Source organism: Pseudomonas sp. D1-36 (genome assembly GCF_051132205.1).
Taxonomy (GTDB): Bacteria; Pseudomonadota; Gammaproteobacteria; order Pseudomonadales; family Pseudomonadaceae; genus Aquipseudomonas.
Window position 1 is genome coordinate 344,949 of the sequence record NZ_CP071674.1, and the last position, 113,894, is coordinate 458,842.

The 113,894-nt window shown below is 61.1% G+C and carries 102 protein-coding genes, 1 tRNA gene and 1 pseudogene (2 of these 104 cut by a window edge); 52 read left to right on the top strand and 52 right to left on the bottom strand.

What is annotated here, in order from left to right:
- From J3P76_RS01575 to J3P76_RS01595, 5 genes are all read right to left on the bottom strand, one after another.
- A protein-coding gene (locus tag J3P76_RS01575) for a methyltransferase (protein WP_434608304.1) crosses the window boundary here: on the bottom strand, window positions 1–416 show its 5' portion. It extends 814 nt beyond the left edge of the window; 416 of the gene's 1,230 nt are visible here — the first part of the coding sequence; its start codon is at window positions 414–416; the stop codon falls past the left edge of the window.
- Window positions 397–1,086 (bottom strand): ABC transporter permease, encoded by a 690-nt coding sequence (locus J3P76_RS01580; protein WP_434608301.1) that lies wholly within the window; start codon window positions 1,084–1,086, stop codon window positions 397–399. The genes J3P76_RS01575 and J3P76_RS01580 overlap by 20 nt, the downstream gene beginning before the upstream one ends.
- A complete protein-coding gene (locus J3P76_RS01585; protein WP_420766353.1) occupies window positions 1,083–1,778 on the bottom strand; it encodes an ABC transporter permease in 696 nt (231 codons plus the stop codon). Before J3P76_RS01585 ends, J3P76_RS01580 begins: the two co-directional genes overlap by 4 nt.
- 78 nt (window positions 1,779–1,856) lie before the next feature.
- Window positions 1,857–2,609, bottom strand: coding sequence for an ABC transporter substrate-binding protein (locus J3P76_RS01590; protein WP_434561154.1), 753 nt, complete (start codon window positions 2,607–2,609; stop codon window positions 1,857–1,859).
- Window positions 2,610–2,622: 13 nt separating this feature from the next.
- Entirely contained in the window at window positions 2,623–3,396 is a 774-nt protein-coding gene (locus J3P76_RS01595) for an ABC transporter ATP-binding protein (protein WP_434608297.1), read from the bottom strand.
- A gap of 378 nt (window positions 3,397–3,774) precedes the next feature.
- On the opposite strand from J3P76_RS01595, the gene J3P76_RS01600 reads away from it, so the two are divergent.
- Entirely contained in the window at window positions 3,775–4,212 is a 438-nt protein-coding gene (locus J3P76_RS01600; protein WP_434608295.1) for a carboxypeptidase regulatory-like domain-containing protein, read from the top strand.
- 8 nt (window positions 4,213–4,220) lie between these two features.
- Here J3P76_RS01600 and J3P76_RS01605 read toward each other — a convergent pair whose 3' ends face one another.
- The 10 genes from J3P76_RS01605 to panM form a co-directional block, all read right to left on the bottom strand.
- Window positions 4,221–4,667 (bottom strand): hypothetical protein, encoded by a 447-nt coding sequence (locus J3P76_RS01605; RefSeq protein ID WP_420766349.1) that lies wholly within the window; start codon window positions 4,665–4,667, stop codon window positions 4,221–4,223.
- A 40-nt stretch (window positions 4,668–4,707) separates the two neighbouring features.
- The gene (locus tag J3P76_RS01610) at window positions 4,708–6,942 is read right to left on the bottom strand and encodes an ATP-binding protein (protein ID WP_434608291.1); all 2,235 of its coding nucleotides are present in this window, start codon (window positions 6,940–6,942) and stop codon (window positions 4,708–4,710) included.
- A complete protein-coding gene (locus J3P76_RS01615) occupies window positions 6,939–7,547 on the bottom strand; it encodes a biliverdin-producing heme oxygenase (protein ID WP_434608288.1) in 609 nt (202 codons plus the stop codon). The genes J3P76_RS01610 and J3P76_RS01615 overlap by 4 nt, the downstream gene beginning before the upstream one ends.
- 212 nt (window positions 7,548–7,759) lie before the next feature.
- Window positions 7,760–8,167 carry a hypothetical protein gene (locus tag J3P76_RS01620; RefSeq protein WP_420766346.1) on the bottom strand — a complete coding sequence of 136 codons (408 nt, stop codon included), beginning with the start codon at window positions 8,165–8,167 and terminating at the stop codon, window positions 7,760–7,762.
- A gap of 61 nt (window positions 8,168–8,228) precedes the next feature.
- On the bottom strand, window positions 8,229–8,558 hold the full coding sequence (locus J3P76_RS01625) for a DHCW motif cupin fold protein (protein WP_420766345.1): 330 nt from the start codon (window positions 8,556–8,558) through the stop codon (window positions 8,229–8,231).
- Window positions 8,559–8,675: 117 nt separating this feature from the next.
- Window positions 8,676–8,751: transfer RNA gene (locus tag J3P76_RS01630), tRNA-Phe, on the bottom strand.
- Window positions 8,752–8,853: 102 nt separating this feature from the next.
- Window positions 8,854–9,126 (bottom strand): oxidative damage protection protein, encoded by a 273-nt coding sequence (locus tag J3P76_RS01635; protein ID WP_039592693.1) that lies wholly within the window; start codon window positions 9,124–9,126, stop codon window positions 8,854–8,856.
- Window positions 9,123–10,190 carry an A/G-specific adenine glycosylase gene (mutY, locus tag J3P76_RS01640; protein ID WP_434608285.1) on the bottom strand — a complete coding sequence of 356 codons (1,068 nt, stop codon included), beginning with the start codon at window positions 10,188–10,190 and terminating at the stop codon, window positions 9,123–9,125. Before mutY ends, J3P76_RS01635 begins: the two co-directional genes overlap by 4 nt.
- Window positions 10,187–12,412 (bottom strand): AsmA family protein, encoded by a 2,226-nt coding sequence (locus tag J3P76_RS01645; protein WP_434608282.1) that lies wholly within the window; start codon window positions 12,410–12,412, stop codon window positions 10,187–10,189. Before J3P76_RS01645 ends, mutY begins: the two co-directional genes overlap by 4 nt.
- 250 nt (window positions 12,413–12,662) lie before the next feature.
- Entirely contained in the window at window positions 12,663–13,061 is a 399-nt protein-coding gene (gene panM, locus J3P76_RS01650) for an aspartate 1-decarboxylase autocleavage activator PanM (RefSeq protein ID WP_434608280.1), read from the bottom strand.
- Between the two features lie 260 nt (window positions 13,062–13,321).
- Between panM and J3P76_RS01655 the strand changes: the two genes are divergently transcribed.
- The 6 genes from J3P76_RS01655 (at window position 13,322) to hisF (ending at window position 18,309) form a co-directional block, all read left to right on the top strand.
- A complete protein-coding gene (locus J3P76_RS01655; RefSeq protein WP_434561140.1) occupies window positions 13,322–14,983 on the top strand; it encodes an OFA family MFS transporter in 1,662 nt (553 codons plus the stop codon).
- Window positions 14,984–15,263: 280 nt separating this feature from the next.
- On the top strand, window positions 15,264–15,857 hold the full coding sequence (gene hisB, locus J3P76_RS01660) for an imidazoleglycerol-phosphate dehydratase HisB (protein ID WP_024778052.1): 594 nt from the start codon (window positions 15,264–15,266) through the stop codon (window positions 15,855–15,857).
- Window positions 15,857–16,495: an imidazole glycerol phosphate synthase subunit HisH gene (hisH, locus tag J3P76_RS01665; RefSeq protein WP_434608276.1), complete on the top strand. Its 639-nt coding sequence runs from the start codon at window positions 15,857–15,859 to the stop codon at window positions 16,493–16,495. Before hisB ends, hisH begins: the two co-directional genes overlap by 1 nt.
- Entirely contained in the window at window positions 16,495–16,749 is a 255-nt protein-coding gene (locus J3P76_RS01670; RefSeq protein WP_030141479.1) for a DUF2164 domain-containing protein, read from the top strand. Before hisH ends, J3P76_RS01670 begins: the two co-directional genes overlap by 1 nt.
- A 42-nt stretch (window positions 16,750–16,791) precedes the next feature.
- Window positions 16,792–17,529: a 1-(5-phosphoribosyl)-5-[(5-phosphoribosylamino)methylideneamino]imidazole-4-carboxamide isomerase gene (gene hisA / locus J3P76_RS01675; protein ID WP_434561136.1), complete on the top strand. Its 738-nt coding sequence runs from the start codon at window positions 16,792–16,794 to the stop codon at window positions 17,527–17,529.
- Window positions 17,530–17,538: 9 nt separating this feature from the next.
- Window positions 17,539–18,309 carry an imidazole glycerol phosphate synthase subunit HisF gene (gene hisF, locus J3P76_RS01680; RefSeq protein ID WP_420766339.1) on the top strand — a complete coding sequence of 257 codons (771 nt, stop codon included), beginning with the start codon at window positions 17,539–17,541 and terminating at the stop codon, window positions 18,307–18,309.
- Window positions 18,310–18,339: 30 nt separating this feature from the next.
- On the opposite strand, the gene J3P76_RS01685 is transcribed toward hisF, so the two are convergent.
- The gene (locus tag J3P76_RS01685; RefSeq protein WP_434608272.1) at window positions 18,340–19,839 is read right to left on the bottom strand and encodes a trypsin-like serine peptidase; all 1,500 of its coding nucleotides are present in this window, start codon (window positions 19,837–19,839) and stop codon (window positions 18,340–18,342) included.
- Window positions 19,840–20,051: 212 nt separating this feature from the next.
- On the opposite strand from J3P76_RS01685, the gene J3P76_RS01690 reads away from it, so the two are divergent.
- On the top strand, window positions 20,052–20,807 hold the full coding sequence (locus J3P76_RS01690) for a substrate-binding periplasmic protein (RefSeq protein WP_420766337.1): 756 nt from the start codon (window positions 20,052–20,054) through the stop codon (window positions 20,805–20,807).
- 140 nt (window positions 20,808–20,947) lie between these two features.
- On the opposite strand, the gene J3P76_RS01695 is transcribed toward J3P76_RS01690, so the two are convergent.
- The 4 genes from J3P76_RS01695 to gpmI form a co-directional block, all read right to left on the bottom strand.
- Window positions 20,948–21,727, bottom strand: a complete 780-nt coding sequence (locus J3P76_RS01695) for a divergent polysaccharide deacetylase family protein (protein ID WP_434608269.1) — start codon at window positions 21,725–21,727, stop codon at window positions 20,948–20,950.
- A gap of 1 nt (window position 21,728) precedes the next feature.
- Window positions 21,729–23,045 (bottom strand): S41 family peptidase, encoded by a 1,317-nt coding sequence (locus tag J3P76_RS01700; protein WP_420766335.1) that lies wholly within the window; start codon window positions 23,043–23,045, stop codon window positions 21,729–21,731.
- Between the two features lie 32 nt (window positions 23,046–23,077).
- On the bottom strand, window positions 23,078–24,370 hold the full coding sequence (locus tag J3P76_RS01705; protein WP_434701443.1) for a murein hydrolase activator EnvC family protein: 1,293 nt from the start codon (window positions 24,368–24,370) through the stop codon (window positions 23,078–23,080).
- Between the two features lie 272 nt (window positions 24,371–24,642).
- On the bottom strand, window positions 24,643–26,172 hold the full coding sequence (gene gpmI, locus J3P76_RS01710; protein WP_434675750.1) for a 2,3-bisphosphoglycerate-independent phosphoglycerate mutase: 1,530 nt from the start codon (window positions 26,170–26,172) through the stop codon (window positions 24,643–24,645).
- A 152-nt stretch (window positions 26,173–26,324) separates the two neighbouring features.
- Here gpmI and J3P76_RS01715 point away from each other — a divergent pair, with 152 nt between their 5' ends.
- Genes J3P76_RS01715 through secB form a run of 3 tightly spaced genes read left to right on the top strand, consistent with a single transcriptional unit; the run spans window position 26,325 to window position 27,515 of the window.
- On the top strand, window positions 26,325–26,738 hold the full coding sequence (locus J3P76_RS01715; protein WP_420766332.1) for a rhodanese-like domain-containing protein: 414 nt from the start codon (window positions 26,325–26,327) through the stop codon (window positions 26,736–26,738).
- 1 nt (window position 26,739) lies between these two features.
- Window positions 26,740–26,994 (top strand): glutaredoxin 3, encoded by a 255-nt coding sequence (grxC, locus tag J3P76_RS01720; RefSeq protein WP_434608259.1) that lies wholly within the window; start codon window positions 26,740–26,742, stop codon window positions 26,992–26,994.
- 38 nt (window positions 26,995–27,032) lie between these two features.
- The gene (gene secB, locus J3P76_RS01725) at window positions 27,033–27,515 is read left to right on the top strand and encodes a protein-export chaperone SecB (protein ID WP_420766331.1); all 483 of its coding nucleotides are present in this window, start codon (window positions 27,033–27,035) and stop codon (window positions 27,513–27,515) included.
- Window positions 27,516–27,660: 145 nt separating this feature from the next.
- On the opposite strand, the gene trmL is transcribed toward secB, so the two are convergent.
- Window positions 27,661–28,116: a tRNA (uridine(34)/cytosine(34)/5-carboxymethylaminomethyluridine(34)-2'-O)-methyltransferase TrmL gene (trmL, locus tag J3P76_RS01730; protein ID WP_420766330.1), complete on the bottom strand. Its 456-nt coding sequence runs from the start codon at window positions 28,114–28,116 to the stop codon at window positions 27,661–27,663.
- Here trmL and J3P76_RS01735 point away from each other — a divergent pair.
- Window positions 28,115–28,555 carry a hypothetical protein gene (locus J3P76_RS01735; protein ID WP_434608255.1) on the top strand — a complete coding sequence of 147 codons (441 nt, stop codon included), beginning with the start codon at window positions 28,115–28,117 and terminating at the stop codon, window positions 28,553–28,555. The two genes, trmL and J3P76_RS01735, sit on opposite strands and share 2 nt — an antisense overlap.
- A 505-nt stretch (window positions 28,556–29,060) precedes the next feature.
- On the opposite strand, the gene ntrC is transcribed toward J3P76_RS01735, so the two are convergent.
- From ntrC to glnA, 6 genes are all read right to left on the bottom strand, one after another.
- Window positions 29,061–30,497: a nitrogen regulation protein NR(I) gene (gene ntrC / locus J3P76_RS01740; protein ID WP_420766328.1), complete on the bottom strand. Its 1,437-nt coding sequence runs from the start codon at window positions 30,495–30,497 to the stop codon at window positions 29,061–29,063.
- Window positions 30,494–31,579, bottom strand: coding sequence for a nitrogen regulation protein NR(II) (gene glnL / locus J3P76_RS01745; RefSeq protein ID WP_420766327.1), 1,086 nt, complete (start codon window positions 31,577–31,579; stop codon window positions 30,494–30,496). Before glnL ends, ntrC begins: the two co-directional genes overlap by 4 nt.
- Window positions 31,580–31,833: 254 nt before the next feature.
- The gene (locus tag J3P76_RS01750) at window positions 31,834–32,460 is read right to left on the bottom strand and encodes a DUF4124 domain-containing protein (protein ID WP_420766326.1); all 627 of its coding nucleotides are present in this window, start codon (window positions 32,458–32,460) and stop codon (window positions 31,834–31,836) included.
- Window positions 32,457–32,972, bottom strand: coding sequence for a DUF4124 domain-containing protein (locus J3P76_RS01755; protein WP_434608252.1), 516 nt, complete (start codon window positions 32,970–32,972; stop codon window positions 32,457–32,459). The genes J3P76_RS01750 and J3P76_RS01755 overlap by 4 nt, the downstream gene beginning before the upstream one ends.
- Before the next feature lie 232 nt (window positions 32,973–33,204).
- Window positions 33,205–33,762 (bottom strand): chorismate mutase, encoded by a 558-nt coding sequence (locus tag J3P76_RS01760; RefSeq protein ID WP_434608251.1) that lies wholly within the window; start codon window positions 33,760–33,762, stop codon window positions 33,205–33,207.
- Between the two features lie 121 nt (window positions 33,763–33,883).
- Window positions 33,884–35,290: a type I glutamate--ammonia ligase gene (gene glnA, locus J3P76_RS01765; RefSeq protein ID WP_014336114.1), complete on the bottom strand. Its 1,407-nt coding sequence runs from the start codon at window positions 35,288–35,290 to the stop codon at window positions 33,884–33,886.
- Between the two features lie 327 nt (window positions 35,291–35,617).
- Here glnA and thiI point away from each other — a divergent pair, with 327 nt between their 5' ends.
- Both thiI and typA read left to right on the top strand, forming a co-directional pair.
- Window positions 35,618–37,072 carry a tRNA uracil 4-sulfurtransferase ThiI gene (gene thiI, locus J3P76_RS01770; protein ID WP_420766324.1) on the top strand — a complete coding sequence of 485 codons (1,455 nt, stop codon included), beginning with the start codon at window positions 35,618–35,620 and terminating at the stop codon, window positions 37,070–37,072.
- 134 nt (window positions 37,073–37,206) lie between these two features.
- Window positions 37,207–39,027 (top strand): translational GTPase TypA, encoded by a 1,821-nt coding sequence (typA, locus tag J3P76_RS01775; protein WP_420766323.1) that lies wholly within the window; start codon window positions 37,207–37,209, stop codon window positions 39,025–39,027.
- A 217-nt stretch (window positions 39,028–39,244) separates the two neighbouring features.
- Here typA and J3P76_RS01780 read toward each other — a convergent pair whose 3' ends face one another.
- The gene (locus J3P76_RS01780) at window positions 39,245–39,682 is read right to left on the bottom strand and encodes a YkgJ family cysteine cluster protein (protein WP_003196865.1); all 438 of its coding nucleotides are present in this window, start codon (window positions 39,680–39,682) and stop codon (window positions 39,245–39,247) included.
- A 254-nt stretch (window positions 39,683–39,936) separates the two neighbouring features.
- Between J3P76_RS01780 and J3P76_RS01785 the strand changes: the two genes are divergently transcribed.
- From J3P76_RS01785 to J3P76_RS01805, 5 genes are all read left to right on the top strand, one after another.
- Window positions 39,937–42,387: a glycogen/starch/alpha-glucan phosphorylase gene (locus tag J3P76_RS01785; protein WP_434561124.1), complete on the top strand. Its 2,451-nt coding sequence runs from the start codon at window positions 39,937–39,939 to the stop codon at window positions 42,385–42,387.
- A 290-nt stretch (window positions 42,388–42,677) separates the two neighbouring features.
- Window positions 42,678–46,301, top strand: coding sequence for a DUF2339 domain-containing protein (locus J3P76_RS01790; RefSeq protein ID WP_434608248.1), 3,624 nt, complete (start codon window positions 42,678–42,680; stop codon window positions 46,299–46,301).
- Complete coding sequence (locus tag J3P76_RS01795) at window positions 46,298–47,668, top strand: DUF3999 domain-containing protein (protein ID WP_434608246.1); 1,371 nt, start codon at window positions 46,298–46,300, stop codon at window positions 47,666–47,668. The genes J3P76_RS01790 and J3P76_RS01795 overlap by 4 nt, the downstream gene beginning before the upstream one ends.
- Window positions 47,669–47,916: 248 nt before the next feature.
- The gene (locus J3P76_RS01800) at window positions 47,917–48,927 is read left to right on the top strand and encodes a class 1 fructose-bisphosphatase (protein WP_420767001.1); all 1,011 of its coding nucleotides are present in this window, start codon (window positions 47,917–47,919) and stop codon (window positions 48,925–48,927) included.
- A gap of 3 nt (window positions 48,928–48,930) precedes the next feature.
- Entirely contained in the window at window positions 48,931–49,527 is a 597-nt protein-coding gene (locus J3P76_RS01805; RefSeq protein WP_434608244.1) for a DUF924 family protein, read from the top strand.
- Window positions 49,528–49,660: 133 nt separating this feature from the next.
- Here the strand turns inward: J3P76_RS01805 and J3P76_RS01810 are convergent, their stop codons facing one another.
- Window positions 49,661–50,650, bottom strand: a complete 990-nt coding sequence (locus J3P76_RS01810) for a methyl-accepting chemotaxis protein (protein ID WP_434701444.1) — start codon at window positions 50,648–50,650, stop codon at window positions 49,661–49,663.
- A complete protein-coding gene (locus J3P76_RS01815; protein WP_434701445.1) occupies window positions 50,650–51,540 on the bottom strand; it encodes a cache domain-containing protein in 891 nt (296 codons plus the stop codon). The genes J3P76_RS01810 and J3P76_RS01815 overlap by 1 nt, the downstream gene beginning before the upstream one ends.
- Window positions 51,541–51,837: 297 nt before the next feature.
- On the opposite strand from J3P76_RS01815, the gene J3P76_RS01820 reads away from it, so the two are divergent.
- Complete coding sequence (locus tag J3P76_RS01820) at window positions 51,838–52,092, top strand: hypothetical protein (protein ID WP_003186715.1); 255 nt, start codon at window positions 51,838–51,840, stop codon at window positions 52,090–52,092.
- Window positions 52,093–52,135: 43 nt separating this feature from the next.
- Window positions 52,136–52,705, top strand: a complete 570-nt coding sequence (locus tag J3P76_RS01825; RefSeq protein WP_420767003.1) for a lipocalin family protein — start codon at window positions 52,136–52,138, stop codon at window positions 52,703–52,705.
- Window positions 52,706–52,820: 115 nt separating this feature from the next.
- Here the strand turns inward: J3P76_RS01825 and J3P76_RS01830 are convergent, their stop codons facing one another.
- Window positions 52,821–54,185 (bottom strand): formimidoylglutamate deiminase, encoded by a 1,365-nt coding sequence (locus J3P76_RS01830; protein ID WP_434608240.1) that lies wholly within the window; start codon window positions 54,183–54,185, stop codon window positions 52,821–52,823.
- Between the two features lie 145 nt (window positions 54,186–54,330).
- Here J3P76_RS01830 and hutC point away from each other — a divergent pair, with 145 nt between their 5' ends.
- The 17 genes from hutC (at window position 54,331) to mdoH (ending at window position 75,889) form a co-directional block, all read left to right on the top strand.
- A complete protein-coding gene (gene hutC, locus J3P76_RS01835) occupies window positions 54,331–55,041 on the top strand; it encodes a histidine utilization repressor (protein ID WP_305501386.1) in 711 nt (236 codons plus the stop codon).
- Window positions 55,038–55,607, top strand: coding sequence for a HutD/Ves family protein (locus J3P76_RS01840; RefSeq protein WP_434649247.1), 570 nt, complete (start codon window positions 55,038–55,040; stop codon window positions 55,605–55,607). Before hutC ends, J3P76_RS01840 begins: the two co-directional genes overlap by 4 nt.
- Before the next feature lie 345 nt (window positions 55,608–55,952).
- Window positions 55,953–57,641, top strand: coding sequence for a urocanate hydratase (gene hutU, locus J3P76_RS01845; RefSeq protein WP_420767006.1), 1,689 nt, complete (start codon window positions 55,953–55,955; stop codon window positions 57,639–57,641).
- A gap of 145 nt (window positions 57,642–57,786) precedes the next feature.
- Entirely contained in the window at window positions 57,787–59,253 is a 1,467-nt protein-coding gene (locus J3P76_RS01850; protein ID WP_420767007.1) for a purine-cytosine permease family protein, read from the top strand.
- Window positions 59,254–59,323: 70 nt separating this feature from the next.
- The gene (locus tag J3P76_RS01855) at window positions 59,324–60,292 is read left to right on the top strand and encodes an ABC transporter substrate-binding protein (RefSeq protein ID WP_434627985.1); all 969 of its coding nucleotides are present in this window, start codon (window positions 59,324–59,326) and stop codon (window positions 60,290–60,292) included.
- Between the two features lie 71 nt (window positions 60,293–60,363).
- Window positions 60,364–61,215 (top strand): ABC transporter permease, encoded by an 852-nt coding sequence (locus tag J3P76_RS01860; protein WP_420767009.1) that lies wholly within the window; start codon window positions 60,364–60,366, stop codon window positions 61,213–61,215.
- Window positions 61,212–62,042 (top strand): quaternary amine ABC transporter ATP-binding protein, encoded by an 831-nt coding sequence (locus J3P76_RS01865; protein WP_434608229.1) that lies wholly within the window; start codon window positions 61,212–61,214, stop codon window positions 62,040–62,042. The genes J3P76_RS01860 and J3P76_RS01865 overlap by 4 nt, the downstream gene beginning before the upstream one ends.
- A gap of 170 nt (window positions 62,043–62,212) precedes the next feature.
- Window positions 62,213–63,736 carry a histidine ammonia-lyase gene (gene hutH / locus J3P76_RS01870; RefSeq protein ID WP_434608227.1) on the top strand — a complete coding sequence of 508 codons (1,524 nt, stop codon included), beginning with the start codon at window positions 62,213–62,215 and terminating at the stop codon, window positions 63,734–63,736.
- 130 nt (window positions 63,737–63,866) lie between these two features.
- Window positions 63,867–65,399 (top strand): histidine ammonia-lyase, encoded by a 1,533-nt coding sequence (gene hutH, locus J3P76_RS01875; protein WP_420767012.1) that lies wholly within the window; start codon window positions 63,867–63,869, stop codon window positions 65,397–65,399.
- A 125-nt stretch (window positions 65,400–65,524) separates the two neighbouring features.
- Complete coding sequence (hutI, locus tag J3P76_RS01880) at window positions 65,525–66,727, top strand: imidazolonepropionase (protein WP_434608225.1); 1,203 nt, start codon at window positions 65,525–65,527, stop codon at window positions 66,725–66,727.
- Window positions 66,728–66,738: 11 nt separating this feature from the next.
- Window positions 66,739–67,542 carry an N-formylglutamate deformylase gene (hutG, locus tag J3P76_RS01885; RefSeq protein ID WP_434627979.1) on the top strand — a complete coding sequence of 268 codons (804 nt, stop codon included), beginning with the start codon at window positions 66,739–66,741 and terminating at the stop codon, window positions 67,540–67,542.
- A 294-nt stretch (window positions 67,543–67,836) separates the two neighbouring features.
- Window positions 67,837–68,784: a choline ABC transporter substrate-binding protein gene (locus tag J3P76_RS01890; RefSeq protein WP_434608221.1), complete on the top strand. Its 948-nt coding sequence runs from the start codon at window positions 67,837–67,839 to the stop codon at window positions 68,782–68,784.
- A 51-nt stretch (window positions 68,785–68,835) separates the two neighbouring features.
- Window positions 68,836–69,723 carry an alpha/beta hydrolase gene (locus J3P76_RS01895; protein ID WP_434611681.1) on the top strand — a complete coding sequence of 296 codons (888 nt, stop codon included), beginning with the start codon at window positions 68,836–68,838 and terminating at the stop codon, window positions 69,721–69,723.
- 104 nt (window positions 69,724–69,827) lie between these two features.
- Complete coding sequence (gene pip / locus J3P76_RS01900) at window positions 69,828–70,799, top strand: prolyl aminopeptidase (protein WP_434608219.1); 972 nt, start codon at window positions 69,828–69,830, stop codon at window positions 70,797–70,799.
- Window positions 70,796–71,233, top strand: a complete 438-nt coding sequence (gene dtd, locus J3P76_RS01905) for a D-aminoacyl-tRNA deacylase (RefSeq protein WP_434701446.1) — start codon at window positions 70,796–70,798, stop codon at window positions 71,231–71,233. The genes pip and dtd overlap by 4 nt, the downstream gene beginning before the upstream one ends.
- A 350-nt stretch (window positions 71,234–71,583) precedes the next feature.
- Window positions 71,584–73,326, top strand: a complete 1,743-nt coding sequence (locus tag J3P76_RS01910; protein WP_420767017.1) for a glucan biosynthesis protein — start codon at window positions 71,584–71,586, stop codon at window positions 73,324–73,326.
- Window positions 73,319–75,889 carry a glucans biosynthesis glucosyltransferase MdoH gene (mdoH, locus tag J3P76_RS01915; RefSeq protein WP_420767018.1) on the top strand — a complete coding sequence of 857 codons (2,571 nt, stop codon included), beginning with the start codon at window positions 73,319–73,321 and terminating at the stop codon, window positions 75,887–75,889. The genes J3P76_RS01910 and mdoH overlap by 8 nt, the downstream gene beginning before the upstream one ends.
- Window positions 75,890–76,894: 1,005 nt before the next feature.
- Here the strand turns inward: mdoH and J3P76_RS01920 are convergent.
- The 10 genes and pseudogenes from J3P76_RS01920 to ubiE all read right to left on the bottom strand — a co-directional run bounded on the left by J3P76_RS01920 (window position 76,895) and on the right by ubiE (window position 85,006).
- Window positions 76,895–78,811 (bottom strand): methyl-accepting chemotaxis protein, encoded by a 1,917-nt coding sequence (locus J3P76_RS01920; protein ID WP_434561092.1) that lies wholly within the window; start codon window positions 78,809–78,811, stop codon window positions 76,895–76,897.
- A gap of 119 nt (window positions 78,812–78,930) precedes the next feature.
- Window positions 78,931–79,638, bottom strand: coding sequence for a 16S rRNA (uracil(1498)-N(3))-methyltransferase (locus J3P76_RS01925; RefSeq protein WP_420767021.1), 708 nt, complete (start codon window positions 79,636–79,638; stop codon window positions 78,931–78,933).
- On the bottom strand, window positions 79,635–80,429 hold the full coding sequence (gene tatC, locus J3P76_RS01930) for a twin-arginine translocase subunit TatC (protein ID WP_420767022.1): 795 nt from the start codon (window positions 80,427–80,429) through the stop codon (window positions 79,635–79,637). The genes J3P76_RS01925 and tatC overlap by 4 nt, the downstream gene beginning before the upstream one ends.
- Window positions 80,426–80,839, bottom strand: coding sequence for a Sec-independent protein translocase protein TatB (gene tatB / locus J3P76_RS01935; RefSeq protein ID WP_420767023.1), 414 nt, complete (start codon window positions 80,837–80,839; stop codon window positions 80,426–80,428). The genes tatC and tatB overlap by 4 nt, the downstream gene beginning before the upstream one ends.
- 10 nt (window positions 80,840–80,849) lie before the next feature.
- A complete protein-coding gene (locus tag J3P76_RS01940; RefSeq protein ID WP_420767024.1) occupies window positions 80,850–81,137 on the bottom strand; it encodes a twin-arginine translocase TatA/TatE family subunit in 288 nt (95 codons plus the stop codon).
- A 24-nt stretch (window positions 81,138–81,161) separates the two neighbouring features.
- Window positions 81,162–81,494 (bottom strand): phosphoribosyl-ATP diphosphatase, encoded by a 333-nt coding sequence (locus J3P76_RS01945; protein ID WP_047699744.1) that lies wholly within the window; start codon window positions 81,492–81,494, stop codon window positions 81,162–81,164.
- Window positions 81,487–81,885, bottom strand: coding sequence for a phosphoribosyl-AMP cyclohydrolase (hisI, locus tag J3P76_RS01950; protein WP_420767025.1), 399 nt, complete (start codon window positions 81,883–81,885; stop codon window positions 81,487–81,489). The genes J3P76_RS01945 and hisI overlap by 8 nt, the downstream gene beginning before the upstream one ends.
- A 125-nt stretch (window positions 81,886–82,010) precedes the next feature.
- Window positions 82,011–83,615, bottom strand: a complete 1,605-nt coding sequence (gene ubiB, locus J3P76_RS01955; RefSeq protein ID WP_420767026.1) for a ubiquinone biosynthesis regulatory protein kinase UbiB — start codon at window positions 83,613–83,615, stop codon at window positions 82,011–82,013.
- Window positions 83,612–84,236, bottom strand: a pseudogene (locus J3P76_RS01960) (ubiquinone biosynthesis accessory factor UbiJ). The gene ubiB and the pseudogene J3P76_RS01960 overlap by 4 nt, the downstream one beginning before the upstream one ends.
- Window positions 84,236–85,006: a bifunctional demethylmenaquinone methyltransferase/2-methoxy-6-polyprenyl-1,4-benzoquinol methylase UbiE gene (gene ubiE / locus J3P76_RS01965; RefSeq protein ID WP_420767027.1), complete on the bottom strand. Its 771-nt coding sequence runs from the start codon at window positions 85,004–85,006 to the stop codon at window positions 84,236–84,238. Before ubiE ends, J3P76_RS01960 begins: the two are co-directional and overlap by 1 nt.
- 154 nt (window positions 85,007–85,160) lie before the next feature.
- Here ubiE and J3P76_RS01970 point away from each other — a divergent pair, with 154 nt between their 5' ends.
- The 3 genes from J3P76_RS01970 (at window position 85,161) to J3P76_RS01980 (ending at window position 87,045) form a co-directional block, all read left to right on the top strand.
- Window positions 85,161–85,436, top strand: coding sequence for a polyhydroxyalkanoic acid system family protein (locus tag J3P76_RS01970; RefSeq protein ID WP_420767028.1), 276 nt, complete (start codon window positions 85,161–85,163; stop codon window positions 85,434–85,436).
- A 258-nt stretch (window positions 85,437–85,694) separates the two neighbouring features.
- Entirely contained in the window at window positions 85,695–86,117 is a 423-nt protein-coding gene (locus J3P76_RS01975; protein WP_420767029.1) for a phasin family protein, read from the top strand.
- Between the two features lie 10 nt (window positions 86,118–86,127).
- Complete coding sequence (locus J3P76_RS01980) at window positions 86,128–87,045, top strand: phasin family protein (RefSeq protein ID WP_434701447.1); 918 nt, start codon at window positions 86,128–86,130, stop codon at window positions 87,043–87,045.
- A gap of 202 nt (window positions 87,046–87,247) precedes the next feature.
- Here J3P76_RS01980 and J3P76_RS01985 read toward each other — a convergent pair whose 3' ends face one another.
- The 10 genes from J3P76_RS01985 to J3P76_RS02030 form a co-directional block, all read right to left on the bottom strand.
- Complete coding sequence (locus J3P76_RS01985; RefSeq protein ID WP_434701448.1) at window positions 87,248–87,868, bottom strand: TetR/AcrR family transcriptional regulator; 621 nt, start codon at window positions 87,866–87,868, stop codon at window positions 87,248–87,250.
- A gap of 57 nt (window positions 87,869–87,925) precedes the next feature.
- Window positions 87,926–89,608: a class II poly(R)-hydroxyalkanoic acid synthase gene (gene phaC, locus J3P76_RS01990; RefSeq protein ID WP_434608211.1), complete on the bottom strand. Its 1,683-nt coding sequence runs from the start codon at window positions 89,606–89,608 to the stop codon at window positions 87,926–87,928.
- A 111-nt stretch (window positions 89,609–89,719) separates the two neighbouring features.
- Window positions 89,720–90,577, bottom strand: a complete 858-nt coding sequence (gene phaZ / locus J3P76_RS01995) for a poly(3-hydroxyalkanoate) depolymerase (RefSeq protein ID WP_039592414.1) — start codon at window positions 90,575–90,577, stop codon at window positions 89,720–89,722.
- A gap of 100 nt (window positions 90,578–90,677) precedes the next feature.
- Window positions 90,678–92,357, bottom strand: a complete 1,680-nt coding sequence (gene phaC, locus J3P76_RS02000) for a class II poly(R)-hydroxyalkanoic acid synthase (protein ID WP_434701450.1) — start codon at window positions 92,355–92,357, stop codon at window positions 90,678–90,680.
- 278 nt (window positions 92,358–92,635) lie between these two features.
- The gene (locus J3P76_RS02005; protein WP_420767033.1) at window positions 92,636–93,013 is read right to left on the bottom strand and encodes a gamma-butyrobetaine hydroxylase-like domain-containing protein; all 378 of its coding nucleotides are present in this window, start codon (window positions 93,011–93,013) and stop codon (window positions 92,636–92,638) included.
- A gap of 167 nt (window positions 93,014–93,180) precedes the next feature.
- Window positions 93,181–94,518: an ATP-dependent protease ATPase subunit HslU gene (gene hslU, locus J3P76_RS02010; RefSeq protein ID WP_039592417.1), complete on the bottom strand. Its 1,338-nt coding sequence runs from the start codon at window positions 94,516–94,518 to the stop codon at window positions 93,181–93,183.
- Window positions 94,519–94,561: 43 nt separating this feature from the next.
- Window positions 94,562–95,092 carry an ATP-dependent protease subunit HslV gene (gene hslV, locus J3P76_RS02015; RefSeq protein ID WP_007968352.1) on the bottom strand — a complete coding sequence of 177 codons (531 nt, stop codon included), beginning with the start codon at window positions 95,090–95,092 and terminating at the stop codon, window positions 94,562–94,564.
- Window positions 95,093–95,283: 191 nt separating this feature from the next.
- The gene (locus J3P76_RS02020) at window positions 95,284–95,988 is read right to left on the bottom strand and encodes an SPOR domain-containing protein (RefSeq protein ID WP_420767034.1); all 705 of its coding nucleotides are present in this window, start codon (window positions 95,986–95,988) and stop codon (window positions 95,284–95,286) included.
- 1 nt (window position 95,989) lies between these two features.
- On the bottom strand, window positions 95,990–97,726 hold the full coding sequence (argS, locus tag J3P76_RS02025; RefSeq protein WP_420767035.1) for an arginine--tRNA ligase: 1,737 nt from the start codon (window positions 97,724–97,726) through the stop codon (window positions 95,990–95,992).
- A 209-nt stretch (window positions 97,727–97,935) separates the two neighbouring features.
- The gene (locus J3P76_RS02030) at window positions 97,936–100,155 is read right to left on the bottom strand and encodes a primosomal protein N' (RefSeq protein ID WP_434608207.1); all 2,220 of its coding nucleotides are present in this window, start codon (window positions 100,153–100,155) and stop codon (window positions 97,936–97,938) included.
- A gap of 272 nt (window positions 100,156–100,427) precedes the next feature.
- Here J3P76_RS02030 and rpmE point away from each other — a divergent pair, with 272 nt between their 5' ends.
- The 3 genes from rpmE to J3P76_RS02045 all read left to right on the top strand — a co-directional run bounded on the left by rpmE (window position 100,428) and on the right by J3P76_RS02045 (window position 102,930).
- Complete coding sequence (gene rpmE, locus J3P76_RS02035; protein ID WP_305497356.1) at window positions 100,428–100,652, top strand: 50S ribosomal protein L31; 225 nt, start codon at window positions 100,428–100,430, stop codon at window positions 100,650–100,652.
- A 41-nt stretch (window positions 100,653–100,693) separates the two neighbouring features.
- Window positions 100,694–101,476 (top strand): thermonuclease family protein, encoded by a 783-nt coding sequence (locus tag J3P76_RS02040; protein ID WP_420767037.1) that lies wholly within the window; start codon window positions 100,694–100,696, stop codon window positions 101,474–101,476.
- A gap of 185 nt (window positions 101,477–101,661) precedes the next feature.
- A complete protein-coding gene (locus tag J3P76_RS02045; protein WP_420767038.1) occupies window positions 101,662–102,930 on the top strand; it encodes a malic enzyme-like NAD(P)-binding protein in 1,269 nt (422 codons plus the stop codon).
- A gap of 662 nt (window positions 102,931–103,592) precedes the next feature.
- On the opposite strand, the gene J3P76_RS02050 is transcribed toward J3P76_RS02045, so the two are convergent.
- Window positions 103,593–106,037, bottom strand: coding sequence for a penicillin-binding protein 1A (locus J3P76_RS02050; protein ID WP_434564161.1), 2,445 nt, complete (start codon window positions 106,035–106,037; stop codon window positions 103,593–103,595).
- 207 nt (window positions 106,038–106,244) lie between these two features.
- Here J3P76_RS02050 and J3P76_RS02055 point away from each other — a divergent pair, with 207 nt between their 5' ends.
- The 8 genes from J3P76_RS02055 to J3P76_RS02090 all read left to right on the top strand — a co-directional run.
- Window positions 106,245–107,309, top strand: a complete 1,065-nt coding sequence (locus J3P76_RS02055; protein WP_434608205.1) for a pilus assembly protein PilM — start codon at window positions 106,245–106,247, stop codon at window positions 107,307–107,309.
- Entirely contained in the window at window positions 107,309–107,875 is a 567-nt protein-coding gene (locus tag J3P76_RS02060; RefSeq protein WP_434608203.1) for a PilN domain-containing protein, read from the top strand. Before J3P76_RS02055 ends, J3P76_RS02060 begins: the two co-directional genes overlap by 1 nt.
- Window positions 107,872–108,495: a type 4a pilus biogenesis protein PilO gene (pilO, locus tag J3P76_RS02065; protein ID WP_434608201.1), complete on the top strand. Its 624-nt coding sequence runs from the start codon at window positions 107,872–107,874 to the stop codon at window positions 108,493–108,495. Before J3P76_RS02060 ends, pilO begins: the two co-directional genes overlap by 4 nt.
- Window positions 108,495–109,019, top strand: coding sequence for a pilus assembly protein PilP (locus tag J3P76_RS02070; protein ID WP_420767099.1), 525 nt, complete (start codon window positions 108,495–108,497; stop codon window positions 109,017–109,019). The genes pilO and J3P76_RS02070 overlap by 1 nt, the downstream gene beginning before the upstream one ends.
- A gap of 13 nt (window positions 109,020–109,032) precedes the next feature.
- Window positions 109,033–111,105: a type IV pilus secretin PilQ gene (gene pilQ, locus J3P76_RS02075; protein ID WP_434608199.1), complete on the top strand. Its 2,073-nt coding sequence runs from the start codon at window positions 109,033–109,035 to the stop codon at window positions 111,103–111,105.
- Between the two features lie 4 nt (window positions 111,106–111,109).
- Window positions 111,110–111,628 (top strand): shikimate kinase AroK, encoded by a 519-nt coding sequence (aroK, locus tag J3P76_RS02080; protein WP_420767043.1) that lies wholly within the window; start codon window positions 111,110–111,112, stop codon window positions 111,626–111,628.
- 147 nt (window positions 111,629–111,775) lie between these two features.
- Entirely contained in the window at window positions 111,776–112,876 is a 1,101-nt protein-coding gene (aroB, locus tag J3P76_RS02085; RefSeq protein ID WP_420767044.1) for a 3-dehydroquinate synthase, read from the top strand.
- A gap of 10 nt (window positions 112,877–112,886) precedes the next feature.
- Window positions 112,887–113,894, top strand: partial view of an AAA family ATPase gene (locus tag J3P76_RS02090; protein ID WP_420767045.1) — the 5' portion only. 576 nt of this gene lie beyond the right edge of the window; only the first 1,008 of its 1,584 coding nucleotides appear in the window; it begins with the start codon at window positions 112,887–112,889; its stop codon lies beyond the right edge, outside the window.

Here is a 113,894-nt window from a genome sequence, read left to right on the forward strand (position 1 = left end):
AGCCAATGGATCGGTGGGGTGGTGAAGCGCAGGCGGCTGGCGAAGGCTTCTATCTGCTGCCATTTGCGCCCGGGTACGTCGACGTTGAGGCGATGGCTGGGAGCTTCGAGCGAGTTGGCCGGCAATTCAGCCACGGCGCTCAATGCCCGGGAGAGAGCAGCCAGTTCCGGGAATGGCGCTGGCGCGCTCTCAATCAACCATGGTTGATGATGGTCGTTTTCCGCTGCGTCCAGCGAACGCTCGCGTAGCCATCGGGCCAATTCCGGGTGGGACGTTTCCCAAGGCAATTGCAGATGCGTGAAGGGCCGAGGCTTCCATAGTGACTGGTGCGTTGTAAGAAACGCATCCAGCGCGGTGAAACGGGTGAGCAATGCTTCACCCGTCAGCACTTGGCTGTCAGCGCCCTTGGCAGGCATCGACGCGCAGCCAGCGTTCAAGCTGCTTGAAGCCTTGCACCAGTACGAAGGACATCAGCAGGTAGAACATGCCGGCCGCGAAGAAAATCTCCACTGGCATGTAGGTCCTGGCAATGATGGTGCGCGCCATGCCGGTGAGTTCCAGCAGGGTCACCGTGCTTGCCAAGGCGCTGGCCTTGAGCATCAGGATCACTTCGTTGCTGTAGGCGGGCAAGCCGATGCGCGCGGCCCGGGGCAGCATGATGTAGAACAGCGCCTTGGGCCGCGACATGCCCAAGGCTCGTGCGGCTTCGATTTCGCCGCGGGGAATGGCCTGGATGGCGCCGCGCAGGATCTCGGCGATGTAGGCGGCGGTGTGCAGGGTCATGGTGGCCGTGGCGCACCAGAACGGGTCCCGCAGATACGGCCACAGCGCGCTGCTGCGCACGGCATCGAACTGTGCCAGGCCGTAATAGACCAGGAACAACTGGACCAACAGTGGCGTACCACGGAAAAAGAAGATGTAGGCGTAGGGAAACGCCCGCACGTACCACAGCCGCGATGAACGGGCGATACCCAATGGGATCGCCAGCAGCAAGCCGGCGATCACCGCGATGGCCACCAGCTCCAGTGTAAGCGTGGCGCCCTGGGCCAGTTTCGGCAGCCATTTGATGATGACATCCCAGTTCATTGGGTGCTCCTGGCAAAGCCGCGGGCGGCGCGTTTTTCCAGCAGGTGCATGCCGATCATGGCGAGCACCGTCAGGCCCAGATACATAAGCGCTGCGACCATATAAAAAGTGAACGGTTGCTTGGAAATGGTCACGCCGATTTGCGCGTGGCGCATGATTTCTTCCAGGCCGATCACCGAAACCAGTGCGGTATCCTTCATGAGGATCATGAACAGATTGCCCAGGCCGGGCAGGGCGATGCGCCACATCTGCGGCAGGATCAATCGGGTGAAGATCCGCCATTTCGACAGGCCAAGCGCCACGCCGGCTTCACGGTGCCCCTTGGGTATCGCCAGGATCGCACCGCGAAATACTTCGGTGGCGTAGGCGCCAAAGCATAGGCCGAGGGCGATGACGCCGGCGGCGAAGGCATTGAGGGCTAGGTCGGGATTGCCGAAATATTCACCCAAGGCACGCATCAGGTTGACGGTACCGAAGTAGATCAACAGCACCCAGAGCAATTCCGGAATGCCGCGGACCAGTGTCGAATAGGTGCCGCCAAGCCATTGCAACGGCTTGTACGGGGAGGTCTTGGCCAAGGCGCCGAGCAGGCCGAGCACCAGCCCCAGGCAGAGAGCCGAAAGGGCCAGCTTGACGGTCATCAGCGCGCCGGCGGCTAGCGCCGGGCCGAATCCGTAGAGGTCGATCATCATGGGCGTGTGTTCATATCGCGGCAGGCTTTGCTAAGGGCCGGCGCTATTGGGTAGCAACGCCGGCCAGGCACGTCAGTATCAATAGATGCTAAACGGGAAGTACTTGTCGTTGATCTTTTTATAGGTGCCGTCGGCAACGATTTCCTTAAGCGCGGCATTCAGTTTGTTGCGCAGTTCGTCATTACCCTTGCGCACTGCAATGGCGATCTTGTCGCCTTCCACCACTGGGTCGCCCTTGAACTCATAGGCACGGCCGGCGTCGGTTTTCAGCCAGTCGTAGTTCACGTATTTGTCCGCCAGGATCCCGTCAACGCGGCCGGAGGTCAGGTCCAGATAGGCGTTTTCCTGGGTATCGTAGAGTTTCAGTTCGACGCCTTCCATGTTGTCCTCCATCCAGGTACCAGCCAGGGTGGAACGCTGGGCTCCGATGACCTTGCCCTTGAGGGAATCTTTATCGACTTTGAACTCGACGTTTTTCGGCGCAATGAACTGCAGCTTGTTGGAGTAGTACGGGTCGGTGAAATCAACGGCCTGCTTGCGCTCTTCGTTGATCGACAACGAAGAAATCAGGAAATCGAACTTTTGGGCCATCAAGGCCGGAATGATGCCGTCCCAGTCGGAAGTGACCACTTCACATTCAACTTTCATCTTGGCGCACAGCGCGTCGCCGATGTCTTTATCGAAGCCTACGACCTGGCCGCTGGCATCCTTGTTATTGAACGGCGGATAGGCCGCCTCGATGCCCATTTTCAGTTTGTCGGCCGCCATGACGTTGGCCGAGAAGACCAGGCTGGCGGCAGCAGCCAAAAAGAATTTCCTGTAGGTCTGCATAGGTACTGCTCCGTTAGCGGTTGCTGGACATGAATTGTTTGCAGCGCGCCGAAAGCGGGTTTTCGAAGACCTGCTGTGGCGACCCTTGCTCCTCGACCAGCCCTTGGTGAAGGAACACGACTTCGCTCGATACCTGGCGGGCGAAGCCCATCTCGTGGGTTACGAGCAGCATGGTACGACCTTCTTCGGCGAGGGCGCGGATCACGCTTAGTACTTCCTGGACCATTTCCGGGTCAAGGGCAGAAGTCGGCTCGTCGAACAGAATGACTTTAGGTTGCATCGCCAATGTGCGGGCGATGGCGGCACGTTGTTGCTGGCCGCCGGACAGTTCGGCAGGGTAGGCGTGGCGCTTGTCAGCAATGCCGACCTTGGCCAGCAAGGCTTCGGCCACTTCCACGGCTTCGGCCTTGCTCTGGCCCAGCACGCGGCGCGGGGCTTCGATGATGTTGTCGAGCACGCTCATGTGCGGCCAGAGATTAAAGTTTTGAAATACAAAACCAATCTTGCTGCGCATGCGATTGATCTGTTTGCCATCGGCGGCAATCAGCTCACCGTTTTTGGCAGCCTTGAGCTTGAGCTCCTCGCCTGCGACCAGAATCTGACCCTGGTTGGGATTTTCCAGCAGATTGATGCAACGCAAAAACGTGGACTTGCCGGAGCCGGAGGAACCCAGGATCGAGATCACGTCACCGTCGCGAGCGGTCAGCGAGACGCCTTTGAGCACCTCCAGCTTTGCGTAGCGTTTGTGCAAGTTGCGGATTTCAAGCGCGGGCGTGGCCTGGGCCATGTGCGGTCCTCATGATTTGTGCTCCCTTGCTATTGGCAGCCTTCCTGGCGAGGCGGCCAAGCTAGCATGCGTCCGAATGACAGCCAACAGCGCTTCGGATGGTAGACCGATGATGAGTGACAGGTTGTCGCATCGGCGCAGCAGACTGTCGCGCCATCAACAACCGAACGGCTGTTTGAACCCTGTCCATCGGCGATTTGCCCGGGGAGTCGCGTAAAAAAAGGCGCGATGGTGCCAGCTTTGGGCGGGGGTGGGAAGGGTTAACCGGATGAGCGTTGTCTATTCCGTTTGGCATTCGGCTCAACTTCCAATCGATCTGAACATGGGTGTTTATAAAACGATCGAACGAGGTGGTGTTCCCTACCAGGAGTTGTGGTCATGAAGTTGCTATATTGCCCCATCGTTCTGGGTGCGCTGCTTTTTCCCATCATGCTCAACGCCACCAACCTCGCGCCCATCGACAACGCAGGCGTCCAGGTCCAGCCCATGCAACAGAACGGTATCAGCTACCTGTCCGGCGGTATCGGCGAAGACGAAGCCCGGGCCATCGAACAGGCCCAGGGCTACAACCTGCACATGACTTTTGCGATCGGCCCGGAGGGCAAATACGTCCCGGATGTGGAGGTGACCGTGCAGAGCTCAACGGGACAGACATTGCTGACGCTCAGCGACGCAGGCCCATTGGTGTATGTACAACTGCCGCCGGGCAGTTACAGCGTGATAGCGACGCGTAACGGCGAGGAGCGTCGCGACACCGCCAAAGTGGGCAGCGGAGCCGCGCGCAAGCTAGTGTTCCATTGGAACAGCAGCGAGTAGCCGAGGGCTTACTCGCTGGCGGGCTCTTCCATGGATTGGCGATAACGGTCCAGCGCCTCGCTGAAATCCTTGATGAATTCCGGCGTGCTGAGCCAGCGCTGGGCGGCCTCGCGGTCCATGTCGTCGGCCCACATGCGGTAGTCCACCAGCATATCGGCGGCCAGGTTGGTGGCGGCCATGCCCTCGTTTTCCGCGTTCTTGAGGTCCAGCAGGCCCGGACGCTCGATGATCATTTCGCTGACGTCGGCAAGCAGCGTGTCGAGCATCTGGCTGCGGCTGACGGCCTCGGCTTCACGCAACTTGGCGAATAGCTCCAGCACATAGACCGGCGGCTGGGCAGTGGCGTGAGCCGGATCGCCGTACATCGGGATGGATTTGCGCCCGGTCATACGGATTTGCTTGGCTTTGTCTTTGGCGCGCTTGGCGCGTTTCTGCTGTTTGTTCAGTGAGGCCATTGGGCTTCGGTTTCCAGTTCGTTAGGGGGCGGTGGCCGGCTCAATCGATTTTCGGCACGGTGAAGCGGAATTCGCTGCCTTTGCCTGGCTGGCTTTCGGCCTGCAGTTTACCGCCATGAGCCTGGACAATCCCCTTGGAAATATAAAGTCCGAGGCCGGTGCCGTTCGGGTTGCCGTCCTTGGTGGTCCAGTAACGGTCGAAAACATGAGGCAGTTGTTCTGGCGCGATGCCCTCACCAGTGTCGCGGACACTGAATACGATCTCATCGCCTACCGACATTGCGCTGATACCTACGCTACCTTTCTGCGGCGTGAACTTGATGGCATTGCCAATCAGATTGGACAGCACCTGGAACAATCGCTCCGGGTCCGCGTTGATCCTGAGGTTGGGTTCGGCGTGGAAAGAGATATCGATGGCCTTGGCAGAGGCCAGCGGCGTCAGTAATGAACACGCGTCTTCGAATATCTGGCTCACGTCCATCGGCTTGGGGTGGATGGTGTAGCGGCCGGCGTCGATGCGCGAGGTGTCGAGAAGGTCTTCCAGGAGCGAATTCATACGGCTGGCGGCCTGCTGCATGGTATCGATGGCCGAAGAAATTCGCTTCGAGCTGTGGGAGCCATCGGAGCTGAAAGCCTTTTGCATCATGCCGCACAGCATGGAAATGACCGTCATCGGGTTGCGCAAATCATGGGACACGACTGCAACCAACTCATCCCGGGCCTGCACCGCCTGGCGCTCCTTGCGAACTTGCCGTGCCAAGTCGTTTTCCAGGGCCGAGCGCCGCAGGTCGTTGGCGGCGAATACATCGCCATGGCTCCATTTGGTACTGATGCCCCCCATTTCGACTTTCCAGATTTCGAACGACGTCCTCGGGCGTAAGCGTAGTCCGGTCGCGCTTTGCTCCAGGTCGAGGGGTTTTTGAGGGTCACCGCTCCAATTGATGGTTTGCTTGACCTCGGGGCGGAACCACAGCACGCCATTTTCCACTGGCTTGGGCAGATGAATCGCCAGCACACCGCTCGCAACCTCCGGATAAGCCTTGGCCGGCGCGAAAATTTCGCCCAGGTTATGGTGAGCAAAAACCGGTTGGTCGGTTTCCATTATCCATTTGTGCAATTCACGAATCTGCTCCGGTTCCGGGCACTGTCCGTGCCGATGCAGCTTGTTGTCCTCGATGATCGCAACGCCATTGGCCCCGGTGAGTTCCATCAGACGCTGTGGGTCGTGGGACAGACTGTCAAAGACGTTTTCGCTGGATTCGGCCATGAGAGTGGCAAGCGCCCCGAGGTCTTCGAGCTTGGCGTCCCGTTGCCCTGCCAGTTCAAGAGCCTCCATCGCACTGATCTGCAGTGAGAGGATCTGGCCGATCGTCTGACAGGCCATGCGCATTTGGTGGGGAACATGCAGCGGCTGGCGGTTGCCGCAGCTGATCAATCCCCATAATTGCTCGCCTTTCATCAGCGAGATGCTCATGGATGACAACACGCCCATGTTCTTCATGTATTGACGGTGAATCGGCGAGACGCTGCGCAGCGTGGAAAAGCTCAAGTCCAGTGGCGCCTGCGTATCGGGGCGCAGCTCGGGCATCAGCGGTACCGGCGTGTAGTCGGCGTTGGGGATGATGCGCAACCAGTTGGTGCGATACAGCTCGCGAGCCTGTTCCGGAATGTCCGATGCTGGGAAAAACAAGCCCTTGTAGAGCTCCATCGAAGGCGCGCTGGCCTCGGCAATGACTTGCCCGTGGCCTCCTTCCTCGAAACGATAAATCAGGACGCGGTCGTATCCGGTCATGGCCTGGATCTCCCGCACGCTGATTTCGTACAAAGCCTGGAGCGTTTTCGCGCTTTGCAGACGCTGCAGCATGCGGCCCAGGTTGGCCTCGCCATTGACGCCCTCGGGGCGGTAGTCGGTCAGGTGCTGTTCCAGTTCGACAACCAAGGCGCCCTGATGGCGGTGGATCAGGGCGTCGAAGCGCTGCTGGTTCACTACGATGTCGAGCGGAACGTTGTCTCTTTCAGTTTCGGTGCGGAAAGCTTCCAGAAGGGTTGCGGCCTGTTCCTGCCCAAACAGTGCATCCAGGGGCAGACCGAGAAGCTCTTGAGGATCATACCCTGTCAGTTGTTGCGCGTTTGCGCTGACCTGGCGGATCACGAAATCAGGCTCGGACAGCATCAGCAATACGCCGTGAGGCTGGATGGCCCCGGGGAAGCGGATCGGTTCGTCTGCGCAATTGGCCAGCAATTCTTCGAAGGCTTCTTGGTTTTCCGGTTTCATAACAGAACCTCCTGACTGGCCAGCCAGCGTTCAAAACAGATGAATGTCGCCTTGGCAGCGCGTGTGGCTTCGAGCGTCTGGTCGTCGCCAAGGTTCCGGTCACCTAGATACTGAAGAAAATCCTTCCAGCGCCGGCCGGTAAGTTCTCCATAAACGTCGAGGAAAGCGGCACCGCTGGATGAATCAAGACCTAACTGTTCGGCCACCCTGCGTCGCAGGATCTGTCCGCCCAATGTTGCGCCTTCCAGCACATAGGAAACGCCGAGGGCGGCGGCCGGAGAATCAATCTGCGGCAGGAGTTGGCAGACGGGCAGCGAGTCAATCGCCATTTCGTCCAGACCCAGCGCCATGAGATCCGCTCGTAGCACCGGCAGCTTGATGCGTAGGGATTGGTCCAGCCCCGTCGGCGTCAGCGCGAGAATATGGAGGCGACGTTCCAGTGGCTCATAAAAACCGTGGTATGCCGCTATCAAGCGCCGGTACAGGCCTAGATCCAGTTGCTCCGAGAAAAACGGCAAGCGTTTCTCCAGGGCAATGTGCAGTTCAGCGGTTTCAGTCCGCAATGCCTGGATCAGGGAGGGCGGAGGGGCGGACGGTGCAGGCATGCAGAATGAAGCTCTTTGAGTGAAGCGTTGCAGAAAAAAACGCATCAATCTTACACAGGTTTATTGGGTGGGCGATCGTCAATAGCCCGCTTTATTGTTCGGGCAGCATGCCGGTCTGTCGCTCCTGGTATTGGCCGGCGAAGAGGTGTTCATTACCTCCACGGCGGGGGTCCAGCCGTCGGGCGTAATCCACGACAGGCTACGCCGTAAAATCAGGCTTGGCCTTGGCTCAGTGCTTGGGATGCGGCCACATAGTCGGCTTGGAATTGCTTGCTTTCCACCCAATCCAGCGCGGTCTGCTCATCGACACCCGTGGTCAGGCGACGGTACTCGATCAATGCAGTGATGATGAAGTCGGTGGCCTCTTCTTCGCCCTCCTGTTCCAACACGAGCGCCAGCAGCGGATGTGCCAGGAATGCTTCGCACATGGCTTTCTGGCTGACCTTTTCGGCGGCGCTCATGAGTCGGAACAGATCCGACAAGTCCACGGTTTCCAAGTCGATGCGCTCATCGTTCGGGTCAAGGAAATCGTTTGGCGCAGCAGCACGCTGAATGCGGTTGTTCTTGGCTTTCGCCTTCGCGCGCTGGCTGCGTTTGTGCTGTTTGTTCGCCGATGACATGGTCGGATTCCTGATGGATAAGACGATCTATCCTACAGCTTCGACGCGGACGCTTCGAATCTCAATCGACTATGAAGAGCGTGGCCCCTGATGAAGTCGAAGACCGATGGGGCTCGGCCTGGTCCGCCACCTGGTAGCTCATGCCTGGCTTGAGCAGAAATTGCCGGCCGTCTTCGAGCTCGGTATCGAGCTCGCCCTTTAGGCAAAACAGGATATGGCCCTTGGTGCACCAATGGTCGGCCAGGTAACCGGCGGTGTATTCCACCATCCGTACCCGAATGCTCCCGAACTGCCGCGTTCGCCAATAAGCGGTTCCGGTAATGCCCTTATGCTCGGTGGGCTCGATGGTGGACCAATCGGTGGTGCCGAAGGGGATGCCAGTGATGTCCATTTCGACTCGCTTGCTGGAGGGGAGCGGACGAATGTAGCTGAGTCGATAGGGCGGCGGAAGAAAAATCCAGGCAATAAAAAAACCCCGATCAATTTCTTGATCGGGGTTTTCGGTATTTGGTGCCCAGAGACGGAATCGAACCGCCGACACGGGGATTTTCAATCCCCTGCTCTACCGACTGAGCTATCTGGGCAACGGGGCGCATTAAACGGGTTTTTCAGGGGGGCGTCAAGCGAGTTATCAAAAAATATTTAATTATTACCGTCGCTTACGATTCGCCCCCGCTCTGGAAGGCTTATTCGGACGGCGGCACGTAGCCTTCGGCCTTGGCGTATTCTTCGCCGGAAAAGAACTTCTCCATCTCGCCTTGAAGGTATTTGCGATCTTCGGCGTTCATCATGTTCAGGCGTTTTTCGTTGATCAGCAGGGTCTGGTGTTTCTGCCAATCGCCCCAGGCCTTGGCCGAGACGTTGTCGTAGATGTCCTGGCCTTTGGCGCCCGGGAACGGCGCGCGTTCCAGGCCTTCCAGTTCTTCTTTGTACTTGCGGCACATGATGGTGCGGGTCATTGCAACTCTCCTGCATTCAATACGGCGGCCGCGCGTTCGAGCAAGGTTTTGACCGGGGCGGCAAGGCCCAGGCGCGGCGGGGTGGCGAGGTTATACCAGAGCCAGTCGGCCTCGGCCACGTGGTGGCCGGTTTCCCGGACCCGGACCAGCCAGGGTTCGATTGCCAACTGGAAGTGGCTGAAGGTGTGTATCAGGTCTGGCATTGCCTGTTGCGGGCCCAGCTCCAGGGAATGTTGCAAGGCCAGGTGCTGCAGATCATCCAGGCCATCGAGTTCCGGCAGACTCCACAAGCCGCCCCATAAGCCGGTGGATGGGCGACGGTAAAGCAAGATGGCGCCCTCGCGATTGGCCAGCATGGGCATCAAGGTGCGCTTCTTGGGCACTTCCTTGCGTGGCTTGGGAATCGGGTAGCGGGTTTCCAGGCCCAGCATATGCGCCTCGCAACCTTTTTTGAGCGGACACAACAGGCAACTGGGCTTGCTGCGGGTACACAGCGTGGCCCCCAGGTCCATCATCGCCTGGGTGTAAGCGTTGACGCGGTCTTGCGGCGTGAAGCGCTCGGCGGTGGCCCATAGCTGTTTAGCAACCTTGGGTTCGCCCGGGTAGCCTTCCTGGGCGGTGAAACGCGCCAGCACCCGCTTGACGTTGCCATCGAGGATCGGTGCCCGCAGGTCCATGCTGATGCTGGCGATGGCGCCAGCGGTGGACAGGCCGATCCCCGGCAGTTCGGTGAGCTTTACCACATCCCGGGGGAATTCCCCGGCGTATTGCTCCACGACGATTTTCGCTGTTTTCTGCAGATTGCGTGCACGGGTGTAGTAGCCCAATCCGGTCCACAGATGCAGCACTTCATCCTCCGGCGCGTCGGCGAGAGCCTGGACCGTTGGCAGGGCGGCCATGAACCGGTCGAAGTAATTGAGCACGGTGCTGACCTGGGTCTGCTGCAGCATGATTTCCGAGACCCACACCCGATAAGGCGTGATGCCCTGTTGCCAGGGCAGATCGTGGCGTCCATGGCGGTCGAACCAATCCAGTACCGCGGCGGAAAACTGCTCGGATGTCATCGCTTGAACAGCCCCTTGAGCGCGTCTTTGAGCTCAGGGCTGACTTTGTCGCCCAGCTTCTCGTCAATCTTGTCGCCGAGGCGGTCTCCGGCCAGTTTCGCCGCGACCTTGCCCAGCCCATCGTTGTCCAGGCGGCAGGCTTTGGCACCCAACTCCAGCGGGCCGCGGCAGCGCAACGGCCACTCGACGTCGACGTAGCGTTCGTTGACCTGGCAGGCAGGGTCGGGCATGTCGCTCTTGTCGCCTTCGACGATCACGCCGACGCGGTAGTCCATGCCCAGCACGCGCAGGTCGATGTCGCCGTTGCCGTTGACGGTCATGCCGGGAATGCGGACTTTCAGGTCTGGGTTGTGGGCAACGCCGTTGGTGAAAGTGAGGTTGCCGTTGAGCTGCTGGAACGGCGTGTCCTTGCCGCGAGGTTCGCCAGTGAGTGACTTGCGGTTCAGCGTGGCGATGCCTTTGCACAGTTGCTGTTCAAGATTGGCATTGAGCAATACGCCATCGTTGATGACGAAACCGGCCGTGCCATTAAGGCTATCGATCAGGGCTTTTTGGCTGTTGCCGTTGGCGGTGATCGCGCTGTTGAGCGTGACCAGACCCTTGACCGGCGGATTCTTGCCTTGGCTTTCGATGATTTTCTCTGCCGGCACCCGGTTGATGCGGGTTTGCAGGCTCAACTGTGGCGTAGGCTGCCGTACGTCCAGGGTGCCCTTGGTTTCAAAGTTGCCGCTGTACAAGTCGCCGCGCAGGTTCTCCAGAGTCAACAGGCCACCCAGGCCGGTCGCCTTGAGCGCGGCGTTCTGGATCGGCAGTTTGTCGAGGGTCAGTTGGCCGAAGGTCAGGTCGGCATCGATGTCCAGCTTGCTCAGGCGCTCCACCGGAAACAGCCGATCATTGCTCCAGGCGCCTTGGGTTGGAGCGCTTGGCAGGGGTGTGCTGCCGGCGCCGGCCATGGCACTGGCCTCGGTGTTGCTGACTTCGGCCTCGCGGGCTGCCTTGGAGCTGTCGGCTTCGGCGGACTTTGGCGGCAGGTAGCGGTCGACGTTGAACGTATCGGCCTTGAGCTGCACGCGCAGGGCCTGTTTGGCAAAGTCTTCCACAGCGATACGGCCGCTGAAACTGCTGTCGTCGACCTTCAAGTTGATGTCGTTGAGCTCGACACTGTTCGGCGTGCCGGCAATGCGGCTCGCCAGTTCGACCTTGCTCAGGCTGCCCTCCGCCATGGCTGGCAGTTTTTGGCCAACGCTGTCGACAAACTTTGCCAAGTCGAATTGAGCAATCGAAATGCCGCCATTCAGTTGTGGTGTCTTGTCGAGGTCGTTGACCTTCAACTCGCCCAGTGCACGCAGTTGGTTGAGGGAAAGCTTGATCCCGGTCCACTCGGCGACGTTTGCCGCTTTATCCAGGGAAAGTTGCCCTTGGGCCGCGAAACTCACGGTCTTGCCCTGCAAGGGATCGCCGGTGGCTTCGCCGGACAGCTTCAGGTCTTCGAACCGATAGCGCTGCAAAGCGCGTTCGAAGCGCAGTTCGCCAGTGACCTCGGTGCGCACGCGGACGGCCGGCTGGTTGCTGGACAGGAACGCCGTGAGGGTAACCGGGATGTTGGTAGCGTCATGGATCGGGCCGGTGCTCAACTGGATGCTTTCGGCACTGAACTGCTTGCCGGTCTGCTCGTCGGTGTATTCCACTCGGGCGTTGTTCACGGTCAGGCTGTCGATGTCCAACCGTGTTGGCTGGGCCGGCTTTTCTGCCGGTGCGCTGGCCGGCGGGGTGGATTGTTCGACGGGCGTTGGTGCTTCCTGGGTGGATGCGGAGGTGGGCGCCTTGCCGATATCTTCCCAGTTGCCGTGGCCGCTCTTGTCACGGTTCAGGCGTAGGTTCAGGCCTTCGACCCGGACATCGCTCATCTGCACTTCGCGGCGCAGCAGCGGCATCACCCGGACAGACAGCCCGAGCATCTGAAGGTCGGCGAAAGGTTGGGTTGGGTTGGCCAGGGTGGCGACACTGGCTTCGTGCAGTTCCAGACCCAGCCATGGGAACAGGCTCCAACCGATGTCCCCATTGAGTGTCAGCTCGATGTGGGCTTTATCGCGGGCTATCTGGCGGATCTCTTCTTTATAGTCGTTGGGATCGAAGAGGTGGGTCAGGGCAAAGCCCAGGGCCACAATGATCAGCAACAGCCCGAGAAGTACCAGACCCAGGATTTTGCCGAACGCTTTCATGGGCGAATCCTTATAGGTTGAGTTCAAATTTTGCCAGGGAGTATAACGTCCCGGGTCGGTGGAGCGTTGAGGGATCGATTTTTCGAGCTGCCGTTACCCGGCCAGACACGGCCCCGTGGCGAGGGAGCTTGCTCCCGCTGGGCTGCGAAGCGGCCCAAAACCAGGCGAATCGGTATGCCAGGCGCGCCGTGGATTCAGTTTTTGGGGAGCTACGCTCCCAGCGGGAGCAAGCTCCCTCGCCACAGGGGCGCTAGTCGACATCCAGCGGTAATTTCAATTTCGCCGCCAAGGCCTGGGCTTCCAGATGCCCGGCAGGCGCCTGCAGTCGCAGCTCGGCGTTGCCTTGCTCAGCCATCCTCCGGGCTTCGCTCACCAGCCGTTCCGCCACGCCCCGGCGGCGAGTGACGTTTCGCACGCATAGGTGGGACAAGCGCCAGACGTTCTGGTGCCGTTGCAGTCGTGCTGCGCCGAGCAGGCGATCGTTGAAGCGTGCCGCGATCAACGAGCCTTCCTCGAGACATCTCTCTATGAGTCGCGCGGCGTCGCTGAACGGCTCGAACAGCCAGACCGGCGCGTCCCGATAGATTTTCTGCAGATCCTGCTCGTCCTGACGAGTGGCTTCATTCAGGTGCTCGACAACGATGGGCATGGAAATTCCTGAAAAATAAACGAATTGCCCCCTACAGAAAGTCAGCAGAGGCGCGATAAGACGAGTGAGAGAAAAAAGGTGATAGCACTTTGGTTTTTCTGTCACGAGCAAATGTTAACCTTTGTCGGTTCGTCCGTCCTTCTGCGACGTGATGTCGCACTAAAATGGAGCTTCACCACAGAATACAGTCATGCCTGCGTGCAAGAAGGCTGAGGGTGAGGTGTGGCTGGCGAACCATTCCAATAACTGGGGGATACACAATGAGCACGAGCATCACGGCGGACGGCATCGCCGACCAGCCTGCGTTCCTCTCCAAGGAACGTATCATCGCCAAGCCCGGATTCAACCGGTGGCTGGTTCCACCGGCCGCGTTGGCCATCCACCTCTGCATCGGCATGGCCTATGGCTTCTCGGTGTTCTGGTTGCCACTGTCCAAGGCCTTGGGTATCACCAAGCCTGTCGCCTGTGCACCGGATATGAGCTTTATCTCGCAAGTCTTTTCGTCCCAATGTGACTGGCCGATCTCCATGCTCGGCTGGATCTACACCCTGTTCTTCATCTTCCTGGGCTGCTCGGCAGCCATCTGGGGCGGCTGGCTGGAACACGCCGGGCCACGCAAGGCCGGCGTTGTTTCGGCATTGTGCTGGTGCGGTGGCCTGCTGATTTCCGCGTTGGGTATCTATACCCACCAGATCTGGCTGATGTGGGTCGGTTCCGGTGTGATCGGCGGCATTGGCCTGGGCCTGGGCTATATCTCGCCAGTCTCGACGCTGATCAAATGGTTCCCGGACAAGCGCGGCATGGCGACCGGCATGGCGATCATGGGCTTTGGTGGCGGTGCGATGGTCGGTGCTCCACTGGCTGCGGCGCTGATGAGCCATTTCGCTACGCCGACCGAGGTGGGTGTCTGGCAGAGCTTCCTGGTGATGGCCGCGATCTACTTCGTGTTCATGATCGGTGGCGCCTTGTCGTACCGCGTTCCGCCAACCGGTTGGAAGCCTGAAGGCTGGACCCCGGCACCGAAGAAAGCCGCGAACGCGATGATCACTCATCGTCACGTTCACGTGAACGTTGCCTGGAAAACCCCGCAGTTCCGCCTGGTATGGCTGGTGCTGTGCCTGAACGTATCCGCCGGTATCGGCATCCTGGGCATGGCTTCGCCACTGCTGCAGGAAGTGTTTGGCGGCAAACTGCTGGGCAACGACCTGCCTTTCGGTCAGCTGGACGCCGTGCAACTGGGCCAGATCGCTGCCATTGCGGCCGGTTTCACCGGTCTGTTGAGCCTGTTCAACATCGGTGGCCGGTTCTTCTGGGCGTCCTTCTCGGACTACCTGGGCCGTAAAAACACCTACTTCGTGTTCTTCGCATTGGGTGTTGCCCTGTACGCGTTGATCCCGAACCTGGGTCACTTGGGCAGTATCGCGCTGTTCGTGGCGGCGTTCTGCATCATCCTGTCGATGTACGGCGGCGGTTTCGCAACCGTGCCGGCCTACCTGGCGGACCTGTTCGGTACGCAAATGGTTGGCGCGATCCACGGTCGTCTGCTGACGGCGTGGGCGGCGGCAGGCGTGCTGGGCCCGGTTCTGGTGAACTACTTGCGTGAATATCAGCTGAGCATCGGCGTCGAGCGTGCCGCGGCCTATGACATCACCTTGTACATCCTGGCCGGCCTGCTGGTGCTGGGTTTCCTGTGTAACCTGATGGTCCGTCCGGTCGCCGACAAGTATTTCATGACCGACGCCGAACTGGCCGCTGAACAGGCGCTGGGCCATGACAAGGGCGCCGACAGCACCACTTCGCTGGAATGGAAAGCCGCGCCGGGCACCAAGCCTTTGGCAATCGCCGCCTGGCTGGTGGTGGGCATTCCGTTGGCGTGGGGTGTGTGGGTGACCCTGCAGAAGACGGCGGTGTTGTTCCGTTAAGACCGTTGCCCTGATCATCAGGTCAGGGCAGCCCTTGTGGGAGCGAGCTTGCTCGCGAAGGCGGTGTATCAGTCAACGGTAATGTCGACTGGCACACCGCTTTCGCGAGCAGGCTCGCTCCCACAGTTGTTTATGGGCATGGCTTAGACTTGTATGCACATGTCTATCGCCGACAGCCCGGTTTTCAACCCGTCAGTGATGTCACCTCTTTTGTTTCTGTTTGCCGCTCGCGCCCCTATAATGGCTGCCTTTTTCGCCCAATGATTTTGCGGAGCTGGTGATGGCCGAACGTAAGGCGTCTGTCGAGCGCGACACTCTGGAAACCCAGATCAAAGCCTCGATCAACCTGGATGGCACCGGAAAGGCCCGGTTTGATATCGGCGTGCCTTTTCTTGAGCACATGCTGGACCAGATCGCCCGTCACGGGCTGATCGACCTGGACATCGTCAGCAAGGGCGACCTGCATATCGACGACCACCACACGGTGGAAGACGTCGGTATCACCTTGGGCCAGGCCTTCACCCAGGCCATCGGCGACAAAAAAGGCATCCGTCGCTACGGCCATGCCTACGTGCCGCTCGATGAAGCGCTGTCGCGCGTGGTCATCGACTTCTCCGGCCGCCCTGGCCTGCAAATGCATGTGCCGTACACCCGTGCCACCGTCGGCGGCTTCGACGTTGACCTGTTCCAGGAATTCTTCCAGGGCTTCGTCAACCACGCCAACGTGACCCTGCACATCGACAACCTGCGCGGGCACAACACCCATCACCAGATCGAAACCGTGTTCAAGGCCTTTGGCCGCGCGCTGCGCATGGCGGTGGAGCTCGATGACCGCATGGCCGGCCAGATGCCTTCCACCAAGGGCGTGCTGTAATGCAGACGGTCGCGGTTATCGATTACGGCATGGGCAACCTGCACTCGGTGGCCAAGGCCCTCGAGCACGTGGGCGCCGGCAAGGTGCTGATCACCAGCGAAGCCGATGTGATTCGCGAAGCCGACCGCGTGGTGTTCCCCGGTGTCGGCGCGATTCGTGATTGCATGGCCGAGATTCGTCGCCTGGGCTTCGACAAGCTGGTGCACGAAGTCAGCCAGGATCGGCCGTTCCTCGGCATCTGCGTGGGCATGCAGGCTTTGCTCGATCGCAGCGAAGAGAACGATGGCGTCGATTGCATTTCGCTGTTCCCCGGCCAGGTAAAGTTTTTCGGCAAGGGCCTGCATGAGGATGGCGAACATCTGAAAGTCCCGCACATGGGCTGGAACGAAGTGAAGCAGGCGGTCGATCATCCCCTGTGGCACAACATCCCGGACCTGGCGCGCTTCTACTTCGTGCACAGCTACTACATCGCCGCCGGCAACGCGCGGCAGGTGGTGGGCAGCGGTCACTATGGCGTCGATTTCGCCGCGGCCCTGGCCGATGGTTCGCGCTTCGCCGTGCAGTTCCATCCGGAGAAGAGCCATACCCATGGCCTGCAGCTATTGCAGAACTTCGCCGCATGGGACGGACGCTGGTAATGGCACGCAAGAAACCGCCGATCCTCACCCTCACGCCTGAGCAGGAAAGTGAAGCGAACCGCAAGATCCAGCGGTTCATGGAGGAACGTTTCGAGCTGGACCTGGGCTCGTTCGAAGCGGCGGAAATTCTTGACCTGTTTACCCGCGAAATTGCTCCGCACTATTACAACAGGGCGATTTTCGATGTGCAGGCGCACCTTAAAGAAAGGTTCGAAAGCATTGAAAGCGACTTGTGGGCGCTCGAGAAAAACTGATTCCCGAGCCAAGCTGAATACTCGTATTTAAGGGTTTGCCAGATGCTGATTATCCCCGCTATCGATCTCAAGGACGGCGCTTGCGTACGTCTGCGCCAGGGCCGCATGGAAGACTCCACGGTGTTTTCCGATGACCCGGTGAGCATGGCCGCCAAGTGGGTGGAGGGCGGCTGCCGTCGCCTGCATCTGGTTGACCTGAACGGTGCTTTCGAAGGCCAGCCGGTCAATGGCGAAGTGGTCACGGCCATCGCCAAGCGCTATCCGAACCTGCCGATCCAGATCGGTGGCGGCATCCGCTCGCTGGAAACTATCGAGCACTACGTCAAAGCTGGCGTGAGCTACGTGATCATCGGCACCAAGGCCGTGAAAGACCCGGCTTTCGTCGCTGAAGCCTGTCGCGCGTTCCCTGGCAAAATCATCGTTGGCCTGGATGCCAAAGACGGTTTCGTCGCCACCGATGGCTGGGCTGAAATCAGCTCCGTGCAGGTCATCGATCTGGCCAAGCAGTTTGAAGCCGACGGCGTGTCCTCGATCGTTTATACCGACATCGCCAAAGACGGCATGATGCAGGGCTGCAACGTACCGTTCACCGCTGCGCTGGCCGCTGCCACCAAGATCCCGGTGATCGCTTCCGGTGGCATCCATAATCTGGGTGACATCAAGTCGCTGCTCGACGCCAAGGCACCGGGCATCATCGGCGCAATCACCGGGCGTGCGATCTATGAGGGCACCCTCGACGTCGCTGAAGCGCAAGCTTTCTGCGATTCCTACAAAGGCTGAGGACTGACCATGGCGCTGGCCAAACGCATCATCCCTTGCCTGGACGTGGACAACGGCCGGGTGGTCAAGGGCGTCAAATTCGAGAACATCCGTGACGCCGGCGACCCGGTGGAAATTGCTCGCCGCTACGACGAGCAGGGTGCCGATGAGATTACCTTCCTCGACATCACGGCCAGTGTCGATGGCCGCGATACCACACTGCATACCGTCGAGCGCATGGCCAGCCAGGTGTTCATCCCGCTGACCGTGGGCGGCGGCGTGCGCTCCGTTCAGGACATCCGCAACCTGCTCAATGCCGGGGCGGACAAGGTGTCGATCAATACCGCCGCGGTGTTCAACCCCGAATTTGTCGGTGAAGCAGCGCAGCACTTCGGCTCGCAGTGCATCGTCGTGGCCATCGACGCGAAGAAGGTTTCCGCCCCCGGCGAAACCCCGCGCTGGGAAATCTTCACCCATGGTGGGCGCAAACCCACGGGGCTGGACGCTGTTGAATGGGCAAAGAAAATGGAAGCCCTGGGCGCCGGTGAGATCCTGCTGACCAGCATGGACCAGGACGGCATGAAAAACGGCTTCGACCTGGGCGTCACCCGCGCCATCAGCGATGCACTGGGCATTCCAGTCATCGCTTCCGGCGGTGTCGGCAACCTGCAGCACTTGGCTGACGGCATTCTCGAAGGTCACGCCAGTGCGGTATTGGCGGCGAGTATCTTCCACTTCGGCGAGTACACCGTGCCGGAGGCCAAAGCTTATATGGCGCAGCGCGGTATCTGCATTCGATAGGTTTCTTCATCGAAAACAGCCCGGTGCCTGTCAGAGTGTCGGGCTGGTCTCCTGCCGGCTTGTGGCAGGACTTAGCAAGTCTTCCCTGGGCTTGGATTCCTGATTCATTTTGTCGTAAGCGATGCTGCAGAATTTCTGCGGCAGTTCTTCGTTTTCGAACAAATAACCTCTCTGGTCATAGGGTTCGTACTCTTGCGCTTCAGTGCAGTCTGTCGTTTCCGGCGGGCCGAACTTGATGGCGTAGGTATGGTATTGATCCTCGGATTGTTCCAGTGCGACTCCGATGCCCGCGTAGATCGACAGATTTGGCTGGGCTGTCGGAGCGCCGTCCAGGATTTCTACCGGCAGCGAAAGGGTAGTGAGTGGCTCTGCCGGTCCCGAGGAGTCAACACCAATAATGCATAGGAAATAGACGCCTGGCTGAGTGCCGATATCAGTGTCTATAAACGCGTCGACCGAGCTGATTGGATCGCTATAGTTTTGGCCGTTTTCGCAGTGCTTTGCGGTACGAACTGTCTTGTGGCGATAAAAGGCAGTGCTGATCTTGAAGCGGTAGTTCCAAGTCGGGATTGCTATGGTCCCGTCAGGCTGTTTTACAAGACGCTGATACCGCGCCGGGCTGTTTTTTTCCAGGTCAACGGAAAATGACGGGTAAAGCGCGCAAGATGCCGTCACGTCCTTGACCAGATGGCCTTGCACGAAGCACCCGTTGAGAAAAGCCGTTGAAGTTCCATAGTGGTTGTCGGGGATTGGTTTATAGCCACTGTTGGTGCGCATACAAGGCACATACCATTCGCATGGGGTGAAGCCCTCGGGTGTGGCACTGGTGTTCAGCACACCGACAATCTCGTTGGTGTAACGATCAAGGATGGGGCCTCCTTCACTGCCTCCCGCCAGATCCGAGCATTGATTCATTATGTTGTTTCGCCAGACAAACTGACCTTTGATGACCTCGTCGGCAGATTGCAGTGTGCACGCGGCCATGCGCAGTGTGTTCTTTGGAAAACCCAACGAGGCTCCTACCGTCAACACATCGGTTCCATCAGTCGGCTGTCCCTGGGCCAATTTCAATGGTTTTATACCGGCCCTGATGAGTTCCTGAAGGCTGACGTTCAGCTCGATGATAGAAAGATTGGTGCCATGCATACTCCGCCATGCCACTTTTTTTACCGGGTAGATCTGGAATAACAAGGTGTCAGCGAAGTAACTGAAATAGATGTGGCCGCTTATGGGGGTGTCCGTCATGTTGCTTTCGTCGATTTGCCTCGTACAGAAACCCGTGGTGACCACATAGGCGGGCGTTGGTCCGGCCACAGTGGAATCCTGAGTATCGAGCAGTGTGGCGGTGCAATAACTGTCGGTATACAGCCGACCGATGCCTCGCCAATGGTCATATTTGCCATCCGCATTTTCCAAGACCCTGGACGCTGCGAAGTTTTGCAGGCCATCGCCATAGTCCTTGCTGTGAGCAATACCTTGCAAAGCCGACACGCACAGCACGGCCATTAAGGGAAATAAGATCGATCTCATAAAACGCTGCCTCTGATTAAATGAATAGAAACCGGTCAGGCCGGTGTTTCAATTAACCAGAGCGCGCCTGTTGGCTGGTGGTAACTAATTACCTCACCCTTGAAGGCTGGAACCTCTAGCCTGAAAGGTTGAGCCGGCGGCAAGTAACGACCGTAGACATGATTGCGGCCCTGAGGCACTCTTGGCTCGCCATGGATCTTCGGTAGTCAGACATGTTCAGACGTTTGGTTTTCTTTCTTGCCGGCACCGTGCTGTTGTTCATCAACGGGGCGCAGGCTCAAGAACATCGCGATGTCGGCGTGGTATTGCTGACGGAAAATTTCCCGCCATACAACATGGCCAAGAACGGCAAGAACTTCGCCCAGGACGAAAACATCCATGGCATCGCCGTGGACATCGTGCGCGAGATCTTCAAGCGCGCCGACATTACTTACAGCCTGACATTGCGCTTTCCTTGGGAACGAATCTACAAGCTCGCCCTGGAGAAACCCGGCTACGGGGTGTTCGTCACGGCGCGGTTGCCGGAGCGCGAGAAACTCTTCAAATGGGTCGGCCCTATCGGCCCGGACGACTGGGTCATGCTAGCCAAGGCAGACAGCAAAATTGCCCTAGACTCGCTTGAGCAGGCGCGTGAATACAAGATTGGCGCCTACAAGGGCGACGCTATTGCCGAGACATTGGCCAAGCAAGGACTCAAGCCTGTCGTCGTGTTGCGCGATCAGGACAACGCCAGGAAGCTGATCAGCGGCCAGATCGATCTGTGGGCCACCGGAGACCCGGCCGGGCGTTACCTGGCGCGGCAGGAAGGAGTTAGCGATCTCAAGACCGTGCTGCGATTCAACAGTGCCGAGCTGTACCTGGCGTTGAACAAGGACGTGCCGGACGATGTGGTTGCCCGACTCCAAGCGGCCCTGGACGAACTGCGCAAGGACGGTACGGTGGACGCGATCATGGCGCGGTATCTCTAAGCACTTCACCCGCCGCGCGGCCGCCATCGCGAGCAGGCTCGCTCCCACAATGGTTCTGCATCGGGCACAAGGTTTGTGTTCACCGCAGATCCCCTGTGGGAGCGAACTTGCTCGCGATGGCGGCGACGCGGTTACCGTCGCTACCGATAAACCCCATCTTTCCCATGCCCGGCCATTGCTCGGTTGCTGCGCAGGCTGATCATCGATTTTATGTCGATCCATTCGATGCCCTGAGCCTTGAGCTTGGGTAGTTCGCGTTCGAGTACCGCCAGGGTCTGTGGGTAGGGGTGGCCGATCATCACGGCCGAGCCCTGCCGGCGGGCCAGGTCGATGGCGGTCTGGAGCTGATGGGCGATGGCTGCTTCGGTGCGCTCGTCATCCAGGAACACATCCCGCGACACGCTGGCGAGGCCGATTTTCTGGGCCTCGGCGCCGGCGACCGTCTGGGCGCTGGTGCGGCTGTCGACGAAAAACTTGTGCCGCTGTTGCAGGTTCGCCATCAACCACGCCATGGCCCTGGGTTGGGCGGTCATGCGGCTACCCATGTGGTTGTTGACGCCGCTGGTATAGGGCACTGCGGCAAACGCGGCGTCCAGGCGCTTGCCCAGTTCTTCGACAGGCAGTTCCGGATGCCAGGCGAACGGCCCGTTGGCCGGGTCCATGGGCATGTGGAGCATGACCAGTTTGCCGGCGCGATGGGCTTCGCGGGCAAGTTCGGCGGCATGGGGTGTGTCGGGCATGATCGCAGCGGTGACGGGCCCAGGGAGGGCCAGTACCCGGAGATCCCGAGGCAGGTTTTGCCCCAGGTCGTCGATAATCAGGCTCAGGTACGCCTTATGCGGCGAAGAAGGTGTAGCGGGCGCCGCGTTAACGGCTCCCGCCAGCAGGCACAGCAGGACGAAGGTAAACCGCCGGAACATCTCAGCGGCCGGAAGTGATGTTCAACCCCTTGAGCAAGCTCAAGGCCTGGGCCAACTGATAGTCGTCGTCCTGCGGCATTGGCTTGGCCTTGGCACCGGAACCGGTCGGCTTGTCGGCGCCGCCGTTGCCATTGCCCAAGTGACCTTGCAGGTCGGCTTCCTTGAAGTATTCGCTGTCCGCTTCGCTGGTGATCTTGGCCTTGCGCACTTCGATGTCCGGAACGATGCCCTGGGCCTGGATGGAGCGGCCGTTAGGGGTGAAGTACAGCGCGGTGGTGATCTTCAACGCTCGATCGTTGTTCAGCGGCAACACGGTCTGCACCGAGCCCTTGCCAAAACTGGTGGTGCCCATGACCACGCCGCGTTTCTGGTCCTGCAGGGCGCCGGCGACGATTTCCGAGGCCGAGGCACTGCCGCCGTTGATCAGCACCACCAATGGCACGGCTTCGCTCAGGTCGTTGCCAGTGGCCGAGAAGCGCAGCTCGGAATTGGCAATGCGCCCCTTGGTGTAGACGATCAGGCCCTTGGTGATGAAGTGATCCACCACCTCGACGGCCGATTGCAGGACGCCGCCGGGGTTGTTGCGCAGGTCCAGAACCAGCCCGTTGAGCTTCTTGCCGTTGTCCTTGCGCAACTTGGCCAGGGCCTTGGCGACTTCTTCGCCGGTCTTGACTTGGAACTGCGTGATGCGGATGTAGCCGTAGCCCGACTCCAACAACTGGCTCTTCACGCTCCTGACCTGGATGACCGCTCGCGTGAGGGTCACGTCGAATGGCGTGCCGCCGTCGCGCACCAGCGTCAGGGTGATTTTCTGGCCGATCTTGCCGCGCATCTTGTCTACGGCTTCGGTCATGCTCTGGCCGCGTGTCGGCTGGCCGTTGATCTTGACGATGAAGTCACCGGCCTGGATGCCGGCCTTGGAAGCGGGCGTATCGTCGATTGGCGAGACGACTTTGACGAAGCCGTCTTCGCTGCCGACTTCGATACCCAGGCCGCCGAACTCGCCACTGGTGCTTTCCTGCAACTCGGCAAAATCCTCCGGCCCCAGGTAGGCCGAGTGCGGGTCAAGGTTGCTGAGCATGCCTTTGATGGCGTTTTCCAGCAGCTGTTTGTCATCCACGGGCTCGACGTAGGCAGCCTTGATCCGGTCCATGACCTCGGCGAAGGTGCGCAGTTCGTCCAGCGGCAGCGGAGCCTTGGTGGTCGCGGCGGTGGCGGCGGGTGCCGACGGGGCCGGTTCGGCGGCGAAGGCCAGGGGCGCGCCGATCACGAGGGCGATCGTCAGGGCCAGCGAGGTGAGGCGGGACAAATGCAGCATGTCGAACGAACTCCTTAATAGGATGGGCGCGCTTATCCTTGCGCACGACACCATTGGGCCGGGTCGCTGGGGCGACCCTGCTGACGAATAGCGAAATACAGTGCTGGCGTATCCTGCCCGCCACTGTTGCCGACCGTGGAGATGGACTCGCCGGCCTTGACCACATCGCCCGCCGCCTTGAGCAGCGTCTGGTTGTGGCCGTACAGGCTCAAGTAACCGTTGCCGTGGTCGAGAATCACCAACAGGCCGGCGCCGCGCAGCCAATCGGCAAACACCACGCGCCCGCCATGCACGGCGTGCACCTGGCTGCCGGCGGAGGCGCTGATCATCACGCCGTCCCACTTGGTGCGGGTATCGTCGCCGCGGGTTTCACCGAAGCGCGCAAGCAATCGACCATTGACCGGCCATGGAAGTTTTCCCCGGGCCGAACCAAAAGCACCGCCGAAGGTTTCTCCACCGCTGGAAACCAGCGTGCCGGGGCTCGATTTTGCAGGTTTGCGCGGCGCGTCGCCGGCGTCCGCGTCGGCCTGGGCTTCACGTAAACGCTTTTTTTCGGCTTCCTGCTGGGCGATCAGCGCTTTCTGGCGCGCTTCTTCAGCCTCTCGGGCCTGGCGGGCCAGTGTTTCCTCGATCGTCTTCAAGACGTTGGCCAGTTCGGCCTGGTCTTGCTCGCGGGCCTTGAGCTTGCTGTCGCGGGCTTTCACGTCGTCATTGAGTTTGGCCAGGGCAACCTGGCGCTCCTTGCGGACTTTCTCGAGTTCTTCGCGCTGGGTGTCGAGACTGCTTTTCTGGACCAGCAATTGGGCTTGCTGCAACTCGATGTCTTTTTCGACATTGGCCAGTTGGCGCAGGGTTTCGTTGAAATTTTTGAGCTGTTCCAGGCGTGCCTGGCTCAGGTAGTCGTAATAAGTGAGGGTGCGGGCGAATTTCTCGGGATTCTGCTGGTTGAGGAGCAGCTTGAGGTATTCCTGGCGACCGTTCTGGTAGGCCGCTCGGGCCTGGATCGCGATCAGCTTTTGCTGTTCAGTGCGCGCGCTCTGGAGTTTTTTTTTCTCTCCATCGAGCCGTTGCAGCTCGGATTCGCTTTTCTTCAGCTCTTTCTGCAGGGCCTCGACCTGCTTCTCCAGCTTGCCCATCTCGGTCTCGGTGCCGCGCAAGTCTTTCTGCACACTGGATTTTTCTTCCTGCAGCTTGCCCAGCAGTTTCTTCAGCTCGGCGATGTCCTGGCGCGTGGCTTCCAACTGCTGTTGGGTTTGCGCGCGCTCGTCGGCGAAGGCCGGTTGGAGCAGGCAGGTCAGGACAAGGGCTATCAGGACGCGGAGCATAGAGGCGGGTGGCACCAGGGAAAGGGACGGCCTAGTATGCCCGCCCCACGCTGCAAAAAAAACGCCCATTTAGGGCTGTGTGATAACTGGCCCGAAAAACACCAAACCCCAATGTGGGAGCGAGCTTGCTGTGGCGAGGGAGCTTGCTCCCGCTGGGCTGCGAAGCAGCCCCTCGACAGTAGATCAGGCCAGAAGCCTTTGCGATGGCTGCGCCATCGAGCGGGAGCAAGCTCCCTCGCCACACAAGCTGTGCTCAAACCTGCGACGTTTCGTCAGACCAGGATCGAAGTCCCGGTCATCTCCGCCGGTTTCTCCATGCCCAGCAACATCAGCATGGTCGGTGCCACGTCAGCCAGCACGCCGCCGTCGCGGACCTTGAAGTCGCGCTTGCCGACATAAATGAACGGCACCGGCTCGGTGGTGTGGGCGGTGTGGGCCTGGCCGGTGGACTCATCGGACATTTGCTCGACATTGCCATGGTCCGCCGTGATCAGGGCTTCGCCGCCTACTTTTTCCAAGGCGTCGACGATGCGACCCACGCAGGTGTCCAAGCATTCAACGGCCTTGACCGCCGCCTCGAACACGCCGCTATGGCCCACCATGTCGCCGTTGGCGTAGTTGACCACGATTACGTCGTAGCGCTGGTTCTCGATGGCATCGACGATGCGGTCGGTCACTTCCGGCGCGCTCATTTCCGGCTGCAGGTCATAGGTGGCGACTTTCGGCGAGGGGATCAGGATGCGTTCTTCGCCCGGGAAGGGTTCTTCACGGCCACCGGAGAAGAAGAACGTCACGTGGGCGTACTTTTCGGTTTCGGCGATGCGCAGCTGGGTCTTGCCGTTTTTCGCCAAGTAGTCGCCCAGCACGTTGTCCAGGCTGCCGGCGGCAAAGGCGGATGGCGCGGGAATGCTGGCGGCGTATTGAGTCAGCATCACGAAGCCGGCCAGTTTCGGCTGGCGGGCGCGGTCGAATTCCTTGAAATCATCTTCGACAAATACGCGGGTCAGTTCGCGGGCACGGTCGGCACGGAAGTTCATGAACACCACGGCGTCGCCGTCTTCGACTTTTACCGGCTCGCCGAGGGTGGTGGCCTTGACGAATTCGTCGCTTTCGCCGCGTTCATAAGCCGCTTGCAGACCCTCTTGCGCGGTGGCGGCATGGAATTCGGCATTGCCGTCGACGATCAGGTTGTAGGCCTGGGCGACGCGGTCCCAGCGATTGTCACGGTCCATGGCGAAATAACGGCCGATCAGGCTGGCGATCCGGCCCTTGCCCAACGCCTTGAAGGTGTCGTCCAGTACTTTGATCGACGACTCGGCGCTCTTGGGCGGCGTGTCGCGGCCATCGAGGAAGGCGTGCAGGTAGATGTTCTGGGCGCCGCGCTTGGCAGCGAGTTCGGCCATGGCGACCAGGTGGTCCTGGTGGCTGTGCACGCCGCCGTCCGACAGCAGGCCCATGAAGTGCACGGCCTTGCCAGCGGCCACGGCTTTGTCCACGGCGGCGCAGATGGTGGGGTTTTCGAAGAAATCGCCGTCGCGGATCGACTTGGTCACGCGGGTAAAGTCCTGGTAAACCACGCGGCCCGCGCCGAGGTTCATGTGGCCGACCTCGGAGTTGCCCATCTGCCCGTCCGGCAGGCCGACGTCCATGCCGCTGCCGGAGATCAAGCCGTTCGGCACGGTGGCCCACAGGCGATCGAGCACAGGCTTCCTGGCCGCGTATACGGCGTTGGATTCGTGGCTGTCACTGTGACCGAAGCCGTCCAGAATCATCAGGACCAAAGGTTTAGGCGTGGTAGTCATGGAATCCACTCGTGGCTGGTTAAAAGAAGACGATGGAAAAGGGACGGGCAGTTTAAAGGTAAGTTCCGGTGCCGTCACCGCCGGGCGGGGTTTGGCCGGCCTTGCGTGCTGTGTATACTGGCCGACATTTTAACGCCCTGGAACCTCCTTCGATGGTTGCTCACCTGATTGAATTTGCCACTAACCACTACATTCTCGTCGGTATCTTCGTCGTACTGCTGGCTTTGCTGGTTGCCCACACGATGCAGGGCGGCGGTCGCAGCCTGAGCACTGGCGAGCTGACCGCGCTGGTCAACAAGGACGCCGGCGTCGTGGTCGATATTCGTCCGAGCAAGGACTACGCCGCCGGTCACATTGTCGGCGCGCTGAACATCCCTCAGGACAAACTGGTCGCACGCGTAGGCGAACTGGAAAAGCACAAGGCCAAGACGGTGATCCTGGTCGACGCCCAAGGCCAGCAGGCCGGGACCCTCGCCCGCGAACTGATGAAGTCCGGCTTCACCGCCGCCAAACTGTCCGGTGGCGTTGCAAGCTGGAAAGCCGACAATCTGCCCCTGGTGAAGTGACATGCCCCACGTTGTTGTCTATTCCAGCGATTACTGCCCCTACTGCTCCCGAGCCAAGCACTTGCTCCAAAGCAAAGGCGTGGCTTTCGAAGAGATCAAGGTCGACGGCAAGCCGCAACTGCGCGCCGAAATGACCCAGAAGGCCCGGCGTACTTCCGTGCCGCAGATCTGGATCGGCGGCACTCACGTGGGCGGTTGCGATGACCTGTATGCCTTGGAGCGCGCCGGCAAGCTTGACGCGCTGCTCAAGGCTTGAATTCCTTATCAATAGAACTGAAGTAAGAAGGATCTGCGATGACTGACCAACAGAACACTGCTGCCACTGAAGAAGAAGCCGCACCGCAATTCTCCTTGCAGCGCATCTATGTCCGTGACCTGTCCTTCGAGGCCCCGAAAAGCCCGGCGATCTTTCGTCAGCAGTGGGAGCCGAGCGTGGCCCTGGACCTGAACACCCGTCAGAAAGCCCTGGAAGAAGATTTCCACGAAGTGGTGCTGACCCTGTCCGTGACCGTGAAAAACGGTGACGAAGTGGCGTTCATTGCCGAAGTCCAGCAAGCCGGTATCTTCCTGATCAAGAACCTCGACGCCGCTTCGATGAGCCACACCCTGGGCGCCTTCTGCCCGAACATCCTGTTCCCTTACGCTCGCGAAACCCTGGACAGCCTGGTGACCCGCGGTTCGTTCCCGGCCCTGATGCTGGCTCCGGTGAACTTCGATGCTCTGTACGCACAAGAGCTGCAGCGCATGCAAGAGGAAGGCGGCGCGACCGTTCAGTAATCCGTTCCATAGCCAGGCACAAAACCTGTGGGAGCGAGCCTGCTCGCGAAAGCGGTATGTCAGTCAGCAGTGAGTTGACTGATACACCGCTATCGCGAGCAGGCTCGCTCCCACAGGGGTTTCTGGCCCGGGATTGTCAATCTTGTTACCGGAAGCCGTTCTGCCGCCACGCCTCGTAAACCGCCACTGCCACGGTGTTGGACAGGTTCAGGCTGCGGCAGCCTTCGCGCATCGGCAGGCGCAGGCGCTGTTCCGCCGGCAGGGCGTCGAGCACATCGGCCGGCAGGCCGCGACTTTCGGGGCCGAACAGAAACGCATCACCGGCGACGAAACTGGCGTCATGAAACGGCCGTGAACCCTTGGTGGTGAACGCGAACAGACGTGGGTGCCCCAGGCTTTCCAGGCAACTGGCGAGGTCGGCGTGCCGCTGCAAAGTGGCATACTCGTGATAATCGAGGCCCGCGCGGCGCAGGCGCTTGTCGTCCATCTCGAAGCCCAGTGGTTCGATCAAATGCAGGTGGCAGCCGCTGTTGGCGCACAGCCTGATGACGTTGCCGGTATTGGGCGGTATTTCCGGTTGAAAAAGGATGACGTGAAACATGCACGGCTCCGCAGATAAAGATGAGCGGCATTCTACGCCGCAAACCGACCGACGTTCGAAGCTATTGCCTCGGGTGCTGGGCTCGCTGGCGATCTTCGGCATGATGGTCGGGCTAATGATCGGCCGTCTGACCACGCCTGACCCCAGTGCGCTGCAACAGATCGAGGCGGGCGATGGCGTGTTGGTAGCCTGGTTCAACAATGAACCCAAGCTCCACGGGGAAATCGTCGACGGCTCCGTGGCACTGTTGTTCCAGGCCGAAGGTCGACCGCAGAAGGGCCAGCTCAAGCTCAACGGCAAGGACGTGAATTGGCGGGTGCGGTTGAGTGACAAGGGGCTGTTGCTGACGCTGGTGGCGGCGCGTCCGTTGCGAGGGGAATGGGCCGGCAGCGAAGTCGATGACCGCTGGCGGCTGGAGATCCGTCTCCAAGAGCAATAAAAGAGGGAATCCCCGGCCTGCCTGTACCAAGGTTCCCAAAACGGGAGGGCTCGCGCTTGGCGCAGAGCCCTGGGTGTAAAGAAGGGAAACCTTGACCTGCCTGTATCAAGGCCCCCAAAACAGCGGGCTCGAGAGCCCGGTATAAAAGAGGGGAATCCCCGGCCTGCCTGTACCAAGGTCCCCAAAACTGGGTAGTGACCTAGCTATTGCAGGGGGCGTGCCAGTTTTAAACGGCTTGTCACGAAAACACTGCTGTGAATGAGCAAAGCCCCGTATTCCGGGGCTTTGGCTTTTGTGTGGGCTGGTTTTCCTAGCATGGTCCACCGGCTTTTGGCTTGTTACAGTGGGGCAATTGCAGCCCGCAGTGCATTGAAGCGGTGCACAAAACCTTTAAAAGCATCGCGAGCAGGCTGCTCCCACAGTAGCTCTGTGTCGTTCCCAAAACCTGTGGGAGCGAGCCTGCTCGCGATTGGGCCTTCAAATTCAGTGAAGGATCAAAGGCTGATCAACCCTCATCTCCCTCATCATCATCCCCACCATCGACCTTCATCCCCAATTCCTTGATCTTGCGGGTCAAGGTATTGCGGCCCCAGCCCAGCAGCACGGCGGCGTCGCGGCGGCGGCCGGCGGTGTGCTTGAGGGCGGTCTCGATCATGATGCGTTCGAAGCTCGGCACGGCGCTGTCCAGCAGGCTCGATTGGCCGCGGGCCAACGCCTGGTCGGCCCACTGGCGCAGGGCCTGTTCCCAATTGGTCACCGGCGCCGAATCTTGTGGCAGGCTCAACAGCTCGGGTGGCAGGTCGCTGATATGCACTTCGCGCCCCGAAGCCATTACCGTGATCCAGCGGCAAGTGTTCTCCAATTGGCGCACGTTGCCGGGCCATGGCAGGTTCTTGAGGTATTCCTCGGTTTCGCTCTTGAGCAGCTTGGGCTCCACGGCCAGTTCCTGAGCGGCACGGCCAAGGAAATGCCGGGCCAGGGTCGGGATGTCTTCGCGGCGGTCGGCCAGGCGCGGTATGTGGATGCGGATCACGTTCAGGCGATGGAACAAGTCTTCCCGGAATTTACCGGCGTGGACCAGGGTTTCCAGGTTCTGGTGGGTCGCGGCGATGATCCGCACATCCACTTTGACCGGCGTATGGCCGCCCACGCGATAGAACTCACCGTCCGCCAATACCCGAAGCAGGCGGGTCTGGGTGTCGGCCGGCATGTCGCCGATTTCGTCAAGGAACAAGGTGCCGCCATCGGCCTGTTCGAAGCGTCCGCGTCGAAGGTTGGCCGCGCCGGTAAACGCACCTTTTTCATGGCCGAACAGCTCGGATTCCATCAGATCCTTGGGAATCGCCGCCATGTTCAAAGCAATGAATGGCGACGCCGCCCGGGGACTGTGACGGTGGAGGGCATGGGCAACCAATTCCTTGCCAGTGCCCGACTCGCCGTTGATCAGCACGGTGATGTTGGAATGGCTCAGGCGGCCGATGGCGCGAAACACTTCCTGCATCGCCGGCGCTTCGCCGATGATTTCCGGGGTGCGGGCCAGGGCTGGCACTTCTTCCAGGCCTTGTTGTTCCTGGGCATGCTGGTTGGCGCGCTTGACCAGGGACACGGCTTCGTCGACGTCGAACGGCTTGGGCAGGTATTCGAACGCACCGCCCTGGTAGGACGCGACAGCGCTGTCCAGGTCCGAATGAGCGGTCATTATGATCACCGGCAAGCGCGGATGCTGCTCGCGGATCCTGGCCAGCAGGTCCAGGCCACTGGCGCCGGGCATGCGGATGTCGGAGATGATGACGTCCGGCTGCTGACGGGCCAGGCGGCTCATCACCCCATCGGCGCTGTCGAAGCTCTGGGTGGTCATGCCTTCCTGTTGCAAGGCTTTTTCCAGGACCCAGCGGATAGAACGGTCGTCATCGACGATCCACACGGTTTCACTACGGCTCATGTCGATGTGGCTCCTTGTTCCAGTGGCAGGAAGATCGAGAAAGTGGTGTGGCCAGGGTGGCTTTCACATTCGATCAAGCCCTGATGCTGACTGATGATGTTCTGGGTGATGGACAGCCCCAGCCCGGTACCGTCCGGGCGGCCGCTGACCATGGGAAAGAAGATGGTTTCCTGCAGCTCGGCAGGGATCCCCGGGCCGTTGTCGATGATTTCGATCTTGGTCACCAGGCGATGACGCACATGGCCGATGGTGAACTGGCGCATGGCGCGGGTGCGAAGGCTGATGCGGCCCAGGCGCAGCTCGTTCTGGCTGCTGATGGCCTGCATGGCGTTGCGCACGATGTTCAGCACGGCCTGGATCATCTGCTCGCGGTCGATCAGGACGTCGGGAATGCTCGGGTCGTAGTCGCGCACCAACGTGATGCAGCCCTGGCTTTCCGCTTCGACCAGGCTGCTGACGCGCTCCAGCACTTCGTGGACGTTGCACATCGCCAGGGACGGAAGCTTGTTCGAGCCGAGCATGCGGTCCACCAGGTTCCGCAGGCGGTCGGCTTCTTCGATGATGACGTTGGTGTAGTCCTTGAGGCTTTCTTCCGGCAGCTCACGGGCGAGCAACTGCGCCGCGCCACGTATGCCGCCAAGCGGATTCTTGATCTCGTGGGCGAGGCCGCGCACCAGCATCTTGCTGGTTTCCTGCTTGGACAATTGCGCCTCTTCCTTGGTGATGCGCAGCAGGCGATCACGGGGATGGACTTCGAGCAACAGGAGGGTGGCGTGGTTGTTCAGGATAGGCGTTACCGCGTAGTCGACGGTCAGGGTCTGGCCGGTCAGGGCGGTAAGCATGGCTTCGCGCTTGGTGAATGGGTGGGCCTGCTCGACGGCCTGGCGCAGGGAGTTGAGCGCTTCGGCGGATTCAGTAAACAGTTCGCTGATGAACTGCCCATGGCTGCGCTGGCCACTGACAGCCAAGAGCATCTCCGCCGCCGGGTTCATGTACTCAAGGCGCAGTTCGGCGTCGAGCAGGATGGTCGCGGTGGTGAGATTGTCGAGCAGCAAGCGGTGTAGTGCGTCGCTAATGGTCATCAGGACCTCTTTTAAAGCGTAGCAATTGGAGGCAAGCCCTCAAATTGCGCGCGCGATTAATGCGCTGATACCAGGAAAATGCAAAAACCAAACCAAGGCTCCGAAAAGAAGCGTTTAAAGCCTCAATCAGCCTTTGTGCGCTCGTTTACGCGGCGTTCTGCCAGCGCTTTCGGGTAGTTTCGAACCAAAATGGGTTGGTATCTGGGTAGGGCGTGCGGAGCCCGCACCAATATGGTGCTCCATCTCCAGGGGCATTAGAAGAACGGCAGGATGCTGCTTTCTTCTTCCTTGGGCTTGTCGGCGAGCGGGCATTCGGGACGTTGGCCGTAATCGGCCTTTGTACAAGGTTTGACGCGGCGCTTCTGTGCCAGGGACATGCGCTGCATGTGGAAGGGTTGGTTGGCGGTGCGTTCGACGATACGGTCTTGCTCATCGAGGATTTCAACCGCCAGTTGATGGCTGCCACGGTCGATATTCTTCAACGCGAATACCGGGCTGGGCCCTGCGGCGCCGGTGGGTTTGCCATCCAGCAGCAGGCGGTAGCGATGGCCTTTCTGCAGGCCGGGTTCGCTGGTGGCGGTGACGATCAGCTCCCCGGCGGTGCTGCGTATCGTGGCGTCCGGTTCGGGAATCAGCAGCCGGAGCATCTCGTAACGAAACAATGGTTCGGGTCGCGGTTCCTCCGGTGGCGCCGTTGAGGTTGTACCCGGGGGCGGCGCCTGCATCCGGTTGCCCGGTGATAGCTGCAGTTTCTTGGCATTGCCGGGGCGGGGCTGGTCGGTGAAGACACGATTGCCCTGGGCGTCGATGTAGGTATAGACCTGCGCCAGGCCCGGCGATGCGCTCAACAGCAGGGCTGCGGCGAGTAACCAGCGGCTCAAGGAACGTGTACCCGCTGCACGGTGAAGGTGACGGTTTCGCTCTGCTGCACCAGGCGCTCGCCGTCGATGACCTGGACTGCGAGGCTGTGCTCGCCGCGATCGATGTTCATCAATTGCAGCCGTGGCACATTGCTAGGCTGGCCATAGGGCTGGCCGTCCAGCAGCAACCTGAACAGATGGGGGCTTTGCAGGCGCGGTTGTGTCCGAACGCCGACGGTGAAGGTGCCATTGTTGGCGCGCAGGGCCTCATCGGTTGGAATGTCGGTCAGTTCCAGCAGGTCGTAGGCGTTGCGCGGCGCGTCGTTGTTTTGCGCAGGTGCGGGCGTTTCCGGGGTGGTCGGAGCCTGGGTTTCAACGCTGTTGAGCGGCGGCAACTCCACCGCCTGGGCCGGCACGCCGTCGGGCGGCTGGTTGCTGTAGGCGGTGTTGCCGTTGGCGTCGGTGTATTTGTAGATCTGCGCGGCGGCGGGCAGCGTCAGCAGCAATAAAAGGAGAATTGAACCGCGACCCATGGAGGATTGACCGTAAAACAAAAGTGATGGGTAGCAGCATAGGCCAGGGTGGGCGGTTGGCCAAAGAAGTTGCATCAACCTTTGTGGGTTGTGGTGTGCCTGGTTTTTGGCCGACGCAAATCCAGCGTGGGAGCGAGCCTGCTCGCGAAAGCGGCGTGTCAGACGCCGCGATGCTGAGGCTGCCGGCCCATTCGCGAGCAGGCTCGCTCCCACAGGGTTTTGGAAATATTTCTCAGGATTTCGGGGAGATACACAGTCCGCCGGTTGCCCGGATCAGGGCCAGCCGGTGCACCGGGTGCTGTTTGTTGTGGTGGGTGGCCTGGGCCAGCCATTGCGGGCACTGTGGATCGGTGCGGTAGGGCGCGAAGTCGGCCAGTTGTTGCAGCAGGCGTTTTTGCAGGCGGTCGAGTTTAGGGCGGATCTCGCCTACCAGGTCCGGGCGCGGCAGGTCTGGCGCCTTGCCGTCCAGGGCCCAGTCGGACAAGTTGATGTATTGGACCAGTTTGTTGGCTTCTATCTGGGCGGCGAAAAACGCCTCCACCGTCTCGCCGTTCAGCTTGTAGGTGGGCGCCTGGGCCACGGCGGCGGCAATGACTTCGCGCTCGCGCGGACGGTCCTCTACGGGTTTGCCACTGTCCCATTTGCTCAATGCCACTTGATCTGCGATCAGCAGGCGTTCGCCGATGGCATTGAGCAACGGCGTCAGGGCGTCGGGGGCGTTGCTGGCCTCGGCTGTGGAACACAGCAGTGCGGCAGACAGGGCGAGGCAAATCTTCAAGCGGGAAGTCATTGGCGATCTCGTCTTGTAAGGGAAGCGGCGCACCATCATGCACGCATCCTGCGCCCATAAAAAAGGCCTCCCGAAGGAGGCCTCTCTTTAGTTCACGCCGTGCGTGGCGGCGCTTACTGGATCAGCAGCTGTAGTACAGCTCGTATTCCAGTGGGTGTACGAAGGTGCGAACCTTGATTTCTTCTTCGCTTTTCAGTGCGATGTAAGCGTCGATGAAGTCATCGCTGAATACGCCGCCCTTGGTCAGGAACGCACGGCCCTTGTCCAGCTCTTCCAGGGCTTCTTTCAGGCTGCCACAAACCTGTGGGATTTCCTTGGCCTCTTCAGGCGGCAGGTCATACAGGTTTTTGTCAGCGGCATCGCCAGGGTGGATCTTGTTCTGGATACCGTCCAGGCCGGCCATCATCAGTGCAGCGAAGGCCAGGTATGGGTTGGCAGCCGGATCCGGGAAGCGCGCTTCGATACGGCGGGCTTTTGGGCTGTTAACGTAAGGGATACGGATCGAGGCGGAACGGTTGCGAGCCGAGTAGGCCAGCATGACCGGGGCTTCGAAGCCTGGTACCAGACGCTTGTAGGAGTTGGTCGACGGGTTGGTGAAGCCGTTCAGGGCCTTACCGTGCTTGATGATGCCACCGATGAAGTACAGGGCAGTGTCCGACAGACCGGCATAACCTTCGCCAGCGAAGGTGTTCTTGCCGTCCTTGGAGATCGACATGTGCACGTGCATGCCCGAACCGTTGTCGCCGTACAGAGGCTTCGGCATGAAGGTCGCGGTGCGGCCGTAGGCGTCGGCAACGTTGTGTACGCAGTACTTCAGGGTCTGGACTTCGTCAGCCTTCTTCACCAGTGTGTTGAATTTCACACCGATTTCGTTCTGGCCGGCAGTTGCCACTTCGTGGTGGTGAACTTCGACGGTCTGGCCCATTTCTTCCAGTGCGTTGCACATGGAGGTACGGATTTCGTGGTCGAAGTCGAACGGTGGAACCGGGAAGTAGCCGCCTTTGATACCTGGACGGTGGCCTTTGTTGCCGCCTTCCACGTCCTGGTCGGACATCCACGAACCTTGTTCGGAGAAGATCTTGAACATGGAGCCGGAGATATCGGACTTGAACTTGACCGAGTCAAAGATGAAGAACTCAGGCTCTGGACCGAAGAAAGCGGTGTCGCCGATACCGGTGGACTTCAGGTATTCCTCGGCGCGGTGGGCAATGGCGCGTGGGTCGCGGTCATAACCTTGCATGGTCGAAGGTTCGATGATGTCGCAGACCAGGATCAGGGTCGGCTCTTCGGTGAACGGGTCCAGGACGGCGGTTTCGTCGTCCGGCATCAGGATCATGTCGGAGGCTTCGATGCCTTTCCAGCCGGAGATGGAAGAACCGTCGAACATCTTGCCGATTTCGAAGAATTCGTCGTCCAGCGCATCACGGGCCGGCATGGTCACGTGATGTTGAGTGCCTTTGGTGTCAGTGAAGCGCAGATCAATCCACTTGACGTCATGATCTTTGATGAGTTGAACCGACTTCGACATATGTCCTCCGGGTGGCTTCGGGCGGGTAGTGGAGTGCCCTTAGATATGGGTGATGCCGGCGCGAATACTCTGCCAAGGCAACCTGCCTCACAAGGGAGCAAATTGCATGCCAGTGCCCCACCATGGGTTTTTTGCACCAAATCCACGCTTTTACAGGCGCAAATCAAAGATTGTCAGACAATAACGCACTGCAATGTGGCGCCGTCAATCGATAATGACCCGTTTTGGTGCATGAAAAACCATCTGCACATAAACTGGTTAAACCTTGAGCAATTTCCGCTATAATCCGCGCCCCCTTTTTCGGCTGGCCGTTCGCGCGCTGTTTTCATGAAACTAATCGTAAAAGTCTTCCCCGAGATCACCATCAAGAGCCGCCCGGTACGGATGCGTTTCATCCGCCAGTTGGCCAAGAACATCCGTGCCGTGCTCCGTGACCTGGACCCGGCCGTGGTGGTGAACGGTGTGTGGGACAACCTCGAACTGGAAACCCGCGTCAGCGAACCCAAGCTGCTGAAGGAAATGACCGAGCGCCTGAGCTGCATGCCGGGCATCGCGCATTTCCTGCAAGTTGACGAGTACCCGCTGGGGGACTTCGACGATATCCTCGCCAAGTGCATGCTCCATTATGGTGATGCACTGGCCGGAAAGATCTTTTCGGTCCGCTGCAAGCGCGCCGGCAAGCACCCGTTCAGTTCCATGGACGTGGAACGTTATGTCGGCAGCCAGCTGCGCCGGCAGTGCGGCGCCGCCGGGATTTCGCTGAAAGATCCGCAGGTTGAAGTGCGCATCGAAATTCGCGACCAGCGGTTGTTCGTGATCCACAGCCAGCACGACAGCATCGGCGGTTACCCGTTGGGGTCACTGGAGCAAACGCTGGTGCTGATGTCCGGTGGCTTCGATTCCACCGTCGCCGCTTACCAGATCATGCGTCGCGGCCTGATGAGCCATTTCTGCTTCTTCAACCTCGGCGGGCGCGCCCATGAGCTGGGCGTGATGGAAGTGGCGCACTTCATCTGGAAGAAGTACGGCAGCTCCCAGCGCGTGTTATTTGTGAGCGTGCCGTTCGAAGAAGTCCTGGGCGAGATTCTCGGCAAAGTCGATAACAGTCATATGGGCGTCATTTTGAAGCGTATGATGTTGCGTGCCGCGACGAGCATCGCCGACCGGCTGCACATCGACGCGCTGGTGACCGGCGAGGCGATTTCCCAGGTATCGAGCCAGACGCTGCCGAACCTGTCGGTAATCGACTGCGTGACCGAGAAACTCGTGCTGCGCCCGCTGATCGCCAGCCACAAGCAGGACATCATCGACACGGCGAACGAGATCGGCACCGCCGATTTCGCCCGGCACATGCCCGAGTACTGCGGGGTCATCTCGGTCAATCCGAAGACGGCGGCCAAGCGCGGGCGCGTGGAGCACGAAGAGAAAGAATTCGACATGGCGGTACTCGAGCGCGCGATCGAGAACGCCAGGCTGGTACCGATCGATCGGGTCATCGACGAATTGGGCCAGGACATCCAGATTGAAGAAGTCGGCGAAGCGCTGGCCGGTCAGATCATCATCGACATCCGTCACCCGGACGATGCTGAGGACGACCCGCTGAGCATCGCCGGCGTCGAGGTACAAACGATGCCGTTCTATGCAGTGAACGCGCGTTTCAAGGAACTGGACCCTACTCGCCAGTACCTGCTGTATTGCGACAAAGGCGTGATGAGTCGCCTGCATGCTCACCATTTGCTCAGTGAGGGGCATGCCAATGTGCGCGTTTATCGACCGAGCTAAGTGCCCGGGGCTGTTTGCCTGTGGCCTGCGTCACCGGCCCCCCGACGCCGCCGACACGCTGTAACTGTCGGACTCTACTGTAAATCGCTGCCACGACCTGTCAGCACACCGAATCCTCTGATCGAGATACACAAGTGATCGAAAATCTACGCAACATCGCCATCATTGCTCACGTTGACCATGGTAAGACCACCCTGGTAGACAAACTCTTGCGTCAATCCGGCACCCTGGAGCGCAACGAGCTCAACGACGAGCGCGTGATGGACTCCAACGACCAGGAAAAAGAGCGCGGTATTACCATCCTGGCGAAAAACACCGCCATCAACTGGAACGGCTACCACATCAACATCGTGGACACCCCGGGCCACGCCGACTTCGGTGGTGAAGTAGAGCGCGTGATGTCGATGGTCGACTCCGTGCTGCTGCTGGTTGACGCCCAGGACGGCCCTATGCCGCAAACCCGTTTCGTGACCAAGAAGGCCTTCGAAGCCGGCCTGCGTCCGATCGTGTGCATCAACAAGGTTGACCGTCCAGGCGCGCGTCCGGACTGGGTTCTGGATCAGATCTTCGACCTGTTCGACAACCTGGGCGCCACCGAAGAACAGCTGGACTTCAAAGTCGTCTACGCCTCGGCCCTGAACGGCATTGCCGGTCTGGACCACACCGACATGGCTGAAGACATGACCCCGCTGTACCAGTCGATCGTCGACAACGTACCTGCACCGGCCGTTGACCGTGACGGTCCGTTCCAGATGCAGATCTCGGCACTGGACTACAACAGCTTCCTGGGTGTGATCGGTGTTGGCCGTATCGCCCGTGGTCGCGTCAAGCCGAACACCCCGGTCGTGGCTATCGGCGCCGACGGCAAGCGCCGCAACGGTCGTATCCTGAAGCTGATGGGTCACCATGGCCTGCACCGCGTTGACGTCGAAGAAGCTGCCGCCGGCGACATCGTCTGCATCAGCGGTATGGACTCGCTGTTCATCTCCGACACCCTGTGCCACCCGGACACCGTTGAAGCGATGAAGCCGTTGACCGTCGACGAGCCGACCGTTTCCATGACCTTCCAGGTCAACGACTCGCCATTCTGCGGTAAAGAAGGCAAGTTCGTGACGTCCCGTAACATCAAGGAACGTCTGGACAAAGAGCTGCTGTACAACGTTGCACTGCGCGTTGAAGAAGGCGACTCGGCTGATAAGTTCAAGGTTTCCGGCCGTGGCGAACTGCACCTTTCGGTACTGATCGAAACCATGCGTCGCGAAGGCTTCGAAATGGCTGTAGGCCGTCCGGAAGTGATCATCCGTCTGGTTGACGGCGTGAAGCACGAACCGTTCGAAAACGTCACCATCGACCTGCCGGAAGAATCCCAGGGCAAGGTGATGGAAGAGATGGGCCTGCGTAAGGGCGACCTGACCAACATGGTGCCGGATGGCAAAGGCCGTGTACGTCTGGAATACAACATCCCTGCTCGCGGTCTGATCGGTTTCCGTAACCAGTTCCTGACCCTGACCAACGGTGCTGGCATCCTGACCTCGATCTTCGACCGTTACGACGTGATGAAGTCGGGCGACATGTCCGGCCGTCAGAATGGCGTTCTGGTTTCGGTTGAAACCGGTAAGGCACTGACCTACTCCCTGGAAACTCTCCAGGCGCGTGGCAAGCTGTTCGTCGAGCACGGCCAGGAAATCTACGGCGGCCAGATCGTTGGTCTGAACAGCCGTGACAACGACCTGGGCGTGAACCCTACCAAGGGCAAGAAGCTCGACAACATGCGTGCTTCGGGTAAAGACGAAACCATCGCCCTGGTTCCACCTGTTCGCTTCACTCTGGAACAGGCCCTGGAATTCATCCAGGATGACGAGCTGTGCGAAGTGACGCCTAAGTCGATCCGCCTGCGCAAGAAGATCCTGGACGAAAGCGAGCGTACCCGCGCCGCCAAGAAAGCCAAGGCCTGATTTAGCCCAGGCTGAATGAAAAACGCCCCCGGTTGTGAGACCGGGGGCGTTTTTTTGTGCCCGGTTTTATGGAGTGCCTGTGAGGGCCCCTTCGCGAGCAGGCTCGCTCCCACAGTGGTTCTTTGTCGGACGCAAGATTGTGAACAACATAAGGCCCTTGTGGGAGCGAGCCTGCTCGCGAAGACGGTATTGCAGGCGCCGCTAAACCCTCAGTCGATCAAAATTTGTCCAGCGTCCGCGGATTCCGCTCGCGCTCCACTTCCTTGGGCTTGTACGCGCAATAACCCGGCCGTGGCCCGACCCGTGGATGGTTGCGGCAGGTGTCCGGGCGCTTCTCATAGATGGTGCACAGCCGGCTCTTTCGGTCCAGGTACAGGCAATCGTTGTTGCTCATGCGTTGCAACGTGAAGATTTCCGATTTCTGGTTGTAGCGCTCGACGATCCCTTCCTTTTGCAGGCGCTTGGCGATGTTCTTCGGCGGGTCGCCCAGTTCGAACTCATCGACGATGCCAATCCGGATCAGATCCTTGATCTTCACCTCCACCGGCAGCGTGCAGCAGCTCGACACGCAGGAACCGCACATCGGGGCGGAGTACTTGGCCCAGGTATCGAGTCGGTCGATCTCCGCGGCGGCGATCAGGTTGGGCTTCATCATCGGTGTGTACCAGCATGCATCAGGGCGCGCGATCATACCGGGACTGGTGAAATTTTGAACGACCATCTGCCGGTTTTTTTTGCGTCCCGACAAAACCCGCCCTTACCGGCACGGCCCCTGCATTCATTCGTCCATCGGCAATTCCTTGGCGACGATTCTCCGGCGCCGACGGAAAAACCACCGAACCAAGAGCCTTTACCGTCTGTCAGACCGACTAGGCTCAGACAATTCCATGCTCGTTCGAGGTCTCATCAATGACTCAAGAACCACTTGTTCGCGAAGCTGAGGTTGCGGCATTTCGCGACGCTGTGTTGACCAAACTCACTTATGCCGTCGGCAAGGATCCCGATCATGCGTTTGATCACGATTGGTTCGAAGCCATCGCCCTTGCCGCCCGCGACCACATGGTCGAACACTGGATGGACCACACGCGGCAGATCTACCGCAAGGGCCAGAAGCGTGTCTATTACCTCTCCTTGGAATTCCTCATCGGCCGCCTGCTCTACGACAGCCTGAGCAACCTCGGCCTGCTGGACACCGCCCGCGAAGCGCTGACCGAGCTGGGTGTCGACCTGGAACGCATCCGTCTGCTGGAGCCCGACGCGGCCCTGGGCAACGGCGGCCTTGGCCGTCTGGCGGCGTGCTTCATGGAAAGCATGTCGACACTGGGTATCGCCGGTCATGGCTACGGTATTCGTTACGAACACGGCTTGTTCCGCCAGGCGATTGTCGATGGCTGGCAACAGGAGCAGACCGAGCACTGGCTGGATTTCGGCAACCCCTGGGAATTCGAGCGGCCTGAAGTCGTCTACCCAATCGGCTTTGGCGGCAGCGTCGAAACCGTCACCGACGAAACCGGCAAGACTCGCCAGGTGTGGTCCCCGGCCGAAACCGTGCGGGCCATCGCCTATGACACGCCGGTGGTCGGCTGGCGCGGCGCGAGCGTCAATACCCTGCGCCTGTGGCGTGCCCGGGCCATGGAAGAACTGCACCTGGAGCGCTTCAATGCCGGCGACCACCTCGGCGCCGTAGCCGAAGTGGCCCGGGCCGAAAGTATTTCCCGCGTGCTGTATCCGGCCGACAGCACCGAGGCCGGCCAGGAGTTGCGCCTGCGCCAGGAGTACTTCTTTGTCGCCGCTTCGCTGCAGGACTTGCTGCGTCGTCATCGCAACATGCACACCTCGGTGCTGACCCTGGGCGATCACGCGGCGATCCAGCTCAACGACACGCACCCGTCCATTGCCGTGGCCGAGCTGATGCGCCAATTGGTGGACGTCTACGATGTGGCGTGGGACGCGGCCTGGCAGATCACCCAGGACACACTGTCCTACACCAACCACACGTTGCTGCCTGAGGCCCTGGAAACCTGGCCGGTAGGGTTGATGGAGCGCATGCTGCCTCGGCACATGCAGATCATCTACCTGATCAACGCCCAGCACATCGATTCGCTGCGGGCCAAGGGCGTGCATGATTTCGACGTGCTGCGCTCGGTGTCGCTGATCGAGGAAGACAACGGTCGCCGGGTGCGCATGGGCAACCTGGCGTTCCTCGGCTCCCACAGCGTCAACGGCGTGTCCGGGTTGCACACCCAGTTGATGCGCAGCACGGTGTTCTCCGAGCTGCACAAGCTCTATCCAGAGCGAATCAACAACAAGACGAACGGCATCACTTTCCGCCGCTGGCTGTTCCAGGCCAACGCTGAATTGACCTCGATGATGGTCGACGCTCTGGGGCCTGGCGTGCTCGACAACCCCGAGGAACGGCTGATCGAGCTGGAGCCGTTCGCCGACAAGCCGGCGTTCCGCAAGCAGTTCGCCGAGCAGCGCCTGCACAGCAAGAAAGCCTTGGCTTACTTGATTCACGAGCGCCTGGGCATCGCCGTCAACCCGGCGGCGATGTTCGACGTGCAGGTCAAGCGCATCCACGAGTACAAACGCCAGTTGCTCAACCTGCTGCACACCGTGGCGCTGTACCAGGCGATTCGTGCCGAGCCGGAAGTGGACTGGGTACCGCGGGTAAAGATCTTCGCCGGCAAGGCCGCCGCCAGTTACCACCAGGCCAAGCTGATCATCAAGCTGACCAACGACATCGCCCGGGTGGTGAACAACGACCCGACCGTGCGCGGTCTGCTCAAAGTGGTTTTCCTGCCCAACTACAACGTCAGCCTGGCCGAAAGCATCATTCCGGCGGCGGACTTGTCGGAGCAGATTTCCACCGCCGGTTTCGAGGCGTCGGGCACCAGTAATATGAAGTTCGGCCTCAACGGCGCGCTGACCATCGGCACCATGGATGGCGCTAACGTGGAGATGCACGAGCGCGTCGGCGATGAGCACATGTTCATCTTCGGCCTGACTGCCGAGCAGGTGGAAGCGCGCAAGCGCAACGGTGAGTTCAGCGCCGCGCCGGACATCGCCGCCTCCCATCGCCTCAACGATGTGTTGCAGGCGATTCGGGGCGGGGTGTTTTCCCCGGACGATCCGATGCGCTACACCGGATTGGTGGATTCGCTGGTGGACTACGACCGCTTCCTGGTCTGCGCCGATTTCGATGCCTACTGGAACGCCCAGGTGAAGGTCGAAGAGAAGTGGCACGACTCCAAGCAATGGTGGCGCTCGGCGGTGCTCAACACCGCGCGCATGGGCTGGTTCTCCTCGGACCGGACCATTCGCGAATACGCCACCGATATCTGGAAAGCGCTGGAATAACGCTTGCGAGAAATGTGAGCGAAGCCCAACGACGGTTGGGCTTCGTCGATATACTAAGCGCCTGATTCGCCGGGTTGTGAAGCCGGATTCAGTACTGGAAGCGCCAACGATCCACTGTGGGAGCGAGCTTGCTCGCGATAGCGGCATGTCAGGCAAGATCACTGTCGCCTGAAACGACGCCATCGCGAGCAAGCTCGCTCCCACAGGGTTTTGGGGTTTCCACTAGACTGATCCAGGCACCGCATCCTCCCGGTCATGCCCGCTAGGGGCCGCTTAGGGATATCGACCATATGCAATGGATTTTGACACTGTTGGGCCTGGCACTCGGCTGGGTGGTGGACGAGTCGTTCGCCGATGCGCTGATAGGCGCGTTGGTCGGGCTCGGCATCGCCCAGTCGTTTCGACTGGGGCGCTTGGGTATCCAGGCGGCCAAGCAACAAATCCTGTTGCAAGAGGCCCAGCAGAGTCTGCTCACCTTGGAAGCGCGGCTGGCGGTGCTCGAACGCGGCAAGGCCGCCCAGCCGAGTGATCCGGCGCCGGCGGCCGAGGCCGTCGCGCCCCAGGCTCCAAAACCCGAAGCCCGCACCGAGCCGGAGCTGGTCTGGGAACTGCCGCCAGACCTCGAACCCATCTCCGTCATGAGCACCCAGGCCAGCCAGCCGTTGCCTGATGAAATCTGGAGCCCTGCGCCGGCCGCTTCCAGCCGTCCCTCCAATCGTGACTTTGCGCCGTTGCCCCTTGAATCGACGTCGCCTGCGCCTGCGGTTCCCCGTGGCCCGAATCTGCTCGATCGCGCCATCACCGCCGCGCGCAACTGGCTGTTCGGCGGTAATACCGTGTTGCGGGTCGGGGTGGTGTTGTTATTCCTCGGCCTGGCATTCCTGTTGCGCTACGCCACCGAAGGCATGGTGGTGCCGATCGAATTGCGCTATGCCGGCGTCGCGGCCAGCGCGCTGGGCCTGTTGGGCCTGGGCTGGTGGTTGCGCCAACGTAACAACAGTTATGCATTGATGCTCCAAGGCACGGGCATTGCGGTGCTGTACCTGACCGTGTTTGCCGCCATGCGCCTGCATCCATTGCTCGATTCCAAGGCAGCGCTGGCCTTGCTGGTGGCGGTCACGGTGTTCTCGGCGATCCTGGCGGTCACCCAGAATGCCATGGGCCTGGCGGCGGCCGCGGCGCTGGGCGGGTTTGCCGCGCCGATCCTCACCTCCACCGGCAGTGGCAACCACGTCGGGCTGTTCAGCTATTTCATCCTGCTCAACGCCGGCATCCTCGCGATTGCTTGGTTCAAAGCCTGGCGCCTGCTCAACCTGATTGGCTTTGTTGGTACTTTCGGCATTGGTTTCGCCTGGGGTTTGCGTTCCTATACGCCGGAATTGTTGTGGAGCACCGAACCGTTCCTCATTGTGTTTTTCCTGATGTATTTGGTGATCGGCTTGCTGTTCACCCGGCGCAAGCTGATGGAAATGAGCGATGGACCCGACGATGACAGCCGCGATGCGATGTTGCGCTGGTCGGCCCGCAAGGGTGACTACGTCGATGGCAGCATGCTGTTCGGCCCTCCGTTGGTAGGCTTCGGTTTGCAGTTCGCGTTGGTCCAGCACCTGGAATTCGCCGCAGCGTTCAGTGCTTTGGCCCTGGGCATGATCTACATGGGTCTGGCCCGCGTATTGATGGGCGGTCGCGCCGTGCTGCTGGCTGAAACCTGCCTCGCCTTGGGCGTGATTTTCAGCAGTCTGGCGATTCCGCTCGGCCTCGATGCCCGTTGGACTGCCGCGGCATGGGCGGTGGAGGGCGCCGGCATCTTCTGGCTGGGCCTGCGCCAACAACGGCCCTTCGCGCGAGTCTTTGCCCTGTTGCTGCAATTGGGTTCGGCGCTGGCCTTCGTCAGCGAATTGCATTCAGGTGAAGGCAGCCTGCTGGAAGGTTCGTGGCTGGGTGCGTTGATGCTCGGTGGTGCCTTGCTGTTCAGCTTCTATCAGTCGCGCAAGGCAGAGCCTGACCATATCGCGAGCTGGGAGCGCCAGGGCCAACCCGTGCTGGCGGTGCTGGGCCTGGGCTTCCTTTATTTGCTGGCTCCTCTGTTCTTCTCCACCCACGGCACCGCCATCGCTTGGGCATTGGCCGGCCTGGCGACGCTGTTCGTTGGCCTGCGCCTGCAATCACGTAGCTTCTTGTTTACGGCGTTCGCCGTGCAACTGCTGGGCGGTGCGTTGTTCCTGGTGCGCCTGCAAGGTGCGGACGGGGATTCGACGGCCGTGTTCAGCGCTGGCTGGAGCGGTTTGCTCAGTGCTTCGCTGATTGGCCTGGCATTGATCGGCGGCATGCTGCTGGCGGCGCGCGACGACATGGTGCGCAACGATGTGCGGTTGCTGCGTGGCTTGTCGGTGGTGTTGCTGGCGGGACTGGTGCTGATCAATCTCGCGGTGCTCTTCGTCCTGCCTTGGCAAACGGCGAGCGGCGTGTGGGCGGCCAGCGGCCTGTTGATCATCTGGTTGAGCCTGTACCTGAAGCAGCGGGTGAGTTTTGTCTTTGGCTTGCTGCTGCAATTGCTGGGCGGTGCGGCGTTCCTCACTGCGGGGCCGGCGCTGTTGGGGGCGCTCGATGCCGAGGATCTTCGCCCGCTGGCCCACAGCGGTTTCTGGACACCATTGGTTCTGGGACTGGCGGCGCTGGTGGGTGCATGGCGGCTGCAACGGGCGCATTCGGCGAAGGAGCTCGACGCCTTGAGTTTGCGGCGCCTGTCCGAGCTGTTGCTGATTTGGGGTGCCGGTTGGTGGGCGCTGGCATGGGTCAGCGAAGTGCTGCGCTTTGCCCCGGCCAACCTGCAAGGCAGCTTGTTGCTGATGGTGGCGGCGGCCAGCGTGGCGGTGTGGAGCGTCTTGTCGCTGCGTTTGAAATGGCCGGCGCTGGGGCTGTTGGGCACCTTGCTGATCCCGGCGGCGGGCTGTGTGCTGGTGGCGACCGGGCACAGCCGTTACCACCCGGCGGCGGATTTCGGTTGGCTGGCCTGGCTTGCGGTGTTCGCCGTGCATTTCATGTCCTTGAAACGGCTCGCGCCGATACTGCCGGCCCAGGCGCGCAGTACGGCTCATGTGCTCGGCTGCTGGCTGCTGATGACGGTGTTGATGCTGGAGCTGCGTTACGGCCTGCTGTTGCTGTCTGAGCAATACAACGCCTGGCGCTGGTTGGCCTGGGCGATCCTGCCGAGCCTTTACCTGGTGCTGGTGTCAACGCCGCGCAGCTTGCCCTGGCCGGTATCGGCTCAACCGCGCGAATACCGAGTCTACGCGGCGGCACCGATGGCGCTGTTGATGCTCGGTTGGTTCTGGCTGACCAACACCTTCAGTGACGGCAACTCTGAGCCACTGCCCTATGTGCCGTTGCTCAATCCCTTGGAGCTGGGCCTGCTGTTCGCCTTGTTCGGTATTTACGTGTGGGCCCGCAACGCCGTGGAGCAGTCGACAAACCGTTGGAGTCGCGTCGGGCATATCGCTCAGTTGACCGCCGGTGTGTCGCTGTTCGCGTTCTTCACTGCCGTGGTGATGCGCTGTGCGCACCAGTGGATGGGGGTTGCGTACGAACTGGATGCGTTGCTTGAATCCATGTTCGTGCAGGCCGGTCTGTCCATCGTCTGGACCTTGATTGCCTTGGGCCTGATGATCGGCGGTCACCTGCGCCATCGCCGTGAGGTGTGGCTGATCGGCGCCGCGTTGATTGCTGTCGTCGTGGCCAAGCTGTTCTTCGTCGAATTGAGTAACCGTGGCGGTCTGGCGCGGATCGTGTCGTTTATTGGGGTGGGCGTGTTGTTGCTGGTGGTCGGCTATTTTGCGCCGCTGCCACCGAAACGTCCGGAGCCGGCCGCCGATGCCGAGCCGCCGATGCCTGTCAGTGAGGGAGTGTCGTCTTGAGTCGCAAGTTAAGTCGAATCGGGTTGGGCGTGGTCGGGCTGTGGGCAGCCTTGTCGGCGACGGCGCAGGAGCAACCGCAGGATTTTGCCCATCAGGTGCCGTTGGCCTTGAGCGGCGAGGGGCCGTGGTATCGCTTGCCGTTACCGTTGGACGTCCAGTTGCAGGCGCGGCAAACCGACCTCAGTGACCTGCGGGTCTTCAACGCCGCCGGGCAGGCCCAGGCCTATGCGTTGTTGCGCGAGTCGGCTCAGAGCCGGGAGAATCGCACCCTCACCGATGTGAAGTGGTTCCCGTTGTACAACGCCGCGGACGACAGCGAGCGCGCGCCCAGCGTGCGGGTGCAATCGAACGCCAACGGCACGTTGGTGCAAGTGCAGCCGTCCAGCCGACTCGAAGCGGGGGAAGAAGAACTGCGCGGCTGGCTGCTCGATGCCAGCGCAATCAAGGCACCGTTGCAGCAGTTGATTCTCGACTGGACCAGCGAGCGCGACGGCTTCCAGCGCTTCACCATCGAAGCCAGCGATGACTTGCAGCATTGGCAGGCCTGGGGGGAAGGGCAGGTCGCCCGGCTGACATTTGCCGATGAGCGGGTCGAGCAGCACGAAGTGAACCTGCCCGGGCAATCGGCGCGGTACTTGCGGTTGCTGTGGGATTCTCCGTCCTCGGCGCCGGTGCTGACCTCAGCCCAACTGCAAAGCGCCAGCCGCGAAAGCCTGCCGCTGCCGTTGGTCTGGTCGCAACCGCTTGCCGGCAATACGACGAAGGCCGGTGAGTACACATGGCAGTTGCCGATGGGGCTGGACATCGAGCAGGTGCAGGTGGAGCTCAGCCAGGCCAACAGCCTGGCGCCGGTGACCCTGGCCGGTCGCCGTGAAAGCAGCCATCCGTGGCAGCCGATGGGCGGTGGCTTGCTCTATCGCCTGACCCAGAACGGTCAGGACGTGCAGCAAAACCAGCTGCAGTTGTCCGGCCAGACCGTTCAACAATTGAAGCTGACGGTGGATGAGCGCGGCGGCGGTCTGGGCACCGAAGCGCCTGCGCTGCGTTTTGCCGTGCGTGCGACCCAGGTGGTGTTCCTGGCACGGGGCGAAGGGCCATACCAGCTGGCACTGGGCAGCGCGACGGTAAAGGCGGCCAACTTGCCGTTGACCACGCTGATTCCGGATTACAAACCGTCACGCCTGGCGGCGCTGGGTGCGGCGAAGGTGAACGGAACCACTACGTTGACGCCAACGGTTGAAGCGGTGCCTGCGGTCGTTGACACCAACTGGAAGAAAATGGGCTTGTGGGCGGTGTTGCTACTGAGCGTGCTGTTCCTCGCGGCGATGGCGTTCAGCCTGTTGCGCAAGCCGCCGGTCAAGAACTGAGGTGTGTTCATCGTCGGATCGCCGCCCGGAGCAAGCTCGCTCCCACAATAGACCGCATTCGTTAGAGCAACTCGGTCAACTTGTGGAAGCGAGCTTGGTCGCGATGGCGCCTTGTCAATCAACATAAATACCCAAGCGGGCCCCACCCCGTGAACTCAATCCTCCATATCCCGTCTCATAGGAGGAATTAAGTCCCGACTCGCGCTAAACTGCGCGGGTTTTCCGCCCCCTATTCTTCGGAGCCGTCCATGTCCCGCGTTACCTTGAGTCGCTATTTGATTGAGCAGACCCGCAGCAACAATACCCCTGCCGATCTGCGCTTTTTGATCGAAGTGGTGGCGCGTGCATGCAAGGAGATCAGCCACGCCGTGTCCAAGGGCGCGCTGGGCGGTGTCCTGGGCAGCATGGGCACCGAGAACGTGCAGGGCGAAGTGCAGAAGAAGCTCGACGTGCTCTCCAACGAAATCCTGCTGGAAGCCAACGAGTGGGGCGGTCACCTGGCCGGCATGGCGTCCGAGGAAATGGACAATGCCTACCAGATCCCGGGCAAATACCCGAAAGGCGCCTACCTGCTGGTATTCGACCCGTTGGACGGCTCGTCGAACATCGACATCAATGCGCCGGTCGGCACAATCTTCTCGGTACTGCGTTGCCCGAACGAATACCTGAGCCAGAACGAAGCCTTGAATGAAAAGGCCTTCCTGCAGCCCGGCACCGAGCAAGTCGCCGCCGGTTACGCCATCTACGGTCCTCAGACCATGCTGGTGCTGACCCTGGGCGACGGCGTGAAAGGCTTCACCCTGGACCGCGAGATGGGCAGTTTCGTCCTGACCCACGAAGACATCACCATTCCTGAAACCACCCAGGAATTCGCCATCAACATGTCCAACCAGCGTCACTGGGAAGCTCCGGTACAACGCTACGTCAGCGAGTTGCTGGCCGGTGAAGAAGGCCCGCTGAAAAAGAACTACAACATGCGCTGGGTGGCCGCGATGGTTGCCGATGTACACCGCATCCTGACCCGAGGCGGTCTGTTCATGTACCCGCGCGACAGCCGCGAGCCGTCCAAGCCGGGCAAGCTGCGCCTGATGTACGAAGCCAACCCGATGTCGTTCCTGGTAGAGCAGGCGGGTGGCGCTTCCACCGACGGTCGCCAGCGCATCCTCGACATCAAGCCTGAGGGCCTGCACCAGCGAGTTGCGGTATTCCTCGGTTCGAAAGAAGAAGTGGCACGCGCCACGGCTTACCACAAGGAGTAAACCATGACCGGGCCTTGGCAGCCGTTGCTCGATTGGTGGTTTGGCACAGCCCAAACGCCGGACGAAATAGCGGCTGACAAGGGCAAGCTGTGGTTTGGCAAAGGCCATGATCGCCAGGCGCAAGAGCGCTTCGGCGAACAGGTCGAGCAAGCACTGGCCGGCGGATTGACCGATTGGGCGCAACGCCCGGAAGGTTGGCTGGCCCTGGTGCTGCTACTGGATCAGCTCCCGCGTATGATCTTTCGCAACACGCCCAAAAGCTTTTCCGGCGACTTGCGTGCCCAAGCGTTGGTGGCCCAAGGCCTGACGGCAGGTTTCGACCAGCAACTGCGGCCAATCCAGCGTGTCTTCATCTACCTCGTCCTCGAACATTGCGAAAACCTCGCGGTGCAGAACGAAGCCGTGTCGCGGTTCGTCAAACTGGTCCGGGAGCAACCCGAGGCGCAGCGCGCGGTGTTCGAAGACAACCTGGATTATGCCGAACGGCATCAGAAGATCATTGCCCGGTTCGGACGTTTTCCCCATCGCAATGCGGTGTTGGGGCGTGAATCCACGGCGGATGAGCTGGAGTTTTTGAGCAGGCCTGGGTCCAGGTTCTAAATTGCGTCGTGGCTGCTGTTGCCATCGCGAGCAGGCTCGCTCCCACATTGGGTTTCTGTTTGAGCGCAAAAAGCGCGTCCGCTGAAGATCTACTGTGGGAGCGGGCTTGCTCGCGAAAGGGCCCTTGAGAGCACTAGATCCGGAAACTACCCACCAACTGCTTCAACCGCGCCGCCTGCTGTTCCAGGTCGGAACAGGCCCGCAAGGTGGCTTGCAGGTTTTCCACGCCTTCCTGGTTCAGCGTGTTGATTTCATTGATGTCGACGTTGATCGATTCCACCACGGCGGTCTGTTCTTCGGTGGCGGTGGCCACGGACTGGTTCATGCCGTCGATCTCGCCGATGCGCTGGGTCACGCTGCCCAGTCGTTCGCCGGCCTGGTTGGCGATGCCGACGCTGCTTTCGCTCTGGCGCTGGCTATCGGTCATGGTCAGCACCGCTTCCCGCGCGCCGACTTGCAACTCTTCGATCATCTTCTGCACTTGCTGCGCCGAATCCTGGGTGCGGTGGGCCAGGTTGCGCACTTCGTCGGCGACGACCGCGAAGCCGCGACCGGCTTCACCGGCCCGGGCCGCTTCGATGGCGGCGTTCAGGGCAAGCAGGTTGGTCTGCTGGGAAATGCTGGTGATCACTTCGAGAATCTGGCCGATGTTCACCGTGTTGCTGTTCAGGGTTTCGATGTTGCCGCAAGAATCGCTGATCTTGGCTGACAGCTGTTGCATCGCCGTGATGGTTTTATCCACCACTTGCTGGCCATCTTCGGCCAGGTTGCGGGCCTCGCTGGAGTGCTGCGAGGCGAGGGCGGCATTCTGGGCAATTTCCTGGGCTGCGGCGCCAAGCTGGTTGATGGCCGCGGCCACGCTGCTGGTGCGCGAGGCTTGCTGGTCGGAGTTGTACATCGACGAATTGGAGGCGCTGACGACACGCAGGGCGACTTCATTGACCTGGCCCGTTGCGGAAGCCACTTCGCGGATCGAAGCGTGGATACGCTCGACGAAACGGTTGAACGAAGTGCCCAGCGCGCCGAATTCATCATGGCCGTGGATGGTCAGGCGGCGGGTCAGGTCGCCTTCGCCTTCGGCGATGTCATGCATGGCGCGGCCCATGATCAGCAGCGGTTGCATCAATACACGGATGAGCACCTCAGCAGGGCGATGATGAACACCACGGCAATGACCATGGCAATCAGGGCCGAGGTGCGGAACTCGCTGAGCATCGCCAGCGCCGCGCTCTTGTCGAGCACCAGCGCCACGTACCAGTCGGCGCCGGGTACGCCGGCGACTCGGGTAAAGGAAATGAACTGGGTCTTGCCGTCGAGCTCGACTTCCTTCATGCCCGGGCTGACTTGCGGCGCACCGTTGGGATAGGCCTCGGCGAGGGTCTTGAGCACGCGCTTGCTGTCAGGGTGGACGAGGATCTTGCCATCGGCGCTGACGATGAACGCATGACCATGTCCGCCGAAGTTCAGCGAGTTGATGATGGCGCTGACGCTGGTCAGGTCGATGTCCGCCCCCGCCACGCCGATCATCTGGTTCTGGCGCTGTACCGGCGTGGCAACGGTGATCACAAGCTTGCCCGAAGACGCGGCGATGTAGGGTTCGGTGACGACGGTCTGTTGGGCGCTGTTGGCGGCCTTGTACCAGCCACGGGCGCGCGGGTCGTAGTCGGCGGCGCGATTGCCGGCCGGCACCGAAAACATTACGCCGTCGGTGCCGCCAAAATAGCTGAGCTGAAAATTGCCGGTGTAGGCAGGCAGGCCCACCGCGCGTTTCAGGCTGTCGGCACTGCTGCCATCGATGGCGATTTGCTGGGCCAGCGATTGCAGCAGTTGGATCCGGCCTTCGACCCACGTCTGGATATTGCGGCTGGTCAGGCTGCCGATCTCCTGCATGGAGGTCTCGGTGCTGGAATACAGACTTTGTCGTTGGCGGTAATCGTTGAACAGGATGAAACAGGCGAATGCGACGGCCACCACAAGGGCGGCAGCCAACAGGATTTTGTGGCTAAATTTCATGTTTCTGGTCATTAAGAACGCTACCGCGGAGGGACGGGTCAAAAAGGGGCGTCAATTTGCCATAACACAGGAATTTACGCTGTTACTTTTTATCGGCCCGCAGGCCCGGCGCATCAGGTGTCGATGGACTCATCCCGACGAAAGGCACGACGGCGTCACCGTTCGGTTGTTTCACCCGTCGAATACCCTCGGAACAACCAATAAATACTGGGGGCGTCGGGGAACCAGATAGGGGTTTTCTCTTCTAAGGTTCAGGTTGGCACCCTGCCACCTCCCTTCCGCTCCAGGAGTTACACCATGTCGCTGCGATCTATCGCCCTGCTGTTCATGTGCGTCGTATTGACCGCATGCAGCAAGGTCAACCAGGAAAACTACTCGAAGCTGTCGGCGGGCATGCCCAAGGCCGAAGTCGAGACGTTGCTGGGGAAGCCGACTGACTGTTCGGGCGCGCTCGGCATGTCCAGCTGCACCTGGGGCGACCAGAAAAGCTTTATCAGCGTGCAGTACGCCGGTGACAAAGTGTTGATGTTTTCCGGCCAAGGCCTGAAGTAACCTGAAGTAAACCGGGGCCAAGCGCCCACGGGAGAAAAAAATAATGATGCGGTTAGTTTTTGTGCTTTTGGCTGGCCTGGTATTGGCCGGCTGTGCCACTTCTGGCGTAGACCCGTTGGCGCCCAAGACCGTCAACAGTGTCAATCTCAAGCGTTACCAAGGGACCTGGTACGAGCTGGCCCGCCTACCGATGTATTTCCAGCGCAACTGCGCGCAATCCGAAGCCCATTACACACTCAAGCCCGACGGCAACGTGGATGTGTTCAACCGCTGCCTGACTTCCGATTGGAAGTGGGAAGAAGCCCGGGGCACCGCTTACCCGCAGGTGCCAGGCAAGACCGACAAGCTCTGGGTCGAATTCGACACCTGGTTCTCGCGGATCCTGCCGGGTGTGGCGAAGGGAGAATATTGGGTCTTGTATGTCAGTGATGACTACAAGACCGCCATCGTTGGCGATCCGAGCCGGCGTTACATGTGGTTGCTGTCGCGCACGCCAACGGTCAATGTCGATGTGCGCGAAGAACTGCTGAGCAAGGCGCGCCAGCAGGGCTACGACACGACGCGGTTGGTCTGGCGTGCGTCGGACCGGCAGATGGCCAAGACTTCGGACTGATGTAGTAGAACACCTGTGGGAGCGAGCTTGCTCGCGATGAGGCCTTTACCGTCAACATAGATGTTGATGGAAAATCCGCTATCGCGAGCAAGCTCGCTCCCACATTGAATTGTCGTCAGCCCAGCAGTTCGCGCAGCACCCGGGTAAACGCTCGGGCGCTTTCTTCTTCGCCGGCATGACGGCCGTCGCGAACCTGCCATTTTCCGCCGACCATCACATCGCGCACCTGGCGATCGCCGCCCGCAAACAGCCAACGATTGAGAATGCCGTCACCGGTCGCCGTGGCCAGGTAAGGATCATTGCCATCGAGCACCAGCCAGTCGGCGCGCTTGCCGACTTCCAATGCGCCGATCGGTTGGCCCAACGCCTGGGCGCCACCGTCCAGTGCGGCGTCATACAGGGTACGCCCGACCATCGGCTGATCCGTTCGGTACAACCGGTTGCGGCGCTGGTCCCGCAGCCGCTGGCCGTATTCCAGCCAGCGTAATTCCTCCACGACGCTCAACGACACATGGCTGTCAGAGCCGATGCCCATCCGCCCGCCTTGGGCTAGGAAATCCACGGCCGGAAAAATTCCGTCACCCAGATTGGCTTCCGTGGTCAGGCACAGACCGGCAATTGCCCGGCTCTTGGCCATCAGGCTGACTTCCTTTGGATTGGCGTGGGTGGCATGAACCAGGCACCAGCGTTGATCCACCTCGGCATTTTCATACAGCCATTGCAGCGGACGCACGCCGCTCCAGCTCAAGCAGTCGTCAACCTCCTTTTGCTGTTCGGCGATGTGGATATGCACGGGGCAATCGCGGTCGCTGGCGGCCAGCACATCGTGGATCTGCCCGGGTGTCACGGCGCGCAGCGAGTGGAAGCACAGGCCCAACGCCTGGGACGGTTGCCCGGCCAGGATCGGCTGCAAGCGTGACTGAAGCTTCAGGTAGTTTTCGGTGCTGTTGATGAACCGGCGCTGCCCGTCGTTGGGCTCTTGGCCGCCAAAACCGGAATGGCTGTAAAGCACCGGCAGCAGCGTCAAGCCAATGCCCACGTCACCGGCGGCCTGGCTGATACGCAAGGCCAGTTCGGCCGGATCGGCGTAATGCCTGCCGTCGGTGTCATGGTGTACGTAATGGAATTCGGCAACCGATGTATAGCCGGCCTTGAGCATTTCGATGTAAAGCTGTCGGGCGATGACGCCGAGCTGGTCGGGGCTGATTTTGCCGACGAGGCGGTACATCAAGTCGCGCCATGTCCAGAAACTGTCATTGGGATTGCCCGCCACTTCCGCCAGCCCGGCCATGGCCCGCTGGAACGCATGGGAATGCAGGTTCGGCATGCCCGGGAGCAGGGGACCGCCGAGCCGTTCGGCGCCGTTTGCGTGGAAATCGGCCTGGACATGGGTCAAGACGCCCTCGGCGTTGACCTCGAGGCGTACATCATTGGCCCATCCATCAGGCAGCAGCGCACGCTCGGCAAAGAAGGCGGACATCGGTTGAACCTCGTTGCGTGTAATTTGTATATACATATACAGACGTTTGCCTGCCCGGTAAACTCCGGCAAGCTAGTCATCAACATTCGCAGAACAGGAATACGCCGTGCCGACTCCGCCTGCCAAACCGCCGCTGGCCGCAACCATGGGTGACAGTCCGGCGCCCTTGTACGCCCGCGTCAAACAAATGATCACCCAGCAGATCGACAGTGGAAACTGGCCGCCACATTACCGTGTGCCATCGGAAAGCGAACTGGTCAGCCAGTTGGGCTTCAGCCGCATGACCATCAACCGGGCCCTGCGGGAAATGACCGCTGATGGCCTGCTGGTGCGCATGCAAGGCGTCGGCACGTTCGTCGCCGAGCCCAAGAGCCAGTCCGCACTGTTCGAAGTGCATAACATTGCGGATGAAATCGCCTCCCGTGGTCATCGCCATACGTGCAAGGTCATCACCCTGGAAGAAGAGGCCGCCGGTTCCGAGCGGGCGCTGGCCCTGGACATGCGCGAAGGCCAGAAGGTATTCCATTCGTTGATCGTGCATTTCGAAAACGACATTCCTGTGCAAATCGAGGACCGTTTCGTCAACGCGCTGGTGGCGCCTGATTACCTCAAGCAGGACTTCACTCAACAAACGCCTTATGCCTACCTGAACCAGGTTGCGCCGCTGACCGAAGGTGAGCATGTGGTCGAGGCGATCCTGGCGGAGCCGAGTGAATGCAAGCTGTTGCAGATCGAGCGGGGCGAGCCGTGCCTGTTGATCCGTCGTCGTACCTGGTCAGGTCGCCAGCCGGTGACCGCCGCACGCCTGATCCATCCGGGCTCGCGTCACAGTCTGGAAGGGCGTTTCCACAAATGAGCCAATTGAAGGTTTTACGCGCAGCGGATTACCCGTCCATGCCGTGGAAAAACGGCGGTGGCAGCACCGAGGAAATCACCCGCGATGCCGGCACCGGCCTGGAAGGTTTCGGCTGGCGCCTGTCCATTGCCGATATCGGTGAATCGGGTGGTTTTTCCACCTTCGCTGGCTACGAACGGATCATCACGGTCTTGCAAGGTGGCGGCATGACGCTGACTGTCGATGGCCACGCGACGCGGCCGCTGCATTCGCTGGATCCCTTTGCCTTCAGCGGCGAGAGCCAAGTGCAGTGCACGCTGCTGGAGGGGCCGATTCGCGACTTCAACCTGATCTACGCGCCGCAACGTTACCGCGCGCGGCTGCAATGGCTGGGCGGCCAGCAGCGTTTTTTCAGCGAGGCGGGAACGGTATTGGTGTTCAGTGCCGCTCCGACGCTGAGGGTCAAGATGGATGAAACTGTCGAGGCACTGGGGCTTTATGACTGCCTGCAACTGAGCGGTAACGCTGGGCTGCTGGACATCACCACCCACGGCCAATGCTGCGTGATCGAGCTGACGGCCCACTAAGGCGCCTCGCCACAAAAGGTGTGTTCGTTGTTCCTTCTGGCGCACCAACTTGTTACCGAACGCCCCAGCGTGGCGCAATACCACGCTTTTATGCCCTTCTGATTGCTTCCCAAAAACCTCTTCCAAAAATTTCATGCAGCTTGGCGGCCCTTCTATTACGAGGCTTCTCGCCGATTCTTCAATTTTTCTTGATTAGCCCTTCAACAAGTTGGCCGCTTGATTGCATATGCTTGTACATACAAGTAAAGACGTATGCGTATGAGTCCTCTGCATTCAACGCTACGTTCGCTTAATCGCTGCCCACTGCCCGGGCTGGTCTGGATTGATCGCTGAGGAGTTTTTGCTGTGACCGACGCTACCCGCAAACCTGAAAAATACCGTGACGTTGAAATCCGTGCCCCTCGCGGTAACACGCTGACCGCCAAGAGCTGGCTGACCGAAGCGCCGCTGCGCATGCTGATGAACAACCTCGACCCGGAAGTGGCCGAGAACCCCAAGGAGCTGGTGGTCTACGGTGGCATCGGGCGCGCGGCGCGCAACTGGGAGTGCTACGACAAGATCGTCGAAAGCCTCACCCATCTGAATGACGATGAAACCCTGCTGGTGCAGTCCGGCAAGCCGGTGGGCGTGTTCAAGACCCACAGCAACGCCCCGCGCGTACTGATCGCCAACTCCAACCTGGTGCCGCACTGGGCCAGTTGGGAGCACTTCAACGAGCTCGACGCCAAGGGCCTGGCCATGTACGGCCAGATGACCGCCGGCAGCTGGATCTACATCGGCAGCCAGGGCATCGTGCAAGGCACGTATGAAACCTTCGTCGAGGCCGGCCGGCAGCATTACGACTCCAACCTCAAGGGCCGCTGGGTCCTGACCGCCGGCCTCGGCGGCATGGGCGGCGCGCAACCGTTGGCCGCGACTTTGGCCGGTGCGTGCTCGCTGAACATCGAGTGCCAGCAGGTGAGTATCGATTTCCGCCTGAAAACCCGTTACGTCGACGAACAAGCCAAGGATCTGGACGACGCCCTGGCGCGCATCGAGAAATACACCGCCGAAGGCAAGGCGATTTCCATCGCACTGTGTGGGAACGCGGCTGAAATCCTGCCAGAAATGGTCCGTCGTGGTGTGCGCCCGGACATGGTCACAGACCAGACCAGCGCCCACGACCCACTCAATGGTTACTTGCCTGCCGGCTGGACCTGGGACGAATACCGTGCCCGCGCCAAGACTGAACCCGCCGCCGTGGTAAAGGCCGCCAAGCAATCGATGGCCGTCCACGTCAAAGCGATGCTCGAATTCCAGAAAATGGGCGTGCCGACCTTCGACTACGGCAACAACATCCGTCAGATGGCCCAGGAAGAAGGCGTGGAAAACGCATTCGACTTCCCGGGTTTCGTCCCGGCCTACATCCGTCCTCTGTTCTGCCGCGGTATTGGCCCGTTCCGTTGGGCGGCGCTGTCCGGTGACCCGCAGGACATCTACAAGACCGACGCCAAGGTCAAGGAACTGATCCCCGACGACGCCCACCTGCACAACTGGTTGGACATGGCTCGCGAGCGCATCAGCTTCCAAGGCTTGCCGGCGCGGATCTGCTGGGTTGGCCTGGGCCAACGCGCCAAGTTGGGCCTGGCGTTCAACGAGATGGTCCGCAGCGGCGAGTTGTCGGCGCCGATCGTCATCGGCCGCGATCACCTGGACTCCGGTTCCGTGGCCAGCCCGAACCGCGAAACCGAATCCATGCAGGACGGTTCCGACGCCGTTTCCGACTGGCCACTGCTCAACGCATTGCTCAACACCGCCAGCGGCGCGACCTGGGTTTCGCTGCACCACGGCGGCGGCGTCGGCATGGGCTTCTCCCAGCATTCGGGCATGGTGATTGTCTGCGATGGCACCGACGAAGCGGCCGAACGGATTGCTCGCGTACTGCATAACGACCCGGGCACTGGCGTGATGCGCCACGCCGACGCCGGTTACCAGATCGCGATCGATTGCGCGAAGGAGCAGGGGCTCAACCTGCCGATGATCACTGGCAAGTAAGTGCAAAAACTGTGGGAGCGAGCCTGCTCGCGATGGCGGCCTGTCAGCCAACGCATGTATCGAATGTGTCGGCCTCATCGCGAGCAGGCTCGCTCCCACAAATAAGAGCATCGTTCGAACCAGAACAATCCACAGAGGTTGAACCATGGCTGTCACCAGCACACGCGATAGCAGCAAGCCGTTGATCGAGAAGCGCTCGATCGACTACATCCCGGAAGGGGAAAGACACGGTCATCTGTTTAGCCAGTTCACCCTCTGGATGGGGGCCAATCTGCAGATCACCGCCATTGTCACCGGTGCGTTGGCGGTGGTGTTGGGGGGGGATGTGTTCTGGTCGTTGATCGGTTTGCTGATCGGCCAGTTGCTCGGCGGTGGTGTCATGGCGTTGCACGCCGCCCAAGGGCCAAAGCTCGGGCTGCCGCAGATGATCTCCAGCCGGGTGCAGTTTGGTGTATATGGCGCGGCCATCCCGATCGTGCTGGTGTGCCTGATGTACCTGGGTTTCACCGCAACGGGCACCGTGCTATCCGGCCAGGCGCTGGGCCAGTTGTTTGGCGTCAGCGACAGTGTCGGCATCCTCATTTTCGCCAGTGTCATCGTGTTGGTCACGGTGCTTGGTTATCGGGTGATTCACTGGATCGGCCGTGTCGCCAGCATCATCGGTGTGATCGCCTTCGTTTACCTGTTCGCTCGCCTGATCAGCCATACGGATGTGGGCGCACTCCTACAGATCCGCCACTTCAGTTGGAGCAGTTTCCTGCTTGCGGTGTCGCTCGCGGCCTCTTGGCAGATCGCCTTCGGCCCCTACGTCGCGGACTACTCGCGTTACCTGCCGAGCAAGACGTCCTCGGTGAAAACCTTCTTTGCCGCAGGCGCAGGTTCAGTCATCGGCGCGCAGGTGGCGATGATCCTCGGTGTGTTTGCCGCCGCCTCGGCCAACGGGCAGTTCGCCGGCCACGAAGTGGCCTACATCGTTGGCCTGGGTGGCACCGGCGCTACCGCCGCGCTGCTGTATTTCAGCATCGCGTTCGGCAAGGTCACCATTTCCACGCTGAACTCCTACGGCAGCTTCATGTGCATTGCGACCATCATCAGCGGTTTCCGTGGTCACCTGAACGTAACGCGGGTGCAACGCCTGGTGTTCGTGCTGTTCATTGTCGGCGCCGCGACCCTGATCGCGCTGCTCGGCCAGCACTCGTTCCTCGGTGCGTTCAAGTCCTTCATCCTGTTCCTGCTGGCGTTCTTTACGCCTTGGAGCGCGATCAACCTGGTGGACTACTACTGCATAACCCGTGAGCGCTATGACGTGCCGGCACTCGCCGATCCGAACGGTCGCTACGGTCGTTGGAACGCACTGGGTATTAGCGTCTACGTCTTCGGCGTACTGGTCCAGTTGCCGTTCATCGCCACCAAGTTCTATACCGGTCCGCTGGTGGAAGCCATGGGCGGTGTGGATATCTCGTGGATCATCGGCTTGGTGGTTCCGGCGGTGCTGTACTACGTCATCGCTAGAAAATGGCACAGCGCCGTACCCGATCAATTGATCCTGCCGGTCGAGCAGGACGCGGTTGACGCACAACCGAGCAGGGCGGGCCGCATCCAAGCGGTCTGATGGGACGTTGACAGGGCTGGATGCCTCTTGACTGCCGTAAGCCAATCCAACTGATTAGGAGCGTCACATAATGAAATCGAACAAGACCCTGCTGACCACATTGCTGTCCATGGGCCTGCTGGCCAGTGCCGGCGCCACGCAAGCGGCAGGCTGGTGCGAGTCGGGCAAACCGGTGAAGTTCGCCGGCCTGAACTGGGAAAGCGGCATGCTGCTGACCGACGTGATGCAAGTGGTGCTGGACAAGGGTTACGGCTGCAAGACCGATAGCCTGCCCGGCAACTCCATCACCATGGAAAATGCCCTGAGCAGCAACGACATCCAGGTGTTCGCCGAAGAGTGGGTCGGCCGCAGCGAAGTGTGGAACAAGGCCGAGAAGGCCGGCAAGGTGGTGGGCGTCGGTGCGCCGGTGGTGGGGGCCATCGAAGGCTGGTACGTGCCACGCTACGTGATCGAAGGCGATGCCAAGCGCAAGCTGGAAGCCAAGGCGCCAGGCCTGAAGAACATCGCCGACCTCGGCCAGTACGCCGCCGTGTTCAAGGACCCGGAGGAACCGTCCAAGGGTCGCTTCTACAACTGCCCGGCCGGCTGGACGTGCGAGCTGGACAACAGCGAAATGCTGAAGAGCTACGGCCTGGAAAAGACTTATACCAACTTCCGTCCGGGCACCGGCCCGGCGCTGGATGCAGCCGTGCTGTCGAGCTACAAGCGTGGCGAGCCGATCCTGTTCTACTACTGGTCGCCGACGCCGCTGATGGGCCAGGTGGACCTGGTGAAACTGGAAGAAAAACCGGGCGTGGATAAAAGCGTGAGCATCAAGGTCGGCCTGTCCAAGACCTTCCACGACGAAGCCCCGGAGCTGGTGGCTGTGCTGGAAAAGGTCAACCTGCCGATCGATATCCTGAACCAGAACCTCGGCCGCATGGCCAAAGAGCGGATCGAGTCGCCGAAACTGGCGAAGATCTTCCTAAAGGAACATCCTGAAGTCTGGCATGCCTGGGTCAGCGAAGACGCAGCCAAGAAAATCGACGCGGCTCTGTAGGTCGAATATTTCCCGGCCAGCCAAAGGGCGGGCCGGGACGTTCACCGCATCCACCTGATCGAGAGTCTCTTATGTTTCCCGAAAGCTTTACCTTCTCCATCGCCGACTGGGTCAACGGTTGGGTCGACGCCCTGGTGACCAACTATGGCGATGTGTTCCGGCAGATCTCCGACACGTTGCTGTGGGCCATCGTCAGCCTTGAAGGCCTGCTGCGCATGGCACCCTGGTGGCTGATGCTGGCCATCGTCGGCGGCGTTGCCTGGCACGCCACCCGCAAGGTCGTCGCTACGGCGGTGATCGTCGGCCTGCTGTTCCTGGTGGGTGCGGTGGGCCTGTGGGACAAACTGATGCAGACCCTCGCGCTGATGCTGGTGGCGACGCTGATCTCGGTGATGATCGGCATCCCGCTGGGCATCCTCTCGGCGCGCAGCAACCGCCTGCGTTCGGTGCTGATGCCGTTGCTGGACATCATGCAGACGATGCCCAGCTTCGTGTACCTCATTCCGGTGTTGATGCTGTTTGGCCTGGGCAAGGTCCCGGCGATTTTCGCCACGGTGATCTATGCCGCGCCACCGTTGATTCGCCTCACCGACCTGGGCATCCGCCAGGTGGACGGCGAAGTCATGGAGGCCATCAACGCCTTTGGCGCCAATCGCTGGCAACAGCTGTTCGGCGTACAGCTGCCCCTGGCCCTGCCGAGCATCATGGCCGGGATCAACCAGACCACCATGATGGCCCTGTCGATGGTGGTCATCGCCTCGATGATCGGCGCCCGTGGCCTGGGTGAAGACGTGCTGGTGGGCATCCAGACGCTCAACGTCGGGCGCGGCCTGGAAGCGGGGCTGGCCATCGTGATTCTCGCCGTGGTCATCGACCGCATTACCCAGGCCTATGGTCGTCCGCGGCACGAGGTGAGCAAATGAGCAACGAAGTCATCAGCAAGATCGAAGTCAAAAATGTCTTCAAGATTTTCGGCAACCGCTCCAAGGAAGCCCTGGCGCTGATCCGTCAGAACAAGACCAAGGACCAGGTGCTGGCCGAGACCGGCTGCGTGGTCGGCGTGAACGACCTGTCGCTGAGCATCGGCACCGGCGAGATCTTCGTGATCATGGGCCTGTCGGGCTCCGGAAAATCCACCCTGGTGCGCCATTTCAACCGGCTGATCGACCCAACCAGCGGCGCCATCCTGGTGGACGGCGAGGACATCCTGCAGCTGGACATGGACGCCCTGCGCGAATTTCGTCGGCACAAGATCAGCATGGTCTTCCAAAGCTTCGGCCTGCTTCCCCACAAGAGCGTGTTGGACAACGTCGCCTATGGCTTGAAAGTGCGCGGCGAAAGCAAGCAGGTGTGCGCCGAGCGCGCGCTGCACTGGATCAACACCGTCGGCCTGAAAGGCTACGAGAACAAATACCCGCACCAGCTCTCCGGCGGCATGCGCCAGCGCGTCGGCCTGGCCCGTGCCTTAGCGGCCGATACCGACATCATCCTCATGGACGAAGCCTTCAGCGCCCTCGACCCGCTGATCCGCGCGGAAATGCAGGACCAGTTGCTGGAGCTGCAAAAGACCCTGCACAAGACCATCGTTTTCATCACCCACGACCTCGACGAGGCCGTGCGCATCGGCAACCGCATTGCGATCCTCAAGGACGGCAAGCTGATTCAGGTCGGCACGCCGCGAGAGATCCTGCACTCGCCGGCGGATGAGTATGTCGATCGGTTCGTGCAGCGCAGAGCGGCGGAGGTTTGAGGTTTTGTGGGTGACAGGGCTGGCCTCTTCGCGAGCAGGCTCGCTCCCACAATGGGGCCTCCTTTGTTCACAGATTTGTGTCCAAAGGCAAATCCCTGTGGGAGCGAGCCTGCTCGCGAAAGCGTCGGCAAAGCAGCATAAATATTTAAGTTGTACAGATGAGGTCGAGGATGTCCCAGGCTGAAAAAATCATCATCACCGGCGCCCCCCTGCGCTGGCAGGACGTAGTCGCCGTCGCCCGCTTCGGCGCTACGCTCGAGCTGTCGGCCCAGGTCTGGGCGCGGATCGACAATGCCCAGGCCATCGTCCAGCGCATCGTCGAAAGCGGCGAGCGTGCCTATGGCGTCAACACCGGCCTGGGCGCCTTGTGCAATGTCTCGCTCCAGGACGAACAGCTCAGCCAATTGTCGCGCAACACCCTGCTCAGTCACGCCTGTGGCGTCGGCCCGGCACTCGCCGACGAGCAGACCCGGGCGATTCTCTGCGCCGCCATCCACAACTACAGCCAAGGCAAGTCCGGTATCCATCGCCGGGCGGTCGAGGCATTACTGGCGTTGCTCAACCGCGGCATTACGCCACAAGTGCCGTCCCAGGGCTCAGTGGGTTACTTGACCCACATGGCCCACATCGGTATCGCGCTGTTGGGCGTTGGGCAAGTCAGCTATCGCGGGCAGATCGTCCCGGCGCAACAGGCCTTGGCCGCAGAAGGCCTGCAGCCGGTGCAGTTGGGAGCGAAGGACGGTTTGTGCCTGGTCAACGGCACGCCGTGCATGACCGGGCTCAGTTGCCTGGCCCTGGCCGATGCCACGCGGCTGGTGCAATGGGCCGACGTGATCGGTGCCATGAGCTTCGAGGCCCAGCGCGGGCAGATTGCCGCGTTCGATGCCGAGATCATCGCCCTCAAGCCACACCCGGGCATGCAACAGGTTGGTGCGAATCTGCGCGCGTTGCTCGATGGCAGCGAAGTCATTGCTTCGAGCCTGGGTATCCGCACCCAGGATGCCTTGAGCATCCGCTCGATTCCCCAGGTTCACGGCGCCGCTCGCGATCAGTTGGAGCATGCTCGGCAACAGATCGAAACCGAGCTCAACGCTGTCACCGATAACCCAATGCTGCTGGGTACGCCGGAGAGTTTCCGGGTCATGTCCCAGGCCAATCCACACGGCCAGTCGGTGGCGTTGGCGGCGGACCTGCTGGCGATTGCCATGGCCGAGATCGGTTCGATCGCCGAGCGTCGCCTCGACCGCCTGATCAATCCTCACGTCAGCGGCTTGCCGGCATTTTTGGTCGCCAACCCGGGCGTGAACTCGGGAATGATGATCGTGCAATACGTTGCCGCGTCGCTGTGCGCGGAGAACAAGCAACTGGCGCAACCGGCGGTGCTGGACAATTTCGTCACCTCCGGGTTGCAGGAAGACCATTTGAGCATGGGCACCAACGCGGCCTTGAAGCTGCACCGGGCGCTGGAAAACTGCACGCAGATCCTCGCCATCGAGTACCTGCTGGCGGCCCAGGCCTTCGAGTTTCTCAAGGCGCAGCGCTTCGGCGCCGGCACCGACATCGCCTGGAAACTGCTGCGCGAGCGCGTTCCGGCCTACGACCAGGACCGCTGGCTGGCGCCGGACATCGCCAGTGCCGCCGGGCTGCTCAGCGACCCGCACCTCCTGAAAAACGTATTACCGAATTTGAATTGATCAAAAAAGCGCCAGCGTGCCAAGGCACCTATAGCCCCTAGGCATCGCCCAAAAAGCGAAGGTGACGGATAACGGAGCATTCCGGAGCGACTGGCGAATGAAAAAACAAAACTCTCAAAAGGAGCAATAAATGACTGCCTTAAACCTGATTCCCGGCCAATTGAGCCTGGCTCAATTGCGCGACATCTACCAGCAACCGGTCACCCTGAGCCTTGATGCCAGTGCGTCGGCGCAGATCGAAGCCAGCGTTGCGTGCGTGGAACAGATTCTTGCCGAGAACCGCACCGCCTATGGCATCAACACCGGTTTCGGCCTGCTGGCCTCGACTCGCATCGCAAGCGAGGACCTGGAAAACCTGCAGCGTTCCCTGGTGCTGTCCCATGCCGCCGGTGTGGGCGAGCCGATCAGCGATGCGCTGGTGCGGTTGGTCATGGTGCTCAAGGTCAACAGCCTGAGCCGAGGTTTCTCGGGCATTCGTCGGCAGGTGATCGATGCGCTGATCGCGCTGATCAACGCCGAGGTTTATCCACACATTCCGTTGAAAGGTTCGGTGGGCGCATCCGGTGACCTGGCACCGCTGGCGCACATGTCCCTGGTGCTGCTGGGCGAAGGTAAGGCCCGCTACAAGGGCGAATGGCTGCCGGCCGTCGACGCCTTGAAAGTTGCTGGCCTCGCGCCGCTGACCCTGGCCGCGAAGGAAGGCTTGGCGCTGCTCAACGGCACCCAGGTGTCCACCGCGTTTGCCTTGCGCGGCCTTTTCGAAGGCGAAGACCTGTTCGCTGGCGCCCTGGCCCTGGGTAGCCTCACTGTCGAAGCGGTGCTCGGTTCGCGCTCGCCATTCGATGCGCGCATCCATGCGGCTCGCGGCCAGAAAGGCCAGATCGATGCAGCCGCGGCCTACCGCGACCTGTTGGGCGAGCGCAGCGAAGTTTCCGATTCGCACCAGAACTGTGACAAGGTCCAGGACCCGTACTCCCTGCGTTGCCAACCGCAAGTGATGGGCGCCTGCCTGACCCAGTTCCGCCAGGCCGCCGAGGTGCTGGTGATCGAGGCCAACGCCGTGTCGGATAACCCGCTGGTGTTCGCTGCCGAGGGCGATGTGATTTCCGGTGGCAACTTCCACGCCGAACCGGTGGCGATGGCGGCGGACAACATGGCCCTGGCGATTGCCGAAATTGGCTCCCTGAGCGAGCGACGCATTTCGCTGATGATGGACAAGCACATGTCGCAGCTGCCGCCGTTCCTGGTGGCCAATGGCGGTGTGAACTCCGGGTTCATGATTGCCCAGGTGACAGCGGCGGCGCTGGCGAGTGAAAACAAAGCGCTGTCCCATCCTCATTCGGTGGATAGCCTGCCGACCTCGGCCAACCAGGAAGACCACGTCTCCATGGCCCCGGCCGCTGGCAAGCGCCTGTGGGAAATGGCCGAGAACACCCGCGGGATCCTGGCGGTGGAATGGCTGGCGGCGTGCCAAGGGCTGGACCTGCGCGGCGGTTTGAAGACCTCCGCCAAGCTGGAACAGGCCCGGGGTCTGTTGCGTGCAGAAGTGCCGTTCTATGAGAAGGACCGATTCTTTGCCCCGGATATCAATGCAGCGAGTGAATTGTTGGCGAGTCGCTGCCTGAACGAGCTGGTCACGGCGCAGTTGTTGCCGAGTCTATAAGGGCCTCATCGCGAGCAAGCTCGCTCCCACAGGGGTAGGGGTTGAACATTCATTTGGGTACACCCTGACCCTTGTGAGAGCGAGCCTGCTTGCGATTCGATTTTGAACGCGACGAGGAAACCGGGATGAAAACCCTCTGGCAAAACTGCCACGCCGCCACCATGGCCCAGGGCGTCTACTCGATCATCGAAGACGCCGCCATCGTCACCCAGGGCGAGCACATTCAATGGATCGGGCCCCGTGCCGAACTGCCGATGGGCGACTATCCGGCGGTCAACGACCTCAAGGGCGCCTGGGTCACGCCGGGGCTGATCGACTGCCACACCCACACGGTGTTTGGCGGCAACCGCAGCGGTGAGTTCGAACAGCGCCTGCAAGGCGTTAGCTACGCCGAAATAGCGGCGGCCGGCGGTGGCATCGCCAGCACCGTGCGCGCCACCCGCGCCGCCAGTGAGGACGAGCTGTTCGCCAGCGCCGCCAGACGCCTGAAGAGCCTGATGCGCGATGGCGTGACCACGGTGGAAATCAAGTCCGGCTACGGCCTGGACCTGGCCAGCGAGCGCAAGATCCTGCGCGTCATCCGCCGCCTCGGTGCCGAGCTTCCGGTCAGTGTGCGCAGCACGTGCCTGGCGGCCCATGCCTTGCCGCCGGAATACAAGGATCGCGCCGATGACTACATCGAGCACATCTGCGCTGAAATGCTGCCCGCGTTGGCGGCTGAAGGGCTGGTGGACGCCGTTGACGCTTTTTGTGAGTACCTGGCCTTTTCCCCGGCGCAGGTCGAGCGGGTGTTTATCACCGCGCAGCAATTGGGCCTGCCGGTGAAGCTGCACGCTGAACAATTGTCGTCGCTCAATGGCTCCAGCCTGGCGGCGCGCTACCAGGCGCTGTCGGCCGATCACCTGGAGTTCATGACCGAGGACGACGCCAAGGCCATGGCCGCGTCCGGCACCGTGGCGGTGTTGTTGCCAGGGGCGTTTTATTTCTTGCGTGAAACCCAGCTGCCGCCCATGGATGCCCTGCGCAAGCACGGCGTGAAAATCGCCGTGGCCAGCGACCTCAACCCCGGCACCTCGCCGGCATTGTCGTTGCGCTTGATGTTGAACATGGCGTGCACCTGTTTGCGTATTACCCCGGAAGAAGCCCTGGCTGGGGCGACGCTCCACGCGGCTCAAGCCTTGGGCATGGCCGGGACCCATGGTTCGCTGGAAGCGGGCAAGGTAGCGGACTTTGTCGCCTGGGACATCGATCGCCCCGCTGACCTGTCCTATTGGCTCGGTGGCGAGCTGGAAAAACGCGTCGTGCGTCACGGCGTGGAAATCGATTGAGGAGAACGGTTGTGGAGAAGGTCCTGAATTTCAAGCAAGGGCGCGTGCCGCTGTTGATCAGCATGCCTCATGCCGGCCTGCGCCTGACCCCGGCGGTACAGGCCGGATTGATCCCGCAAGCCCAAAGCCTGCCGGACACCGATTGGCACATTCCGCGGCTCTATGAGTTTGCCGATGAGCTTGGCGCCAGCACCCTGGCCGCCGAATACTCACGGTTCGTCGTTGACCTGAACCGGCCCTCCGATGACAAACCGATGTACGTCGGTGCCACCACCGGCTTGTACCCGGCGACGCTGTTCGATGGCGTGCCGTTGTTTCGTGAAGGTCTGGAGCCATCCGCCGAAGAGCGGGCGACGTACCTGCAACAGGTCTGGATGCCCTATCACCAAGCGCTGCAGCAAGAACTGGCGCGGCTCAAGGCCGAGTTCGGCTATGCCTTGCTGTTCGATGCCCACTCGATCCGCTCGGTGATCCCGCACCTGTTCGACGGCAAGCTGCCGGATTTCAACCTGGGCACCTTCAACGGCGCCAGTTGCAGTCCGACGCTGGCGAGCGAACTCGAAGGCATTTGCGCCCGCCATGATCAGTTCACCCACGTGCTGAACGGGCGTTTCAAGGGCGGGCACATCACCCGCCATTACGGCAACCCGGCCCAGGACATCCATGCGGTGCAACTGGAGCTATGCCAGAGCACCTACATGGAAGAGTTCGAACCGTTCAACTATCGGCCCGACCTGGCGGCGCCGACCCAGGTGGTGCTCAGGGAATTGCTCGAAGGTTTCCTGGCGTGGGGGCGGCAGGCCTACAAGAAATAAAGACCTACCCAATACCTGTGGCGAGGGGATTTATCCCCGCTGGGTCGCGAAGCGGCCCCAAAGATAGATGATCCACACGGATTCAGAATTTTGGGACTGCTACGCAGTCCAGCGGGGATAAATCCCCTCGCCACAGGTTTATGGGCGCTGACTCCCTGGAATGGGGACTGTCGCCACCGTGCAAAACCAAGTCGCCACAGTTCACCTTCGCCCCCTCGACGCTGCGTAATGTTCCAGGCACGGTGCATCTAGACGCCGACCTACAACAATCCACTGCCGCACGAGACCCACGCGATGAAAAGACTGTCCAAACGCTGTCTATCGTTCCTCTGCGGTACCGTTCTACTAAGCTCCGGCGCGATGGCCGCCGAGCCTGCGTCTTGCCAGGCCGTACGCATGGGCGTGGTCAACTGGACCGACGTCATTGCCACCAGTGGCATGGCGGACGTACTGCTCACCGGCCTTGGCTACGAAAGCAAGCAGACCAGCGCCGTGCAACAGATCATCTTCGCCGGCATCCGCGACAAGCGACTCGATATCTTCCTGGGCTATTGGAAACCGGCGATGGACAAGAACATCGCCCCGTTCCTGGCGGCCAACCAAGTGAAGGTCCTGGACAAACCTAGCCTGGCCGACGCCCAGGCCACGCTCGCCGTGCCCGATTACGTGGCGGCGGCAGGGCTCAAGAGCTTTGCCGATATCGCCCGGTTCAAGGATGAGCTCGGCGGCAAGATCTACGGCATCGAGCCGGGCAGTGGCGCCAACACCACCATCAAGACCATGATCGAGACCAATCACTTTGGCCTCAAGGATTTCAAACTGATCGAATCCGGCGAGGCGGGGATGTTGGCGGCGGTGCAACGGGCGGTGAATCGCAAGGAGTTCGTGGTCTTCGTTGGCTGGACCCCGCACCCGATGAACATCAACATGAACATCGCCTACCTGACGGGCAGCGAAGACGTGTATGGCCCGAACGAAGGTGCCGCGACTGTCTCCACCGTGACCGCGCCGGACTACGCCCAGCGTTGCCCCAACGTCCAGCGGCTGCTGGAAAACCTGACGTTTACCGCTGCCCAGGAAAGTCAGCTGATGGTGCCGATCATGGAGCGCAAGACTCCCCAGGACGTCGCAAGGCAATGGCTGCGCGAGCACCCCGAGGATCTGCAGCGTTGGCTGGCCGGCGTGACCAGCTTCGACGGCACGGATGGAATTGCAGCGGTGCAGGCGAGTCTCAAGAACTGATGCAAGCTCCTGGACATTGAGAACCCCGTGGCCTACCCACTTTCCCCGGCAATGACTGCCTTCATCGACAAGACCCTGAGGTTCACGAGCCCGGACGACAGCCTCGCCGGCTCGCGCGAGGCCTACAGCCAGATGTGTCGGGCGTTCACCCCGTCGCGCCCGTCAACGCTTGCGGTCGAGGACCTGCAATTGGCTGGCGTGGCCATCCGCGCCTATCACGCGCGCGTCGCGCCACCATTGGCCGGCTGGCCGTGCATCCTTTACCTGCACGGTGGTGGTTGGGTGGTAGGGGACCTGGATTCCCATGACTTTATTTGCATGGAGCTGGCTGAAAGCCTTGGCGTGCTGGTCGTGGCGGTGGACTACCGGCTCGCCCCGGAGCATCCCTATCCGGCCGGTTTCGAAGACTGCCTCGCGGTGTGGCATCACTTGGCAGACGTCCCATTCGCCATTGATCCACGACGCAAAGCGCTGGCTGGCGACAGCGCCGGAGGCAATCTCGCCGCCGCGTTGTGCCTGGCCCTGCGTGATGCAGGCCAGCCTCAGCCGCGAACCCAAGTGCTGATTTACCCGGCGCTAGGCGGCCCCGCGCATTTGCCGTCGCGCCAGGAGTGTTTCGACGCACCTCTCTTGAGCAGCAGCGACCTGCAACGCTACGACGCCATGTACCTGCACGGTGCCGCCCCCACGCTCTACGCCGCCCCGTTGCTTGCCGACGATCTGAGCGGTTTGGCGCCTGCCTTTGTCGCCGTCGCGCAATGGGACCCCCTGCGTGATGACGGCGTTCTTTATCACGAGCGATTGAATGTCGCAGGGGGCGTGTCGGTCCTGTATCGGGGGGAAGGGCTGGTCCACGGTTGCCTGCGCGCACGTGGCCTGGTGCCAGAGGTCGATCAGATGTATCGCACACTGCTGGCATACCTGGCTGACACGCTTTGACTGTGCGGGGGCATGCTCATTGAGGTGATTCGGGTTTATGATGCCGGACGGCAGACTAAATAGAAGTCCCCACAGGGATGACTCGACCCCTTACGGAGCGCGCAATGCAGACTTTGTACCCGCAGATCAAACCCCATGCCCGGCACGATCTGGCTGTCGATGACACCCACACGCTCTACGTCGATGAAAGCGGCTCGCCAGAAGGCCTGCCGGTGGTGTTCATTCATGGTGGCCCGGGGGCCGGTTGCGATGCGCAAAGCCGCCGCTACTTCGATCCGAACTTGTATCGCATCGTCACGTTCGACCAGCGCGGTTGTGGTCGTTCCACGCCTCACGCCAGCCTGGAAAACAACACCACCTGGGATCTGGTCGAGGACCTGGAGCGCATCCGCAAACACCTGGGCATCGAGAAGTGGGTGCTGTTCGGCGGCTCCTGGGGGGCAACGTTGGCCCTGGCCTACGCCCAGACCCATCCGGAGCGGGTGCATGGCTTGATCTTGCGTGGGATCTTTCTCTGCCGTCCCCAGGAAATCGAGTGGTTCTACCAGGCCGGCGCCAGCCGCCTGTTTCCGGATTACTGGCAGGACTACATCGCGCCGATCCCACTGGATGAGCGCGACGACCTGCTCAGCGCCTTTCACAAGCGCCTGACCGGTAACGACCAGATCGCCCAGATGCACGCGGCCAAGGCCTGGTCGACGTGGGAGGGCCGTACCGCGACCCTGCGCCCGAACCCGCTGGTGGTCGACCGCTTCTCCGAGCCACAGCGCGCGCTGTCGATTGCCCGGATCGAATGCCACTACTTCACCAACAATGCATTTCTTGAACCCAACCAGTTGATCCGCGACATGGGCAAGATCGCCCATTTGCCCGGCGTCATCGTGCATGGCCGCTACGATGTGATCTGCCCACTGGACAACGCCTGGGAGCTGCACCAGAACTGGCCCAACAGCGAGTTGCAGGTGATTCGCGACGCCGGCCATGCAGCCTCGGAGCCAGGGATCACCGATGCGCTGGTACGCGCGGCCGCGCAAATGGCCCGACGCCTGCTTGATCTGCCGCCCGAAGAAGCATGAAAGGGTTGCTGCAACGGGTTCGCGGCGCCCGGGTAGAAGTCGCGGGGGAAATTGTCGGTGCGGTGGACCATGGTTTGCTGGTGCTGGTGGCTGTCGAGCCCGGGGATACCCCTGCCCACGCCGACAAACTCCTGCATAAGCTGCTTAACTACCGGGTGTTCAGCGACGGCGACGGGAAGATGAACCTGTCCCTGGTGGATGTGCAGGGCGGTTTGCTGTTGGTGTCGCAATTCACCCTGGCGGCGGACACCAGGAGCGGCTTGCGCCCGAGTTTTTCGACCGCCGCGCCTCCCGCTCTCGGTGAAGAGTTGTTCGACTATTTGCTCAGCCAGGCGAAACAGGTGCATGGCACCGTGGCATCAGGTAGATTCGGCGCCGACATGCAAGTGCATCTGGTCAATGATGGCCCGGTAACCTTTCTGTTACAGGCCTGAAAGCGTTTGAAACATCTTTTCGGTCCGGTTTCGAGGCAAAACAGGATGTTTTCTCGATAAATACTTTGCTAGCCCTGATGCGTTGTCACGCGGCCTACTAGATAATCGCGCGCTACGGGGGACCAGCGTTCGCTGGTCCATTTGACTTAGGTAGAGACTTGTCCGGAACCGTTTGGGGAATCATTTTGCCCCGTCGGAGTCGGAACAATGCTCGCCAACTTGGCAAGAGTGGTCCGCAGGAACGGTTTTTCAGCGCCGTTACCGTGTAGATACTTTATCTGGCCGTTGGTTTTTTGATCAGTTTTCGGCGAGGGTTGCTCGTGATTGTTAGTCCCTGTAATGCACCAAAAATGACTGCCAAACGGTTTAGAAACGCTCTGGTAGCGGGCTCGGCCCTGTTGTGCCTGTTTGGCGCCGGCCAACTGTGGGCATTCAGCCTGGATGATGTATCGGCGAAGGCACAAGAACTGGCCGGGCAGAAGTTCGAAGCCCCGCGCAGCAATTTGCCGAATGAATTCCGCGAAATGAAGTTCGCCGATTATCAGAAAATTCGTTTCCGCACTGAAAAAGCTGAATGGGCCGACCAGAAGACGCCGTTCCGGCTGTCGTTCTATCACCAGGGCATGCACTTCGACACGCCGGTGAAAATCAATGAGATCACCGCGACCACCGTCGATGAGATCAAATATGACCCGGCGCGCTTCGATTTCGGTGACGTCAAGTTCGATCCCAAGGCGACCGAACAGCTGGGCTACGCGGGATTCCGTGTGCTGTACCCGATCAACAAGGCCGACAAGCAAGACGAGATCATGACCATGCTGGGCGCGAGCTACTTCCGCGTCATCGGCAAAGGCCAGGTTTACGGCTTGTCCGCGCGTGGCATGGCCATCGACACCGCACTGCCGTCGGGTGAAGAGTTCCCACGCTTTCGCGAATTCTGGATCCAGCGCCCGAAACCGACCGACAAGCATCTGGTGATCTTCGCCTTGCTGGATTCGCCACGGGCTACCGGCGCCTATCGCCTGACGCTGCGTCCAGGCACCGACACCGTGGTCGACGTGAAATCGCGCGTATTCCTGCGTGATCGCGTCAACAAGCTGGGCATCGCCCCGTTGACCAGCATGTTCCTGTTCGGCGCCAACCAGCCGTCCAAAGTGCTGAACTACCGTCGCGAGCTCCACGACTCCAGCGGCCTGTCCATTCATGCCGGCAACGGCGAGTGGATCTGGCGAGCCTTGAACAACCCGAAACACCTGGCCGTGAGCAGCTTCTCGGTGGAAAACCCGCGTGGTTTCGGCTTGCTGCAACGTGGCCGTGACTTCAGCCACTACGAGGACCTGGACGACCGTTACGACAAGCGTCCAAGCGCCTGGATCGAGCCGAAAGGCGATTGGGGCAAGGGCACCGTGAACCTGGTCGAGATCCCGACTGCCGATGAAACCAACGACAACATCGTTGCGTTCTGGAGCCCGGAAAAGCTGCCTGAGCCAGGCCAGCCTCTGGACTTCGCCTATCGCCTGCACTGGACCCTCGATGAAGCCAGCCTGCACTCGCCAGACAGCGCCTGGGTCAAGCAGACCCTGCGTTCCACCGGCGACGTCAAACAGTCCAACCTGATCCGCCAGCCGGATGGCAGCGTGGCCTACCTGGTCGATTTTGAAGGCCCGTCCCTGCAAGCGCTGCCGGAAAACGCAGAAGTGCGTAGCCAGGTGAGCGTCGGCGACAACGCCGAGATCGTTGAAAACAGCGTGCGCTACAACCCGGAAACCAAGGGCTGGCGCTTGACGCTGCGCCTGAAGATCAAGGACCCGAGCAAGGCCACCGAAATGCGTGCCGCCCTGGTCCGGCCGCTTGTGCCGGTCGAACTGCCGGCCGCCTCGCATTCCGTGACCACCTTGGCCAAGGCCGACAAGGTTGCCAAGCAGCAGAGCGAGAAAGAAAAAACCAACGAGCAAGCCAACGAGCAAAAAGAAGCCAAGGCCGTCAAGGCGTCCACCGCCGCCGCCGAGCCGACCCCAACCCCGCAGGAACCGGAACAGACTGAGCAAGTCCTGACCGAGACCTGGAGCTATCAGTTGCCTGCCGATGAGTAATACTCCCGTACAACCAGAATCTCTTCGCGAGTATCTGGCCCATTTGCCGATGACCGACGAGCAGCGCGCCGAGCTGGCGGGCTGCAAGTCCTTCAGCGAACTGCATGAACGCCTGGCTTCGCCGACATTCGATGCACCCACCGAGGCGGCCCAAGCCTCGGTAGGCCGTCGCCTGACGCTGAGCACCGCCGAGGAACTCGAGGACGCCGAAATGCTGGCGCTCGATTCCAGTGGTCGGGTGTGCTTGAAAGCAACGCCGCCGATTCGCCGGACCAAGGTCGTGCCGGAGCCATGGCGTACCAATATCCTGGTGCGTGCATGGCGCCGCCTGACCGGTCGCACCAACCCGCCGAAGCCGCCCAAGGACGAGCGCGTTTTGCCGCACGCTCGCTGGCGCACCGTGGGGTCGATCCGTCGTTATATCCTGCTGATACTGATGCTCGGCCAGACCATCGTCGCCGGTTGGTACATGAAAGGCATCATGCCGTACCAGGGCTGGTCGCTGGTGGACCTGGACGAAGTGCTGCACCAGCCGTTGTTGCAAACGGCCACGCAAGTGCTGCCGTATGCGCTGCAAACCAGCATCCTGATCATGTTCGGGATCTTGTTCTGCTGGGTGTCGGCCGGTTTCTGGACCGCGCTGATGGGCTTTCTCGAACTACTCACCGGTCATGACAAGTACCGTATCTCCGGTGCCAGCGCCGGCAACGAGCCGATTCCGAAAGACGCTCGCACCGCGCTGGTGATGCCGATCTGTAACGAGGATGTGCCACGGGTATTCGCCGGGCTGCGCGCCACCTTCGAATCCGTCGCGGCCACCGGTGACCTGGATCGCTTCGACTTCTTCGTGCTCAGCGACAGTAACGAGACCGATATCTGCGTCGCCGAACAGCAAGCCTGGCTGGATGTCTGCCGGGAAGCCGGCGGCTTCGGCAAGATCTTCTATCGCCGTCGCCGTCGCCGCGTGAAGCGCAAGAGCGGCAACCTCGACGACTTCTGCCGTCGTTGGGGCAGTGACTACAAGTACATGGTCGTGCTCGATGCGGACTCCGTGATGAGCGGCGAATGCCTGACCAGCCTGGTGCGTCTGATGGAAGCCACGCCGGACGCCGGCATCATCCAGACCGCGCCAAAAGCCTCGGGCATGGACACGCTGTATGCACGCATGCAGCAGTTCGCCACCCGCGTCTATGGTCCACTGTTCACCGCCGGCCTGCACTTCTGGCAGTTGGGTGAGTCGCACTATTGGGGCCACAACGCGATCATCCGCATGAAACCGTTCATCGACCACTGCGCCCTGGCGCCGTTGCCGGGTAAAGGGGCATTCTCGGGTGCGATCCTTTCCCACGACTTCGTTGAAGCGGCGCTGATGCGCCGCGCCGGTTGGGGCGTGTGGATTGCCTATGACTTGCCAGGCAGCTACGAGGAGTTGCCGCCGAACCTGCTGGACGAACTCAAGCGTGACCGTCGCTGGTGCCACGGCAACCTGATGAACTTCCGGCTGTTCCTGGTCAAGGGCATGCACCCGGTGCACCGCGCGGTATTCCTGACGGGCGTGATGTCCTACCTGTCGGCGCCGCTGTGGTTCTTCTTCCTGGTGCTGTCCACCGCGCTATTGGCCGTGAACACGCTGATGGAGCCGCAATACTTCCTGGAGCCGCGCCAGCTGTATCCGCTCTGGCCGCAATGGCACCCGGAGAAGGCCATCGCCCTGTTCTCGACCACCATCGTGCTGCTGTTCCTGCCCAAGCTCTTGAGTATCGTGCTGATCTGGGCAAAAGGCGCGAAAGAGTTCGGTGGCAAGTTCAAGGTCACGATGTCGATGCTGCTGGAGATGCTGTTCTCCATGTTGCTGGCGCCGGTGCGCATGATCTTTCATACCCGCTTCGTCCTTGCCGCTTTCCTGGGCTGGGCCGCGACCTGGAACTCGCCCAAGCGCGACGACGACTCCACGCCATGGAGCGAAGCCATCAAGCGCCACGGCCCGCAGACCTTACTGGGCTTCTTCTGGGCACTGCTGGTGATCTGGCTGAACCCAAGCTTCCTGTGGTGGCTCGTGCCGATCGTCGGCTCGCTGATGCTGTCGATCCCGGTCTCGGTGATTTCCAGTCGCGTGGGCCTGGGCTTGAAGTCCCGTGATGAAAGCCTGTTCCTGATCCCCGAGGAATACGCACCGCCTCAGGAGCTGCTGTCGACTGACCAGTACACCCACGAAAACCGTTGGCACGCGCTGAACGACGGCTTCATCCGGGCGGTGGTCGATCCGCAACAGAATGCCTTGGCGTGTGCATTGGCGACTTCCCGTCACGGCCAGGCCGAACCGATTGAATGGCTACGGGTCGAACGCGTCCGTCACGCACTGAAGGCTGGCCCGGCCGGTCTCAGCAATGCCGAGCGACTGGCGCTGCTGAGCGACCCGGTGGCCTTGTCCCGCCTGCATGAGCAGGTCTGGAACGAGGCGCATCCCGAGTGGCTGGCGGCATGGCGTGAGTCGGTCAAGGCCGATCCGCATGCACCGTTGCTGCCGCTTCAGCCGGTTAGCGTACAGCCTCAGTTGGCCTGATAAACAAAAAGCCCCGCTTCTGAAAGGAAGCGGGGCTTTTTGTTGGGCGCAAACTCAGTTTTTCCAGCAGCCCGCCCCCACAATTGCCTTGCTGTGTACATGACTGCTGCGGCATTGAAGATCAAATGTGGGAGCGAGCCTGCTCGCGATGAGGCCGGCATATTCAACATCTCCACTGGCCGTGACCCCGCCATCGCGAGCAGGCTCGCTCCCACAATGGATTTGCGGTGTACGTGAGAGCTGCGGCGCTGAAGATCAAATGTGGGAGCGAGCCTGCTCGCGATGAGGCCGGCATATTCAACATCTCCACTGGCCGTGACCCCGCCATCGCGAGCAGGCTCGCTCCCACAATGGATTTGCGGTGTACGTGAGAGCTGCGGCGCTGAAGATCAAATGTGGGAGCGAGCCTGCTCGCGATGAGGCCGGCATATTCAACATCTCCACTGGCCGTGACACCGCTATCGCGAGCAGGCTCGCTCCCACAGTGGATTTGCGGTGTACGTGAGAGCTGCGGCGCTGAAGATCAAATGTGGGAGCGAGCCTGCTCGCGATGGGGCCGGCACGTTCGACATCTTCACTGGCCGTGACACCGCTATCGCGAGCAGGCTCGCTCCCACAATGGGTTTGCGGTGTACGTGAGAGCTGCGGCGCTGAAGATCAAATGTGGGAGCGAGCCCGCTCGCGATGAGGCCGGCATATTCAACATCTCCACTGGCCGTGACCCCGCCATCGCGAGCAGGCTCGCTCCCACAATGGATTTGCGGTGTACGTGAGAGCTGCGGTGCTGAAGATCAAATGTGGGAGCGAGCCCGCTCGCGATGGGGCCGGCACGTTCGACATCTTCACTGGCCGTGACACCGCTATCGCGAGCAGGCTCGCTCCCACAGTGGGTTTGCGGTGTAGGTGAGAGCTGCGGCGCTGAAAATCAAATGTGGGAGCGAGCTTGCTCGCGATGAGGCCGGCACATTCGATTTCTTCTTTCGCGAGCAAGCCCTCTAGTCCAAGTTAAACCCTGAACCGCCCCACCAACGTTTGCAAGTGAACCCCCAGCCGCGCCAGTTCAGCGCTCGAAGCTGCGGTTTCCTCGCTGGACGACGCTGTCTGCTCCGACACATCACGCACATTCAGCACGCTGCGGTTGATCTCCTCAGCGACGGCGCTTTGCTGTTCGGCAGCCGCGGCGATCTGTTGGTTCATCGACTGGATCGCCGACACCGTGCGCGTGATGTTCTCCAGTGAGCCCCCGGCGCGGCGGGTCAGTTCGACGCTGCTGTCGGTCAGGCTGCGGCTGTTGTCCATGATGGTCGCGACCTGTTCGGTACCGTTTTGCAAACCGACGATCAGCTCTTCGATTTCTTCGGTGGATTTCTGGGTGCGTTGGGCCAGGCTGCGAACCTCGTCAGCCACCACGGCGAAGCCTCGCCCGGCTTCACCAGCACGGGCTGCCTCGATGGCTGCGTTGAGGGCCAGCAGGTTGGTTTGCTGGGCCACGGACTTGATCACGTCCAGGACGCTGCCGATCTTGTCGCTTTCACGCTTCAGATCGCCCATGGCAGCGGTGGAGTTGCCCACCTCTTTAGCCAGGCGCTCGATCTGAGCGATGGCTTCGCCAACCACCTTGTCGCCTTCACGGGCCTGTTGGTCGGCTGCGACGGCGGCTTCGGAAGCTTCCTCGGCGTTGCGGGCCACTTCCTGCACCGTGGCGGTCATCTCATGCATGGCCGTGGCAACCTGATCGGTTTCCACTTTTTGACTGTTGACCCCGGCGCTTGTCTGCTCGGTCACGGCGGAGAGTTGGTCAGCGGCGCTGGCAATCTGGGTGACGCCTTCACCGATGCCACCGATCAGCTGCCGCAAGCCCACGGTCATGCGTTGCATGGCCCGTTGCAGTTGGCCGAGTTCGTCGCGGCGGTCAGACGTGAGGTTGTGGGTGAGGTCGCCTGCGGCGACGCGTTCCGCCACCTTCAGCGTCTCATCCAGCGGGCCGACAATCTGGCGGGTAATGACCAGGGCAGCGACCACGCCAAACAACAGGGCCAGGGCGGCGGCTGCGATCAGGACGGTCTTGGCTTGAGCGGTGTCGTGGTCGCGCACGGCGGTCTGGGACACGGTGAGTTTCTGGCTGGAATCGATCAATACCTGGCCTTGCTCGATCATGCGCTGCAGCGCAGCGCCGTTGTCGAGCTGGGAATCACGAAACTGGCTGACCGCCGCTCGATAGACATTCATCGAGTCGCTGGCCTGCTGAAGTTTGTCGGCGTGCTCCTCGGGCAACTGGGCTGGCAAGCGTGCCAGCAGTTTCAGGACATCGGTGATTGCGTCGATGGCCGGTTGCTGGGCCTCGCTTTTGCCGCTGTAGGTGTAGCCGCGAACCTGATAGCGCGCCTGTTGGATCGCCTTGCTCAGGGTCACTATGTTGTTGAACTGGGCAATATCGCCGCCTTGCAGCAGCGATTTTTCTACCTCGGCGACGCGGGCCACGGTGTTGTCGGCGCTGGCGCCCAGTTTGCTGCGGGCATCTTCGCGGCTGACGGTGGCGCTGGTCATCAGCTCGAAAGCACTTCTGTATTCGGCGACGGCGGCCAATTGCTGGTCGACCAGCGCAACGTCCGCCGGCCGTTCAATCAACTCGCGAGCAGTCTTCAGCCCGGCTTCGAGTTTGCCGAGCAGGTCGTTGACCTGTTGCGGCCCTTTCTCGCCTCGGGTGTTGTTGTAGTCGGTGCTGGCCAGGTTCAGGTCCTTGCTCAAGTCATTGAGACTGGCAATGAACCCCAGCTTGTCGCCCCGGCTGATGACATTGCCCAGGCCGGACCAACCGGTGAATGCAATCATCAAGGTGAGGAACAGCACGAGGCCGAAGCCCGCGCCGAGTTTGCGATTGACGCTTACATTTCCCAGACCCTGGGCAAGCCACCGGAACATGCTGATACTCCCTTGGAGCGTTTATATTGGTTTTATGGGGACTGTATCGGCGGCTTTGGTGGGTTCTGTAGGCGTTTGCCGAGATTTCGTGGCGAGGTGTCTGTCAGCGTGTTGCAGGGTCAGAACAACCGCGCCAGCAGGGCAGTGACGGCGGTCTCGACCCGCAGGATCCGGTCGCCCAGCTGCACCGGCTGCAGGCCGGCCTTGCCCAGCAGGTCGATCTCGTAAGGAATCCAGCCACCTTCCGGGCCGATTGCCAGGGTCACCGGTTCCGTCAGTGCCCGGGGGCAAGGCGGATGATTGCCGGGGTGGCCGACCAACCCGAGGGTGCCATCGACGATGGCCGGCAGGCGATCCTCGACGAAGGGCTTGAAGCGCTTTTCGATGACGATCTCAGGCAGCACGCTGTCCCGGGCCTGCTCGAGGCCCAGGATCAATTGCTCGCGAATGGCTTCGGGCTCCAGGAATGGCGTCTGCCAGAAGCTTTTCTCCACGCGGTAACTGTTGACCAGTACCACACGCGGCACGCCCATGGTCGCCACGGTCTGGAACACTCGCCTGAGCATCTTCGGCCGCGGCAATGCCAGTACCAGCGTCAGCGGCAATTTGGCTGGCGGTGGCTGGTCGAGGGTCACTTGCAGTTCGGCCTCGCGAGGGTCCAGGCGCAGCACCTGGGCGGAGCCCATCAAGCCGTCGATGCGGCCGACCCGCAGGCTGTCGCCGACAATACAGCGATGGACTTCCTGCATATGGGTCAACCGACGGTCGCTCAGGACGACGCGGTCAGGCCCGATGAAATCGGCCTCTTCGAGCAGCAGCAGGTTCACGCTTGGGTCGCTGGCGGCTGGTCGTTGTGATCATCGACGGGCTGGTCCTCAGGCTCTTCCCGGCGCTTGCGCACCAGGCCGCCGAACAGGATGCCGATTTCAAACAGCAGCCACATCGGTACCGCCAGCAAGGTCTGGGAGAAGATGTCCGGTGGTGTGAGGATCATGCCGACCACAAAGCAGCCGATGATCACGTACGGGCGGATCTTCTTCAGGTAGGCGACATCGACCACGCCGATCCACACCAGCAGCACCACCGCCACGGGGATCTCGAACGCCACGCCGAAGGCGAAGAACAGCGTCATGACGAAATCCAGGTAGCTGGTGATGTCGGTCATCATTTCCACGCCCGCCGGGGTGGCGGCGGCGAAGAATTTGAAGATCAGCGGAAACACGAAGAAGTAGGCGAAGGCCATGCCCGTGTAGAACAGCAGGATGCTCGACACCAGCAGCGGCACGGCGATGCGTTTTTCGTGCTTGTACAGGCCCGGTGCGATGAAGCCCCAGATCTGATGCAGGATCACCGGGATCGCCAGGAACAGCGAGACCATCATCGTCAACTTCAGCGGCGTCAGGAACGGCGACGACACGTCGGTGGCGATCATCGTCGCACCCACCGGCAGGTACTCGCGCAGCGGCGTGGAGACGAAGGTGTAGATCTGCTGGGTGAAGGCAAACAGCCCGGCGAAGATAACGAAAACCGCCGCGACGCAACGCAGCAGGCGGGTGCGCAACTCGGTGAGGTGCGATACCAGCGGCATTGGCTGGTCGTTTTCAGGAATATCGCTCATGGGGCTCGCGGCGGCAAAGTGGGATCGTTGGGAGTCGGTGTCGTCGCAGGCGCCGGATCGACCGGTTTAACCGGTTCAGCCACCGCTGGCGAGGCTTCGACAGCCGGTGCCTGGGGTGCGGTCGTCGGCTCGGCCACAGGCTGGACCGGCGTCGGCTCCTGTTGGGTCGGCGTGAAGATTTTTCGCGCTTCCTGTTCCAGCGACAGGATGTGTTCGTTGTGCAGTTGCCGACGGATGTCGTCGGCACCGATTTCACGTTCAACTTCCTGTTTGATCGCATTGAAGCTGCGCTTCAGGCGGCCGATCCACAGGCCGGCGGTACGCGCAGCGCCCGGCAGGCGCTCGGGACCCAGCACCAGCAGGGCAACGAGGCCGACGAGCAGCAGTTCAGTGAAGCTGATCCCAAACATTAGTCAGTGCTCACGAGTCTTTGCGGGTTGGCTCTTCGACTTTCTGGGCCTGCACGTCGATGGTGTTCGGTGCATTCACAGGCTGTGTGGCCTGCGGGTGGACCGGTTGGGCCGGTGGCACGGGTTGAGCCTGGTTGGTCGTGGTGTCGGCCGGTTTCTCGTCATCGTTCATGGCCTTGCGAAAACCCTTGATCGACTCACCGACATCGGTGCCGAGGTTCTTTAATTTCTTGGTGCCGAACACCAGCACCACGACCACCAGAATGACGACCCAGTGTTTCCAATCAAAAATACCCATGTGGTTATTCCTCTCAAGAATTGATCAGGCGGATGGGCGCGAGGCTTTCTCGACGTGCCCGGACAGACCGAAGCGACGGTCCAGTTCATCCAGTACAGCCTGGGGATGCTGCCCCAGCTGGGCCAGCATCACCAGGCTGTGAAACCAAAGGTCGGCGGTCTCGTAGATCACGTCGCTGCAGTCTCCGCTGACGGCGGCGTCCTTGGCGGCGATGATGGTCTCGACCGATTCTTCGCCGACCTTTTCCAGAATCTTGTTCAAGCCCTTGTGGTACAGGCTGGCGACATAGGAGCTGTCGGCCGCTGCGCCCTTGCGCTCTTCCAGCACCTGGGCCAGGCGGGTCAGGGTGTCACTCATGGGTATGTCCTGAATAGATGGCATGCGGGTCCTTGAGCACCGGGTCGACGGTTTTCCAGTCGCCGTTCTCGAAGACTCGATAGAAGCAGCTTTGACGGCCGGTATGGCAGGCAATTTCTCCGACCTGCTCGACCATCAGGATGATGACGTCACCGTCGCAATCCAGGCGCATCTCATGCAGGTGCTGCACATGCCCGGACTCTTCGCCCTTGCGCCACAGCTTGCCACGGGAACGTGACCAATAGATGGCGCGATTCTCGGCAGCGGTCAGCGCCAGTGCCTCGTGGTTCATCCAGGCCATCATCAACACGCGCCCGGTCTTGTGATCCTGGGCGATGGCCGGCACCAGGCCGTCGGCGTCCCATTTGATCTCGTCCTGCCAGTTTTTCATCTTCGGTCCTGACGGCAGCTTCAAGCTTCCAGCTGCAAGTAAAAGCGATTCTGTGTAGGGGTTGAGTGATAGGTCCAACCGTTTGAGCTCGCGGCTTGCAGCTTATCGCTTGCAGCTGTTTCGTGCTATCGGCGAACGACCAGATACAAACCAACGGCCACCATGACGCCGGCGGGCCAATGGCCCAGTTGGCTCAACGGCCCACCGGCCGCCAGCACCGCGCCGCCACCCAGGTGGGCCGCGCCGAGCAAACGCAGGAACCAGTCGTCCCGACGGCGTTTCCATGGTGGAGCGGGGTCGTTGGCGTGGGGTTGGGACATGCGTTCGAGCAGGTCGCGGGTCATGTTGGCCAGGTGCGGGAGCTGTTCGAATTGGCTCTGGACGTTGCCCAGCAAGGCTTTCGGGCTCATCCGCTCGCGCATCCAGCGTTCGAGGAAGGGCTGGGCGGTGTTCCAAAGGTCCAGGTCCGGGTACAGCTGGCGGCCGAGGCCTTCGATGTTCAACAGCGTTTTTTGCAGCAGTACCAGCTGCGGCTGAACTTCCATGTTGAAGCGTCGCGCGGTCTGGAACAGGCGCATCAGGACCTGGCCGAAGGAAATATCCTTTAATGGTTTTTCAAAGATCGGCTCGCACACAGTGCGTATCGCCGCTTCGAATTCGTTGAGCTTGGTTTCGGCGGGCACCCAGCCCGAGTCGATGTGCAACTGCGCGACGCGGCGATAATCGCGCTTGAAGAAGGCGAACAGGTTGCGGGCCAGGTAGTCCTGGTCCTCGGGGGTGAGGCTGCCGACGATGCCGCAGTCGATCGCAATGTACTGCGGGCTCCACGGCTGCACCGTACTGACGAAAATGTTGCCTGGGTGCATGTCGGCGTGGAAGAAACTGTCGCGAAACACCTGGGTGAAGAAAATTTCCACACCGCGCTCGGCAAGCAGTTTCATGTCGGTGCGCTGGTCGGCCAGGGTCGCCAGGTCGGTGACCTGGATGCCGTAGATGCGCTCCATCACCAAGACTTTCGGCCGGCACCAGTCCCAATAGACTTGCGGCACATAGAGCAGCGGCGAGCCTTCGAAGTTGCGACGCAGTTGGCTTGCGTTGGCGGCCTCGCGCAGCAGGTCGAGTTCGTCGTAGATGGTCTTTTCGTAATCCTGGACGACGTCCACCGGGTGCAGCAGGCGCGCGTCGGCAGACAACCGCTCGGCGGCGCGGGCAAGAATGAACAGCCACGCCAGGTCCTGGGCGATGATCGGCTTCAGGCCGGGACGAATCACCTTGACCACCACTTCTTCACCCGTCTTGAGCTGGGCGGCGTGGACCTGGGCGACCGACGCCGAGGCCAGGGGCTCGACATCGAAGCGACTGAAGACCTCGCTGATCTTCTTGCCCAATTGCCCTTCGATCAGCGCCACCGATAACTTCGAGTCGAACGGCGGCACGCGGTCTTGCAACAGCATCAGCTCATCGGCGATGTCTTCGGGCAACAGGTCGCGACGGGTCGAGAGGATCTGCCCGAACTTGATGAAGATTGGCCCCAGGTCCTGCAAGGCCAGGCGCAAGCGTGCGCCGCGAGTCAGGTCCAGGGTACGCCGGGGGAACCAGCGCCATGGCAACACAAAGCGCAGCGCCAGGAGGAACCAGGGCAGCGGCAAGGCGAACAGCAGGTCATCGAGGCGGTAGCGGATCACGACGCGCTGGATGCGCAACAGACGGCGGACGGCAAGCAGCTTCATGCGTTATCGCTTGGATTCAAGGGATCGGGAAAGGCGCTCGAAACGCGCCTCGAGACGTTCCAGGTCAAGCTTGACCTGGTCCAGTTCATCAAAACGGGCCTGGGCCTCGCGTTGGCCCACGAGGGTACGCGATTCTTCGGCCAGGTATTCACTCAGATTCTGTCCCAGGCTGGCAAAGCCCTGGCGGTACCAGCGGCTGCGGCTGCGCAGGTGACCGCTGAGCAATTGGGTCGCCACCGGACCGATCCAGCGGGACACTTCGTATTCCCAGTCCAGCTCCAGGTCCTGAAGGATCGCCGCCAGCTCCAGCAGCACACCGCTGTCGCCGTCGAGCTCGACGTCCGGGCCGTGCAGCACGGCGGTCTTGTTCTTGCTCAGCGCTAGCTCCAGCAGGCTCGATGCCGGGGCTCGCAGCGTGCAATCGGCTTCGGCTTCCCAATGGGCGGCGAGCATCAGGCCTTCATCGCTGGGCAGGATAAACAGTTGCAATGCCGGGTTGCGGCAGTCGACAGCGATCACCTTGCCACTCAAGCGCGCCAGGCGCACCGGCGCCGTACTGTCCAGGCGCAGGACTCGGTTGATCCCGAGTTCCACGCTGGCGAGCAGGCCGGTGAGCAACATCAGGGCTTGATACCGCGGTGTAGGGCGACGATGCCTGAAGTCATGTTGTGATAGGTCACCCGGTCGAAACCGGCCTCGACCATCATCGACTTCAGTGTTTCCTGGTCCGGATGCATGCGGATCGATTCGGCCAGGTAGCGATAGCTTTCCGCATCGTTGGTGATCAGCTTGCCCATCAGCGGCATGAAGGCGAACGAATAGGCGTCATAGGCCTTGGACATCAGCGCATTGGTCGGCTTGGAGAATTCCAGCACCAGCAACCGGCCACCAGGCTTGAGCACGCGCAACATCGAGCGCAGGGCGTCTTCCTTGTGGGTCACGTTGCGCAGGCCGAAGGCGATCGTCACGCAGTCGAAGTGGTTATCCGGGAAAGGCAGCTTTTCGGCATCGGCCTGGACGAACTCGACGTTGCCGGCCACACCCAGGTCCAGCAGGCGGTCGCGGCCGACCTTGAGCATGGACTCGTTGATGTCGGCGAGCACCACGTGGCCGGTCGGGCCGACGATGTGGGAGAACTTCCTGGTCAGGTCGCCCGTGCCACCGGCGATATCCAGCACGCGGTTGCCGCTGCGCACGCCCGACAGCTCGATCGCGAAACGCTTCCAGAGACGATGCATGCCGCCCGAAAGCAAGTCGTTCATCAAGTCATACTTGGCCGCCACCGAGTGGAAAACCTCAGCGACTTTTTCCGCCTTCTGGCTTTCCGGCACGTTCTTGAAGCCGAAGTGAGTGGTGGGTTCGGCATCGCTGCCTTTGCGCTGATCAGTCATATCGCTGTCACCAAAAAAGAATGCGGGACATTCTAATCCCGGTGGAGGGCTTTGTCTTGGCAAGGCTGCAGGTAAGATGAACCATCGCCCGGACGTTTTGACGCAGGCAGGGTCTGAACGTTCAGGCAAGTCTCGATCAAGCAGGAGTTATCAGATGGCCCGTATAACGGTTGAACGTGAACATGGCTTGGGCAAGGAAGCGGCCCGTGAAAAGGCTGAGAAGTTGGCGCAGAAACTGTCCGACAGCTATGGCCTGGAGCCCACGTGGGAAGGCGACACGCTGAAGCTCAAGCGCTCCGGGGTCAAGGGCGAAGTGCATGTAGGCGAGGATTCGATTCGCGTCGATGTGGAGTTGGGCATGTTGATGTCGGCCATGAGCGGCACGATCAAGGGGGAAATCGAAAAGGCGCTGGATAAGGCGTTGGCTTGATTGATTGGAAACGCGCAAAACTTAAGTTGAGCAAAATCTCCTGTGGGAGCGAGCCTGCTCGCGAAAGCGGTGTGCCATTCAATACTGATGTCGCTGATACCCTGCATTCGCGAGCAGGCTCGCTCCCACATTGGAAATCAGATGTCTCGGGATTTGTGTCGGTTGTTAGGGTGCCGTTTCTAATTATTGCCACTACTTTGTGCCTGAGCCCGTCCGTGTGCGGGCAGTTCCTCAAACCTTTTTCGAGTGAGGTGCACCATGGCCAAAGTTATCCTGAAGAAAAAAACGGACGTTGAATCTTCCACGCTGAGCGACGTGAAAACGTATGCGCGCAAGATCTGGCTAGCGGGCCTGGGCGCCTATACAAAGGTCGGCCAGGAAGGCAGCGAGTACTTCCAGGAGTTGGTAAAGGCTGGCGAAGTAGTTGAAACCAAAGGCAAAAAGAAGATTGCCGGGAAACTTGAAGCGGCCAATAGCGAACTGATCGAAGCCAAGTCCGAGGTCAATACGTTCAAGGCCAGGGTCGAAGTTCAACTCGACAAAGTCGAGAAAGTATTCGACGCGCGTGTTGCAAGTGCCTTGAATCGTATCGGCATTCCGTCTAAACATGACGTTGAGGCACTCTCTGCTAAGCTCGATGAGCTGACGGCATTGCTCGAACGTGTCGCGCGTAAACATTAAGGAGAACGGGATGGCTGGCAAAAAAATCACCGAAAAAGAAGGCAGCTCGTGGGCCGGGAAGATTGAAAAGTACTCCCGCAAAATCTGGCTTGCTGGTTTAGGCGTGTACTCGAAGATCGACACTGACGGCAGCAAACTCTTCGAGTCCCTGGTAAAGGACGGCGAGAAAGCCGAAAAACTCACCAAGACGGCAGTCGGCAAGCAAGTCGACGCAGCCAAGGACTCTGCCGAGTCCGCCAAGTCGCGCATCAGCGGCGCGAAGGACCGTGCGTTGGGCACATGGGGTGAGCTGGAAGGGGCTTTTGACAAGCGCCTGAACAGCGCGATCTCCCGTCTGGGCGTGCCCAGCCGCAATGAAGTCAAGGAACTGCACAACAAGGTCGACACTCTGACCAGGCAGATCGAAAAACTCACCGGGGCCAAGGTCACACCGGTTGCGACCAAGGCTACGGCAACCAAGACGGCGGCGGTCAAGCCTGCGGCGAAGGCGGCGGCCAAGACACTGGTCAAGGCGGCGGCCAAGCCTGTGGCAAAAGTGGCGGCCAAGCCTGCGGCCAAAACCGCAGCGGCCAAACCAGCTGCGAAGGCAGCGGCCAAGCCGGTAGCAACCAAGGCTGCGGCTAAACCCGCAGCTAAACCGGCGGCCAAAACCGCCGCAGCCAAACCGGCTACCGCCAAACCGGCAGCCAAGCCAGCGGCAAAAGCGGCGGCCAAACCTGCGGCCAAGGCAGCAGCGAAACCCGCAGCGGCCAAGAAGCCGGCCGTGAAGAAACCGGCTGCATCAAAAGCGGCTGCACCGAAGGCGCCAACCGCCGCCGCCAAACCGGCAACAGCTCCGGTGAGCACGGCGAACTCCGCCTCCGCTCCAACCCCGGTGGCCACGCCAACATCTACGCCGACTCCATCTACGCCTCCCACCCAGTCCTGATCTACAGAGCTGAAAAAAACGCCCGGCCTGTAATGGCCGGGTTTTTTTTGCGCCATAGAACCCTACTGTGGGAGCGAGCTTGCTCGCGATGGCGGTGTGCCGGTACACATTGTCGTTGAATGTGCCGCAGCCATCGCGAGCAGGCTCGCTCCCACAATGGGTATGCCACTGCCACTGCCACTGCCACTGCCACTGCCGTTCGTTATTCGTGCTCTTCCAGATACCGCAACGCCATTTGCTCGGTGGCGACCTTGATCGCCAGCGGCAGGTGTGGCGCCACCAGCATCATGACTTGATAGACCACCAGGCGAACGTCGCCTTCGCGATCCAGGATCCGCTGGTAGTCCAGGGAAAACAGCAGGGTCATGGTGACCTGTTCCACCAGTTGCCCCAACGCCTGGGTGTCGCTGACCAACAACCCCTGGGCCTTGAGTTGCGCCAGCAATGAGGCCAGGGTTCGCTTCAGCGCGTTGAGCAACTGGCGAATACCCTTGGCCAGCTTCGGCAGGCGCCCGGCGAGGTTCGACAGGTCCTGGAACAAAAATCGGTACTGAGCGAGGCGTTCAACGATCAGGTGCAGGAACAGCCAATAGTCCTCCGGCGCCAGCTGTGCATCGGCAGGTGGGTCCAACAGTGGCGCCAGCTCGGCCCGGAATCGCTCGAACAATCCGAGTATCAGCGGTTCCTTGCCGTGGAAGTGGTAATACAGGTTGCCGGGGCTGATGCCCATTTCGTTGGCGACTTCCATGGTGGAAACGTTCGGCTCGCCCTTTTCGTTGAATAACTGCAGGGCACATTCAAGGATACGGTCGCGGGTCTTCATCCGGTCTTCTTTATGGTGAGTCGTGCCACGGTCCGCGATGCGGCCGTGGTGAGGCCTTCAGCGCACCCGTACATAGTTTCCGGGCGCGGCTTCCAGAGGCGGATATTTGCTGTTGCCCAGCGCCATGACCGTTTCGCGCTGTTCGCCGGAGCGTTCCTGGATCCAGCCCAGCCACTGGGGCCACCAGCTCCCCTCGACGTGCTTGGCGTCGTAGTACCAAGCCCTGGGGTCGCTGCTCAGCTTCGGGTTCTCGATGTAGTTGGCCTTGGGGTTGCCCGGCGGGTTGAGAATGCTCTGCACGTGACCGCTGTTGGACAGCACGAAACGGCGGTCGCCCCCCAGCAGCAGCGTGGAGCGGTACACCGCGTCCCATGGGGTGATGTGGTCGTTGATGCCCGCCACGCTGAAGCTGTCCACCGTGACTTTTTGCAAATCGATCGGCGTGCCGCACACCTCCAGCGCGCCCGGGCGGGTCAGCGGGTTGTGCTTGAAAAAGTCCAGCAGATCGCCGTGGTACGCCGCCGGAAGCCGAGTGCAGTCGTTGTTCCAGTACAGGATGTCGAACGCCGGCGGCTCCTTGCCCAGCAAGTAGTTATTGACGAAATAACTCCATATCAGGTCGTTGGGGCGCATCCAGGCGAATACGCGGGCCATGTCGCGCCCGTCGAGAATGCCTCGCTGGTAGGAGCGACGCTTGGCGGCTTCGAGAGTCTGTTCGTCGATGAACAACGTTGCCGGGCTTTCCATCTCGCTGTCCAGCAGGCTGACCAGGTACGTCGCACTGGCGACCCGGCGCAGCTGGCGCTTGGCCTGCAAATGGCCTTGCAGGGCGGCGATGGTCATGCCGCCGGCGCAGGCGCCCAACAGGTTGACTTCCCGTGCGCCGGTGATCGCCCGGCAGACGTTCATGGCTTCTTGCGTCGCCTCGACATAGCTGGACAGGCCCCATTCACGATGGCGAACGTCGGGGTTGCGCCAACTGATGATGAAGACCTGCAAGCCGTTTTTCAGGGCGTATTGGACGAGGCTATTTGAGGGGCTGAGGTCGAAGATGTAGAACTTGTTGATCTGCGGCGGCACGATCAGCACTGGCGTGGCGAATTGCTTTTCGCTCATCGGTTTGTACTGGATCAGTTCCAGCAGCTCGTTGCGAAACACCACCGCACCGGGTGTGGTTGCCAGGGTCTTGCCGACTTCGAAAGCCTGGGGCGTGACCTGCCGGGGCAGCCCATCGTTGTGCAGCAGGTCGTCCACCAGGTGGCTGATGCCACGAATCAGGCTGGTGCCGCCGGAGTTGAACAGTTCCTTGATCGCCAGCGGATTGAGCAACGTATTGGAGGGCGACACCGCGTCGTTGAGCAGGGAGAAGGTGAAATGGGCACGGGCGCGATCGTCCTCGCTCATGTCGCTTTCGTCGATCCAGCTCCTGACCTGCTTTTGCCAGCTCAGATAGGCTTGCAGGCTACGACGATAGAATGGATTGAGCTGCCAGGTGGGGTCGGCGAAGCGCTTGTCGTTGGGGTTGGTGGGGTGCAGCGTTTCGCCCAGCAGCACGCGCCCCAGTTGACTGCCCAGCCGCAACGCATGCCGGGCGCTGTGCACCGGATTGCACAAGCCATGAGCGGCGACGTTGCGCAAGGTAGAAAGCAGGTCCCTGCCGCGCAGGCCGGTGACCGCGCTTTGTGCATTGATGAAACTGGCAGGGGCGGGCATGGAACCCTTCGCCGGTTTGTCGCGCATGAGTCAACTCCTTCGTCATCAGGCTAAAAACAAACACACCGAACCAGACAACATAGACGCTGTTTCGGGTAGTTGCGTGATCCGGCGTCCTGCCAGGCGCAATGGGCGGTGTCAGCCGCCACCCAGCGGTGCGGGATGTGGGTGCATGACCGCGCGCTGACGTTCTTCCTCCAGGAATTTCATGATGATCGGTGCCACGGCCTCGGCCCGGGTGATCAGGAACAGATGGCCGTCATCGATGATGTGCAACTGAGAATTGGGAATGCGCCAGGCCAGCATGCGCATGTTGATCAGGGGAATCAGCGGGTCGTCGTCTCCGGCCAGGATCAGGGTTGGCTGGTGGATCTTGTGCAGCCAGTGGATGCTGGTCCAGCCAAGGCCCGCGAAAAGCTGCCAGTAATAACCGAGCTTGCCGGCCGAACGCACCTTGGCCGCGTGACGGGCCGCCAGGCTTGGGTCGCGGCGGAACGAGCCGCCGTAGATCAGTGGAGCGATGCGCATGACATGTGACGGCTGCACGTAGCGCCGGGGGCTGGCCATCATCCACAGCACCTTCGGCTTGCCGGGCACCATGACCGCGCCGGCGGCCGTGGCGGCGAGCACCAGCTTCTTGCAGCGCTCCGGATAGTCGTGGGCGAACTGCTGCGCCAGGGCGCCGCCCCAGGACACGCCGATCACGTTCACCTGCCCGTAGTCCAGGTAATCGAGCATCCGCGCGGTGAGCTTGGCCAGGCCGGGAAAGCGATACGGCCGGCTCGGTGTAGACGAACCGCCGACCCCGGGCACATCGAAGGCGATCACTTCCAGGTCCGGGTCCAGCGCCTCTATGAATGGGAAGACCAGCTCCAGGTTGGCGCCGATGCCGTTGAAAATCAGCAGCGGGGTCAAATGGGGCTTGCCGGGACGTACCGCGGTGCGCAAGGTCTGGCCATCCAGGTCGACGGTACGGAAGATGTACGGTTGCGGCATGCTTCAAGCCCTGGGGTTAAAAAAGCAGAATGGCAGCTTCAAGCTTCAAGCTTCAAGCTTCAAGCTTCAAGTTAAGGCGCTTGTAGCATGAAGCTCACAGCTATCTTTCATGCACGTAAGTGCCCGGCGCCGCCTCACCGGCCACGTAGGTCTTGTTACCCAGCACCAAGGGCGCTTTCTTCAGCTTGCCCGAGCGCTCGGCCTGCCAGGCTTGCCAGTGCAGCCACCAGGAGTCGGTGTGCTTGGTGGAGTTTTCCATCCAGTCCTCGGCCTTGGCCGGCATGTCCTCGCTGGTCATGTAGCGCGACTTGGGGTTGCCCGGCGGGTTGAGGATGCTCTGGATGTGGCCGCTGCTCGACAACACGAAATCAACCTTGCCGCCAAACAGCTGCGCCGACTTGTAGCAGGACTTCCACGGCGTGATGTGGTCGTTGGTGCCGGCCAGGGAAAAGATGTCGGCAGTGACCTGCTTGAGGTCGATCGGCGTGCCGCATACTTCCAGTGCATTGGGGCGGGTCAGCGGGTTGTTCTTGAACATCTCGATGAGGTCGCCATGGAACGCCGCCGGCAGTCGCGTGGTGTCGTTGTTCCAGAAGAGAATGTCGAACACCGGTGGTTCGTTGCCCAGCAGGTAGTTGTTGACCCAGTAATTCCAGATCAGGTCGTTGGGACGCATCCAGGCGAAGACCTTGGCCATGTCGCGGCCTTCCAGTACGCCGGCCTGGTAGGAATGGCGCTTGGCCGCTTCCAGGGTCTGCTCGTCGACGAACAGGGCCACGTCGGTGTCCAGGGTCGTGTCCAGCACACTCACCAGCAGCGTCAGGGCATTGACCTTCTTCTCGCCGAGCGCGGCGTAATGGCCCAGCAGCGCGGTGCAGGTGATGCCGCCCGAGCAGGCGCCCAGCATGTTGACGTCCTTGCTGCCGGTGATGGCCGTGACAACGTCCACCGCTTCCTTGAGCGCTTCGATATAAGTCGACAGGCCCCACTCGCGCTGCGCCTTGGTGGGGTTGCGCCAACTGATGATGAATGTCTGCACGTTGCTGCGCAGGCAGAAGCGCGCCAGGCTCTTATCCGGGCTCAGGTCGAATACATAGAACTTGTTGATTTGCGGCGGGACCACCAGCAGCGGCCGCTCATGCACCTGCTCGGTGATGGGGCGGTACTGGATCAGCTCCAGCACATCGTTGCGAAACACCACGGCGCCTTCCGTCACGCCCAGGCTCTTGCCGACTTCGAAGGCGCCCATGTCGACCTGGCTCGGCATACCGCCGTTGTGTACCAAGTCTTTTGCCAGGTGGGACAAACCGTCGAGCAGGCTCTTGCCGCCGGTTTCGAAGAAGCGCTTGACCGCCGCCGGGTTGGCCGCCGAGTTGGTCGGGGCCATCGCCTCGGTCATCAGGTTGATCACGAAATGCCCGCGGCTGATGTCCTGGGGCGAGAGGCTGCTGTCGTCGATCCAGGCGTGCAGCTCCTTGCGCCACGCCAGGTAGGTTTGCAGGTAGCGTTTGTAGAGCGGGTTCTGGCTCCAGGCCGGATCGGCGAAACGACGGTCGTCGCTGGTGGGCTGCAACACGGACTTGCCGAACAGGACCTTCCTCAGCTCAGCGCCGAAATGGGCCACATGCTTGACGCTGTGAAGGGGTTGTCTGATGGTCTGGGTCAGCACCATCCGGGCAGAGGCCAGCAGGTCCTTCCTGCGCAAGCCGACGACGGGATTCAAGCCCAGGGTGTTTTCCGAGGCTTGGTATTTCAACTCATCGTTGTTCTTGTTGCTCATCTACGACGCTCCATTGTCCTTCAGACGAGTACCGGGGCCGTGCCTTGAAGCCGCAAGGCCAATACCAGGTACGCTGCTCGGGGTGACCATTAATTCCGCATCGAGGGCAATGAGGAAACGTGTGCCAGGAACTCGCCGGTTCCTTTGCAGGGAACTTGCCAGCTCCATTGGTTACCCGAGTTTAATTTTTTTCGCAAGCAGGCCAGTCATTGACGATGCTGCGCGGGCATTCAAGCAGATGAGTCTAGAAAATTCGCCCTAAAGCGCCAGCCCTTGAGCTAGAGCATCAGCTTGACGACGGACTCGTTCGGATCGCGGGTTTTTCCGGCGGCCTTGAGCTCGGCGAGATAATCGTTCCACAGGACTTCCTGGCGCACTGCCAACTGATACAGGTAGTCCCAGGTGAACAATCCGCTGTCATGGCCGTCGTCGAAGGTCAATTTCAGTGCGTACTGGCCGGCCGGTTCAACCTTGGTCAGGCCGACGCCGAGCTTGCCGTATTGCAGGATGGGCTTGCCGTGGCCCTGGACCTCGGCGGAGGGTGAGTGCACCCGCAGGAATTCCGCTGGCAGGTGGTACTCCTCGTCTGGCGCGTACTTGAGCGTCAGGGTCTTGGAGGCTTTGTGCAGGTTGATGGCGGTGGGGAGTTTGGTCATGGCCTATGATCCGTCTCTGAAGGACGCGTTGATCTGCAAAACGACGCGGTTCATGTGGGAGCGAGCTTGCTCGCGATAGCGGTTTGACAGTCAATACAGGGATTGAATGTTGTGCCGCCATCGCGAGCAAGCTCGCTCCCACAGGTCCGGGGAAACCTGTCGGTGGCTTACAGGATATAGCGCGACAGGTCTTCGTTCTGCGCCAACTCACCCAGGTGGCTGTTGACGTACTCGGCGTCGATGCGGATCGGCGCTTCGTTGTGGGCGCTGGCCAGGTCGCCGGCGCTGAACGAGACTTCCTCGAGCAGACGCTCAAGCAGCGTGTGCAGGCGGCGGGCACCGATGTTCTCGGTCTTTTCGTTGACCTGCCAGGCGATCTGCGCCAGGCGCTTGATGCCTTCGGGCGCGAACTCGATGTTCAGGCCTTCGGTCTTGAGCAGCGCGCAGTATTGCTCGGTCAGCGACGCATGGGGCTCGCTCAGGATGCGTTCGAAATCTTCCGGCGACAGCGCCTTGAGTTCGACACGAATCGGCAAGCGGCCCTGCAACTCAGGAACCAGGTCGCTCGGCTTGCTCAGGTGGAACGCGCCGGAAGCGATGAACAGGATGTGGTCGGTCTTGACCATGCCCAGCTTGGTATTGACCGTGCAGCCTTCGATCAGCGGCAGCAGGTCGCGTTGCACGCCTTCGCGGGATACATCGGCGCCGCCGACATTGCCGCGCTTGGCGACCTTGTCGATCTCGTCGATGAACACGATGCCATGCTGCTCGACCGCTTCCAGGGCCTTGGCCTTCAACTCTTCTTCGTTGACCAGGCGGCTGGCCTCTTCATCGCGCACCAGCTTCAGCGCTTCCTTGACCTTGAGCTTGCGGCTTTTCTTCTTGCCCTTGCCCATGTTGGCGAACAGGCTCTGCAGCTGGTTGGTCATCTCTTCCATGCCCGGCGGCGCGGAGATGTCGACACCGGCCATCTCGGCCACTTCGATCTCGATCTCCTTGTCGTCCAGCTGGCCTTCGCGCAGGCGCTTGCGGAACAGTTGGCGGGTGTTGGAATCCTGTGTCGCGGCGGAGTCGGCGTTGAAGCCCATGCGCGCAGGCGGCAGAAGCGCATCGAGGATGCGTTCTTCGGCGGCGTCTTCGGCGCGATGGCGAACCTTGGTGATTTCCTGCTCACGCAGCAGCTTGATAGCGGCATCGGCCAGGTCGCGAATGATCGACTCGACGTCGCGGCCCACGTAGCCCACCTCGGTGAACTTGGTGGCCTCGACCTTGATGAATGGCGCATTGGCGAGCTTGGCCAGGCGACGGGCGATCTCGGTCTTGCCGACACCGGTCGGGCCGATCATCAGGATGTTCTTGGGTGTTACTTCGACGCGCAGTTCTTCAGGCAACTGCATCCGGCGCCAGCGGTTGCGCAGGGCAATGGCGACGGCGCGCTTGGCATCGTCCTGGCCGATGATATGGCGATTGAGTTCGTGGACGATTTCGCGGGGAGTCATGGACATAATAATTGGCGGTCCTCAAGCGGAAGTCTGGGCCTGGATGGGCTCACTCCGCGAGGTCCTGCTCCTCAATGGTCTGGGTGTGGTTGGTGAAGACACAGATGTCGCCGGCAATGCCAAGGGCTGTCTCAACGATTTCCCGGGCCGACAGGTCGGTTTTTTTCAACAGGGCGCTGGCGGCGGCCTGGGCGTAGGCCCCACCGGAACCCATGGCGATCAAGCCGTCTTCAGGCTCAACGACGTCACCGTTGCCGGTGATGATCAGCGAGGCATCCTTGTTGGCGACCGCGAGCATCGCTTCGAGGCGGCTCAGGGAGCGGTCGGTACGCCATTCCTTCGCCAGCTCGACGGCGGCGCGGATCAGGTGGCCCTGGTGTTTTTCAAGCTGGCCTTCAAAACGTTCGAACAGGGTGAAGGCATCGGCGGTGGCCCCGGCGAAACCGGCGATGACCTGGCCGTGGTACAGGCGGCGGACTTTCTTCGCGTTGCCTTTCATCACGGTGTTGCCCAGTGAAACCTGGCCGTCGCCGCCCATGACGACTTTGCCGTGACGGCGGACTGAAACGATGGTGGTCAAGGGAAGAGTCTCCACGCAGCGGGGCGAAAATGCCCGGATGGAACTCATATGGGGGTGGCGTGGGGTTTTTCAACTGCAAGGGTGCGGAGGGGATGAGTGGTCCCTCGCTGTTTTTGGCAGAGGACTTCTTTGTGGCGAGGGAGCTTGCTCCCTCGCCACAAAAGCCCCCCGGTCACAGGGTGCAGCGAAAATCAGCGGCTCTGGCGTTGTTGTAACAACAGGTTGCTGAAGCCGCTGCCGGCCAGTTGTTTCTGGGCCTTGGTCAGCTCTTCCCGATTGCTGAACGGGCCAACCAGTACCCGGTACCAGGTTTCGTCCTTCACCGTGCCGGATTCCACCGAAACCGACTGGCCCAGCAAAATGATCTGTGCCCGGACTTTGTCGGCATCGGCTTCCTTGCGGAACGAGCCGGCTTGTAAGAAGAACTTCGTCACTGGCGCAGCCTTTTGCACGGGCGGCGCGGGTGGCGGCGTGATGCCAGCCAGGGCCGCCTGGGCGCGGGCGGTGTCGATCTTGGCGGCTTCGGCCGGGGTCACCGGTGTGGCCGGCACCTGAGGCACTTGTGGTGTCGGCAGGGTTTTCTCCGGCACGGCATCGGGCGGCACGATGACTTCCGATTCCGGCAGCAGGGTATAGAAGTCGTACTTCGGCTTCACCGGTTGCGTCGGGCTCGGCGGGGTCTTGTTGGCCTCGGCGATCCGCGTGGCTTTCTGCTGCTCTTGCCGCACGCGCTTGACGTCATCGCCCTGGCCCGGCTCCAGCTTCATCAGAAAGACAATGAAAGCGCCGACGGTCAGGCCGATGGCCATCCACAACCAGCCCGGAATCGGCTTTTTGGCCGGGGGCTGGTAACGACTGGCGCCGCGTTTGGGTGCAGGTTTTTTCTTGGCGGCCAACTTACATGCGCTCCAGGGTTTCCAGGCCCAGCAGTTCCAGGCCTTGCTTGAGCGTACGTCCGGTCAGCGCGGCGAGGCGCAAGCGGCTCTGCATTTGTGCCGGGGTGTCGGCGCTGAGGATCGGGCAGTTCTCATAGAAGCTGGAGAACAGGCCAGCGACGTCGTACAGGTAGGCACACAAAGTATGCGGTGTACCTTTGTCGGCGACGTTGTTCAGCACCTCGCCGAACTGGGCCAGCCTGGCCGCGAGCTCCTGCTCGTGGGCGGCCTCGAGGACAATCTGACCCTCCACTTCGTCGAAGCGTTTGCCGAGCTTGCGGAACACCCCCGCCACGCGGGTGTAGGCGTACAACAGGTACGGCGCGGTGTTGCCTTCGAAGTTGAGCATCAGGTCGAAGTTGAAGCTGTAGTCGCTGGTGCGGTGTTTCGACAGGTCGGCGTACTTCACCGCGTCGATGCCGACGACCTTGGCAATGTTGCGCAGTTCGTCTTCGGCCAGGTCCGGGTTCTTGCCCTTGACCAAGGTGTAAGCGCGGTCCTGGGCTTCGGTCAGCAGGTCGATCAATTTTACGGTGCCGCCGTCGCGGGTCTTGAATGGGCGGCCGTCGGCGCCGTTCATGGTGCCGAAGCCCATGTGCTCCATTTCCATCGGGTGGGTCACGAAGCCAGCCAGGCGCGCCACTTCGAACACTTGCTGGAAGTGCAGGGCTTGGCGCTGGTCGACGAAATACAACACCCGATCGGCCTTGAGCACGCCGTTGCGGTAGCGTACGGCCGCCAGGTCGGTGGTGGCATAGAGGTAGCCGCCGTCGGCTTTGACGATGATCACCGGCAGGGGCTCGCCATCGGCGGTCTTGAACTGCTCCAGGAACACGCACTGGGCGCCGTTGCTTTCTACCAGCATGCCCTTGGCGCGAAGGTCGTTGACCACGTTGACCAAGTCATCGTTGTAGGCGCTCTCGCCCATCACGTCGGCCATGGTCAGCTTGACGTTCAGCAGCTCGTAGATTTTCTGGCAGTGGGACAGGGAGATGTCCTTGAACTTGGTCCACAGCGCCAGGCACTCGGCATCGCCGGCCTGCAGCTTGACCACCAGGCCACGGGCGCGGTCGGCGAATTCGGGCGATTCGTCGAAGCGTTGCTTGGCGGCGCGGTAGAAGTTTTCCAGGTCCGACAGCTCGTCGCTGGTGATGGGGTTTTCCTGCAGATAGGCCATCAGCATGCCGAACTGCGTGCCCCAGTCGCCGACGTGGTTCTGGCGGATCACGGTGTCGCCGAGAAACTCCAGCACGCGCGCCACGCCGTCGCCAATGATGGTCGAGCGCAGGTGGCCGACGTGCATTTCCTTGGCGAGGTTAGGGGCCGAGAGGTCGACTACGGTGCGCTGCAATGGCCCGGCCTTGCGTACGCCAAGGCGCGCGTCGGCCAGGGCCGCGTCGAGACGCGAGGCCAGGGCCTGGGTGTTCTGGAAGAAATTGATGAAGCCTGGGCCGGCGATATCGGCCTTGCTGACGTTCTCGTCGGCCGGCAGCGCTGCGATGATCTTTTCCGCCAGGTCGCGAGGCTTCATGCCGGCCGGCTTGGCGAGCATCATCGCGATGTTGCTGGCGAAGTCGCCGTGGGTCTTGTCGCGGGTGTTCTCGACCTGAATCGCCGGCGACAGGCCTTCTGGCAGCACACCTTCAGTGACGAGTTGAGTGATGGCTTGCTGGATGAGCTGGCGAATGGTGTCTTTCATGGTCTTCTCTTTCAACCGCAGGCGCGGCGGCGCTTCGATGCGCTGGTGGAAAAACTGGGCATTATCCGTGGCGCGGGCGAGCTTGCCAACTGTAGCGGGTTGGTTGGGGATGTGTGGTGGTTGTTCGGACGCCTTCGCGAGCCGGCTCGCTCCCACATTGAAATGAGGTTTCTGTGGGAGCGAGCCTGCTCGCGAAGGCGGCGCCTGGGTCAGTACAAATCCACCGGATCCACATCCAGCGACCAGCGCACCGCCCGCCCGCTGGGCATCTGTTCGAGCACCAGCAACCAGGCATTCAACAGCCGATGCAGCGGCGCCCGGGCATTGGCCTGCAATAAAAGCTGGGCACGATAGCGCCCGGCGCGTCGTTCCATCGGCGCTGGCACCGGGCCCAAGAGTTCGATGCCGGTGAGGTTCTGTTCCGCCAGCAGACGCTCCGCCTCGCTGCACGCTTCATCCAGAAAACCTTCAGCCTGCCCCGGTTTGTGAGCCTCGGCCCGCAACAGCGCCAGGTGGGCGAACGGTGGCAGCCCGGCGCCTCGGCGTTCGCTCAACGCCTGCTCGGCGAAGGCAAAATAGCCTTGCTCGGTCAGTTGTATCAGCAGCGGATGATCCGCCAGGTGGGTCTGGATGATCACTTTGCCTGGCTCTTCGGCGCGCCCGGCGCGGCCTGCGACCTGGACGATCAGCTGCGCCATGCGCTCGCTGGCGCGGAAATCGCCGGAAAACAGCCCGCCGTCGGCATCCAGGATCGACACCAGCGTGACACGGGGGAAGTGATGCCCCTTGGCGAGCATCTGCGTGCCCACCAGGATGCAGGGCTGGCCTTTTTGGATGGTGGCGAACAGATTGTTCATCGCATCCTTTCGGGAAGTGCTGTCGCGATCCACGCGTAGCACCGGATAGTCGGGAAACAAAATGCCCAGCCGCTCTTCGGCGCGCTCGGTGCCGGCGCCCACGGGACGCAAGTCGACTTTCCCGCATTGCGGGCAGTTCCTCGGCACACGCTCGGAGTGCCCGCAGTGGTGGCAGCGCAGTTCGCCGTAGCGTTGATGGACGGTCATTCGTGCATCACAGCGCTCGCAACCGGACATCCAGCCGCAATCATGGCACAGCAGGGTCGGGGCGAACCCCCTGCGGTTGAGGAAGACCAGGACCTGTTGCCCGGCTGCCAGGGTCTGGCCGATGGCTTGCTGCATCGGTCCGGAAATGCCGCTGTCCAGTGGACGACTTTTCACATCCAGGCGCAGGAAGCGTGGTTGCTTGGCGCCGCCGGCTCGTTCGTTGAGGCGCAGCAGGCCGTAGCGACCGGTGTAGGCGTTGTGCAGGCTTTCCAGCGAGGGCGTGGCCGAGCCAAGGACGATGGGAATGTTTTCCTGACGGGCGCGCACCAGCGCCAGATCCCGCGCGTGATAGCGCAGGCCTTCCTGCTGTTTATAAGAACCGTCGTGCTCTTCGTCGATGATGATCAGACCGGGATTTTTCATCGGTGTGAACAGCGCCGAGCGGGTGCCGATGATGATATCTGCCTCGCCGTCCCGGGCGGCGAGCCAGGCTTCCAGGCGCTCGCGATCGTTGACCGCCGAGTGCACCAGGGCGATTCGCGCATTGAAGCGTTGTTCGAAGCGCGCCAGGGTTTGTGGGCCGAGGTTGATCTCCGGGATCAGCACCAGGGCTTGTTTGCCGGCTTCGAGGGTCTGGCGGATCAGTTGCAGGTAGACCTCGGTCTTGCCGCTGCCGGTGACGCCCGCCAACAAAAAGGCGTGGTAGCTGTCGAAGCCCGCGCGAATGGCCTCGCAAGCGGCCCGTTGCTCAGCGTTGAGTGGCAGTTCCGGCTGGGCCAGCCAGTGTTCATGGCGTGCGCTCGGAGCATGCCGGCGGACTTCCACCTGGACCAGGTCCTTGGCCAACAACAGGTCGAGGCTGTCCTTACTGAGCATCAACTTGCTCAATAACGGGTGCGCCACGCCATGGGGATGCTGGGCCAGGGTCGCCAGGGCTTCGCGCTGGCGCGGTGCGCGGGCGATACGCGGATCCTCCAGCGAGGCGCCCGGTGCCGCCGACCAGAACCGCTCCTGGCGCGCCTCGGCCGGTTCGCCCTGGCGCAACAGCGCCGGCAGGGCCCAACTCAGGGTGTCACCCAGGCTGTGCTGATAATACTGGGCGGTCCACAGGCATAATTTGAGCAGCGGCGCCGGCAGCGGTGGCGTCGCATCGAGTAGGGCCAGGGCTGGCTTGAGCTTATCGACCGGCACTTCGCTTTGATCGCTGACTTCCACCAGGATGCCGATCATTTCCCGCCGGCCGAACGGCACGCGCAGACGCATGCCCGGTTGCAACTGGGCACGCGGCACTCCAGCCGGGGCGCGGTAATCGAACAGGCGGCGCAGGGGCGATGGCAAGGCGAGGCGCAGGATGGCGTCGGGCACGCGGGGATCTCGGTAAACGGACAAATTCGCAAGTCAATGTGGGAGCGAGCTTGCTCGCGATGGCGGCCTGTCAGTCAACATGCATGTGGCAGATCCACCGCTATCGCGAGCAAGCTTGCTCCCACAGGGGTGTGGTGGGGGCGAGCCTAGCAGACGGTTGGTACAAGGCATAGCTTGCGTGAATGACGATGTCTGGTAGAATCCGCGGCCTAATTACGTGCGGTATTCAACAATAGTGTTGGGTGGCGGCACGCTAGCCTGAGGAAAACACCATGAAAACCGATATCCATCCAGACTACCCAGTTGTTGCAGTCACCTGCAGCTGCGGCAACAAGTTCGAAACCCGTTCGACCTACGGCAAAGCCCTGGCGATCGACGTTTGCAACGAATGCCACCCGTTCTACACCGGTAAGCAAAAGACTCTGGATACCGGCGGTCGCGTTCAGAAGTTCGCCGATCGTTTCGGTGCTTTCGGCAAAGTTACTCCGAAAGCCTGAGGCTAATCATTTTGGAAAGTCTTTCGGGCTATTCCAGACTGATGAAAAAGGCGTCCCTTGCGGGCGCCTTTTTTGTGTCCGCGATTTGGCTTTGTGGTGCTCAGGCGTCCTGCCCTTCGCCGGGTGAGCTGCCCGAAGTGGCCGTTCAGCGGGTCGTGGACGGCGACACCGTGTACCTCGAGGACGGTCGTCGCATCCGCATGATCGGCCTCAACAGCCCGGAGCTGGGCAAGCGCGGGCGTGCTGATGAACCGTTCGCCGTGGCGGCGCACCAGCGACTCGAGGCCTTGGTGGCCGCCAGCGCCGGCCGGGTCAAGGTATTGCCGGGTCGGGACGACCGCGATGATTACGGGCGCACGCTTGCTCATGTCTACGACCGCCAGGGCCGGAACCTGGAAGAACAGTTGATTGCCGAGGGGCTGGGTTTCCTGGTGGCGGTCGCGCCGAACGTTGAGTTGGTGGAGTGTCAGCAGGCGGCGGAGCGCCAGGCGCGGCAAGCAAGGCTCGGGATCTGGAAGAAATCCCCGGTCACGCGAGCCGAGCAAATTAAGGCGCCCGGCTTTGCGTTGGTCAGCGGCCGTGTAGACAGCGTGCAACGCAATCGCGGCGGTATCTGGATCGAACTGCAAGGCGCGGTTGTCCTGCACATCGCTCCCAACCTGCAGCGCAATTTCGATGCGTCGATGTTGAAGCGCCTGCAAGGCCGGACAGTCGAGGCGCGCGGTTGGGTCATCGATCGCTCTCGACGTGGAGCTACCAAGCAGGGGCAGGCGCGATGGATGTTGCCGCTGACCGATCCGGCAATGTTGCAGCCGGTGCTCTGAGAAAATAATTGTAGACATTTCTTTGCTCGATTGTATGCATCAAGCCCTTGTGTTTCGCTGCTCTTGGCCCAAAGTCGTAGGGCAGGGCGCTTGACAGGAGTGACTGGTCAGTCTTGTAGGGACTTTGCGAGGCGCGTATCCTCGGCGGTCCGTCTGTCCAACACAGTAAAAAGCGGAATGCCCACATGTCTGATCTGAAAACTGCCGCTCTCGAATATCACGCTAATCCTCGTCCAGGAAAGCTGAGTGTCGAGCTCACCAAGGCCACCGCTACTGCCCGCGACTTGTCGCTGGCCTACAGCCCCGGCGTAGCCGAACCAGTGCGTGAAATCGCTCGCGACCCTGAGCTGGCCTACAAATACACCGGCAAGGGCAACCTGGTTGCAGTCATTTCCGATGGCACCGCGATTCTCGGCCTGGGTGACCTCGGCCCGCTGGCTTCCAAGCCAGTCATGGAAGGCAAGGGAGTCCTGTTCAAGCGTTTCGCCGGCATCGATGTGTTCGACATCGAAGTCGATTCCGAAAGCCCGCAAGCCTTCATCGACACCGTCAAGCGCATCTCCATCACCTTCGGCGGCATCAACCTGGAAGACATCAAGGCACCTGAGTGCTTCGAGATCGAGCGCGCCCTGATCGAACAGTGCGACATCCCGGTTTTCCATGATGACCAGCACGGTACTGCGATCGTGACCGCAGCCGGCATGATCAACGCCCTGGAAATCGCTGGCAAAACCCTGCCGGAAGCCAAGATCGTCTGCCTGGGCGCGGGCGCTGCGGCCATCTCCTGCATGAAATTGCTGGTGAGCATGGGCGCCAAGATCGAAAACATCTTCATGATCGACCGTACCGGCGTGATCCACTCCGGCCGTGACGACCTGAACCAATACAAGGCCGTGTTCGCCCACGCGACCGACAAGCGCTCCCTGGCGGACGCGCTGGACGGTGCGGACGTGTTCGTCGGCCTGTCGGGCCCGAACCTGCTGACCCCGGAAAACCTGCTGCGCATGGCGCCGAACCCAATCGTGTTTGCCTGCTCGAACCCGGATCCGGAGATCTCCCCAGAGCTGGCTCACGCGACTCGCAGCGACGTGATCATGGCCACCGGCCGTTCGGACTACCCGAACCAGGTCAACAACGTGCTGGGCTTCCCGTTCATCTTCCGTGGTGCCCTGGACGTTCGCGCCAAGCGCATCAACGAAGAAATGAAAGTCGCGGCCGCCAACGCCCTGCGCGAACTGGCCAAGCTGCCGGTGCCTCAGGAAGTGTGCGACGCCTACGGCGGCATCAAGCTGGAATTCGGTCGTGAGTACATCATCCCGAAACCCATGGACGCCCGCCTGATCACCCTGATCTCCGACGCCGTGGCCAAGGCCGCCATCGAGACGGGCGTGGCCACCCTGCCGTACCCGAAGAACTACCCGCTCAAGAGCGTGGATGACGTGTTCAACGGCTAAGCCGTTGTAGTGCTTCAACAAAAAGCCCAGGCTCTATGATGAGTCGGGGCTTTTTTGTGCGTGCCGGTTTTGTATGGCCACCAAAAATCCCTCTGTGGGAGCGAGTTTGCTCGCGATGACGATTTTCAATTATACCGAGGTCTCCCAAGCCCAGCGCTTGAACCCCAATCCAACCCCTGTGGCGAGGGAGCTTGCTCCCGCTCGGCTGCGCAGCAGTCGCAAGCCGGGCAATGCGGTCGGTCTATAAACATGCAGGGCCTGCTGCGCAGGCCAGCGGGAGCAAGCTCCCTCACCACGGGTTTTGGGTTGCCTGGGCCGCCGCCATCGCGAGCAAGCTCGCTCCCACATTGGTTCGGTGTTGGACATTGATTGTGCGACCGCTACAAATCCCCCTGTGGGAGCGAGCTTGCTCGCGATGACGATCTTCAATTCACCCCAGGCCTCTCAGCCCAACGCTCAAGTCTCAATCCAACCCTTTGGCGAGGGAGCTTGCTCCCGCTCGGCTGCGCAGCCGTCGCAAACCGGGCAATGCGGTCGGTCTATAGGCATGCAGGGGCCTGCTGCGCAGGCCAGCGGGAGCAAGCTCCCTCGCCACGGGTTTTGGGTTGCCTGGGCCGCCGCCATCGCGAGCAAGCTCGGCTCCCACAGGGAGGTGGGGTCGGTCAGAACAAATCGATCGGCGCCGCCTCGTCTGCCGGCAACGGGCTGCCCGGCGCTACGCCGTTGCCCAGCTCGTTGACCGACGGCGGGGTGTCTTCGCTCTTGAACAGTTCGAAGTACGCACCCGGCGTACCTGGCGTGGCCGCGCGGCCGCTGACCGGGTCGACTCGCAGACTGAGGATGCCTTCCGGTTCAGGCTGGGTGTGTGGCGGCTTGTCCTTGAGGGCGGCGCCCATGTAGCTCATCCAGATCGGCAGCGCCACGGTGCCACCGAACTCTCGCCGACCCAGGCTTTCGGGCTGGTCGAAACCGGTCCAGACGGTGGTCACGTAATCGGCGTTATAGCCGGAGAACCAGGCGTCCTTGGATTCGTTGGTGGTACCGGTCTTGCCCGCCAGGTCGGTGCGGCCCAAGGCGAGGGCTCGACGGCCGGTGCCGAGCTTGATCACGTCCTGCAGCATGCTGTTGAGAATGTAGGTGGTGCGTCCGTCAACGATGCGTTCGGCGATTGCCGGCGCTTGTGGTACGGCAGGGGCGGTGGTGGCTTCGCCACCTGTTGCGTTCACCGTGAAGGTCTCAGTGGCAGGCGCGGCGACGCCGTTGCTGGCCTCTTCGCCCGTGGGGACCCGTGGCGGGTTGGCAAGGAACAGCGTTTCGCCGTTGCGGCTTTCTATCTTATCGATGATATACGGAGTGATCTTGTACCCGCCGTTGGCAAATGTGCTCCAGCCCGTGGCGATCTCCATCGGCGTCAGCGTCGCGGTGCCCAGGGCCAGGGACAGGTTGCGCGGCAAGTCCTGCTTGTTGAAGCCGAACTTGCTGATGTAGTCGATGGTGCGGTCCACGCCCAGGGCCTGCAGCAGGCGAATCGATACAAGGTTGCGGGACTTGTACAAGGCTTCGCGCAGGCGAATCGGGCCAAGGAAGGTATTGGTGTCGTTCTTGGGGCGCCAGACCTTGTCCAGGTATTCGTCGACAAAGACGATCGGCGCATCGTTCACCAGGCTGGCAGCGGTGTAGCCGTTATCCAGCGCGGCGCTATAGACGAATGGCTTGAAGCTCGAACCCGGCTGGCGCTTGGCCTGCAAGGCACGGTTGTAGTTGCTCTGCTCGAATGCGAAGCCACCCACCAGCGAACGGATCGCGCCGTTTTGCGGGTCCAGGGAAACCAGCGCGCCCTGGGCGGCCGGGATCTGGCTGAACTTGAGGGAATTGTCCGGCTGGCGCTGCACCCGGACGAGGTCGCCGACCTGCGCCACGTCCGATGGCTGGCGAGGATTGGCCCCCATGCTGTTGGTATTGAGGAACGGACGGGCCCATTTCATGGTGTCCCAGGCCACGTGCTCTTCCGAATCGCCATTGCGTGTCAGGACCTTGATGCCGTCCTTGTCCACCTGGGTGACGATCGCCGGTTCCAGGCTGCTGATGGTGCGTTGCTTGGTCAGTTCCTGGGCCCAGGCTTCCTTGGTCTTGCCTGGCAGGCGCGATTCAGGGCCCCGGTAGCCATGGCGCTGGTCATAGGTCATCAAGCCTTCGTGCAGCGCGGTATTGGCCATTTCCTGCAGATCGCTCGGCACCGTGGTGGTGACGCGGAAACCTTCGGTGTAGGCGTCGCTGCCATAGCGACCGACCATCTCGGCACGGGCCATCTCGGCGATGTACGGGGCGTTCACTTCTGGAGTCGGGACGTGGTAGCTGGCGTTCAGCGGCTCATTGACCGCGGCGGTGTAGTCCGCTTCGCTGATCTTGCCGAGCTTGTACATGCGCCCCAGGATCCAGTCGCGACGTTCCTTGCTGCGCGCCGGATTGGCCAGCGGATTGAAGCGCGACGGCGCCTTGGGCAGGCCGGCGATCATCGCCATCTGCGCCAGGCTCACATCGCGGATCGACTTGCCGTAATACACCTGGGCTGCCGCCTCGATGCCGTAGGCGCGGTTGCCCAGGTAAATCTTGTTCACGTACAGCTCGAGGATCTCGTCCTTGGTCAGCTGCCGCTCGATTTGCAGGGCGAGGAGGATCTCGGTGGTCTTGCGCGAGAAGCTGCGCTCGCTGGTCAGGAAGAAATTCTTCGCCACCTGCATGGTGATGGTGCTGCCACCGGACTGGATGTGGCCGCTCTTGATCAGCTGGCTGGCGGCGCGCATCAGGCTGCCGGGATCGACGCCGTAGTGGTTGGCGAAATTGTCGTCTTCAGCACTTAGTAACGCATTGATGAAATTGGGCGGAATGTCGGCGAAACGGATCGGCGTACGGCGCATTTCGCCAAATTCGGCGATCAACTTGTTGTCGCTGCTGTACACCCGCAGGGGAATCTGCAACTGAATACTTCTCAGCGCCTCCACGGACGGCAATCCCGGACTAAGGTAAAGAAACGCACCGCTCAGGCCCAAGAGCAGTCCGCAGAAAACGGCGACGATGGACCATCCGAAAAATTTCAGCAGACGAATCAAGGCTTTTGGATATCCAGGCAAAGAATGAAAAGGCGCCAGGTGCAGGGAAGAACCCGTGCTTGCAACAAAGCGAAAAAAAACGCTGGGCATTATAAGCATTTTTTTTCGTCGGGAACGCCATCCGGACGTTCGTCGGACCGGGGGGATTGAACGCAACGCTTATTAGAGAGTCCGTAACTCACGGATAGTCATAGGGAATTGGTAGTGCTACGACTCTTCAATAAAAAAGCCCATGCGCTTCTGGGAATCGACATCAGCTCGACGTCGGTGAAGCTGCTCGAATTGAGTCGCCAGGGTGATCGTTATCGCGTCGAGTCGTATGCGGTCGAGCCTCTGCCGGCCAATGCCGTGATCGAAAAGAACATTGCCGAGCTCGAAGGCGTGGGGCAGGCGCTGTCGCGGGTGCTCGCCAAGGCCAGGACGCCCTTGCGCAACGTGGCGGTGGCCGTCGCGGGTTCGGCGGTCATCACCAAGACCATCGAGATGGATGCCGGGCTGTCCGATGACGAAATGGAAAACCAGCTCAAGATCGAAGCCGACCAGTACATTCCTTACCCCCTGGATGAGGTGGCGATCGATTTCGAAGTTATTGGCGTTTCGCCCCGCAGCACCGAGCGGGTCGAGGTGCTGCTGGCCGCGTGTCGCAAGGAAAATGTCGAGGTCCGCGAGGCCGCGCTGGCGCTCGCTGGGTTGACGGCCCGCGTGGTCGACGTGGAGGCCTACGCGCTGGAGCGTGCCTTTGGTCTGCTCGCGACCCAGTTGGCGGCGACTCAGGAGCGGTTGACGGTGGCGGTCGTCGACATCGGTGCCACGATGACCACCCTCAGCGTGTTGCACAACGGGCGCATCATCTATACCCGCGAGCAGTTGTTCGGTGGCCGCCAACTGACCGAGGAAATCCAGCGCCGCTACGGCCTGACGCCGGAGCAGGCCGGCCTGGCAAAAAAGCAGGGAGGGTTGCCAGACGACTATCTCGGCGAGGTGCTGCAGCCGTTTCGCGAAGCATTGGTCCAGCAGGTGTCGCGCTCGCTGCAATTTTTCTTTGCCTCCGGCCAGTACAGCGCGGTCGATCACATCCTGTTGGCCGGCGGCACGGCTTCGGTGGCGGGGCTGGATCGGCTGATCGAGCAGCGCCTGGGCACACCCACCCAGGTGGCCAATCCGTTCGCCAACATGGCCCTGAGCAGCAAGGTCAACGCGGGCGCCCTGGCCAGTGACGCGCCGGCGCTGATGATCGCCTGCGGGTTGGCCCTCAGGAGTTTCGACTGATGGCGCGGATCAACCTTCTACCCTGGCGCGAAGAGCTGCGCGAAGAGCGCCGCAAACGCTTTCTGCTGGCATTGGTCGGCGCGCTGGTCGGTGCGGTGGGCCTGACCTTGATCGCGGTGCAATATCTGAACAGTGCCATCGACTATCAAACAGCGCGCAACAGCCACCTGCGCGAGCAGATTGCCGTCCTGGACGAGCGCATCGAGCAGATCAGCGAGTTGAAGGCACGGCGGCAACAATTGCTGGAGCGCATGCGCATCATCCAGGACCTGCAGGGCAATCGGCCGGTCAGCGCGCGGATTTTCGATCAGTTGGCGCGGACCCTGCCCGACGGTGTGTATTTCACTGACGTCAAGATGGAAGAGGGCACCTTGTCCATAACAGGGGCGGCGGAGTCGAACAACCGGGTCTCTGACCTGATGCGCAACCTGGACTCATCGGACTTGTTCGACGCTCCGAGCCTGACGGAAGTGAAGGCCACCACGGCGGGCCAGCTCGACCAGGCGAACATCTTTCAGCTGACGGTTCGCCAGACCCGCCCGGCCGATGCGGAGGACGCCCAATGAAGCCTGGAGAATGGCTGGACGCACTGCGCAAGATCGACCTCAGCGACTTGGACACCAACAATATTGGTTCGTGGCCGGCACCGATCAAATGGCTGGCTGGCATTGTGCTGGTGATACTGGTTCTGGGGCTGGGCTATAACTTCGCCTTGAGTGACCTGCAGACTCAGTTGCAGCAAGTGCAGGAAGAGGAGAACACCCTCAAGGCGCAATTTGCGGGCAAGGCTCACATGGCGGCGAACCTGGAGCGCTACACCGAGCAGATGAAGCAGATGGAGACCTCGTTCGGCGTGTTGTTGCGGCAGTTGCCCAGCGACACCGAAGTGCCAGGCCTGTTGGAAGACATCACCCGCACCGGCCTGGGCAGTGGCCTGGAGTTCGAGGAAATCAAACTACTGCCGGAAGTCACCCAGCCGTTCTACATCGAGCTGCCGATCCAGATCACCGTGACGGGCGGCTACCATGACCTGGCGACATTCGTCAGCGGCGTGGCCGGGTTGCCGCGAATCGTGACTCTGCACGACTTCGAGATCGCCCCGATGGAGCCCGAGGAGGGGACGAAGCTGCGCATGAGCATCCAGGCCAAGACCTACCGGTACAACGAGCAGGAGGCGCAGCCATGATGTCGGCCTGGCGTGTGAGCCTGCTGGCCGGGTTGGTCGCGTTGGCCGGCTGTAACAGCGACGACGGCTTCAGTGACCTGGATGCCTACATGAACGAGGTGCGCCTGCGCCCACCTGGCAAGATCGAGCCAACGCCGACCTTCAAGCCCAACGAAACCTTCACCTACAGCGCCGCGAACCTGCGCAGCCCTTTCTCCAGGCAAGTGCGCATGGACCAGGCGGGTCGGCCGCAGGGCTCGCGCAACGTGCGGCCCGATCCCAACCGGGTCAAGCAGTACCTGGAAGGCTTTAATATCGAGCAGTTCGAGATGGTCGGGACGATCTCCAATGCCAGCGGTTCCTTTGCACTGGTACGAGGCGCGGGCGGCGTACATCGGCTGAAGGTGGGGGACTACCTGGGACGCAATGATGGGCGGGTCGTCGCGATCAGCGCCACGCAGGTCGATGTGGTCGAAATCGTTCCCGATGGCGAGGGCGCCTGGCTGGAGCGGCCGCGGACCATTCCTTTGAAAGAGCACTCATAGTGGAATTCGAACAATGAACAGGATTTTTCCAGCCCTCGGTATTTCGCTATGGATAGCGCTGTTGTCACCGATGGTTCAGGGGGCCAGCCTGAAGACGCTCGATGTCGCGGCGTTGCCGGGGGACCGTGTCGAGCTGAAGCTCAGCTTCGATGGTCCGCCGCCCCCACCTCGGGGCTATACCACCGAACAACCGGCGCGAATCGCGCTGGACCTGCCCGGCGTGACCAATCGATTGGCCAGCAAAAGCCATGACCTGGGCGGCGGCAACGCACGCAGCGCCACCGTGGTCGAGGCGGGGGACCGCACGCGGCTGATCATCGGCCTTACCCAGCTGGCGCCCTATGACACGCGGATCGAGGGCAACAACCTCTTCGTAGTGGTTGGCAAGGGCGCGACCGCCAGGGCCGCGGCGCAGGCACTGCGCCCTGCCGGAGCCGTACCGTCCCTCACCAGGGCCAGCGCTCCGGCAGGCAAGGCCATCCGGGGCGTGGACTTCCAGCGTGGGACCCAAGGGGAAGGCAATGTGGTCATTGACCTGTCCGACCCTTCCATTGCGCCCGATATCCAGGAGCGCGAAGGCAGGGTCATCCTCGACTTCCCCAGGACCCAGTTGCCCGAACCCCTGCGGGTGCGCCTGGACGTCAAGGATTTCGCCACCCCGGTGCAGTTCGTCAATGCCAGCGCGGGTTCCGACCGCGCCACCATCAGCATCGAACCCAGCGGCACCTTCGACTACTCGACCTACCAGACCGACAACAAGCTGACCGTGAGCGTCCGGCCAATGACGGTCGAAGACTTGCAGAAACGCAACAGCGACCGCGCCGCCTACAACGGGGAAAAGCTGTCACTCAACTTCCAGGACATTGAAGTGCGCTCGGTGCTGCAGTTGATCGCCGACTTCACCAACCTTAACCTGGTGGCCAGCGACACCGTGCAAGGCGGTATCACCCTGCGGTTGCAGAACGTGCCGTGGGACCAGGCGCTGGATCTCGTGCTCAAGACCAAGGGGCTCGACAAGCGCAAGGTCGGTAATGTCCTGTTGGTGGCGCCCGCCGACGAGATTGCGGCACGCGAGCGCCAGGAGCTTGAATCCCAGAAGCAGATTGCCGACCTGGCACCGCTGCGGCGTGAGCTGCTGCAGGTCAACTATGCCAAGGCCGCCGACATCGCCAAGTTGTTCCAGTCGGTCACCAGTGCCGAGGCGAAGGCCGACGAGCGGGGCACGATCACGGTCGATGAACGCACCAACAACATCATCGCCTACCAGACCCAGGACCGGCTCGACGAGCTGCGCCGGATCGTCGCGCAACTGGACATACCCGTGCGTCAAGTGATGATCGAGGCGCGAATCGTCGAGGCCAACGTCGATTACGACAAGAGCCTGGGCGTGCGCTGGGGGGGCTCGATACAGAACAAGGGCAACTGGAATTCTTCCGGCGTCACCACGGGAGACTCCACGACCATCGGCACGCCGGGCAGTACCGGCACCAACCAACCGTTCGTCGACCTCGGGGCTTCAGGCAACACCTCAGGGATTGGTATCGCGTTCATCACGGACAACGTGCTGCTGGACCTGGAACTGACCGCCATGGAAAAAACCGGCAACGGCGAAATCGTTTCCCAGCCCAAGGTGGTGACCTCCGACAAGGAGACCGCGAAAATCCTCAAGGGCACGGAAATTCCCTACCAGGAAGCCAGCTCCAGCGGCGCCACCTCGGTGTCGTTCAAGGAAGCATCGTTGTCGCTGGAGGTCACGCCGCAGATCACCCCGGACAACCGCATCATCATGGAAGTCAAGGTCACCAAGGATGAGCCGGATTATCTGAACAAAGTGCAGGATGTCCCGCCGATCAAGAAGAATGAGGTCAACGCCAAGGTGCTGGTCAATGACGGCGAGACCATTGTTATTGGTGGCGTTTTCTCAAATACTCAGAGCAAGGTTGTAGATAAGGTGCCATTTCTTGGCGATGTGCCGTATCTTGGCCGCCTTTTCCGGCGTGATGTGGTCTCGGAGAAAAAATCCGAGCTGCTGGTGTTTCTCACTCCGCGTATCATGAACAACCAGGCGATTGCTGTGAGTCGTTGATTCTGTGCGAAATTTGATTCTTGTTGGGCCGATGGGGGCTGGAAAAAGCACCATCGGTCGTTTGCTGGCCAAAGAGCTGCGCCTGCCATTCAAAGATTCCGACAAGGAAATTGAATTGCGCACGGGTGCTAATATCCCATGGATCTTCGATAAGGAAGGCGAGCCGGGCTTTCGGGACCGCGAGCAGGCGATGATTGCCGAGCTGTGCGATTTTGAAGGCGTGGTGCTGGCCACCGGCGGCGGCGCGGTCATGCGCGAAGCCAATCGTCGGGCGCTGCATGCCGGAGGGCGAGTGGTCTATCTGCATGCTTCCGTCGAACAGCAGGTTGGCCGTACCGCCCGCGATCGCAACCGGCCGCTGCTGCGTACGGCCGACCCGGCCAAGACCTTACGGGACCTGCTGGAAGTGCGTGACCCTCTGTATCGGGAAATCGCCGACCTGGTCATCGAAACCGACGAGCGGCCGCCACGGATGGTGGTACTGGAAATCCTCGATCGCCTGCAACAATTGCCCCCCCGTTAATGCGCGGCGCGAAATGCGCTATCCTCGGCGTCCCGCCTTGGCCCGTCTGGGGCGTGGCGGATGGCCATTAACTGGCGCCACAGCGGGCACCGTGTAATTTCGTCAATGCAGGCAGGACGCCTGATTTCATCTTCACTGTGGGGACACATGCAGACACTTAAGGTCGACCTGGGCGAGCGCAGCTACCCGATTCATATTGGCGAAGGCTTGCTGGACCAGCCCGAATTGCTGGCGCCGCACATCGCCGGGCGGCAAGTCGCGATCATCTCCAACGAAACCGTCGGCCCTTTGTATCTGGAACGCCTGGCACGCAGTCTGTCTGCCTATTCGGTCATTTCCGTCGTGTTGCCCGACGGCGAGGCCTTCAAGAACTGGGAAACCCTGCAACTGATTTTCGACGGCCTGCTGACTGCCCGGCATGACCGACGCACCACCGTGGTTGCCTTGGGTGGCGGTGTGATCGGCGACATGGCCGGTTTTGCGGCGGCTTGCTATCAGCGCGGTGTCGATTTCATCCAGATTCCCACCACGTTGCTGTCCCAGGTCGACTCGTCGGTGGGCGGCAAGACTGGCATCAATCATCCGCTGGGCAAGAACATGGTGGGCGCGTTCTACCAGCCCAACGTGGTGCTGATCGACACGGCAACGCTCAAGACCCTGCCGCCCCGTGAGTTGTCCGCGGGCTTGGCCGAGGTCATCAAGTACGGACTGATCTGCGACGAGCCTTTCCTCGGCTGGCTCGAAGACAACGTCGACCGCCTGCGCGCGCTGGATCAGGCGGCGCTGACTTACGCCATCGAGCGCTCCTGTGCCGCCAAAGCCGCGGTGGTCGGCGCCGATGAACGTGAATCGGGCGTGCGCGCCACGCTGAACCTGGGCCATACCTTCGGCCATGCCATTGAAACCCACATGGGCTATGGCGTCTGGCTGCATGGCGAGGCGGTTGCCGCAGGTACGGTCATGGCCCTGGAAATGTCCATGCGCCTGGGCTGGATCAGCGAGCAGGAGCGTGATCGTGGGATCCGTCTGTTCCAGCGTGCCGGGCTGCCGGTGGTGCCGCCCGAGGAAATGAGCGAGGCGGATTTCCTTGAACACATGGCAATCGACAAGAAAGTGATCGACGGTCGTCTGCGTCTGGTGCTGCTGCGCCGCATGGGCGAAGCGGTGGTGACCGACGATTATCCGAAAGAGGTTCTACAGGCCACGCTGGGAGCGGACTACCGCGCCCTGGCTCAGCTTAAAGGTTAAAAAGATTCCGATGACTAGTTTGCATGCCGACGAGGCTTTCCTCGGCCATTTCCAGTTGAGTCACGACCCTTTCGCCCCACGGGTCCCGGGTTTCAAATTCTTTCCCGCCCAGCGCAAGCCGGTGCTGGGCCAGTTGCATCACCTGGCGCGCTACAGCCAGTTGCTGTTGGTCGTCACCGGCCCCCAGGGCAGCGGCAAGACCTTGCTGCGCCAGGCCCTGGTGGCCAGCACCAACAAACAGTCGGTGCAAAGCGTCGTGATATCGGCCCGTGGCGCCGGCGACGCAGCTGGCGTGCTGCGTCAGGTCGCCCAGGCACTGAATGTCGAGCAGGCGGAAATCGGCGCGATTCTCGGCCAGATCGTGCAACTGGCGTTGACGGGGCAGGAAGTCTATCTGCTGGTGGACGATGCCGAGCAACTCGACGAATCCGCCCTGGAAGCCCTGTTGGCCCTGGCTGCCGGCGCGCCGGAGGGTCGTCCTCATGTGTTCCTGTTTGGCGAGTCGTCGTTGATCGCTGACCTCGAGCAACTGGACCTTGAGGAAGAGCGTTTCCACGTTATCGAGCTGGCGCCCTACACCGAGGAAGAAACCCGTGAATATCTGGCCCAGCGTCTCGAAGGCGCCGGGCGGGGTATCGAACTTTTCACCGCGGATCAGATCTCTGAGATTCACGAAAGCTCCGACGGCTGGCCAGGGAATATCAACCAGGTAGCCCGAGATGCTCTGATCGAAATCATGATCGCCAGCCGCTCAGCGGTGAAGCGTCCAAGTATGGGGTTCAACATGCCGAAGAAACACGTATTGGCGATTTCCGCCGTGGTCGTGGTCGCGGTGGCTGCCGCCTGGCTGATGCCGGGTCGCAGCAAAGCACCGACCACCGGCGCACCTGCCAACGAACAGGCACAGCTGCCTCTCGGTCAGGGCACGCCACAACCCAACGGCGGTGCCCCGGCGGTGGAATTCGCCGGCAATACCCAGCCAATGCCACTGCCGCTGGTCGGCCAGTCGCAGCCGGTC

Excerpts from the sequence above, each read along its gene's own strand:
- J3P76_RS01580 (WP_434608301.1), bottom strand. The coding sequence starts at position 1,086 with ATGAACTGGGATGTCATCATCAAATGGCTGCCGAAACTGGCCCAGGGC.
- J3P76_RS01585 (WP_420766353.1), bottom strand. The coding sequence starts at position 1,778 with ATGATGATCGACCTCTACGGATTCGGCCCGGCGCTAGCCGCCGGCGCG.
- J3P76_RS01590 (WP_434561154.1), bottom strand. The coding sequence starts at position 2,609 with ATGCAGACCTACAGGAAATTCTTTTTGGCTGCTGCCGCCAGCCTGGTC.
- J3P76_RS01595 (WP_434608297.1), bottom strand. The coding sequence starts at position 3,396 with ATGGCCCAGGCCACGCCCGCGCTTGAAATCCGCAACTTGCACAAACGC.
- J3P76_RS01600 (WP_434608295.1), top strand. The coding sequence starts at position 3,775 with ATGAAGTTGCTATATTGCCCCATCGTTCTGGGTGCGCTGCTTTTTCCC.
- J3P76_RS01605 (WP_420766349.1), bottom strand. The coding sequence starts at position 4,667 with ATGGCCTCACTGAACAAACAGCAGAAACGCGCCAAGCGCGCCAAAGAC.
- J3P76_RS01610 (WP_434608291.1), bottom strand. The coding sequence starts at position 6,942 with ATGAAACCGGAAAACCAAGAAGCCTTCGAAGAATTGCTGGCCAATTGC.
- J3P76_RS01615 (WP_434608288.1), bottom strand. The coding sequence starts at position 7,547 with ATGCCTGCACCGTCCGCCCCTCCGCCCTCCCTGATCCAGGCATTGCGG.
- J3P76_RS01620 (WP_420766346.1), bottom strand. The coding sequence starts at position 8,167 with ATGTCATCGGCGAACAAACAGCACAAACGCAGCCAGCGCGCGAAGGCG.
- J3P76_RS01625 (WP_420766345.1), bottom strand. The coding sequence starts at position 8,558 with ATGGACATCACTGGCATCCCCTTCGGCACCACCGATTGGTCCACCATC.
- J3P76_RS01635 (WP_039592693.1), bottom strand. The coding sequence starts at position 9,126 with ATGACCCGCACCATCATGTGCCGCAAGTACAAAGAAGAACTGGAAGGC.
- mutY (WP_434608285.1), bottom strand. The coding sequence starts at position 10,190 with ATGACATCCGAGCAGTTTTCCGCCGCGGTACTGGATTGGTTCGACCGC.
- J3P76_RS01645 (WP_434608282.1), bottom strand. The coding sequence starts at position 12,412 with ATGAAAGCGTTCGGCAAAATCCTGGGTCTGGTACTTCTCGGGCTGTTG.
- panM (WP_434608280.1), bottom strand. The coding sequence starts at position 13,061 with ATGCCCATCGTTGTCGAGCACCTGAATGAAGCCACTCGTCAGGACGAG.
- J3P76_RS01655 (WP_434561140.1), top strand. The coding sequence starts at position 13,322 with ATGAGCACGAGCATCACGGCGGACGGCATCGCCGACCAGCCTGCGTTC.
- hisB (WP_024778052.1), top strand. The coding sequence starts at position 15,264 with ATGGCCGAACGTAAGGCGTCTGTCGAGCGCGACACTCTGGAAACCCAG.
- hisH (WP_434608276.1), top strand. The coding sequence starts at position 15,857 with ATGCAGACGGTCGCGGTTATCGATTACGGCATGGGCAACCTGCACTCG.
- J3P76_RS01670 (WP_030141479.1), top strand. The coding sequence starts at position 16,495 with ATGGCACGCAAGAAACCGCCGATCCTCACCCTCACGCCTGAGCAGGAA.
- hisA (WP_434561136.1), top strand. The coding sequence starts at position 16,792 with ATGCTGATTATCCCCGCTATCGATCTCAAGGACGGCGCTTGCGTACGT.
- hisF (WP_420766339.1), top strand. The coding sequence starts at position 17,539 with ATGGCGCTGGCCAAACGCATCATCCCTTGCCTGGACGTGGACAACGGC.
- J3P76_RS01685 (WP_434608272.1), bottom strand. The coding sequence starts at position 19,839 with ATGAGATCGATCTTATTTCCCTTAATGGCCGTGCTGTGCGTGTCGGCT.
- J3P76_RS01690 (WP_420766337.1), top strand. The coding sequence starts at position 20,052 with ATGTTCAGACGTTTGGTTTTCTTTCTTGCCGGCACCGTGCTGTTGTTC.
- J3P76_RS01695 (WP_434608269.1), bottom strand. The coding sequence starts at position 21,727 with ATGTTCCGGCGGTTTACCTTCGTCCTGCTGTGCCTGCTGGCGGGAGCC.
- J3P76_RS01700 (WP_420766335.1), bottom strand. The coding sequence starts at position 23,045 with ATGCTGCATTTGTCCCGCCTCACCTCGCTGGCCCTGACGATCGCCCTC.
- J3P76_RS01705 (WP_434701443.1), bottom strand. The coding sequence starts at position 24,370 with ATGCTCCGCGTCCTGATAGCCCTTGTCCTGACCTGCCTGCTCCAACCG.
- gpmI (WP_434675750.1), bottom strand. The coding sequence starts at position 26,172 with ATGACTACCACGCCTAAACCTTTGGTCCTGATGATTCTGGACGGCTTC.
- J3P76_RS01715 (WP_420766332.1), top strand. The coding sequence starts at position 26,325 with ATGGTTGCTCACCTGATTGAATTTGCCACTAACCACTACATTCTCGTC.
- grxC (WP_434608259.1), top strand. The coding sequence starts at position 26,740 with ATGCCCCACGTTGTTGTCTATTCCAGCGATTACTGCCCCTACTGCTCC.
- secB (WP_420766331.1), top strand. The coding sequence starts at position 27,033 with ATGACTGACCAACAGAACACTGCTGCCACTGAAGAAGAAGCCGCACCG.
- J3P76_RS01735 (WP_434608255.1), top strand. The coding sequence starts at position 28,115 with ATGCACGGCTCCGCAGATAAAGATGAGCGGCATTCTACGCCGCAAACC.
- trmL (WP_420766330.1), bottom strand. The coding sequence starts at position 28,116 with ATGTTTCACGTCATCCTTTTTCAACCGGAAATACCGCCCAATACCGGC.
- ntrC (WP_420766328.1), bottom strand. The coding sequence starts at position 30,497 with ATGAGCCGTAGTGAAACCGTGTGGATCGTCGATGACGACCGTTCTATC.
- glnL (WP_420766327.1), bottom strand. The coding sequence starts at position 31,579 with ATGACCATTAGCGACGCACTACACCGCTTGCTGCTCGACAATCTCACC.
- J3P76_RS01755 (WP_434608252.1), bottom strand. The coding sequence starts at position 32,972 with ATGGGTCGCGGTTCAATTCTCCTTTTATTGCTGCTGACGCTGCCCGCC.
- J3P76_RS01760 (WP_434608251.1), bottom strand. The coding sequence starts at position 33,762 with ATGACTTCCCGCTTGAAGATTTGCCTCGCCCTGTCTGCCGCACTGCTG.
- glnA (WP_014336114.1), bottom strand. The coding sequence starts at position 35,290 with ATGTCGAAGTCGGTTCAACTCATCAAAGATCATGACGTCAAGTGGATT.
- thiI (WP_420766324.1), top strand. The coding sequence starts at position 35,618 with ATGAAACTAATCGTAAAAGTCTTCCCCGAGATCACCATCAAGAGCCGC.
- J3P76_RS01780 (WP_003196865.1), bottom strand. The coding sequence starts at position 39,682 with ATGATGAAGCCCAACCTGATCGCCGCCGCGGAGATCGACCGACTCGAT.
- J3P76_RS01785 (WP_434561124.1), top strand. The coding sequence starts at position 39,937 with ATGACTCAAGAACCACTTGTTCGCGAAGCTGAGGTTGCGGCATTTCGC.
- J3P76_RS01790 (WP_434608248.1), top strand. The coding sequence starts at position 42,678 with ATGCAATGGATTTTGACACTGTTGGGCCTGGCACTCGGCTGGGTGGTG.
- J3P76_RS01800 (WP_420767001.1), top strand. The coding sequence starts at position 47,917 with ATGTCCCGCGTTACCTTGAGTCGCTATTTGATTGAGCAGACCCGCAGC.
- J3P76_RS01805 (WP_434608244.1), top strand. The coding sequence starts at position 48,931 with ATGACCGGGCCTTGGCAGCCGTTGCTCGATTGGTGGTTTGGCACAGCC.
- J3P76_RS01810 (WP_434701444.1), bottom strand. The coding sequence starts at position 50,650 with ATGCAACCGCTGCTGATCATGGGCCGCGCCATGCATGACATCGCCGAA.
- J3P76_RS01815 (WP_434701445.1), bottom strand. The coding sequence starts at position 51,540 with ATGAAATTTAGCCACAAAATCCTGTTGGCTGCCGCCCTTGTGGTGGCC.
- J3P76_RS01820 (WP_003186715.1), top strand. The coding sequence starts at position 51,838 with ATGTCGCTGCGATCTATCGCCCTGCTGTTCATGTGCGTCGTATTGACC.
- J3P76_RS01825 (WP_420767003.1), top strand. The coding sequence starts at position 52,136 with ATGATGCGGTTAGTTTTTGTGCTTTTGGCTGGCCTGGTATTGGCCGGC.
- J3P76_RS01830 (WP_434608240.1), bottom strand. The coding sequence starts at position 54,185 with ATGTCCGCCTTCTTTGCCGAGCGTGCGCTGCTGCCTGATGGATGGGCC.
- hutC (WP_305501386.1), top strand. The coding sequence starts at position 54,331 with ATGGGTGACAGTCCGGCGCCCTTGTACGCCCGCGTCAAACAAATGATC.
- J3P76_RS01840 (WP_434649247.1), top strand. The coding sequence starts at position 55,038 with ATGAGCCAATTGAAGGTTTTACGCGCAGCGGATTACCCGTCCATGCCG.
- J3P76_RS01850 (WP_420767007.1), top strand. The coding sequence starts at position 57,787 with ATGGCTGTCACCAGCACACGCGATAGCAGCAAGCCGTTGATCGAGAAG.
- J3P76_RS01855 (WP_434627985.1), top strand. The coding sequence starts at position 59,324 with ATGAAATCGAACAAGACCCTGCTGACCACATTGCTGTCCATGGGCCTG.
- J3P76_RS01860 (WP_420767009.1), top strand. The coding sequence starts at position 60,364 with ATGTTTCCCGAAAGCTTTACCTTCTCCATCGCCGACTGGGTCAACGGT.
- J3P76_RS01865 (WP_434608229.1), top strand. The coding sequence starts at position 61,212 with ATGAGCAACGAAGTCATCAGCAAGATCGAAGTCAAAAATGTCTTCAAG.
- hutH (WP_434608227.1), top strand. The coding sequence starts at position 62,213 with ATGTCCCAGGCTGAAAAAATCATCATCACCGGCGCCCCCCTGCGCTGG.
- hutH (WP_420767012.1), top strand. The coding sequence starts at position 63,867 with ATGACTGCCTTAAACCTGATTCCCGGCCAATTGAGCCTGGCTCAATTG.
- hutI (WP_434608225.1), top strand. The coding sequence starts at position 65,525 with ATGAAAACCCTCTGGCAAAACTGCCACGCCGCCACCATGGCCCAGGGC.
- J3P76_RS01890 (WP_434608221.1), top strand. The coding sequence starts at position 67,837 with ATGAAAAGACTGTCCAAACGCTGTCTATCGTTCCTCTGCGGTACCGTT.
- J3P76_RS01895 (WP_434611681.1), top strand. The coding sequence starts at position 68,836 with ATGACTGCCTTCATCGACAAGACCCTGAGGTTCACGAGCCCGGACGAC.
- pip (WP_434608219.1), top strand. The coding sequence starts at position 69,828 with ATGCAGACTTTGTACCCGCAGATCAAACCCCATGCCCGGCACGATCTG.
- dtd (WP_434701446.1), top strand. The coding sequence starts at position 70,796 with ATGAAAGGGTTGCTGCAACGGGTTCGCGGCGCCCGGGTAGAAGTCGCG.
- J3P76_RS01910 (WP_420767017.1), top strand. The coding sequence starts at position 71,584 with ATGACTGCCAAACGGTTTAGAAACGCTCTGGTAGCGGGCTCGGCCCTG.
- mdoH (WP_420767018.1), top strand. The coding sequence starts at position 73,319 with ATGAGTAATACTCCCGTACAACCAGAATCTCTTCGCGAGTATCTGGCC.
- J3P76_RS01920 (WP_434561092.1), bottom strand. The coding sequence starts at position 78,811 with ATGTTCCGGTGGCTTGCCCAGGGTCTGGGAAATGTAAGCGTCAATCGC.
- tatC (WP_420767022.1), bottom strand. The coding sequence starts at position 80,429 with ATGAGCGATATTCCTGAAAACGACCAGCCAATGCCGCTGGTATCGCAC.
- tatB (WP_420767023.1), bottom strand. The coding sequence starts at position 80,839 with ATGTTTGGGATCAGCTTCACTGAACTGCTGCTCGTCGGCCTCGTTGCC.
- J3P76_RS01940 (WP_420767024.1), bottom strand. The coding sequence starts at position 81,137 with ATGGGTATTTTTGATTGGAAACACTGGGTCGTCATTCTGGTGGTCGTG.
- J3P76_RS01945 (WP_047699744.1), bottom strand. The coding sequence starts at position 81,494 with ATGAGTGACACCCTGACCCGCCTGGCCCAGGTGCTGGAAGAGCGCAAG.
- hisI (WP_420767025.1), bottom strand. The coding sequence starts at position 81,885 with ATGAAAAACTGGCAGGACGAGATCAAATGGGACGCCGACGGCCTGGTG.
- ubiB (WP_420767026.1), bottom strand. The coding sequence starts at position 83,615 with ATGAAGCTGCTTGCCGTCCGCCGTCTGTTGCGCATCCAGCGCGTCGTG.
- ubiE (WP_420767027.1), bottom strand. The coding sequence starts at position 85,006 with ATGACTGATCAGCGCAAAGGCAGCGATGCCGAACCCACCACTCACTTC.
- J3P76_RS01970 (WP_420767028.1), top strand. The coding sequence starts at position 85,161 with ATGGCCCGTATAACGGTTGAACGTGAACATGGCTTGGGCAAGGAAGCG.
- J3P76_RS01975 (WP_420767029.1), top strand. The coding sequence starts at position 85,695 with ATGGCCAAAGTTATCCTGAAGAAAAAAACGGACGTTGAATCTTCCACG.
- J3P76_RS01980 (WP_434701447.1), top strand. The coding sequence starts at position 86,128 with ATGGCTGGCAAAAAAATCACCGAAAAAGAAGGCAGCTCGTGGGCCGGG.
- J3P76_RS01985 (WP_434701448.1), bottom strand. The coding sequence starts at position 87,868 with ATGAAGACCCGCGACCGTATCCTTGAATGTGCCCTGCAGTTATTCAAC.
- phaC (WP_434608211.1), bottom strand. The coding sequence starts at position 89,608 with ATGCGCGACAAACCGGCGAAGGGTTCCATGCCCGCCCCTGCCAGTTTC.
- phaZ (WP_039592414.1), bottom strand. The coding sequence starts at position 90,577 with ATGCCGCAACCGTACATCTTCCGTACCGTCGACCTGGATGGCCAGACC.
- phaC (WP_434701450.1), bottom strand. The coding sequence starts at position 92,357 with ATGAGCAACAAGAACAACGATGAGTTGAAATACCAAGCCTCGGAAAAC.
- J3P76_RS02005 (WP_420767033.1), bottom strand. The coding sequence starts at position 93,013 with ATGACCAAACTCCCCACCGCCATCAACCTGCACAAAGCCTCCAAGACC.
- hslU (WP_039592417.1), bottom strand. The coding sequence starts at position 94,518 with ATGTCCATGACTCCCCGCGAAATCGTCCACGAACTCAATCGCCATATC.
- argS (WP_420767035.1), bottom strand. The coding sequence starts at position 97,726 with ATGAAAGACACCATTCGCCAGCTCATCCAGCAAGCCATCACTCAACTC.
- rpmE (WP_305497356.1), top strand. The coding sequence starts at position 100,428 with ATGAAAACCGATATCCATCCAGACTACCCAGTTGTTGCAGTCACCTGC.
- J3P76_RS02040 (WP_420767037.1), top strand. The coding sequence starts at position 100,694 with ATGAAAAAGGCGTCCCTTGCGGGCGCCTTTTTTGTGTCCGCGATTTGG.
- J3P76_RS02045 (WP_420767038.1), top strand. The coding sequence starts at position 101,662 with ATGTCTGATCTGAAAACTGCCGCTCTCGAATATCACGCTAATCCTCGT.
- J3P76_RS02060 (WP_434608203.1), top strand. The coding sequence starts at position 107,309 with ATGGCGCGGATCAACCTTCTACCCTGGCGCGAAGAGCTGCGCGAAGAG.
- pilO (WP_434608201.1), top strand. The coding sequence starts at position 107,872 with ATGAAGCCTGGAGAATGGCTGGACGCACTGCGCAAGATCGACCTCAGC.
- J3P76_RS02070 (WP_420767099.1), top strand. The coding sequence starts at position 108,495 with ATGTCGGCCTGGCGTGTGAGCCTGCTGGCCGGGTTGGTCGCGTTGGCC.
- pilQ (WP_434608199.1), top strand. The coding sequence starts at position 109,033 with ATGAACAGGATTTTTCCAGCCCTCGGTATTTCGCTATGGATAGCGCTG.
- aroB (WP_420767044.1), top strand. The coding sequence starts at position 111,776 with ATGCAGACACTTAAGGTCGACCTGGGCGAGCGCAGCTACCCGATTCAT.